The sequence below is a fragment of the Massilia sp. LC238 genome, assembly GCF_000735635.1.
GTDB classification, from domain to species: domain Bacteria; phylum Pseudomonadota; class Gammaproteobacteria; order Burkholderiales; family Burkholderiaceae_D; genus Telluria; species Telluria varians.
The window spans coordinates 227,801-343,143 of sequence record NZ_JNNN01000030.1 but is presented as its reverse complement, the minus strand read 5'-3'; the positions used below and the strand labels follow the sequence as shown (position 1 = coordinate 343,143).

General features: G+C 66.2%; 100 protein-coding genes and 1 tRNA gene (1 of these 101 cut by a window edge). 68 read left to right on the top strand and 33 right to left on the bottom strand.

Annotated elements, in window-relative coordinates; genetic code table 11:
• Position 1 precedes the first annotated feature (1 nt).
• A complete protein-coding gene (locus tag FG94_RS07475; RefSeq protein WP_229445882.1) occupies positions 2–2,341 on the bottom strand; it encodes a M28 family peptidase in 2,340 nt (779 codons plus the stop codon).
• 122 nt (positions 2,342–2,463) lie between these two features.
• Complete coding sequence (locus tag FG94_RS07470; protein WP_036209084.1) at positions 2,464–3,132, bottom strand: energy transducer TonB; 669 nt, start codon at positions 3,130–3,132, stop codon at positions 2,464–2,466.
• Positions 3,133–3,463: 331 nt separating this feature from the next.
• Here FG94_RS07470 and FG94_RS07465 point away from each other — a divergent pair, with 331 nt between their 5' ends.
• Genes FG94_RS07465 through FG94_RS07450 form a run of 4 tightly spaced genes read left to right on the top strand, consistent with a single transcriptional unit; the run spans position 3,464 to position 8,275 of the window.
• Positions 3,464–4,117: a response regulator transcription factor gene (locus FG94_RS07465; protein ID WP_027867316.1), complete on the top strand. Its 654-nt coding sequence runs from the start codon at positions 3,464–3,466 to the stop codon at positions 4,115–4,117.
• Between the two features lie 8 nt (positions 4,118–4,125).
• Positions 4,126–5,058, top strand: a complete 933-nt coding sequence (locus FG94_RS07460) for a hypothetical protein (protein WP_051996309.1) — start codon at positions 4,126–4,128, stop codon at positions 5,056–5,058.
• Positions 5,055–6,569 carry a sensor histidine kinase gene (locus tag FG94_RS07455; protein ID WP_036209081.1) on the top strand — a complete coding sequence of 505 codons (1,515 nt, stop codon included), beginning with the start codon at positions 5,055–5,057 and terminating at the stop codon, positions 6,567–6,569. Before FG94_RS07460 ends, FG94_RS07455 begins: the two co-directional genes overlap by 4 nt.
• Before the next feature lie 17 nt (positions 6,570–6,586).
• Positions 6,587–8,275 (top strand): M14 family zinc carboxypeptidase, encoded by a 1,689-nt coding sequence (locus FG94_RS07450; RefSeq protein WP_036209077.1) that lies wholly within the window; start codon positions 6,587–6,589, stop codon positions 8,273–8,275.
• Positions 8,276–8,328: 53 nt separating this feature from the next.
• On the opposite strand, the gene FG94_RS27850 is transcribed toward FG94_RS07450, so the two are convergent.
• On the bottom strand, positions 8,329–9,057 hold the full coding sequence (locus FG94_RS27850) for a choice-of-anchor K domain-containing protein (protein WP_081925856.1): 729 nt from the start codon (positions 9,055–9,057) through the stop codon (positions 8,329–8,331).
• A gap of 234 nt (positions 9,058–9,291) precedes the next feature.
• Between FG94_RS27850 and FG94_RS07440 the strand changes: the two genes are divergently transcribed.
• Positions 9,292–10,605 carry a S9 family peptidase gene (locus FG94_RS07440; RefSeq protein WP_051996308.1) on the top strand — a complete coding sequence of 438 codons (1,314 nt, stop codon included), beginning with the start codon at positions 9,292–9,294 and terminating at the stop codon, positions 10,603–10,605.
• Between the two features lie 35 nt (positions 10,606–10,640).
• Here the strand turns inward: FG94_RS07440 and FG94_RS07435 are convergent, their stop codons facing one another.
• Genes FG94_RS07435 through FG94_RS07425 form a run of 3 tightly spaced genes read right to left on the bottom strand, consistent with a single transcriptional unit; the run spans position 10,641 to position 14,143 of the window.
• A complete protein-coding gene (locus tag FG94_RS07435) occupies positions 10,641–12,446 on the bottom strand; it encodes a DUF885 family protein (RefSeq protein WP_036209072.1) in 1,806 nt (601 codons plus the stop codon).
• A 16-nt stretch (positions 12,447–12,462) separates the two neighbouring features.
• Positions 12,463–13,599: a branched-chain amino acid ABC transporter substrate-binding protein gene (locus FG94_RS07430; protein WP_027867310.1), complete on the bottom strand. Its 1,137-nt coding sequence runs from the start codon at positions 13,597–13,599 to the stop codon at positions 12,463–12,465.
• 58 nt (positions 13,600–13,657) lie between these two features.
• Positions 13,658–14,143 carry an Lrp/AsnC family transcriptional regulator gene (locus FG94_RS07425; RefSeq protein WP_027867309.1) on the bottom strand — a complete coding sequence of 162 codons (486 nt, stop codon included), beginning with the start codon at positions 14,141–14,143 and terminating at the stop codon, positions 13,658–13,660.
• Positions 14,144–14,292: 149 nt separating this feature from the next.
• Between FG94_RS07425 and FG94_RS07420 the strand changes: the two genes are divergently transcribed.
• The 4 genes from FG94_RS07420 to FG94_RS07405 all read left to right on the top strand — a co-directional run bounded on the left by FG94_RS07420 (position 14,293) and on the right by FG94_RS07405 (position 27,127).
• Positions 14,293–16,257, top strand: coding sequence for an aminotransferase class V-fold PLP-dependent enzyme (locus FG94_RS07420; protein WP_036209346.1), 1,965 nt, complete (start codon positions 14,293–14,295; stop codon positions 16,255–16,257).
• A gap of 157 nt (positions 16,258–16,414) precedes the next feature.
• Entirely contained in the window at positions 16,415–24,496 is an 8,082-nt protein-coding gene (locus tag FG94_RS07415) for a GH36-type glycosyl hydrolase domain-containing protein (protein ID WP_051996307.1), read from the top strand.
• A 4-nt stretch (positions 24,497–24,500) separates the two neighbouring features.
• Entirely contained in the window at positions 24,501–25,367 is an 867-nt protein-coding gene (locus tag FG94_RS07410; RefSeq protein WP_036209071.1) for an outer membrane beta-barrel protein, read from the top strand.
• A 116-nt stretch (positions 25,368–25,483) separates the two neighbouring features.
• Entirely contained in the window at positions 25,484–27,127 is a 1,644-nt protein-coding gene (locus tag FG94_RS07405; protein WP_051996306.1) for a CehA/McbA family metallohydrolase, read from the top strand.
• 4 nt (positions 27,128–27,131) lie between these two features.
• Here FG94_RS07405 and FG94_RS07400 read toward each other — a convergent pair whose 3' ends face one another.
• Positions 27,132–27,707 carry a TMEM165/GDT1 family protein gene (locus FG94_RS07400; RefSeq protein ID WP_036209068.1) on the bottom strand — a complete coding sequence of 192 codons (576 nt, stop codon included), beginning with the start codon at positions 27,705–27,707 and terminating at the stop codon, positions 27,132–27,134.
• 131 nt (positions 27,708–27,838) lie between these two features.
• On the opposite strand from FG94_RS07400, the gene FG94_RS07395 reads away from it, so the two are divergent.
• Both FG94_RS07395 and FG94_RS07390 read left to right on the top strand, forming a co-directional pair.
• Entirely contained in the window at positions 27,839–29,692 is a 1,854-nt protein-coding gene (locus FG94_RS07395; RefSeq protein WP_036209066.1) for a M1 family metallopeptidase, read from the top strand.
• 29 nt (positions 29,693–29,721) lie between these two features.
• On the top strand, positions 29,722–31,335 hold the full coding sequence (locus tag FG94_RS07390) for a serine hydrolase (RefSeq protein ID WP_081925855.1): 1,614 nt from the start codon (positions 29,722–29,724) through the stop codon (positions 31,333–31,335).
• Positions 31,336–31,451: 116 nt separating this feature from the next.
• Here the strand turns inward: FG94_RS07390 and FG94_RS07385 are convergent, their stop codons facing one another.
• Together FG94_RS07385 and FG94_RS07380 are read right to left on the bottom strand one after the other, a co-directional pair.
• Positions 31,452–33,023: a S1C family serine protease gene (locus FG94_RS07385; RefSeq protein ID WP_036209062.1), complete on the bottom strand. Its 1,572-nt coding sequence runs from the start codon at positions 33,021–33,023 to the stop codon at positions 31,452–31,454.
• A gap of 112 nt (positions 33,024–33,135) precedes the next feature.
• Positions 33,136–33,930 carry a class I SAM-dependent methyltransferase gene (locus FG94_RS07380; protein ID WP_036209060.1) on the bottom strand — a complete coding sequence of 265 codons (795 nt, stop codon included), beginning with the start codon at positions 33,928–33,930 and terminating at the stop codon, positions 33,136–33,138.
• Positions 33,931–34,270: 340 nt separating this feature from the next.
• On the opposite strand from FG94_RS07380, the gene FG94_RS07375 reads away from it, so the two are divergent.
• From FG94_RS07375 to FG94_RS07325, 11 genes are all read left to right on the top strand, one after another.
• Positions 34,271–35,905 carry a TldD/PmbA family protein gene (locus tag FG94_RS07375; protein ID WP_036209058.1) on the top strand — a complete coding sequence of 545 codons (1,635 nt, stop codon included), beginning with the start codon at positions 34,271–34,273 and terminating at the stop codon, positions 35,903–35,905.
• A gap of 15 nt (positions 35,906–35,920) precedes the next feature.
• Positions 35,921–37,255 carry a TldD/PmbA family protein gene (locus tag FG94_RS07370; RefSeq protein WP_036209056.1) on the top strand — a complete coding sequence of 445 codons (1,335 nt, stop codon included), beginning with the start codon at positions 35,921–35,923 and terminating at the stop codon, positions 37,253–37,255.
• A 148-nt stretch (positions 37,256–37,403) separates the two neighbouring features.
• A complete protein-coding gene (locus FG94_RS07365) occupies positions 37,404–39,041 on the top strand; it encodes a TldD/PmbA family protein (protein WP_036209054.1) in 1,638 nt (545 codons plus the stop codon).
• Positions 39,042–39,055: 14 nt separating this feature from the next.
• A complete protein-coding gene (locus tag FG94_RS07360; RefSeq protein WP_036209052.1) occupies positions 39,056–40,393 on the top strand; it encodes a TldD/PmbA family protein in 1,338 nt (445 codons plus the stop codon).
• Positions 40,394–40,403: 10 nt separating this feature from the next.
• Positions 40,404–41,024, top strand: coding sequence for a DUF4159 domain-containing protein (locus tag FG94_RS07355; RefSeq protein ID WP_036209050.1), 621 nt, complete (start codon positions 40,404–40,406; stop codon positions 41,022–41,024).
• A 3-nt stretch (positions 41,025–41,027) separates the two neighbouring features.
• Positions 41,028–42,032: a MoxR family ATPase gene (locus tag FG94_RS07350; protein ID WP_081925854.1), complete on the top strand. Its 1,005-nt coding sequence runs from the start codon at positions 41,028–41,030 to the stop codon at positions 42,030–42,032.
• 2 nt (positions 42,033–42,034) lie between these two features.
• Positions 42,035–42,925: a DUF58 domain-containing protein gene (locus FG94_RS07345; protein ID WP_036209045.1), complete on the top strand. Its 891-nt coding sequence runs from the start codon at positions 42,035–42,037 to the stop codon at positions 42,923–42,925.
• Positions 42,922–43,893 carry a BatA domain-containing protein gene (locus tag FG94_RS07340; protein WP_036209042.1) on the top strand — a complete coding sequence of 324 codons (972 nt, stop codon included), beginning with the start codon at positions 42,922–42,924 and terminating at the stop codon, positions 43,891–43,893. The genes FG94_RS07345 and FG94_RS07340 overlap by 4 nt, the downstream gene beginning before the upstream one ends.
• Complete coding sequence (locus tag FG94_RS07335) at positions 43,877–45,874, top strand: DUF4175 family protein (RefSeq protein ID WP_036209040.1); 1,998 nt, start codon at positions 43,877–43,879, stop codon at positions 45,872–45,874. The genes FG94_RS07340 and FG94_RS07335 overlap by 17 nt, the downstream gene beginning before the upstream one ends.
• Entirely contained in the window at positions 45,874–47,400 is a 1,527-nt protein-coding gene (locus FG94_RS07330) for a hypothetical protein (protein WP_036209038.1), read from the top strand. The genes FG94_RS07335 and FG94_RS07330 overlap by 1 nt, the downstream gene beginning before the upstream one ends.
• 15 nt (positions 47,401–47,415) lie before the next feature.
• Positions 47,416–48,444 (top strand): kelch repeat-containing protein, encoded by a 1,029-nt coding sequence (locus FG94_RS07325; protein WP_036209036.1) that lies wholly within the window; start codon positions 47,416–47,418, stop codon positions 48,442–48,444.
• A gap of 45 nt (positions 48,445–48,489) precedes the next feature.
• Here the strand turns inward: FG94_RS07325 and FG94_RS07320 are convergent, their stop codons facing one another.
• The 11 genes from FG94_RS07320 to metE all read right to left on the bottom strand — a co-directional run bounded on the left by FG94_RS07320 (position 48,490) and on the right by metE (position 64,344).
• Positions 48,490–50,925 (bottom strand): TonB-dependent siderophore receptor, encoded by a 2,436-nt coding sequence (locus tag FG94_RS07320; RefSeq protein ID WP_036209034.1) that lies wholly within the window; start codon positions 50,923–50,925, stop codon positions 48,490–48,492.
• 247 nt (positions 50,926–51,172) lie between these two features.
• Positions 51,173–51,949, bottom strand: a complete 777-nt coding sequence (locus tag FG94_RS07315) for a spermidine synthase (RefSeq protein ID WP_036209032.1) — start codon at positions 51,947–51,949, stop codon at positions 51,173–51,175.
• Positions 51,950–52,032: 83 nt separating this feature from the next.
• Positions 52,033–52,590: a glutathione S-transferase family protein gene (locus FG94_RS07310; RefSeq protein ID WP_051996326.1), complete on the bottom strand. Its 558-nt coding sequence runs from the start codon at positions 52,588–52,590 to the stop codon at positions 52,033–52,035.
• Positions 52,591–52,606: 16 nt separating this feature from the next.
• Positions 52,607–53,980 carry a PAS domain-containing sensor histidine kinase gene (locus tag FG94_RS07305; protein ID WP_036209031.1) on the bottom strand — a complete coding sequence of 458 codons (1,374 nt, stop codon included), beginning with the start codon at positions 53,978–53,980 and terminating at the stop codon, positions 52,607–52,609.
• Entirely contained in the window at positions 53,977–55,308 is a 1,332-nt protein-coding gene (locus FG94_RS07300; RefSeq protein ID WP_036209029.1) for a sigma-54 dependent transcriptional regulator, read from the bottom strand. Before FG94_RS07300 ends, FG94_RS07305 begins: the two co-directional genes overlap by 4 nt.
• Positions 55,309–55,338: 30 nt before the next feature.
• Positions 55,339–56,571 (bottom strand): ABC transporter permease, encoded by a 1,233-nt coding sequence (locus tag FG94_RS07295; protein WP_036209027.1) that lies wholly within the window; start codon positions 56,569–56,571, stop codon positions 55,339–55,341.
• Between the two features lie 25 nt (positions 56,572–56,596).
• The gene (locus tag FG94_RS07290) at positions 56,597–57,907 is read right to left on the bottom strand and encodes an ABC transporter permease (RefSeq protein WP_036209024.1); all 1,311 of its coding nucleotides are present in this window, start codon (positions 57,905–57,907) and stop codon (positions 56,597–56,599) included.
• 13 nt (positions 57,908–57,920) lie between these two features.
• On the bottom strand, positions 57,921–58,631 hold the full coding sequence (locus tag FG94_RS07285; RefSeq protein ID WP_036209021.1) for an ABC transporter ATP-binding protein: 711 nt from the start codon (positions 58,629–58,631) through the stop codon (positions 57,921–57,923).
• 29 nt (positions 58,632–58,660) lie between these two features.
• Positions 58,661–59,929 (bottom strand): efflux RND transporter periplasmic adaptor subunit, encoded by a 1,269-nt coding sequence (locus FG94_RS07280; protein ID WP_036209018.1) that lies wholly within the window; start codon positions 59,927–59,929, stop codon positions 58,661–58,663.
• A gap of 229 nt (positions 59,930–60,158) precedes the next feature.
• Positions 60,159–61,934, bottom strand: a complete 1,776-nt coding sequence (locus tag FG94_RS07275; protein WP_036209015.1) for a YbhB/YbcL family Raf kinase inhibitor-like protein — start codon at positions 61,932–61,934, stop codon at positions 60,159–60,161.
• 136 nt (positions 61,935–62,070) lie between these two features.
• Positions 62,071–64,344 carry a 5-methyltetrahydropteroyltriglutamate--homocysteine S-methyltransferase gene (gene metE, locus FG94_RS07270; protein ID WP_036209342.1) on the bottom strand — a complete coding sequence of 758 codons (2,274 nt, stop codon included), beginning with the start codon at positions 64,342–64,344 and terminating at the stop codon, positions 62,071–62,073.
• A 99-nt stretch (positions 64,345–64,443) separates the two neighbouring features.
• Between metE and FG94_RS07265 the strand changes: the two genes are divergently transcribed.
• Both FG94_RS07265 and FG94_RS07260 read left to right on the top strand, forming a co-directional pair.
• Complete coding sequence (locus tag FG94_RS07265; protein WP_036209011.1) at positions 64,444–65,337, top strand: LysR family transcriptional regulator; 894 nt, start codon at positions 64,444–64,446, stop codon at positions 65,335–65,337.
• Positions 65,338–65,372: 35 nt separating this feature from the next.
• Positions 65,373–66,959, top strand: a complete 1,587-nt coding sequence (locus FG94_RS07260; protein WP_051996305.1) for a hypothetical protein — start codon at positions 65,373–65,375, stop codon at positions 66,957–66,959.
• Here FG94_RS07260 and FG94_RS07255 read toward each other — a convergent pair.
• Complete coding sequence (locus tag FG94_RS07255) at positions 66,946–68,730, bottom strand: phosphoethanolamine transferase (RefSeq protein WP_036209008.1); 1,785 nt, start codon at positions 68,728–68,730, stop codon at positions 66,946–66,948. The two genes, FG94_RS07260 and FG94_RS07255, sit on opposite strands and share 14 nt — an antisense overlap.
• A 364-nt stretch (positions 68,731–69,094) precedes the next feature.
• Between FG94_RS07255 and rpsL the strand changes: the two genes are divergently transcribed.
• From rpsL to rpsJ, 5 genes are all read left to right on the top strand, one after another.
• A complete protein-coding gene (gene rpsL, locus FG94_RS07250) occupies positions 69,095–69,481 on the top strand; it encodes a 30S ribosomal protein S12 (protein WP_027867278.1) in 387 nt (128 codons plus the stop codon).
• 148 nt (positions 69,482–69,629) lie between these two features.
• Positions 69,630–70,100 carry a 30S ribosomal protein S7 gene (gene rpsG, locus FG94_RS07245; protein ID WP_027867277.1) on the top strand — a complete coding sequence of 157 codons (471 nt, stop codon included), beginning with the start codon at positions 69,630–69,632 and terminating at the stop codon, positions 70,098–70,100.
• A 117-nt stretch (positions 70,101–70,217) separates the two neighbouring features.
• On the top strand, positions 70,218–72,323 hold the full coding sequence (gene fusA / locus FG94_RS07240; RefSeq protein WP_036209005.1) for an elongation factor G: 2,106 nt from the start codon (positions 70,218–70,220) through the stop codon (positions 72,321–72,323).
• A gap of 85 nt (positions 72,324–72,408) precedes the next feature.
• Positions 72,409–73,599, top strand: a complete 1,191-nt coding sequence (gene tuf / locus FG94_RS07235) for an elongation factor Tu (protein WP_036209002.1) — start codon at positions 72,409–72,411, stop codon at positions 73,597–73,599.
• 186 nt (positions 73,600–73,785) lie between these two features.
• Positions 73,786–74,103 (top strand): 30S ribosomal protein S10, encoded by a 318-nt coding sequence (rpsJ, locus tag FG94_RS07230; protein WP_036209000.1) that lies wholly within the window; start codon positions 73,786–73,788, stop codon positions 74,101–74,103.
• Between the two features lie 110 nt (positions 74,104–74,213).
• On the opposite strand, the gene FG94_RS07225 is transcribed toward rpsJ, so the two are convergent.
• Positions 74,214–74,402 (bottom strand): hypothetical protein, encoded by a 189-nt coding sequence (locus FG94_RS07225; RefSeq protein ID WP_036208997.1) that lies wholly within the window; start codon positions 74,400–74,402, stop codon positions 74,214–74,216.
• Positions 74,403–74,596: 194 nt separating this feature from the next.
• Here FG94_RS07225 and FG94_RS07220 point away from each other — a divergent pair, with 194 nt between their 5' ends.
• Positions 74,597–75,490 carry a hypothetical protein gene (locus FG94_RS07220; RefSeq protein WP_051996304.1) on the top strand — a complete coding sequence of 298 codons (894 nt, stop codon included), beginning with the start codon at positions 74,597–74,599 and terminating at the stop codon, positions 75,488–75,490.
• Positions 75,487–76,056: a hypothetical protein gene (locus FG94_RS07215; RefSeq protein ID WP_036208993.1), complete on the top strand. Its 570-nt coding sequence runs from the start codon at positions 75,487–75,489 to the stop codon at positions 76,054–76,056. Before FG94_RS07220 ends, FG94_RS07215 begins: the two co-directional genes overlap by 4 nt.
• Before the next feature lie 13 nt (positions 76,057–76,069).
• On the opposite strand, the gene FG94_RS07210 is transcribed toward FG94_RS07215, so the two are convergent.
• The 7 genes from FG94_RS07210 to FG94_RS07180 form a co-directional block, all read right to left on the bottom strand.
• The gene (locus FG94_RS07210) at positions 76,070–77,326 is read right to left on the bottom strand and encodes a TerD family protein (protein WP_036208991.1); all 1,257 of its coding nucleotides are present in this window, start codon (positions 77,324–77,326) and stop codon (positions 76,070–76,072) included.
• Positions 77,323–78,216, bottom strand: a complete 894-nt coding sequence (locus FG94_RS07205; protein ID WP_036208989.1) for an HpcH/HpaI aldolase/citrate lyase family protein — start codon at positions 78,214–78,216, stop codon at positions 77,323–77,325. The genes FG94_RS07210 and FG94_RS07205 overlap by 4 nt, the downstream gene beginning before the upstream one ends.
• A complete protein-coding gene (locus tag FG94_RS07200) occupies positions 78,209–79,291 on the bottom strand; it encodes a cysteine protease StiP family protein (RefSeq protein WP_036208987.1) in 1,083 nt (360 codons plus the stop codon). Before FG94_RS07200 ends, FG94_RS07205 begins: the two co-directional genes overlap by 8 nt.
• Entirely contained in the window at positions 79,288–80,040 is a 753-nt protein-coding gene (locus tag FG94_RS07195; RefSeq protein WP_036208984.1) for a hypothetical protein, read from the bottom strand. Before FG94_RS07195 ends, FG94_RS07200 begins: the two co-directional genes overlap by 4 nt.
• Entirely contained in the window at positions 80,018–81,202 is a 1,185-nt protein-coding gene (locus FG94_RS07190) for a phosphoribosyltransferase domain-containing protein (protein WP_051996303.1), read from the bottom strand. The genes FG94_RS07195 and FG94_RS07190 overlap by 23 nt, the downstream gene beginning before the upstream one ends.
• On the bottom strand, positions 81,199–82,218 hold the full coding sequence (locus tag FG94_RS07185; RefSeq protein ID WP_036208979.1) for an ATP-grasp domain-containing protein: 1,020 nt from the start codon (positions 82,216–82,218) through the stop codon (positions 81,199–81,201). The genes FG94_RS07190 and FG94_RS07185 overlap by 4 nt, the downstream gene beginning before the upstream one ends.
• 85 nt (positions 82,219–82,303) lie before the next feature.
• A complete protein-coding gene (locus FG94_RS07180; protein WP_036208976.1) occupies positions 82,304–82,879 on the bottom strand; it encodes a TerD family protein in 576 nt (191 codons plus the stop codon).
• 160 nt (positions 82,880–83,039) lie between these two features.
• Here FG94_RS07180 and FG94_RS07175 point away from each other — a divergent pair, with 160 nt between their 5' ends.
• Entirely contained in the window at positions 83,040–84,038 is a 999-nt protein-coding gene (locus FG94_RS07175) for a LacI family DNA-binding transcriptional regulator (protein WP_036208971.1), read from the top strand.
• On the opposite strand, the gene FG94_RS07170 is transcribed toward FG94_RS07175, so the two are convergent.
• Positions 84,035–85,126, bottom strand: coding sequence for a mechanosensitive ion channel family protein (locus FG94_RS07170; protein ID WP_081925853.1), 1,092 nt, complete (start codon positions 85,124–85,126; stop codon positions 84,035–84,037). The genes FG94_RS07175 and FG94_RS07170 overlap by 4 nt on opposite strands.
• Positions 85,127–85,137: 11 nt before the next feature.
• Complete coding sequence (ggpS, locus tag FG94_RS07165; RefSeq protein ID WP_051996301.1) at positions 85,138–87,459, bottom strand: glucosylglycerol-phosphate synthase; 2,322 nt, start codon at positions 87,457–87,459, stop codon at positions 85,138–85,140.
• 318 nt (positions 87,460–87,777) lie between these two features.
• Here ggpS and FG94_RS07160 point away from each other — a divergent pair.
• From FG94_RS07160 to dsbD, 30 genes are all read left to right on the top strand, one after another.
• A tRNA-Val gene (locus tag FG94_RS07160) sits at positions 87,778–87,854 on the top strand.
• Between the two features lie 277 nt (positions 87,855–88,131).
• Positions 88,132–88,788, top strand: coding sequence for a 50S ribosomal protein L3 (gene rplC, locus FG94_RS07155; protein ID WP_027867261.1), 657 nt, complete (start codon positions 88,132–88,134; stop codon positions 88,786–88,788).
• Between the two features lie 2 nt (positions 88,789–88,790).
• Positions 88,791–89,411, top strand: a complete 621-nt coding sequence (rplD, locus tag FG94_RS07150) for a 50S ribosomal protein L4 (RefSeq protein WP_036208965.1) — start codon at positions 88,791–88,793, stop codon at positions 89,409–89,411.
• Positions 89,408–89,725, top strand: coding sequence for a 50S ribosomal protein L23 (rplW, locus tag FG94_RS07145; RefSeq protein ID WP_027867259.1), 318 nt, complete (start codon positions 89,408–89,410; stop codon positions 89,723–89,725). Before rplD ends, rplW begins: the two co-directional genes overlap by 4 nt.
• Complete coding sequence (gene rplB / locus FG94_RS07140) at positions 89,725–90,555, top strand: 50S ribosomal protein L2 (RefSeq protein WP_036208962.1); 831 nt, start codon at positions 89,725–89,727, stop codon at positions 90,553–90,555. Before rplW ends, rplB begins: the two co-directional genes overlap by 1 nt.
• A 10-nt stretch (positions 90,556–90,565) precedes the next feature.
• Positions 90,566–90,841, top strand: a complete 276-nt coding sequence (gene rpsS, locus FG94_RS07135) for a 30S ribosomal protein S19 (RefSeq protein ID WP_005663463.1) — start codon at positions 90,566–90,568, stop codon at positions 90,839–90,841.
• A complete protein-coding gene (rplV, locus tag FG94_RS07130; RefSeq protein WP_171085678.1) occupies positions 90,838–91,170 on the top strand; it encodes a 50S ribosomal protein L22 in 333 nt (110 codons plus the stop codon). The genes rpsS and rplV overlap by 4 nt, the downstream gene beginning before the upstream one ends.
• Positions 91,171–91,181: 11 nt before the next feature.
• The gene (gene rpsC / locus FG94_RS07125; RefSeq protein WP_036208959.1) at positions 91,182–91,976 is read left to right on the top strand and encodes a 30S ribosomal protein S3; all 795 of its coding nucleotides are present in this window, start codon (positions 91,182–91,184) and stop codon (positions 91,974–91,976) included.
• A gap of 2 nt (positions 91,977–91,978) precedes the next feature.
• Positions 91,979–92,398, top strand: a complete 420-nt coding sequence (gene rplP, locus FG94_RS07120; RefSeq protein WP_027867255.1) for a 50S ribosomal protein L16 — start codon at positions 91,979–91,981, stop codon at positions 92,396–92,398.
• A 12-nt stretch (positions 92,399–92,410) separates the two neighbouring features.
• Positions 92,411–92,602, top strand: a complete 192-nt coding sequence (gene rpmC, locus FG94_RS07115; protein WP_027867254.1) for a 50S ribosomal protein L29 — start codon at positions 92,411–92,413, stop codon at positions 92,600–92,602.
• The gene (rpsQ, locus tag FG94_RS07110) at positions 92,599–92,871 is read left to right on the top strand and encodes a 30S ribosomal protein S17 (RefSeq protein WP_027867253.1); all 273 of its coding nucleotides are present in this window, start codon (positions 92,599–92,601) and stop codon (positions 92,869–92,871) included. Before rpmC ends, rpsQ begins: the two co-directional genes overlap by 4 nt.
• Positions 92,872–93,096: 225 nt before the next feature.
• Positions 93,097–93,465: a 50S ribosomal protein L14 gene (gene rplN / locus FG94_RS07105; RefSeq protein WP_005663451.1), complete on the top strand. Its 369-nt coding sequence runs from the start codon at positions 93,097–93,099 to the stop codon at positions 93,463–93,465.
• 9 nt (positions 93,466–93,474) lie between these two features.
• Positions 93,475–93,789: a 50S ribosomal protein L24 gene (gene rplX / locus FG94_RS07100; RefSeq protein ID WP_036208955.1), complete on the top strand. Its 315-nt coding sequence runs from the start codon at positions 93,475–93,477 to the stop codon at positions 93,787–93,789.
• 5 nt (positions 93,790–93,794) lie between these two features.
• A complete protein-coding gene (gene rplE, locus FG94_RS07095; protein WP_036208953.1) occupies positions 93,795–94,334 on the top strand; it encodes a 50S ribosomal protein L5 in 540 nt (179 codons plus the stop codon).
• A 4-nt stretch (positions 94,335–94,338) separates the two neighbouring features.
• Positions 94,339–94,644 carry a 30S ribosomal protein S14 gene (gene rpsN / locus FG94_RS07090; RefSeq protein ID WP_005663444.1) on the top strand — a complete coding sequence of 102 codons (306 nt, stop codon included), beginning with the start codon at positions 94,339–94,341 and terminating at the stop codon, positions 94,642–94,644.
• A gap of 15 nt (positions 94,645–94,659) precedes the next feature.
• On the top strand, positions 94,660–95,055 hold the full coding sequence (gene rpsH, locus FG94_RS07085) for a 30S ribosomal protein S8 (protein WP_027867250.1): 396 nt from the start codon (positions 94,660–94,662) through the stop codon (positions 95,053–95,055).
• A gap of 9 nt (positions 95,056–95,064) precedes the next feature.
• Entirely contained in the window at positions 95,065–95,598 is a 534-nt protein-coding gene (gene rplF / locus FG94_RS07080; RefSeq protein ID WP_036208949.1) for a 50S ribosomal protein L6, read from the top strand.
• 11 nt (positions 95,599–95,609) lie between these two features.
• The gene (gene rplR, locus FG94_RS07075; RefSeq protein WP_005663438.1) at positions 95,610–95,972 is read left to right on the top strand and encodes a 50S ribosomal protein L18; all 363 of its coding nucleotides are present in this window, start codon (positions 95,610–95,612) and stop codon (positions 95,970–95,972) included.
• A gap of 12 nt (positions 95,973–95,984) precedes the next feature.
• Positions 95,985–96,503, top strand: coding sequence for a 30S ribosomal protein S5 (gene rpsE, locus FG94_RS07070; RefSeq protein ID WP_036208946.1), 519 nt, complete (start codon positions 95,985–95,987; stop codon positions 96,501–96,503).
• 11 nt (positions 96,504–96,514) lie between these two features.
• Entirely contained in the window at positions 96,515–96,694 is a 180-nt protein-coding gene (rpmD, locus tag FG94_RS07065; protein WP_027867247.1) for a 50S ribosomal protein L30, read from the top strand.
• Positions 96,695–96,720: 26 nt separating this feature from the next.
• Entirely contained in the window at positions 96,721–97,152 is a 432-nt protein-coding gene (rplO, locus tag FG94_RS07060) for a 50S ribosomal protein L15 (protein ID WP_036208941.1), read from the top strand.
• A 28-nt stretch (positions 97,153–97,180) separates the two neighbouring features.
• Positions 97,181–98,515: a preprotein translocase subunit SecY gene (secY, locus tag FG94_RS07055; protein ID WP_036208937.1), complete on the top strand. Its 1,335-nt coding sequence runs from the start codon at positions 97,181–97,183 to the stop codon at positions 98,513–98,515.
• Positions 98,516–98,535: 20 nt separating this feature from the next.
• Entirely contained in the window at positions 98,536–98,754 is a 219-nt protein-coding gene (gene infA / locus FG94_RS07050; RefSeq protein WP_005663428.1) for a translation initiation factor IF-1, read from the top strand.
• Positions 98,755–98,790: 36 nt separating this feature from the next.
• Positions 98,791–98,904: a 50S ribosomal protein L36 gene (gene rpmJ, locus FG94_RS26485; protein WP_005663407.1), complete on the top strand. Its 114-nt coding sequence runs from the start codon at positions 98,791–98,793 to the stop codon at positions 98,902–98,904.
• Positions 98,905–98,920: 16 nt separating this feature from the next.
• Positions 98,921–99,286, top strand: coding sequence for a 30S ribosomal protein S13 (gene rpsM / locus FG94_RS07045; RefSeq protein WP_036208931.1), 366 nt, complete (start codon positions 98,921–98,923; stop codon positions 99,284–99,286).
• Positions 99,287–99,300: 14 nt separating this feature from the next.
• On the top strand, positions 99,301–99,711 hold the full coding sequence (gene rpsK / locus FG94_RS07040) for a 30S ribosomal protein S11 (protein ID WP_027867243.1): 411 nt from the start codon (positions 99,301–99,303) through the stop codon (positions 99,709–99,711).
• 268 nt (positions 99,712–99,979) lie between these two features.
• Positions 99,980–100,603 (top strand): 30S ribosomal protein S4, encoded by a 624-nt coding sequence (gene rpsD, locus FG94_RS07035; RefSeq protein ID WP_027867242.1) that lies wholly within the window; start codon positions 99,980–99,982, stop codon positions 100,601–100,603.
• Positions 100,604–100,835: 232 nt separating this feature from the next.
• Positions 100,836–101,813 (top strand): DNA-directed RNA polymerase subunit alpha, encoded by a 978-nt coding sequence (locus tag FG94_RS07030; RefSeq protein ID WP_027867241.1) that lies wholly within the window; start codon positions 100,836–100,838, stop codon positions 101,811–101,813.
• A gap of 120 nt (positions 101,814–101,933) precedes the next feature.
• Positions 101,934–102,329, top strand: a complete 396-nt coding sequence (gene rplQ / locus FG94_RS07025; RefSeq protein WP_005663400.1) for a 50S ribosomal protein L17 — start codon at positions 101,934–101,936, stop codon at positions 102,327–102,329.
• A gap of 129 nt (positions 102,330–102,458) precedes the next feature.
• Positions 102,459–104,309 carry a protein-disulfide reductase DsbD gene (gene dsbD, locus FG94_RS07020; protein WP_036208926.1) on the top strand — a complete coding sequence of 617 codons (1,851 nt, stop codon included), beginning with the start codon at positions 102,459–102,461 and terminating at the stop codon, positions 104,307–104,309.
• Positions 104,310–104,361: 52 nt separating this feature from the next.
• Here the strand turns inward: dsbD and FG94_RS07015 are convergent, their stop codons facing one another.
• Complete coding sequence (locus tag FG94_RS07015; protein WP_036208923.1) at positions 104,362–104,925, bottom strand: Spy/CpxP family protein refolding chaperone; 564 nt, start codon at positions 104,923–104,925, stop codon at positions 104,362–104,364.
• Positions 104,926–105,131: 206 nt separating this feature from the next.
• On the opposite strand from FG94_RS07015, the gene FG94_RS07010 reads away from it, so the two are divergent.
• The 6 genes from FG94_RS07010 (at position 105,132) to FG94_RS06985 (ending at position 114,672) form a co-directional block, all read left to right on the top strand.
• Positions 105,132–105,860, top strand: coding sequence for a response regulator (locus tag FG94_RS07010; protein WP_036208920.1), 729 nt, complete (start codon positions 105,132–105,134; stop codon positions 105,858–105,860).
• On the top strand, positions 105,857–107,218 hold the full coding sequence (locus tag FG94_RS07005; protein ID WP_036208917.1) for an ATP-binding protein: 1,362 nt from the start codon (positions 105,857–105,859) through the stop codon (positions 107,216–107,218). The genes FG94_RS07010 and FG94_RS07005 overlap by 4 nt, the downstream gene beginning before the upstream one ends.
• Before the next feature lie 150 nt (positions 107,219–107,368).
• Positions 107,369–108,565 carry an efflux RND transporter periplasmic adaptor subunit gene (locus tag FG94_RS07000; protein WP_036208914.1) on the top strand — a complete coding sequence of 399 codons (1,197 nt, stop codon included), beginning with the start codon at positions 107,369–107,371 and terminating at the stop codon, positions 108,563–108,565.
• Positions 108,562–111,654: an efflux RND transporter permease subunit gene (locus tag FG94_RS06995; RefSeq protein ID WP_036208911.1), complete on the top strand. Its 3,093-nt coding sequence runs from the start codon at positions 108,562–108,564 to the stop codon at positions 111,652–111,654. The genes FG94_RS07000 and FG94_RS06995 overlap by 4 nt, the downstream gene beginning before the upstream one ends.
• A gap of 190 nt (positions 111,655–111,844) precedes the next feature.
• Positions 111,845–112,756 (top strand): hypothetical protein, encoded by a 912-nt coding sequence (locus tag FG94_RS06990; RefSeq protein ID WP_036208908.1) that lies wholly within the window; start codon positions 111,845–111,847, stop codon positions 112,754–112,756.
• Positions 112,757–112,971: 215 nt separating this feature from the next.
• Positions 112,972–114,672, top strand: coding sequence for a tyrosinase family protein (locus tag FG94_RS06985; protein ID WP_051996300.1), 1,701 nt, complete (start codon positions 112,972–112,974; stop codon positions 114,670–114,672).
• Positions 114,673–114,748: 76 nt separating this feature from the next.
• Here the strand turns inward: FG94_RS06985 and hemB are convergent, their stop codons facing one another.
• Positions 114,749–115,343: the 3' portion of a porphobilinogen synthase gene (gene hemB / locus FG94_RS06980; RefSeq protein ID WP_036208905.1), read on the bottom strand. 413 nt of this gene lie beyond the right edge of the window; 595 of the gene's 1,008 nt are visible here — the last part of the coding sequence; the start codon falls outside the window, past its right edge; the stop codon is at positions 114,749–114,751.

The following is a 115,343-nucleotide window of genomic DNA, read 5'->3' as shown; positions in this document are numbered from 1 at the left end:
TTCAGTAGAACCGCAACACATCCGCCGAGACTGTCATGCCCGTTCCCGGCATGCGCGGCGGGGCGCCGGGCGGCAGCAGGTGTTCCGGAAGTCCCGGCATGCGCTCCTCGATCATTACCGCCAGCGGGTCGTCGTTCGGTGCGTCGATGGTAAAGCGCAGCAGCTGGTCTTCCATCCCGTACAGCGACAGCGACCACGGGCTCTCGCTTGAGGTCAGCACGCGGCCGTTGACGGTGGACCGGCGCGGCTTGGTGCCGGCCACCCACATCTGAATGTGCGGGGCGCGGTTCTTCGAGCGCAGCGTGAATTCCACCCGGCGCAGCGGCGGATTCATACTGGGCAGGGCCAGGCGCGGGTTGCGCAGCATATAGGTTTCCGGGAAGGCGATGCGGTCTTCGCGCGGCGCGATCGCGAACCACTGGCGCGGGCTGTGCCAGCCGAACACGTCGACGTAGATACTCGGCTTGTCCAGGTTCGGGAACAGCTGCTTCGACCAGGCGTCGAGCGGCTCGGGCGGCAGCAGCCAGTAGGCGCGCCAGCTGTTCATGTCCTTGAAGTAGACCAGGCGGTTCGGCGCCACCAGCGGTTGTTCCTGTATCGGGCCTTGCAGCGCCGGCCCAGAGGCCTGGCCCGGCAGCGCGACGCAGGCCGCGAATGCGGCAGCGACGCCGGCGCCGACCACGCGCCCGAGCGGCAGCAGCAGGAACAGGCTGGCGAAGCACAGCAGCGCGGCGGCGATCAGCACCGCCAGCACGTACAGTCCCTGCGGACCGAGCTCCGTCCACGCCGCGCGCAGCGCCGGCAGGATGAGCAGCGGCGCGGGAAGCAGGCCGGCGGCCAGGATCAGGAGGCGCAGCAGGAAGGGCCGCGGCGCCTCCAGCGCCGTGAAGGCGGCCAGCGCCGCCGCCAGCGGCCAGGCCAGCAGCCACGCGGCCTCCGGCGCCCACGAGAGGATGAGCAGCAGCGCCAGCGCCAGCCAGGACATCGCGCCCAGGAACACGGACACAGCGCCAACCAGCCTGCGCAACAGGTAGAGCGCGCCGACGAACAGGCAGGCGCCGGACACCAGAAAAACCACGGCCGGCCCCGCTTCCTGCGACTGCGCCAGCGCGGCAAGCTCGTGGCGCCGCTCCCACAGCAGCATGCGCGCCGCTAGCAGGATCAGCGCCACGCCGAAGAAGCCCTGCACCAGCGGCGCCACCGTGGTATCAGTCTCCGATGTCGCCCGGCGGTAGGCACGCGCCAGCATCAGGCAGGACAGCGCGGCGAGGCCCCAGCACAGGATGGCCGAATGCTGGACGCTGCCGAGCAGCGGCAAGCTGAACCAGGCATGGGGACCGTAGCTGCCGCGCGCCAGCGTCTGCGCGCCGAAGTGCCTGGACAGGCGCAGCATGCTGTCGCCCAGGTGGCCCAGCAAGGCCGGATCGAGGCGCTCCACGACATCGAGCGTGCGCCCGCGGTCGAAGGGCCGGCCGGTGTTCACGAACAGCAGGGCGGGAGCGTCGATGGTGGACAGGGGACCCATGCGCGGCGTGTCCGGCAGCAGCCGGTAGAAGCGCGCCATCAGCGACGAGCCTTTCAAGCCGGGCACCGCCCGCGCCCAGCCGCCCAGCGCGCCGCTGCCCGCATTCGCCGCCGCATACAGCGACAGCGGCCCGGCGCTGCCGGTGGCGTCGAACTTCAGGCTCAGGCCCACCTCGCGCGCCAGCGGATGCTGTTCGGCGAAGCCTTTGGCGCCGAGCGCGCCCACGTCTTCGCCATCCAGGAACAGCAGGACGATGTCGTTCAGGTGCGCGTTGGGATGCGCGGGGTCCAGGTGCAGCGCCCGCGCGGTCTCGATCATGGCCGCCACCTGGGCCGCCCCGCGCGCCGCGCCGAGCGTGGCGTTGCCGCTGTCGTAGTGCGCCGCCAGCAGCACTGCCGGACGGCGCATCCGGTCCGGCGCGCTGCCCGGCAGGCGCACCACGATGTTGTGCACCACGCCGAGCGTCACGTCGGTGCCGCCCCAGAAGCGGATGGTCGACTTCTGCACGGTGGTGGTTTGCACCTGCGGCTCCAGGCCGATGGCGCGCAGCTGCTCGACGATGTACGCACGCGCCCGGGCATTGGCGGCGGTGGCGATCGGGCGCGGCTGTGCCGCCAGCACCGACACGTGGCGCATCATCCGGTCGAGTGCCGGTGGCGCGGCCTGAGCAGCCGGCGCAGGCGGGGCCGCGGGGCGGCTGGCGGTCCAGGCCAGGATGGCCAGCATCGCAAGGGCAAGCAGGCCGGCCGCCAGCGCGGCCAGCGTACGCCTGTCGAGGACGCGCGGCGGCGCCATCGGTGATCCAGCGGTAAGCATGCTTCTCTCTCCTTGTTATTCGTCTTGTTGTCAGTGCTGCCGGGTCGCCGGCGGCGTTCTCCTCGACGCCAGGCGAAAAAAAGCCCGCGATGAAAAGCGGGCAAAGAAGGGAACGGAGATGTTTATTCGAGCGTCCAGACGTAGGCGATCTGCCCCCATCCGGGCTGGGCGACGCCATTGTTCATGGCGGGCTTGAACTGGCACAGGCTCAGGGCATTCAGCGCGGCGCGGTCCAGCTCGCGGTGGCCGCTGGTTCTCTGGACCCGCGCATCCTGCACCCGGCCGTCGGCGCCGACCAGCAGGGCCAGGGTCACGGTGCCGGTGTCGCCGTTGCGCGCCGCGTTGATTGGATAGTCCGGCTTGGCGCAGCCCTCGGCATTGGCCAGCACGGCGCTGCCCATCTGGCCCGGCGTGCTGCCGGGCTTGGCCGCCGGGGTGGGCGGAACGTCGTTGGCGACCGGCTGCGCCGGTTCGACAAGCGGTTCAGGTTCGGTGCTGGCCTGGATCGGTTCCTCGACCGGGGGCAGGGGCACCTCGACTTCCGGCTTCGGCACCACGATCGGCGGTGGCTTGACGGCCTTCACCACGGGCTGCGGCGGCTCCGGCGGAGGAGGCGGGGGCGTCTGGGGCTGGATCCAGACCGTGGCGTCTTCGATCAGCTTGGGCAGGGTGATGCTCTTGGAATTCATCACATTGATCAGGCCCATGCCTACCAGCACGTGCAGGCCGGCGACGACTGCGAACTTGCCGGCTTTGCCGCCGGTTCCATCGTTGAGTTGCGTGAAGTGCATGGCGATCTCCTCTTCTTGTTCGGGTTCTGCGATTGCATCGCAGAACTTTTTGCTTAAGGAAAGATATGCATCTGACAGCTGATGGAATCAATATATGCTAGGTCTTGGTAGTATGTAAAGCTATTTCTTGGTAATTTTGCTTCCGTTTGTAAGTCTTCTTGGCACAAAAGCGGAGAATGGCTGGGGTCTCGCGTCGCGGCCCGTTGTATGAAATAATCCTTGTATACCCCGCATGCTTTCTGTCCCTTGGCACACAGTCCTGCCACAGATTGGTAAGCGAATGACAGTGTCATATTGCGTGCGCCAAAAGCGGGTGATCAACAGGAGTGAAATGGTGTCCGAACAGAAAAAACCGATCCGCGTGATGCTTGCGGACGACCACCCGATCGTCATGACCGGCTTTGCCATGTCCCTGGAGGCGGCCGGCATGCAGGTGGTGGGGCAGGCCAAGACCCCGAGCGAGGCGGTGGCGCTGTATGCGTCCCAGCAACCCGACGTCGTCATCCTCGACATGCGCTTCGGGACCGAGCTCACCGGCCTCGATGCCGCGCAGAGCATCCTGAAGGACGACCCGCGCGCCAAGATCATCTTCCTGAGCCAGTTTGACCAGGACAGCCTGATCAAGGAAACCTACCGCATGGGCGCGCATGCCTTCGTCACCAAGGATTGCGATCCGTCCGACCTGGTGACCGCGGTGCGCCACGCCCACGACGGCAAGCTGTACTTCCTGCCGCAGATCGCCTCGCGCCTGGCCAGCATGGCGGTGCGCGGCGACGTGACGCCGCAGTCGCAGCTCGACGAGCGCGGGCTGGAGATCTTCAAGCTGATGGCCGAAGGCCTGACCAACGCGGAGATCGCCGAGAAGCTCGACCTGTCGACCAAGACCATCAGCAACATCAGCCAGTCGATCAAGGAAAAGCTGGGCGTGCACCGCCAGGCCAACATCACCCTGCTGGCCGTGAAGCACGGCCTGATCGAACCTTAAACAAGCCGATGCGCCTCACGACGTCCCTGCGCGCGGCCGCGGCTGCGCTTGCGCTCCTTGCCGGCGTGGCCCAGGCGCAGCTTGTGGATCCGGTCCGCAAGGACGACGAGATCACCGGCTATCGCTTCCAGATCCTCACCGGCGACGACAGCGAGGTCACGCGCCGCATCGCCGAAGACCTGTACAAGCGCCTGGTGCCCACCTTCGCCGGCTTTCGCACCGAACTGGGCCAGAGCCGCCGCATGCTCTACGTGGCCATCGGCCCGGCCGCGCTGCGCGACGCCGTGGCGCGCCGCTGCGATTGCGTGATCATTTCCGCCTTCACCTCCAGCCAGGTGTGGCGCGCGCTCACCGCCAAGACCCCGGCCGCGCGCGCCGGCCTGATCACCGCCGTGTATGCCGAGCCGGCGCCGCCCGACCAGCTGCGCCTGGCCGCGCTGCTGTACGGCCGCCCGGTGCGGGTCGGCGCCATCCTCGGCGAAGACACGACCTTCCTGCGCCCGGCACTGGAGCCGGAGGTGGAAGTGCAGCCCTTCGCCCTGGGGGACGACATCAACCACACGCTCAACCGCATGACGCGCTCCGAGGTGCTGCTGGCCATGCCCGACGGCGACGTCTACAACCCCGAGAACGTGCGCAACATCCTGCTCTCGACCTACCGCCGCAAGCAGGGCGTGATCGGCTTCTCGGCCGACATGGTGAAGGTCGGCGCGCTGGCCACCACCTATTCCGAGATCGAGGACATCAATACCCAGGTGGCCGAGATCGCGGCCGCGTTCGTCGTCACCGGCAACCTGCCGCCGCCGCAGTTCCCGCGCTACTTCCGCACCGTGGTCAACGAGGGCGTGGCGCGCTCGCTCGACGTGCGCGTGACCGACGGCGCGCGCCGCTTCTCGAACCTGCCGGCGCGGCTGACGGCACGGCAGGCGGCCAAGCCATGAAACTGCGCTTCTGGCGCGGCTGGAGCATCGGCCGGCGCATGGCCTTCATCACCATGCTGCCGGTGACCTTCCTGTTCACCGCCTTCGTGTGGTACTCGTATTATTCGCACCGCGCCCAGGTGGCCGAGGAACTGGCCGAGCGCGGGCGCACCCTGGCGCGCGCGCTGGCCGAGACCAGCGAATACAACGTCATCTCGGGCAACCTGTCCGACCTGCGCCTGACCATCAACGGCCTGGTGCAGTCCGACAGCAGCATCTACCGCATCGAAGTGGTGGGCGTGGACGGCCTCCAGGCCGTGCGCGTCGATTCCGAATCGGCCATCGACGCCCAGTCGCACCACTACGAGGCGCCGATCAAGAAGCAGGTGGTGTGGATCAACCTGTTCACCGACAACGGCACGCCGCACGTGTCGGCCTCGAGCGACCTGCGTCCGCCCACCCTCACCACCGAGATCGTCGGCTGGGTGCGGGTGACGATGTCGCCCTCGAACATGATGGCCAAGCAGACCCGGCGCTTCCGCTTCGAGGTGGGCATGGCCGCGCTGGCGCTGGTGGTCAGCGGCGTGCTGGCCTGGGTGCTGGCGCGCTCGCTCACGGTGCCGCTGCGCGAGGCGATCGGCGCGCTGAGCCGCATCCGCAACGGCGACTTCCGCGTGCACCTGCCGGTCACGACCGGTGGCGAGGTGGGCGAGCTGCAGGCCTCGATCGGCGAGATGTCCCTGGCCCTGGACGAATCCAAGCGCGACCTGGAAAACAAGGTGGCCGAACGCACCCGCGACCTGCTGGCCTCGCGCAACGAGGCGCTGCGCGCCGACGCCGACAAGCGCAAGCTGATCCAGAAGGTCAATTCCATCATCGAGGACGAGCGCAAGAGCATCGCGGTCGAGATCCACGACGAACTGAACGCGTCCCTGATCGCCGCGCGCCTGGAGGCGCAGTCGATCGGCGCACTGGCCGCCAAGGCGCCGCCAAGTGCGGAAGTCGAGGAGATCGGGCGCAAGTCGCAGGCCATCACCAAGCTCGCGCTCGACCTGTACGCCAACGGCCGCCGCCTGGTGCGGCGCCTGCGCCCCGAGGTGCTCGACATGCTGGGCCTGCACGGCGCGGTGGAAGAGATGGTGCGCCACTACGACGGCAGCTCGGGCTGCAGCTTCGAATTCCACGGCGAGGGCGATTTCTCGCGCCTGTCGAACGAGCTGGCGATTTCCGCCTACCGCATCGTGCAGGAAGCGCTGTCGAACGTGATGAAGCATGCCCACGCCACCTCCGCCCAGGTGCGCCTGGTGCTGGACGAAGGCGCGCAGACCCTGCGCATCGTGGTCGCGGACGACGGTAACGGCTTCGACCCGGCCAGCGCCTCGGAAGGCATCGGCATCATCGGCATGCGCGAACGCGTGTACGCCGTGCATGGCGTGATGGACGTGCGCTCCAGCGTCGGCGGCGGCACGGTGGTGGCGATCACGCTGCCGCTGCATGCACCGGCGACCGTCGTGCCTGCCCCAACGGTTTAACTCCCTATAAAGTCATTATGTCCACTGAACTGCTGACGCCCTTCGAAAAGGGCAACCTGAACCAGACCACCACGCATGGCGAATGCATCGCCTGGTACGAAGACCTCGCGCGCCGCTATCCGGACGTGCTGCGCTTCGAGCAAGTGGGTGTGTCGGACGCCGGCGTGCCGATCCACGCGGGCGTGGTGAGCAGCGACGGCGTGTTCGACCGCGACGACATCAAGCGCGCGGGCCGCCCGGTCTTCTTCAACAACAACGGCATCCATCCGGGCGAGCCGGAAGGCGTGGACGCCTGTATGGCGCTGGTGCGCGACTTCTGCACCCAGCCCGAGCGTTTGGCTGCGCTGGGCAAGACCGTGTTCCTGTTCGTCCCGCTATACAACGTGGACGGTAGCTTGAACCGCGCCGATACCTCGCGCGTGAACCAGGACGGCCCGGAGCAGTTCGGCTTCCGCGGCATGAGCCGCCACCTCGACCTGAACCGCGACTTCATCAAGTGCGACAGCCTGACCGCGCAGGTGTTCAACAAGCTGTTCACGGCCTGGGACCCGGACGTGATGGTCGACACCCACACCTCCAACGGCGCCGACTACAGCTACACCATGACCCTGATCCACACTCAGCCGGACAAGCTGGGCGGCGAGCTGGGCGAATTCCTGCGCTCGACCATGCTGCCGGCGATGTACGAAGGCATGCAGCAGCGCGGCTGGCCGACCTGCCCCTACGTGAACCCGGTCAAGGACAGCCCGGACCACGGCATCGCCGACTTCCTCGAGACGGCGCGCTTCTCGACCGGCTACGCAGCCCTGCACCACACGATCGGCTTCATGCCCGAGACCCACATGCTCAAGCCTTTCAAGGACCGCTACGCGTCGATGCGCGCGCTGGTCGAGACTGCGCTGGAATTCACCGTGCAGAACGCCGAGCAGATCCAGGCGCTGCGCTGCGCCGCCAGGCAGCTGGACCGCACCCGTGCCGAATGGCCGATCCACTGGGCGATGGACGAGGCGAACCCGGACAGCTTCCGCTTCAAGGGCTACGAAGCCGGGTACAAGCCGAGCGTGCTGGGCACCTATTCGCGCCTGTGGTACGACCGCAGCAAGCCCTGGGAGCGCGACATCGCCTGGTACAACCGCTTCCCGGCCGACATCACCGTGCCGGCGCCGCGCGCCTACGTGGTGCCGCAACAGTGGCGCGAGGCGATCGAGCGCTTGCAGTGGAACGGCGTGCGCATGGAGCGTGTCGAAGCTGATCGCGTGGAGGAGGTGGATTGTTACCACATCGTGTCGGTGAGCTCGCGTCCGAACGCCTACGAAGGCCACATGTTCCACGACGACGTGGTGCTGGAAAAGCGCCGCGCACAGGTCCAGCTGCGCGCGGGCGATGTCATCGTGCCGCTCGACCAGGACCATGCGCGTTACGCGGTCGAGACGCTCGAGCCGCTGGGCCACGACAGCTTCTTCCGCTGGGGCTTCTTCAACAGCGTGCTGGAGAAGAAGGAAGCGTATTCGGATTACGTGTTCGAGGACCACGCGGTCGAACTGCTCAACGACGAGCCTGCGCTGGCCGCCAGGTTCGAGGCGTGGAAGGAGGCCAATCCGGCGCTGCTGTCGAACCAGGAAGCGGTGCTCGATTTCATCTTTGCGAACTGCGAGCGCTATCGCGAGCCGGAGTGGCGCCGTTATCCGGTGTTCATGATCGGCTGAGCGGATCACGACGCAGTCCGGGGCGGGGCACATCGCCCGCCCCGGACTGGTACTCAGGCGGTCTTGCGGCGGCGCAGGAAGCCAAGGCCGGCCAGGCCCGCGCCGAGCAGCGCCAGGGATGCCGGCTCGGGTACCTCGTTCTGCACCGGCTCGCTCACCACCGGCGCGCTCGACTTGAAGTCCGCGCTGATGTACATCGTCGAGGTCTTGCCTTCCGGGTTAGACCAGTAGTTCCCATCGAAGCTGCCGGCCCCCGTGAGGTGGTACTTCAGGTCGGACATCTCGATGCCGTTCAAGGCGAATGACAGTCCGGCGAGATCGGCCAGCGTCAGTCCCAGCAGCTTGTCGCCGGCCGGGTTCTTGGTATTGAAGATCGAGAACTTGAATACTTCCGAGTCGCTGGCGGTGTTCGGCTGGCTGAATTTGATGTTCAAGGTGTAATCGACCTTGAACAGGTCGGGCGTGAGCCAGTCGGCGGTGGCGCGGTTGGTCCACACCAGTTCGGCCAGGATCACGTCGTTCGCATTCTCTACCCCGACATTCCACTGCCGTTGCTGGGCCACCAGGGTCGAGCCATTGGTGAACAGTCCGAAACCCCATCCGAGCACCGCGTCCGGCTGCTTGACACCGTCGAACACGTAGCAGGTGCCCCAGCAATTCGAAATATTCGCGAACGTGCCTGTGGAGCTCCCCTGGATGACGGTCGCATTCGCAGTGCCCGCACCCAGCGCCATCGAGATGATCAAGCCGGAAATCAGCTTAGTGGAATGTAAGAAATTCATATTTCCCCCAGTTAATTGTAGTTGTTATTTTATAAGCTAAAACCGTGCCAGGCAACTAAGTTATTGATTTTTAAGGAACTCATTTTTATTAACTGTAGGAATGTAAGATTTCTCGACATTATCGTTATAGAAAGTTGTCACATTAAATAGAAAGCGGACGGCGACAGGACCTCCATCATCTCTCCATCATGTCTACGTATCCTGCCTGGACTCGCCACTACCTGGATACCTGTCATGCATCGTTCCCTCCTACGTCTCGGCGCCGGGCTGGCCCTGGCTGCACTCCCACCCACGGCCTTCGCCGAATCCACGATCAAGCGCTATATGTTCTCGACGCAGAAGGCGGAAGACGTCGACACGGAACTCGGCAAGATGAAGGTAAAGCTCAGCGAGGAATGGAAAGCGCCGGCAAGGGGACAGCCGAAGCGAATCACGGGAGTCGGAAGCAGCGGCTTCCAGACCAGCTTCCTGGTCGAACAGGCCGGTGGCGGTTTTCATGTCTACGCCGAACGGCGTCGTCCACAACACCCGACCGCGCCCCTGCCGTATGTCACGCAGGAGGTCGTGTTCGACACGCCCGATCCGGAGGTTTCACCAGTAGGGACACTCAGCTATCCGGCGGCAGGCGGCCCGTTTCCCGGTGTCGTGCTGCTTGCAGGCACCGGGCCGCATGACCGCGATGGAGGAATGTCCCTGCACAAGACGCTGGCGGTGCTGGCGGATCACCTGACCCGGCAGGGCTTTGCCGTGCTTCGGTACGACAAACGGGGCGTCGGGCTGACGGGAGGCAGACGGCATCCCGACTCTACCACCGACGACTACGCCGCCGACGCGCTGGCCGCAGTACGCTTCCTGAAGATCCAGCCGAACATCCGCGCATCCCGGATCGGCATCGTCGGGCACAGCGAAGGCGGCATCATCGCGTCCATGGTGGCGGCGCAGGCGCCGGCGGACGTCCGCTTCATCGTCATGCTCGGCGGTACCGGCCTGCCCGGCATCGACATCAAAAGCCTGCAGGACGCGGCCGCCCGCCGCGCCGAAGGCATGGACGAGTCCCTCGTCCTGCTCAACCGGTCCCAGGAACGCGAGCTGTTCGAGATTGCCGCAAGCGACCGGACCCGCCTTGAAGCGCTCGTGGCCATGCGGGCGGCCACGCTTGCCTTGCCGGCGGCGACCAGGACCGCACTCGAGATTCCACCGGAAGGGATTCCTGACGAAGCTTTCGAGGCCTTGCTGACGCCCTGGTTCCGGCGCTTCCTGTCACTGGACCCGCGCCAGTATCTCAAGCGCGTCGCCTGCCCGGTGCTGGCCCTGGGAGGAGAGAAGGACCTCCAGGTTCCGCCCGCCGAGAACCTGAAAGAGATCGGGCGTGCCCTCGCAAGCCGCTCTCCCCAGAGCGTCGTGCGCCAGCTTCCTGGCCTCAACCATAGCTTCCAGACTGCCAGGACCGGCAAGGCCAGCGAGTATTTTCTGATCGAGGAAACGGTCGCGCCTTCGGCGCTTGCCTTCATGTCGACATGGATGAAGAAAGTGGTCGGGAACGAATGAAAAAAACCGGGGAAAACCCCGGCTTCGTCCCAGTCTTACCTGGTCTCGGCAATCCACCGATCGACCTTCGCCTCCAGCACCGCCAGGGGCAGCGTGCCTTCGCCCAGCACGATCTCGTGGAACTTCGGCAGGCTGAACTTCTCGCCCAGTGCGCTTTCCGCGCGCTTGCGCAGTTCCATGATCTTCAGCGAGCCGATCTTGTAACCCAGCGCCTGTCCCGGCCAGACCATGTAGCGTTCGATCTGCGCCCGTGCCTCGGCTTCCGAGTAGCCCAGCGTGTCCTGGAAATAGGTGATGGCCCGGTCACGGCTCCAGCCCTTCGCGTGCAGGCCGGTATCCACTACCAGGCGCGCGGCGCGCAGCATCTCGTCGTTCAGGTGGCCGAAGTAATCCTCGGGCTTGTCGAACAGGCCCATCTCCTTGCCCAGGGTCTCGGCATACAGCGCCCAGCCCTCGGTGAAGGCGTTGTTGCCGCCGAACTTGCGGAAGCTCGGCAGGCCCAGTTCCTGCACCAGCGCGATGTGGAAGTGGTGGCCCGGCTGGCCTTCATGCAGGTAGAGCGTGACCATGCCGGTGCTGCCGTACAGCTTCGGATCGTTCACCACCGACCAGAACACGCCCGGACGCGAGCCGTCCGCGGCCGGCGGGGTGTAGTGGTCCGAGGCGGTGGCGCGCGACAGTTCCGGCTCCAGGCGCAGGTCGAGCGGCGCCTTCGGCATCAGGGTGAACAGGGCCGGCAGCTTGGCGCGCACCTTGGTGTCCAGCTCGCGGTACACGTCGATCACCTGCTGGTCCGAGGTAAAGGGCTTGTATTTCGGCTGCTGCGCCACCCAGCGCGGCAGGCCGGCCGCCGGGCCGGTGTAGCCCATCTTGGGGCCGGTCACGGCGTATTCGCCTTGGATGCGCGCCACTTCCTTCAGGCCGATCTCGTGGATCTGCTCGGGCGTGAGGCTGGTGGTGGTCATCGCCGCCACGCGCGCCGCATACCAGGCGGCGCCGTCCGGCAGGGCGTTCCAGCCGGCGCTGGTGCGCGTCTTCGGCAGGTAGTCCTTTTCCAGGTAGGTCGCCAGGCGCTTGAGCGCCGGATTGAGCTTGTTCGCGATCGTCTTGCGGTAGGCCTGCGTCAGGCTGCGCTTTTCAAGAGCCGTGAAGCTGGCCGGCATGTTCTTGATCGGCGTGTAGAAGATGCTCGCCTCGGTCTTGCCCGCTACCAGCTGTTTAAATTGCGGCAGGGCGGACTGCATCGGCTCGCGCGGCTGCACCACGCCGCGCTTGACGCCTTCGCGCATGTTGGCGATCGACTGGTCGATGTGCGGCACCAGCTGCGCCAGGCGGCTCAGGTAGGCGCGGTAGTCGCGCACGGTGTTCAGGGGCTGGGCGCCCTGGCCGCCGGCGTAGTTCGCCAGGATCACCGGCATGCTGAGCATCTGGTCGATCGGGATCAGGTGTTCCGGGAAGGCGGCCAGGCGCAGCGCGCTGTTCAGTTCGAACTTGAGGATGTCGTAGCTGGTCTGGTCGCGCGCTCCGAGGCGCTCGCGCGGAATGCCCGACAAGCGCTTGAGGTAGCTGCGGTAGAGCGCGAATTGCTGCTCGCGCAGCTTCGGCGAGATCGACAGGCCCAGCTTGTCGTTGAAGCGGCTGTCGCCGCTCTCGGTGGCCCACACCGGCTCGAAGCGGGCCAGCGACTCGTAGTACTCGTCGGCCAGCGCATTGAGTTGGCGGCTTTCCGCGCTGGCGGCGGCGGAAGCCGGCTTGGGGGCGTCGGCCTGGGCGGCCGCGGCCGGCCCGCAGGCCAGCAGCGCGGCCGCCGCCAGGCTTGCGAGCTTGAAGCTTGCGTTCATGGTGTTTCCTTGTGAATCAGTAGCTGGCCAGCGGCGTCAGTGCGCCGTTCTTGAAGGTGTAGACCGTGACGGCCGTCTTCTTCAGGTTGCCCTTCGGGTCATAGCCGTAGGTGCCCACCACGCCCTGGTAGCTGATGCTGTGCATGGCCGCGCCGACCTTGGCGGCATCGACCGAGTTGGCCGACTTCATGGCCTGGGCGATGAACTTGGTCTGGTCGTAGAACGAGGGCGCATACACGTCCGGGTCGCGCTTGAAGCGGGCCTTGTAGGCGTTGATGAAGGCGGGGCCGCCCGGCTGCTTGGCAACGATCGCGCCGGCCTGGGCGCAGCGCACGTTCTCGCCGACCGCCGGGCCGCCCAGCTTGGCCATCTCCGGGCTGCACAGGGTGTCGCCGCCCAGCAGCGGCACGTTCAGGCCGAGCGCCTTCATCTGGCGCGCCATCGGCGCGGCCTGCGGCGCATAGCCGCCGAAGAAGACGGCGTCCACGCGCTTGGCCTTGAGCGAGGTAAGGATGGCGGCGAAGTCGGTCGCCTTGTCGGTGGTGTACTCGTGGCCGGCGACCTTCATGCCGTTGGCGGTGGCCTGGCGCTTGAATTCCATGGCGACGCCCTGGCCGAAGGCGGTGCGGTCGTCGATCACGCCGACGTTCTTCACTTTCAGTTCCTTGGCCGCGTAGGCTGCCACCGAGCCGCCCACCTGGGTGTCGCTGGCGACGATGCGGAACACGGTCGGGTAGCCGGACTGGGTGATCTTGGGATTGGTGCCGACGGTCGACATCAGGATGCCGTTGTCGTTGTAGACGCGCGAAGCGGGAATCGCCACGCCCGAGTTGTACGGGCCGAGCACGAACTTCACTTTGGCGTCGGCGAATTTCTGCGCCACGTTGACGCCCTGTTTCGGGTCGCCCTGGTCGTCTTCGGACTGCAGCTCGAAGCGGATCGTGTTGCCGCCGACCTGGAGCTTCTGTGCGTTGAGTTCTTCGATGGCGAGGCGTACGCCGTTCTCGTTGTCCTTGCCGGCGAAGGCATTGGAACCGGACAGCGGGCCGCTCACGCCGATTCTCACGACCTGTTCGGCGGCGTTGGCGGTATTGACGTCGATGGCGAGCAGCGCGGCCAGCGCGAGCGGCGCCATGTGCAGTTTGGATGGCATTCCCTGGGTCTCCGTTGTATTCGAACGGACGCCATCATCGCACGAAACCCGCCGGGGGTTAAGCGGGCAAGCCGTGCGAGATCAACTCCAGCGGCAGCGCGGTGGTGCACTTGATCTGCTCCATCGAAAAGGCCGAGGACACGCCGGTCAGACGCGCGGTCTTGATCAGCTTCTTGTAGAAGCGGTCATAGCCCGCGATATCGGTGGTGACGACCTTGAGCAGGTAGTCGACGTCGCCGCTCATGCGGTGGAACTCCAGCACTTCCGGCAGCGCGACCACGGCCGCGGCGAAGCGCGCCAGCCATTTTTCGTCGTGTTCGGTGGTGCGCACGCTGACGAACACCGTCACCGGCAGGCCGACCTTCTCGCGGTTGACGATGCTGACCCGGCTTTCGATATAGCCCTCTTCCTCGAGGCGCTTGACGCGCTTCCAGCAGGGCGTACTGGACAGGCCGACCTTTTCGCTGAGGCCGGAAATGGAGAGGGTGGCATCCGCCTGTAATGCGGCAAGAATAGCGCAATCAAACTTGTCGAGTGAGTTCATTTTCACTATATCGATATATCGAGAACGTATATGCCAATTCCGCGCCATAAAGCGGATAAATTAGGATATGTTTACCGGCGCGACTCCGTAACATACTCATCAACAATAACACGATCCGCAGCAACTAATTACTTTTTTGTAATGTGATGATGAACAACGAAGTTTACCTCGACGCCAACGCCACCTCGCCGGTCCTCCCGGCAGCCATTGAAGCGGCGACGGCCGTCATGCAGGACTGCTTCGGCAACCCGAGCAGCAGCCATGCCTGCGGCCTGCGCGCCAAGGCCCTGCTCGACGCCACCCGCGCCCGGGCGCGCCGCGTGCTGGGCGCCGCCACGGGGCGGGTGATGTTCACCAGCGGCGCCACCGAAGGCATCCAGACCGCGGTGCTGTCGGCACTGTGCGCGGTGCGCGAACGGCGCGCGCGCGGCGAAGCCTGCGGCGACCTGCTGCTCTACGGCGCCACCGAGCACAAGGCGGTGCCGGAAAGCCTGGCGCACTGGAACCGCGTGCTCGGTACCGGGCTGGAGCTGCGCGCGCTGCCGGTCGACGGCGACGGCCGCCACCGCCTGGATCTGCTGCGCGAACTGGCGCCGCGTGCCGCTTTTGTGTGCACCATGGCCGCCAACAACGAAACCGGCGTGGTGTCCGACCTGGACGGCATCGCGCGCGAGCTGCAAGAAACCGGCAGTCCGGCGCTGTGGATGGTCGACTGCGTACAGGCGCTCGGCAAGCTGCCGCTCGGCCTCGACGCCACCCGCATCGACTATGCGCCCTTCTCGGGCCACAAGCTGTATGCGCCCAAGGGCATCGGCCTGCTGTACGTGCGCGAGGGCGCGCCCTACACGCCGCTGATGTGCGGCGGCGGCCAGGAAGCCGGGCAGCGCTCCGGCACCGAGAACATGGGCGGCATCGCCGCTCTTGGAGCGGTGCTCGGCGCGCTGGAGGAGGGCACGACTTTCCGCAGCCACGTCCAGCTGCGCGGCTACCGCGACCGCCTTGCAGCAAGCCTGCGCGAAGCCTTCCCGGGCCTGGTGTTCAACGCACCGCTCGAACATGCCCTGCCCACCACGCTGAATTTCTCGGTGCCGGGCCTGGGCAGCAAGGAGCTGCTCGACCTGTTCGATGCCGCCGGCGTGCGCGTCAGCGCGGGTTCGGCCTGTTCGGCCGCCAAGGCGGCGCCGAGTTACGTGCTCGATGCGATGGGCGTGCCCCTGGAGCGCAGCGCGTCGGCCGTGCGCCTGTCCTTCGGCCCGCTGGTGGACGACGACTTCATCGAGAGCGCCTGCGCCCGGATCGCGCACTGCGGACGCGCGCTGGCGCAGGCCAGGCCGGCGGCGCGCCTGCAACAGCTGGAGGCGGGCGGCGCCAGCGGTTGGCTGCTGTTCGACGACGAGGGCCGCCACTGCATCGCGATCGATCCGCCCGAAGCGCTGGCGGCGCGCATTGCCGCCGACCTGAGCACGCGCGAATGCCGCCTGCTGGCCTGTTTCGCCACCAGCCATGGCGCCGGCGGCGCCGACGCGCTATGCGACATCCTGGGCCTGACACCGGGCTGGCCGGGCGGCGCGCAGCAGGTGGAATTCGCCGGCGCCACGCTCGACGCCATCGCGCTGGGCCAGGACGTGCTGGCGAAACACGGCGACGGATACCTGCTGGGGCATCCGGAAAACGGCGTGCTGGCCGCTGGCGCGGTGCGCTTCGTGTTCGGCGCCGCTCCCGGGAACGACGGCTTCGACGCCGCCCTGTGTTGTCACCGGATCGGCGAACCCGCGGTGTCGCGGCCCGGCGCCGAGGCCCTGCCCGACGAGGGCATCGACCTCGACCCGACCACGGCGGCCGCCTACCTGGCGGCCCACCCCGACGCCCTGCTGGTCGACGTGCGCGAGCTGCCGGAACACGCGGCGGCCTGCGCCCAGCTGCGCGGACGCGGCGCGCAGCACGTGCCGCTGTCGCAGCTGGCCGGGCAGGCTGCACACTGGCTGCGCGAGTCCCGTCCGCTGGTGTTCCTGTGCCGCAGCGGCAACCGCAGCGCCCGCGCCGCGCGCCTGCTGCGCCGCCTCGGGCATGCCCAGGCCTGGCATGTGGCCGGAGGACTGGCGCTGGCCGGCTGAATCCCCCGCCTGTGTACGGCACCGCACAGTAGCTACCGCTGGCTTCTTCTAGCATGGCGGTGGCCGTGCGCGCCCTGCGTTTCCCTTCCCATCGACCTGCTTCAGGCGCGCCGCGCGCCGGCGGTCGACAGCGCGCGCCTCTGTGTCGAGGTCCCTGTTGAAGCAAGAGAAGAACCCGAAGGCTGAATCCGGCACCGCCGCAGTCATGAACAATGCGCGCGATGAGGGCGCGCCCGGCCTGCGGGCGCAGCTGGCCGAACTGGCCGGCGCGATCGACGCCGCATGCGATGCGCTCGACCGCGCCCGCCAGCGCGGCAGCGACCTGCCGCCCGCCACCGGCGCCATCCTCGACAACAGCCCCCTGATCGATGCCCAGCTGCGCCAGGTGCGGGCCGCCATCGGCCTGCACGATCGCGGCGCGCTGCCGGGACCTGGCGGCCAGGCCCGCATCCTGATGCTGGCGCGCGACGCGGCGAGCCGGGACGACGGACGCATCGAACGCGTCGGCCTGGCAGGCTTCCTCGCCGCCGCCCAGCAGGACGCTCCCTTGCTGCTGGCCGAGCTGCGCCTGTTTCCCGCCGCCTTGCGCCTGGCGCTGCTCGACGGGCTGCGCCAGGTCGCCGTGCGCGGCGCCCGCGCCTGCGAGGAACGCATCCTTGCCGCGGACTGGGCCGGCAAGTTGCTCGACACCGCCGCGCAGCGCTCCGGCGACCTGGTCCTGCTGGTGGCCGACATGGCGCGCGCCGTGCAGCCGCTGGGCGGCAGCTTCGTGGCGGAACTGGCGCGCCGCCTGCAGGGGCAGGGGCCGGTGGTCGCCCAGGCCCTCGGCTGGATTGATGCGCGCCTGGCGGACGAGGGTTCCAGCATCAGCCAGATGGTAGCGGACGAGCGCGACGCCATGGCGCTTGACGGCACGCGGGTGGCGAACAGCCTGGCCAGCCTGCGCCTGCTCGGCGGGATCGACTGGCGGCAGCTAGCTGAAGGCGCCAGCACCGTCGAACCCATCCTGCGCGCCGACCCGGACGGCAGCTATCCGCGCATGGACGGCGCCACCCGCGACCTGTACCGCCTCGCCATCGAACGGCTGGCGCGCCGGAGCGGACGCAGTGAAACCGAGGTGGCGCAAGAGGCGCTGGCCCTGGCGGGCAAGAACCTGACGCCCGGTGAAGGAGGACTCGATGCACGCCGGCGCCACATCGGCTACTACCTGGCCGGCCCCGGCCTGGCGGCGCTGGAAGCGCGGCTGCAGCCGACCCTCGGCCTGGCGGCAGGGCTGGGGCGGCGCCTGCGCCACGCCCCGCTGGCGGCCCGCATCGCCGGGATGGTGGTGTTCACGCTGCTGTTCGCGGCGGCGGTCGTCATCGCCGCGCGCCAGCAGGGCGCCGGACTCGGGCTGCAGCTCATCATCGGACTGCTTGCGCTCATCGGCGCCAGCGGTCTGGCGCGCTCGCTGGTCGACATGATGGCGAGCTGGCTGGCAAGCCCGTCGCCGACGCCGCGCATGGACTTCGACGACGGCATCCCCGCCGAGGAACAGGCCCTGGTGGCCGTGTCGGCGCGCCTGGTCAACAGCGCCCAGCTCGACGCGTTGTGCCGCGACCTCGAAGTGCGCTACCTGGCCAACCGCGATCCGCGCCTGCGTTTCTGCCTGCTGGCCGACCTGTACGACGCGCCTGGCGAGACCATGCCGGGCGACGAGGCGCTGGTGGCGCATGCCGCCGCCGCCATCGAGGCGCTCAACCGCAAGCATGCGCGCGAACACCGCTTCCCCACGCTCGACGAAGACGGCCAGCCCACCACCACCAGGGTGCGCGTCGAACCCTTCCTGCTGCTGCAGCGCCCAAGGACCTGGAGCGCCGGCGAGCATGCCTGGATCGGGCGCGCGCGGCGCCGCGGCCAGCTGGCCGACCTGAATGCCTTCCTGGCCGGGACGGGGCGCGAGCGCTTCGCCACCGTGGCCGGCAACACGGCCGGGCTGGCGGAGATGCGCTACGTGATCACGCTCGACGCCGCCACCGACCTGCCGCGCGATGCGGCGCGCTGCCTGGTCGGCGCCATGGCCCATCCGCTCAACCAGCCGGCACTCAGTGCCGGCGGCACCCGCGTGATCGAAGGGCACGCCATGCTGCGTCCGGTCGTCGGCGGCGCATTGCCCGACCCGCAGGCCTGCCGCTACCAGCGCATGTGGCTCGAAGCCCACGGCACCTGGGCCGCCGGCCTGGCCGTGCGCGAGTGCGAAGCGCAGGGCATGTTCGGCTGGTCCGCCATCTACGAGGTCGATGCCTACGAACGGGTACTGCGCGGCCGCCTGCCGGACGAGGTCCTGCCGGCGCCGGGCATCGTCGACGAAGGGTGTTTGCACGCGAAGAGCGATTGCGAGGTCCGCCTCGCCGAAGCGCTGCCCGGCAGCTATGGCGAACATGCCGTGCGCCGCCACCGTGCGGTGCGGGCGGCCTGGCAGGTGGCCGGCTGGATCCGCCCGCGCATCGGCAAGGCGAAGGGCGAGCGCGAAGCCAACCCGATGAGCGCCGCCGACCGCTGGCAGCTGTTCGACACCCTGCGCGACAGCCTGGTGGCGCCGGCGCTGGCGGCGCTGCTGGTCCTGTGCTGGAGCCGGCTGGCGGAGCCGGCGTTCTGGACCGCCATGGTGCTGTCGGTGTTCTTCCTGCCGGCCCTGCTGGGCAGCCTGGTGGCGCTGAGCGACCGCCCGCACGGTGCGCCATGGCGCCAGCACCTCGACAGCTGGGCGCGCGGCGCGCGCGTGCCGCTGGTGCGCGCGGCGCTGGCGACCAGCTTCCTGCCGCATGCGGCCTGGTGCCAGCTCGATGCCGTGCTCAAGGCGTTGTGGCGCAGCCGGGTGTCGCGCCGGCGCCAGCTGGAGTGGCGCCCGGCCGCGCTGGCGCGCCCGGCCCGGGTGGTGGCCAACAACTGGCTGACCATGTGGTTCGCGCCGGCGCTGGCGGTGGCCACCAGCCTGCTGCTGACCTTCGCCAACCCGTATTCCCTGTTCACGGCGGCGCCGGTCCTGCTGGTGTGGTTCCTGTCGCCGCTGCTGGCCTGGTGGACCAGCCTGCCGCAACGCGCCCAGGCGCGCCTGCCGGCGGCGCGGCAGGCAAGCCTGCAGCGCCTCGCGCGCCGCAGCTGGAGCTTCTTCGAGGACCACGCCGGCCCCGCCAACAACTGGCTGCCGCCGGAAAGCGTGCAGGAGCATCCCCACCCGCTGGTGGACACCCGCACTACCCCGAGCGGCATGTCGGTGTTCCTGCTGTCCACGCTCGCGGCGCGCGATTTCGGTTTCATCGCACCGGGCGAGCTGCTGCGGCGCCTGGATGTCTCGCTGGCCTCGATGGCCCTGCTGGAGCGCTGGAAGGGCCACTTCCTGGCCGCCTACGACAGCGCCACCCTGGCGCCGGTCGAGCCGGCCTGCGTGTCGACCCGCGACAGCGGCTGGCTGGCGCTCGGCCTGCGCCTGCTTGCCGTCGGGCTGGACGAGCTGCCGGACACGCCGGTCGCCGGACCGCGGGCGCTGGACGGGATCCGCGCCGCCGTGCAGGTGGTGGACGAGCTGGTCCAGCACCAGGCGCATGGCGTGCGTGCGCTGGTGGCCCAGGTCTGGGGCGCGCTCGACCCGCAGCGCGGCCGCGCGGCCGACACCTTGCCGGGCCTGTCCGAATGCCTGCGCCACGTGGCCGCCGCCGCCGACGCGCTGGAAGCCGGCCTGCCGGAAACCGCCGATGCCGCGCTGCGCGGCTGGGCGGCGCGCCTGGCCGCGCAATGCCATGCGCAGCAGGACGAGCTGCTGGCGCTGGCCCCCTGGATGCGCGCCGAGCAGGAATACGTGCTCGAGGCCAGCCTGACGCGGATCCCGACGCTGCGCGAACTGGCGGCCCTGGAGGCCCCGGTCGGCAGCCACCACGGCCTGGCGCGGCTGGTGCGCGAAGGCCGCCAGCACGCGCAGAAGCTGCTGGCGGAGTGCGCCCGCCTGGCCGGGCAGGCGCGCAGCTTCGCCGGCATGGATTTCGCCGCGCTGCTGGATCCCGAGACCGGCCTGCTGGCGGCCGCCTGCCACGTGCGCGACGGCCGCCTGGACACGGGCAGCTGCGACCTGCTGGCCTCGGACAGCCGCATGGCCAGCTTCCTGGCGGTGGCGCAGGGCCAGCTCGGCCAGCGTCACTGGTGGACGCTCGGCCGGCCGCTACGCATCGCCGGGCCGGAACAGCTGCTGCTGTCGCGCACGGGCAGCCTGTCGGACTACCTGGCGCCGCAGCTTCTGATGCCGACCTGGCGCGAGACCCTGCTCGACCACGCCGGCCGCGCCGCCGTGCGGGCCCAGGCGGCGCATGGCGCACGTCACGACATGCCCTGGGGTTTTTCGGAGTCGAGCTGCAACGCGGTCGACGCCCAGCTGCTGTTCCAGTTCGGCCGCTTCGGCGTTCCCGCGGCCAGCCTGGAGCGCAGCGCCGATGCCGGCCTGGTGGCGGCACCATATGCGGCCATGCTGGCCTTGCCGGTGGCGCCGGCCCTGGCCCTGGCCAACCTCGAGCGCATGGCCCAGGAAGGCCTGGCCGGAGACTACGGCTATGTCGATGCGGTCGACCATACCCCGGGCCGGCTGCCGCACGGCGAGCGCCGCCACGTGGTGCGCGTCGTCGCCACCCGCCACCAGGGCATGGGCCTGCTCGCGCTGCTGCAGCTGCTGCACGGGGCGCCGATGCAGCGCCGCTTCCGCCTCGACCCGGAACTGCGTGCGGCCCTGCCGCTGCTGCAGGAGCCGGTGCCGGCCAGCGGCGCGTCGCTTGGGACAGCCTACGACAGCGCGCAGCAGCACCCGGGATCCGCCCAGGGACGGGTCATCGACCGCGCGGATACGTCGACGCCTGACGTGCAGCTGCTGTCGAACGGCAGCTACCACGTGCTGGTGGACAGCATTGGCGCCGGCTACAGCCGCTGGGGCGAGTTCCTCTTGACCCGCTGGCAGCCGGATCCGCTCGGCGCCCGGGGCGGCCTTGCCTGCGTGCTGCGCGACAGCGCGTCCGGCGAACTGTGGTCGCCCACGCTGGCGCCCATCTACGGCGAGCCGGAACGCTACGAAGCGGTGTTCGCGGAGGGACGCGCCAGCTTCCGGCGCGAAGAGCGCGGCCTGGCGATCGTGAGCGAGGTGGTGGTGGCGCCCGAGGACGACATCGAGCTGCGCCACATCCGCATCCACAACCGGGGCGCCGTACCGCGCACGCTGGAAGTGACGAGCCAGGTCGCGCTGCTGGCGCAAGAAGGGCATGCGGCGCAGCTGCGCATCGATGCGCCGACCCTGGCCATGCTGTGCACCCTGGGACCGGGCGCGCCGACCGTCCTGCACCTGATGGCGGTGTGCGGCGAGGCCGGCGCACCGCAATACAGCGCCGCCTGCCGCGACCCGCTTGCGGCGCTGCCGCCGTTTGACGAAGCGTCGCCCGTTTCCCAGCCAGCGCTGGCGATCCGCCGCAGCATCACGCTGGCGCCGAACCAGGAAGTGAGCATCGACCTGGTGCTGGGCGTGGCCCCGACGCCCGCCACCGCGCGCGAACTGGCTGCGCGCTATGCCGGTACCCAGGCGGTGGGGCAGGCGGTGGAGGCGGCCTGGACCCATGGCCAGGCCTTCCTGCGCGCGGCCGGCATCACCGAGGCGCAGGCCCAGCTCTACAACCGCCTGGCCGGCTGCCTGCTCGACCCGGTGCCCGGCTTGCGGGCGGACGCCGGCGTCATCGAGCGCAACGTGCGCGGACGCGCCGCCCTGCGCCCCTACGGCGTGGACGGCAGCCGCCCGCTGCTGGTGCTGCAGCCTGGCCCGGACAGCGCCCTGGCGCGCGAGGTGTTCCAGGCGCATGGCTACTGGCGCGCACGCGGCTTCGAGGCCGACCTGCTGGTGCTGTGCGAGGGCCGCGCCGTGTTGGACCAGCTCATGGCGCTGGCGCCGGGCGAGGCGGAGGGCGTCCACGTCCACCTGCTGCCGGAGGTGCCGCAGGAAGACCGCATCCTGCTACGCGCGGCGGCGCAGGTGCTGCTGCTCGAAGAGCGCGGCAGCCTGCTAGAGCAATTGCGCCGCGCGGCGCCAGGCTTGCCCGCGCTGCCGGCGCCGTTCGCGGCCCAGGAACAGCCGGCGCCCTGGACCAGCGAGGCGCGCCTGCCCGATGTCGAGGCGCACCCGCTCGACCAGGGATTTTCCCGGGACGGGCGCGAGCTGCTCATCCGCAGCGACGAGGCATCGACCGCGCCGTGGGACAACGCGCTGGCCAACGGCGTGTTCGGCGCCGTGCTGCCGCAGACCGGCCCGGGCAGCACCTGGTGCGGCCGGCGCTCGCTGCTCTTGAGCGCGCCGCAGGGCGAAGCCTTCTACCTGCGCGACGAGGACACGGGCAGCGCATGGTCGCCGACGCCCTGGCCGATGCCGTCCGGCGAGCCCTATCGCACGCGCCACGGTTTCGGCTATACGCTGTTCGAGCACGTGGCGCACGGCATCTGGTCCGAACTGCGCTGCTTCGTGGCGCCCGGGGCGCCGCTGAAGTATGCGGTCATCAAGCTGCACAACGCCTCCAGCGCGCCGCGCCGCCTGTCCGTCACCGGCTACGTGCAATGGTGGATGGACGATGCCGCCGCCAACCCCGGCCTGCAGGTCGTCACGGGCGTCGACGTGGCCAGCGGCGCGCTGGTGGCGCGCAATGCCTTCGGCGATGGTTTTGGCGACAAGCTCGGCTTCTTCCACCTCGATGCGCCCCAGGTAGCGTCGACTTGCGACCGGCGCGAATTCTTCGGCCGCCACCGCAGCCTGGCGCGGCCGGCGGCGCTGGAGCGCAACGGGCTGTCAGGCAGCGTGGGCGCCGCGCTCGATGCTTGCGCGGCGCTGCAGACGCGGGTGGAGCTGGCGCCCGGCGCCACGATCGAACTGGTGTTCCTGCTCGGCGTGGCCGGGCCCGACACGCTGGCGGCGAGCCGCGCGGTGCAGCAGCACGGCGGGGCCAAGGCGGCGGCGCTGGCGCTGCGCCAGGTGCACGCCTTCTGGGACGAGCTGCTCGGCAGCCAGCGCGTGTCCACGCCGGATGCCGCCTTCAACCTGTATGCCAACGGCTGGCTGCCCTATGCGGCGGTGGCCGGCGCCATGGGCGGCACGCCGGCCCAGCAGCTGCAGGGCGCGATGGCGGCGGTGCACGGCAACCCGGCGGTCTTGCGCGATGCGCTGCTGCGGGCGGCGCGCGCCGACATCGGCGCCGAAGGCCGGCTGGTGGAAGACTTCCTGTGGCTGCCCTATGCGCTGCACCGCTACGTTGGCATCACCGGCGACTACGGCATCCTGCGCGAGCCGGCCGGCGGCGACCCGTCCAGCGGCACGCGCCTGGCGCGCGACGACCTGTACCAATATTGCGTGCACGGCCTGCGCGGCTGCCTGCGCTTCGGGGTGCATGGCATGCCGCTGCAGGATGCGCGCATGCACGAGGGCGAAGAGGAGCTGGACGCACGGCCCGAGAGCGTGCTGCTGGCCTTCCTGCTGGCCGCGGTGCTGCAGCGCTTCGCCGAGGTGGCCGACCGGCGCGCCGACTTCGGCTTCGCCACCACCTGCCGCGGCGCGGCGCTGGCGCTCAAGGCGCAGGCCGAGGAATACGGCTGGAACGGCGCCGCCTATGGGGACGGCGGCGCCGCCACCCAGGCATGGGCCGCCATGGCCGGCGCGGCGCCCGGCCGCATCCAGGCGGTGCTCGCCGCGCTGGATACAAGCGACGTGCAGGACGGGCGCACGGCGGCGTGGGCGGCGCTGGCCCTGGCCGCGGAGGGCGCCGGCACGCCCGCCTGGGAAATGGTGCGCCGCCTGAATCCGCTTGCGCCGGATGCCGGCACACGCGTGCGCCCGGCCGGCGCGCCTTGGCTCATGATGGATGCGGTCGGGGGCGGAACGGCCGCCGGCTGGGCGCAGCTGCTGCTGAGCGACGCACTGCTCGGCCTGCAGCGCACGGTCGACCGCCTGGCGCTGGCGCCGCTGCTGCCGCTGGGCTGGGACAGCCTGCGTTTTCGCTACCGCAACGGCCGGACCGATTATCATGTCACGGTTTTGCCGGCGACCACGGGCGAGCTGCTCGTCATCGACGGCACGCCGCAGCAGGAGCGCGTGATCGAACTCGTCGACGACGGGCGCGAGCACACGGTGGAACTGTATGTGGAACGCAAGCCGGGCGACGCGCTCGCCGGCCATCAAACAACCAGCCAGGAATGAGGACATGAGTAAACGATTGACGACATGGAGCGGCGCCGCCTGCGCCGCCCTGCTGTGCTGCGCCGCGCCGGCAAGCGCGGTGGACTGGAGCGACAACGCCATCAGCTACCGCTACGGCACCCGCTTCGCCGAGCCCTTCAATCCGGAGCACATCAAGAAGCACATCGTGGCGTTCACCCACGCCAGCGGCTACAAGTACGGCAGCAACTACCTGAACCTGGACGTGCTCAAGTCCGACAGCACCGACCCGCGCGACCTCGGCAGCGACAGCGGCGCGCTCGAGGGCTACCTGCTGTACCGCCACACGCTCGACATCGGCGCCCTGCGCGGCCAGGAGATCCGCTTCGGCAAGGTGAAAGGCGTGGGCCTGACGGTCGGCTTCGACGTCAACCACAAGGACGACGTCGGCTACAACTCGCGCAAGCGCATGCTGGTCGCGGGACCGACCCTGATGTGGGACGTGCCGGGCTTCCTGAACACCAGCATCCTGTGGCTGCGCGAATCGAATGCGCCGAGCGGACCCTTCCCGCCGATCGCCAACGTGCGCGGGCGCTATACCTACGACACCCATCCGATGTTCGGCGCCAGCTGGGGCATCCCGGTGAACGAACACTGGTCCTTCGAGGGCTTCCTGAACTTCATCGCCGCCAAGGGCCTGGACGAAACCGGCGCCCCGACCAGCGCCGAGACCAACCTGGACTTCGCGTTCATGTATGACGTCGGCCCGCGCCTGGGCTACGCGAAGAACAAGGTCCGGGTCGGCGTCGGCTACCAGTTCTGGAACAACAAGTTCGGCAATTCGCGCCGGACGACGGGCGGGGCGGGGCAGCGCGCCAGCACGCCGATGGTGCGGGCGGACTTCCATTTCTAAGGCTGTTTAAGGAGTCTGTAGGGCACTTGAATTGGCTCAACAATTGTAGATAAATTTACAATTGTTGAGACGAATCGGCGCAAGGTGTTTTTCCATGCAATTGCAAAAATTGCATCATGAAAACCACCTTCCTGCCCCCCACTTTAGGTGCGCTGCTGCTGGCCCTGTGCTGCAACAGCGCTGTCGCGGCCCCGGCCGAGCACAAGGAATTCGAAGCCACCCTGCACGCGCCTTTCCAAGGCGCGGCGGATGCGCGCCGAACCTTCAGCCTGAACTTCAGCTATCCCGGCCTCGAACAGCCGGGCACCGTGTACTGGAAGCTGGAGCTGGTCAGCCCGGAGGGGCGCGCTATCCGGCTCTGGCGCGGCAACAGCCGCATCTCCGGCGAGACCGCTCTGGTCCGGGTCGCATGGGACGGCCGTCTCAATGGAAAACCCGCGCCCGCCGGCCTGTACCGGGTGCGCATGCGCGCCGCCCTGCGCGGAGTGCCGCACGACGAGCAGCACGACGCCGTCGAGCAGGACTGGCAGATCGCCGTCGGCGCCCCGCCGGCGCAGCGCACGCCGCGCTTTACCCCGCTGCCGGGCGCGCGCGACGCCGCGTCGACGGGGGCGGCGGCAGCGCCGGCCACCGCCTCGCTGCCCTACACGGTCTACCTGGCCAACCTGCACAGCCAGAGCAACCACAGCGACGGCGGTGCCGCCCTCGATGCCTGCAAGGGCGCCCAGGATCCGCTCAAGGCCAAGTACGGTCCCGAAGCCGCCTTCGCCTATGCGCGCGGGCGCGGCCTCGACATCCTGGCCGTCTCGGAGCACAACCACATGTACGACGGCTCGGACGGCACCGACCCCAACGCCGAGCCATCCAGGGCCAAGGACTTGTACAAGGCCGGCCTGGCCAGCGCCGCCGCCTTCAATGCCACCAAGCCGGGCTTCCTGGCGCTGTACGGCATGGAGTGGGGCGTCATCAACAACGGCGGCCACGTCAACATCTTCAACAGCGACGAGCTGCTGGGCTGGGAGACCAATGCCTTGGGCGAACTGCTGGCCGATACGCGCACGGCGCGCAGCGACTACGGGGCGCTCTACACCCTGATGCGCCAGCGCGGCTGGGTGGGGCAGTTCAACCATCCTGCGCACAGCGGGCAGTTCAAGGTGAACGGCGTGCCGCTCGCCTATACGCCTGACGGCGACGAGGCGATGGCGCTGTGCGAAGTGATGAACAGCACCGCCTTCTCGACCAACGACACCGAGACCGAAACCCGGCGCAGCAACTTCGAGCAGGCCTGCAACCGGCTGCTGGAAGCCGGCTACCACGTGGCCTTCAGCACCAACCAGGACAACCACTGCGCCAACTGGGGCGCGTCCTACACCAACCGCACCGGCATCCTGCTGCCCAACGGGACGGCGCTCACGCGCGAAAGTTTCGTGGAGGCGCTCAAGGCGCGGCGCGTGTTCGCCACCATGGACAAGGGTTCGCAGCTGGTCCTCACCGCGAACGGCAAGCTGATGGGCGAGCGCTTCACCAACCGCGGGCCGCTCACGCTCGTTGCCAATTTCGCATCCAGCGCCGGCAAGAGGGTGGCGGCGGTGTCGATCCTGGCGGGCGTGCCGGGACGGAACGGCAGCGTCACCGAGGTCTCGAACCTGGCCACCAGCACCTTCACGCCGGCGCCGGGCAGGCACTTCTTCTATGCGCGGGTGACCCAGGAAGACGGCAATGTGTTGTGGTCGGCGCCGGTGTGGGTGACGCAGGAGTAGGGGATCAGAAGCCCAGTGGCTCGCCCGCACCCAGCATGGTAGCGACGCCCAGCACCGCGAAGATCAGCGCCGCCAGGCCGTGCACGAGCCTGAGCGGCACGCGTTTGGCGATGCGCTCGCCGAACACCACCGCCGGCACGTTCGCCAGCATCATGCCGAAGGTGGTGCCGGCGACGACCGCCGCTATCGAGTCGTAGCGCGCCGCCAGGGCCACGGTGGTCACTTGCGTCTTGTCGCCCATCTCGGCGATGAAGAAGGCCAGCACGGTGGTCAGGAAGACGCCGAAGCGCGCCAGCGGCAGCTCGTCCGCATCCACCTTGCTGGGCGCCATGACCCAGGCGGCCATGGCGAGGAAGGACAGGCCCAGCACCCAGCGCATCACGCCCGGACCCGCCAGTTCGCTCACCAGGGCGCCGACGGCGGCGGCGAAAGCGTGGTTGAACACGGTCGCGACAACAATGCCGAACACGATCGGCAGCGGGCGGCGAAAGCGGGCGGCGAGGAGGAGGGCCAGCAACTGGGTCTTGTCGCCGATCTCGGCAAGTCCCACGATGCCGGTCGATACGAGAAAGGCGTCCATGAAGCGGCAGGTACGAAAGTCCCGATCTTAGCAGAGCCCCCGGTTCCCGCAGCGCGCGCCAGCCTCGGCCCGGTGCTTTCCGGCCACGGTCGAAAATGCTATTCTGCCCGCTTCCTTCCACGCGAGAGACCATGAAGACTAGCACCCTGCTGCGCGCCTCGGCCTGCGCCTTTATCTGCCAGTGGAGCGCCTACGCGTTCGCACTCGACCCCCTCAGCTACGCCAAATACGACCAGGTCAAGACCACCGCCCTGCACCTGGACCTGAAGGCCGACTTCGCGCGCAAGACCCTGGCCGGCTACGCCGACCTGACCCTGAACTGGATCGACAAGTCGGCCAGCACGCTGGACCTCGACACCCGCGAGCTGAAGATCTCGAAGATCGAGGCGCAGGACGCGAAAGGCGCGTGGAAGCCGGTCAAGTACACCCTCGACAAGCTGGATGCCGAAAAAGGCCAGGCCCTGCACGTCGCGCTGCCCGGCCAGCCGGCCAAGGTGCGCATCCACTACCAGACCGCGCCCACCGCGCCGGCGCTGCAGTGGCTCACGCCGAAGCAGACCATGTCGGGCAAGTACCCTTTCATGTTCAGCCAGTCGCAGCCGATCGCCGCGCGCTCCTTCGTGCCGATCCAGGACACCCCGGCGGTGCGCTTCACCTATACCGCGCGCATCCAGGCCCCGGAGGGCATGCGCGTCGTGATGAGCGCCGATAACGATCCCAAGGCCACCGGCAAGGGCGGCTGGAAATTCACCATGCCGCAGCCGGTGCCGTCCTACCTGATCGCCATCGGCATCGGCGAGCTGGAAGCGCGCACCCTGGGCCCACGCACCGGCGTCTACGCCGAGCCGATGCGCATCAAGGCCGCCGAGTACGAGCTGGCCGACACCGAGAAGATGGTGGCAGCGGCCGAATCGCTGTACGGGCCGTACCGCTGGGGACGCTACGACATGCTGGTGCTGCCGCCGTCCTTCCCGATCGGCGGCATGGAAAATCCGCGCCTGACCTTCCTGACCCCGACCATGATCGCGGGTGACCGCAGCCTGGTGGACCTGGTCTCGCACGAGCTGGCGCACAGTTGGTCCGGCAACCTGGTGACCAACGCCTCGTGGAAGCACTGGTGGCTCAACGAAGGCTTTACTACCTACGTCACCACCCGCATCCTCGAGAAGATGTACGGCGAAGAAGTGGCGACCATGAACCTGCAGCTCGAGCAGGAAGAAGCGCTCGATTCGCTCAAGGACATCCCGAAGGCCAAGCAGGCACTCGTCACGCGCGACCCGGACACCAGTTCCGAGCACTATACGGATGAAGGCCTGGCCTATCCGAAGGGCGCCTGGTTCCTGCGCACCCTGGAGCAGCGCGCCGGCCGCGCCGCGTTCGACACTTTTCTCCGCAGCTGGTTCGACCAGCACGCCTTCCAGAGCGTGACCACCGACCAGTTCGTGGCTTTCCTGCGCGCGAACCTGCTGGCCAAGAACCCGAAGATCATGAGCGACGCGGAGCTGGACGAGTGGCTGTACGGCCCGGGCATCCCGGCCAGCGCTACCCGCGCCGTCTCGGCCCGCCTGGCCAAGCTGAACGACACCACCGCGCGCTGGCTCAAGGGCGACATCAAGACCGCCCAGCTGCCTGCCAAGGACTGGAACGCCGCCGAGTGGATGAAGTTCCTGAACGATATCGACAACAAGGCCGATGTCGCCAGGCTGGAAGAACTGGACAAGGCCTATGGCCTGGCCAAGACCGGCAACAACGAGGTGGCCTTCCGCTTCTACCGCGCTTCGGTACACGCCGGCTACCGCGGCATCCGCCCGAACCTGGAAGCCTTCCTGATGAGCGTGGGCCGCCAGAAGTTCGTGGTGCCGCTGTATGGCGCGCTGCGCGCCAATGCGGAAGACCGTGCCTGGGCAGAGCGCGTCTATAAAGCTGCGCGCGAACGTTACCACCCGGAGACGCAAGGCAGCGTCGACAAGCAAATGAACAAGTAACAAACAAGGGGATGAACAGAGTGTTTGCCATGAATCGCATTGCAGCCGCGGCCCTGCTCGCGCTGACCGCCAGCGCCGCCGGCGCCGTATTCGCACAGGACGCCGCGCCCGCCAGCGCTGCCGTGGCGCCGGCTTACAACCTGAAAGCCGAAGTCGAACGCGTCATGAAGGAGTTCGACGTGCCGGGCATCGCCATCGCCGTGGTCAAGGACGGCAAGGTCCTGGCCGCCGAAGGCTTCGGCGTGCGCAAGCGCGGCGAGCCGGCCAAGGTCGACGGCAAGACCATCTTCGAGATCGCCTCGAACTCCAAGGCTTTCACGGCCGCGGCGCTGGCCATGCTGGTCGACCAGGGCAAGCTGGGCTGGGACGACCCGGTGATCAAGCACCTGCCGGACTTCCGCATGTACGACGCCTACGTCACCGCCGAGATGACGATCCGCGACCTGCTGGTCCACCGCAGCGGCCTGGGACTGGGCGCCGGTGACCTGATGTGGTGGCCGACCACCAATTTCAGCACCGACGAGATCATCCACAACCTCCGCTACATCAAGCCGGCCACCAGCTTCCGCAGCGCCTACGCCTACGACAACCTGCTCTACATCGTGGCCGGCAAGATCATCGCCGCCAAGTCGGGCAAGACCTGGGGCGAGACCATGCACGAGTGGATCTTGAAGCCGGTCGGCATGACGAACACCACCACCAGCCTGGAAGAAAACGCGAAGTTCGCCAACGTCTCGGCGCCGCACAGCAAGATCAACGGCAAGGCCGTGCCGGTGAAACCGATGCCGGTGGCGAACGCGGTCGGCGCGGTCGGCATCAACACCAATGCCGAGGACATCGCGCGCTGGATGAACGTACTGCTCGACAGCGGCAAGCTGGGCAAGGGGGCGGACGGCAAGGACGTGCGCCTGTGGTCGGACAAGCAGGCGCGCGAGATGTGGACCGCGCAGACCCCGATGACCATCAACACGCCGCGCGCGCCGCTGGCCGCCACCAAGCCGAACTTCTATGCCTATGGCCTCGGCTTCCAGTTGCGCGACTACCAGGGCAAGCTGGTGGCGATGCATGGCGGCGCGCTGCAGGGCTTCTACACCCGCGTGCTCTTGGTGCCGGAGTCGAAGCTGGGCATCGCGATCTTCACCAACGCGGAAAGCGGCCCCTCGCTGAACGCGCTGCAGTACCGCCTGCTGGACCAGCACCTGGGCGTGGCGCCGACCGACTGGATCGGCCGCATCGCCGACATCGACCGCGAGAACCAGGCCAGGGAAGCGGCCCGCGTGAAGGGCGAAGCTGCATCGCGCGCGGCGGGCTCGAAGCCGTCGCTGCCGCTGGCGTCCTACGAAGGGGAGTATGAGGATGCGTGGTACGGCAAGGCTTCGATCAAACGCGTGAACAACAAGCTGGTGCTGTCGTTCGCGAAGACGCCGGACCTGACCGGGGAGATGGAGCACTTCCAGCACGACACCTTCATCGTGCGCTGGAAGGAGCGTAACTTCAATGCGGATGCCTACGTGACCTTCTCGCTGGACCACGACGGCAGCATCGAACGGGTGCGCATGAAGCCGGTGTCGACGGAGACGGACTTCAGCTATGACTTCCAGGATCTGCTGTTCACGCCGGTGAAGAAGGACAAGAAAGTCTGATCTGAAGCTGGTTGAACGCGTGGGCAGGAGCCCTGCCCACCCTACGATATAGCTTCTGTAGGGTGGGCGGGTTCCCCGCCCACGCTTTCAACTACACGTCGAGATGTCGAAACGCTTTACTTCCCGTTCCACACCTTCATCATATCCTCCGACCCCTGGGTCCGGATCCCGTTGTCCGACAGGATCCCTTCGGTCGCATCCAGCACCGCCTTGCGCGGCAGGATCATGTTTTCGCCATAGCGCTGGTCGAACTTGAAGACGACGTGCTCGTCCTTCAGGTCGCGCAGCGTCGACACCAGGTGGGCCAGGCTGCGGATCTTGACGCCGTTGACCGTGTCCACCACCGAGCCGAAGCGGTTGTTGTAGCCGCGTACCAGCGGGTGCGGGAAGAACGGGCCGCTGATCACCACCAGCTCCTCACGCGTGGCGTCCGGCGAATCGCCGCGCCGCGTGATCAGGGGGCTGTCGTTGAAGGCATAGGCATTCGCCGCCGGCGCGCTCGCCACCATGAAGGACAGGAATTCGCTGGTGGCGCGGGTGAACACCACAGGGCCGTACACGAAGTAGGACGGATAGCCGCCGTTCAGGTCCGGAATCAGGAGCGGACGCGGGCCGCTGGTCGGCACCTCGACCTTCATCGGCTTGCCGGCGCGGATGATCGACATCGGCACCTTGCCATCCTTCGCCAGCTGCTGGATGCGGTACTGGAAGCGCACGCGCAGGTTCGAACCCAGCTTCACCATGCCCTGGTTGTCGATCGGGTGCTCGCCGACGTGGGTGACGATGTCGCCTTCCTTCAGCGGCCAGCTGGCATCGTTCTTGTACGGACGGTGCACCAGCGCGCCTTCCACCGACCTGTCGATCTTCAGGTACTGGCGCAGGCCCGTGTTCTCCAGGTTCTGGAAGCTGTCGTGCAGCAGCGGCTTGCCGTCGTAGCGGCCGTCCGCCACGTCCTTCAGGAACAGCTCGATCTCTTCGTTCGGGATCACATAGCCGATGTTCTGGGCATTGGCCGCCATCGAGAAGGCCAGGCCGATCATCTTGTCGCCCGCGATCACCGGGCCGCCGCTGTTGCCCGGGTTAATCGGTGCGTCGATCTGGATGCGCAGGCCCGAGCTGAACGAGCCGTAGCCGACGAACTCCACGCGCGAGACGATGCCGCGGGTGGTCGACAGCGAGTTGCCGCCGACCGGATAGCCGTAGGCGAAGACCGCTTCGCGCACGTCCGGCAGCACGGCGGCGCGCTGCACCGGAGGGCGCTTGTCGAAGAAGCTCGGGTCTTCCAGTTCCAGCACGGCCAGGTCCAGGCCGCGCGCCAGTGCGATCACCTTGGCGGGCACCCGGTCGCCCGACTGGCTGGCCTGCACCTCGACCTGGCTGGCGTAGCCGACCACGTGGGCGTTGGTCAGGATGCGCTTGCCCTCGATGATGACGCCCGAACCGGTGACGTCGGCCGGCGAGGCCTTGGTCCAGGGCTTGTACGGGTCCGGACGGCGCACGGTGGCGAAGATCTTGACCACCGAGTTCTCGACCGCCGGCAGGGCCGGCGCCTTGGTGGCGGACGGAGTGGCGACGGCCGGCGAGGGCGGCGTGGCGGGAGTCGGTGCTGGAGGCGGGGAGGTGTCCTGGGCGTGGACAAGGCCGCTCAAGGCGAATGCCACGGCGGCGGCGAGGCGTGCGGTTTTCATGGGTTCCTTCGGTGGCTCAACAGTAGTTCGAGTGGCAAGAATATACACGCTCGCCGCCGAAGGATATACACCAATCTTCACGAGAGGCGACGCTGCCTCTCGAGCAATCAGCTTACTGCTTGACGAACTTCAGCGTCATGCGGTCGCTCTCGCCGATCGCCATGTACTTCTCGCGGTCCTTGTCCTTGTTGGACAGCACCGGCGGCAGGGTCCACACGCCCTTTTCGTGGTTGGCGGTGTCCTTCGGGTTGGCATTCACCTCGGACTTGGCGGCCAGCTTGAAGCCGGCGCCTTCGATGGTCTTGATGACCCAGGCCTCGTGCACGTAGCCGCTCGAGGCCTTGGCATCCTGCGTCATCGCGGCTGGCAGGCGATGGTCGACCACGCCCAGCACGCCGCCGGGTTTGAGCACCTTGTGGATTTCCTTGAAGGTGTTCTTCAGCGCCTCCTCGCCGTTGCCGACCCAGTTGTGCAGGTTGCGGAAGGTAAGCACCATGTCGACGCTGTTCGGCGCCGCGATCTGGTAGGTGGCAGGCGGCTCGAATACGGCCGGGACCACCTTGTCGTAGACCGCCGGCGTCGCCTCGAACTTCTGCTTGAGCGCCATGCCGCCGCGCTTTTCCGGCACGAAGGCCTGGCCCGCGGCGATCAGCTTGCCGTTTTGGCGCAGGTAGGGCGCCAGGATCTCGGTGTACCAGCCGCCGCCGGGCGCCAGTTCCACCACCGTCATGTTGGGCTTGATGCCGAAGAAGGTCAGCGTTTCGTACGGGTGGCGCGCCGCGTCGCGCGCCTTGTTGGCGGCGCTGCGGTGTTCGCCGGCGATGGCGGCTTTCAAGGCGTCGTCCGCGTGTGCGGCGCCGGCGAACAGGGTCGCGGCGATGCCCGCAGCCAGGATCAGTCGTTTCATCGGTTCGAGGTCTCCAAGTGATTGTGCGCGGCCGGGCGGAACGCCGCCGCCGCGCTGATGATCGGTCACACTTGGCGGACAGTCAAGCATTCCTTGTGTATGCATATCTCACTCGTAAACATGTCCGCGGACAGCGGATATCCACCAAATCATGCATTTGTATAGCGCTTTGATCTGGCACAACAATTGCCTATTCAAAACCTCGAGTTGCTGCTAAGGTTGACAAGTTTGCCGGGGCCATCAGCCCCGTTGAAACCACTCCCTCCGTAGTAAATACAAGAGCGGGCCGCACCACAAGGCGGGACCGCTGCCCAGAAGTAGGTTGATTTCAGGAGACTTTATGGAACGCCGTACCTTTCTCAATTTCAGCAGCCTGGCGCTCGCCTCCACGCTCGTCCCCTTCAGCCGCGCGATCGCCGCGGACGAACTGCTCAGCTCCATGCCCACGGCCGCCAAGAAGGCGCTGGCCGACGTCGCGCTGAACGCCGCCACCAAGGCCGGCGCCAGCTATGCCGACGTGCGCATCGGCCGCTACCTGAACCAGTTCATCACCACGCGCGACCTGAACGTGGAGAACGTGGCGAACACCGAGTCGGCCGGCGTCGGCGTGCGCGTGATCGCGAACGGCGCCTACGGCTTCGCCGCCACTTCGGACATGTCGAACGACGGCATCGCCAACGCGGCGCGCCAGGCGGTGGCGATTGCCAAGGCCAACGCCAAGCTGCAGTCCGAACCGGTGCGTCTTGCACCAGTGAAGGGCGTCGGGGAAGTATCGTGGAACACGCCGATCAAGAAGGACTGGCGCACCGTGCCGATCAAGGACAAGGCAGACCTGCTGATCGCCGCCAACAAGGCCGGCATGGAAGGCGGCGCGACCTTCATGAATTCGATGCTGTTCCAGGTGAACCAGCAGAAGTACTTCGCTTCCACCGACGGTTCCTACATCGAGCAGGACGTGCACCGCCTGTGGGCCCCGTTCCAGGCCACCGCCGTGGACAAGGCCACAGGCAAGTTCCGCTCGCGCTCCGGCCTGGGCGCGCCGGTCGGCAAGGGCTATGAATACCTGGATGGCCTCAAGGAGCACAAGATCAAGGCTGCGGGCGGCGTTGCGACCCTGTACACCGATACCTACGACATCATCGAGGACGCGCGCGCCGCAGGGCGCGATGCCAAGGCCAAGCTGACCGCCAAGTCTGTCCTCCCAGGCAAGTACGACCTGATGCTGTCGCCGGAACACCTGTGGCTGACCATCCACGAGAACGTTGGACACCCGACGGAACTGGATCGCGTGCTCGGCTACGAAGCCAACTACGCCGGCACCAGCTTCGCCACCCTGGATAAATGGGAATCGAAGAAGTTCAAGTACGGTAACCCGATTGTCAATCTGTTCGCCGACAAGACCACCCCGGGTTCGCTCGGCGCCATCGGCTACGACGATGAAGGCGTCAAGACCAGGAAGTGGGACATCATCAAGGACGGCATCCTGGTCAACTACCAGGCCACCCGCGACCAGGCCCACATCATCGGCGAGAAGGAATCGCACGGCTGCTCGTACGCCGACTCGTGGAACTCGGTGCAGTTCCAGCGCATGCCGAACGTCTCCCTGGCGGCGGGCAAGAAGAAGCTGACCCCGGACGAGATGGTCAAGGACATCAAGAAGGGCATCTACATCGTCGGCGACGGCTCCTTCTCGATCGACCAGCAGCGCTACAACGCCCAGTTCGGCGGCCAGCTGTTCTACGAGATCAAGGACGGCAAGATCGGCCAGATGCTGGAAGACGTGGCCTACCAGGCCAACACCCAGGAATTCTGGACCGCCTGCACCGCCATCTGCGACGAGCGCGACTGGCGCATGGGCGGTTCCTTCTTCGACGGCAAGGGCCAGCCGCCGCAGATCAGCATCGTGTCGCACGGGTCGTCGACCGCGCGCTTCAACGGCATCAACGTGATCAACACCGCCCGCAAGATCGGCTAAGGCAAGAGGACCCTCATGAGCATCCTTACCCAGGACCAGACCAAGCGCATCACCGACCGGGTGCTGTCGCTCTCGAAGGCCGACGAGTGCATCGTCAACATCGAAGGCGCCCGCATCGGCAACATCCGTTTCGCACGTAACGCCGTTTCCACCGCCGGCCTGGCCGACGACACCCGCTTGACCGTGCAGGTGGCCTTCGGCAAGCGCCAGGGCACGGCCACCATCAACGAGTTCGACGACAAGTCGCTGGAAAAGGCCGTGCGCCGTGCCGAGGACCTGGCGCGCCTGGCGCCGGAGAATCCGGAATTCATGCCGGCGATCGCCAAGACCGGCTACAAGTCGTCCGAGACCTACGTCAAGCGCACCGCCGAGATCGACCCGGAATTCCGCGCCCAGGCCGCCGCCTACGCGATGGAAGCCTGTCGCAAGAAGGGCCTGGTCTCGGCCGGCTTCTTTACCGACCGCGAGACTTTTGAAACTGTCGCCAACTCGAACGGCGTGTTCGGCCATCAGGTCGCCACCTCGCTCGACTTCACCTGCACTGTGCGCACCGAAGACGGCCGCGGTTCGGGCTGGGTCAAGCGTTCGGCGCGCGACGTCGCCCGTTTCGATCCGCGCGAAGCGGCCGACGTGGCCATCGAGAAGGCGCTGCGCTCGGTGGACGCCAAGGCCCTCGAGCCGGGCCGCTACACCGTGGTGATGGAGCCTTCCGCCACCAGCGACCTGCTGACCTTCATGATCGGCGGCTTCAACGCCCGCATGGCCGACGAGGGCCGCAGCTTCCTGTCGAAAAAGGGCGGCCAGAACCGCGTGGGCGACAAATTGTTCGACCAGCAGGTCAACATCTGGTCCGACCCGTGGGACAAGGACGTGCCGGTGCTGCCGTGGGACGGCAACATGCTGCCGCGCGAACGGACCCACCTGGTCAAGGACGGCCGCATCAATGCGCTGAACTACTCGCAGTACTGGGCCAAGCAGAAGGGCCAGCGCGCGATCGGCAGCGCCGGCAACATCATCATGGCCGGCACCGACAAGAGCACGGCCGAGCTGATCGCCAACACCAAGAAGGGTGTGCTGGTGACCCGCACCTGGTACATCCGCATGGTGGACCCGCAGTCGGTGCTGGTGACGGGCCTGACCCGCGACGGCACCTTCTACATCGAGAACGGCAAGGTCAAGCATCCGATCAAGAACTTCCGCTTCAACGAGAGCCCGGTGAGCATGCTGAACAACATCGAGGAGATCGGCAAGCCGCTGGTGATCGGCGGCGACGAGGCGAACTACTCGATGCTGATCCCGTCGATGAAGATCCGCGATTTCAACTTCACGTCGCTGTCGGACGCGGTTTAAGCAACAGCCATCCCGCGGCCCCAAAACCGTCATTCCGGCGAAGGCCGGAATCCAATTCCGCTGCGTAGTGTCGGCGCCAAACTTGGATCCCGGCCTGCGCCGGGATGACGGCTCGAAGGCCGCGGGTGAACGCATACGGAAAACACACATGGAACGTCGTAAATTCCTCCAGATCGGCGCCGGCACCGCGGGCGCCATGCTCATCCCCGTCTTCGGCAACGCCATCGCCGCCGATGAACTGATGAGCGCCATGCCCACCAGCGCCAAGAAGGCCTTGGCCGACACCGCGCTGAATGCCGCCACCAAGGCCGGCGCGTCCTACTGCGACGTGCGCATCGGACGCTACCTGAACCAGTTCATCATCACGCGCGACCTGAACGTCGAGAACATCAGCAACACCGAATCGACCGGCGTCGGCGTGCGCGTGATCGCCAACGGCGCCTACGGCTTCGCCTCGACCAACAACCTGACCCCGGACGGCATCGCCAACGCCGCGCGCCAGGCGGTGGCGATCGCCAAGGCCAACGCCAAGCTGCAGACCGAGCCGGTACGCCTGGCTCCCGTGAAGGGCGTGGGCGAGGTGGCCTGGGCCACCCCGGTCAAGAAGGACTGGCGCGCCATCCCGGTCAAGGACAAGGCCGAGATGCTGATTGCCGCCAACAAGGCGGGCATGGCCGCCGGCGCGAGCTTCATGACCGCGTCGCTGTTCCAGATCAACCAGCAGAAGTACTTCGCCTCCACCGACGGCTCCTACATCGACCAGGACATCCACCGCCTGTGGGCGCCGATCAATGCGACCGCGGTCGACAAGGCCAGCGGCAAGTTCCGCTCGCGCGCGGGCCTGTCCTCGCCGGTGAGCATGGGCTACGAGTACTTCGACGCCAAGGCCAGCGACAAGGTGCAGGCCGCCGGCGGCGTGACCACCCTGTATACCAACTCCTATGACATCATCGAGGACGCCAGGCTGGCCGGCAAGCAGGCGCGCGACAAGCTGACCGCCAAGTCGGTCGAGCCGGGCAAGTACGACCTGGTGCTGTCGCCCGAACACCTGTTCCTGACCATCCACGAGAATGTCGGACACCCGACGGAACTGGACCGCGTGCTCGGCTACGAAGCCAACTACGCCGGCACCAGCTTCGTGGGCCTGGACAAGTGGGCGTCGAAGAAATTCAAGTACGGTTCCGAGCGCGTGAACTTCGTTGCCGACCGCACCACGCCGGGCTCGCTCGGCCTGATCGGCTACGACGACGAGGGCGTGCCGGCCAAGAAGTGGGACATCATCCGCAACGGCATCCTGGTCAACTACCAGGCCACGCGCGACCAGGCCCACATCATCGGCGAGAAGGAATCGCACGGTTGCTCCTACGCCGACAGCTGGAGCACCATCCAGTTCCAGCGCATGCCGAACATCTCGCTGGAAGCCGGCAAGGCGCGCCTGACTCCGGACGAACTGGTCAAGGACGTCAAGAAGGGCATCTACATCCTGGGCCGCGGCTCGTACTCGATCGACCAGCAGCGCTACAACTCGCAGTTCGGCGGCACGCTGTTCTACGAGATCAAGAACGGCAAGATCACCGGTCAGCTGGAAGACGTCGCTTACCAGACCAATACCCAGGAATTCTGGAACGCCTGCTCGGCCATCTGCGACGAGCGCGACTGGCGCATGGGCGGCTCGTTCTTCGACGGCAAAGGCCAGCCGAGCCAGGTCAGCGCCGTCTCGCATGGTTCGAGCACCGCGCGCTTCAATGGCATCAACGTCATCAACACCGCACGCAAGATCGGTTGAGGGAAGGGGACAATATGAAACAGCTGAACCAGGAAGAAGCAAAACGCATCGCCGACCGCGTGATCGGTTTCTCGAAAGCCGACGAGTGCAGCGTCTCGATCGAAGGCAATCGCACCGGTAACATCCGCTTCGCACGCAACAGCGTGTCGACCGCCGGCCTGACCGAAGACACCCAACTGGCCGTGCGGGTGGCATTCGGCAAGCGCGTCGGCACCGCCGTCGTCAACGAGTTCGACGACAAGTCGCTGGAAAAGGCCGTGCGCCGCGCCGAGGAACTGGCGCGCCTGGCGCCGGAGAATCCGGAGTTCGTCCCAAGCGTCGGCAAGCAGGAATACCAGCTCACCAAGACCTTCGTTCCGAGCACCGCCGCCATCGATCCGGCCTACCGCGCCGAAGTCGCCGCCGCCTCGATCGGCCAGGCGCGCGCCAAGAAGCTGGTCACCGCCGGCTTCTTCACCGACAGCACCCGTTTCGCCTGCATCGCCAACTCGAAGGGCGTGTTCGGCTTCCAGGAGTTCACCGACCTGTCCTTCACCTGCACCGCGCGCACCGAAGACGGCCGCGGTTCGGGCTGGGTCACCCGCTCGGCGGTCGATGCGCGCCGCTTCAACGCGGCCGAGGCGGCCGAGATCGCGATCGACAAGGCGCTGCGCTCGGTCGATGCGAAAGCGCTGGAGCCGGGCCGCTACACCGTGATCCTGGAGCCGGCGGCCACCTCGGAAATCCTGGGCAACATGTTCAGCTCCTTCGGCGCGCGCGCCGCGGACGAGGGCCGCAGCTTCCTGGCCAAGAAGGGCGGCGGCAACCGCCTGGGCGAGAAGCTGTTCGACGAGCAGGTGAACATCTGGGCCGACCCGTGGAACCCGGACGTGCCGGTGGCGCCGTGGGACAACCAGACCATGATTGCCCGCAAGCGCACCGACCTGATCAAGAACGGCCGCGTCGCCTCGCTCGGCTACTCGCCGTTCTGGGCGCAGAAGACCGGCAACCAGGCCACCGCAGGCCACGGCAACATGATCATGGCCGGCGGCACCAAGTCGCTGGAAGAGCTGGTTGCCGATACCAAGAAGGGCATCGTGGTCACGCGCACCTGGTACATCCGCATGGTGGACCCGCAGTCGCTCCTGATCACGGGCCTGACCCGCGACGGCACCTTCTACGTCGAGAACGGCAAGATCAAGCACCCGGTGAAGAACTTCCGCTTCAACGAAAGCCCGGTCACCATCCTCAACAACATCGACGAGCTGGGCAAGCCCGAGATCATCGGTGGCGACGAGGTGCCGTTCCAGATGGTGCTGCCGCCGATGAAGGTCCGCGACTTCAACTTCACCTCGCTGTCCGACGCGGTTTAAGTTTTTAACGATGGCCAACTACGATTTCTACTTCACGCGCCTGAGCTACGAATCGGGCGACTGGGACGTGGATATCCGTATGCCCAGCAACGTGCTGAACTCGCTCGTCGAGTACACCACCTTGCGGGTGGATCCGGCCGAGCGCATCGTCGCCCTGTCGGATCCGAAGATGCTGCAGGCGCCGTTCTGCTACTTCGCGGGGCACAAGCTGGTGCAGTTCACTCCGGCGGAGCGGCGCAACCTCGAAAAATACGTGCGCGGCGGCGGTTTCGTCTTCGTGGACGACTGCAACCACGACATCGACGGACTGTTCGCCAAGTCCTTCGAGGCCGAGATGACCAAGATTTTCGGCGCCTCCGCACTGAAGAAGATCCCGAATACGCACCCGCTGTATTCCTGCTTCTTCAAGTTCGACGGGCCGCCGACCACCGGCGGGGAACTCAATGGCTGGGGCGACGACCTGGTGCACGAGTACCTGAAGGCGATCGAGTTCGGCGGGCGCATTCGCCTGCTGTACTCGAACAAGGACTACGGATGCGAGTGGGACTACGACTTCCGCAACAAGCGGTTCCTCGCGGTCGACAACACCCGCTTCGCGGTCAATATCATTCAATATGCGTTGGGAGCGTAAGCGGTGGCGGAACGTGAAGTGGTAGCGTGGAGTGAAACGGAAATTGCCGAGCTGACGGCGAAGGTCGACGCATTGAAGGCCAGCATGGCGCGCGTGATCATCGGGCAGGAAGACGTGGTCGACCTGCTGGTGACCTGCCTGCTGGCGGGCGGCCATGCGCTGGTCGAGGGCGTGCCGGGCCTGGGCAAGACCTTGCTCGTGAAGTCGCTGGCACAGGCCACCGACATGGAATTCCGCCGCGTGCAGTTCACGCCGGACCTGATGCCCTCGGATATCGTCGGCACCGAGATCCTGGAAGAAGACACCACGACGCGCCAGCGCGTGTTCCGTTTCCAGCAAGGCCCCGTGTTCACCCAGGTGCTGCTGGCGGACGAGATCAACCGCGCACCGCCCAAGACCCAGTCGGCATTGCTGGAAGCGATGCAGGAACGTGCCGTCACCTTCGCCGGCACCACGCACAAGTTGCCGCGTCCTTTCTTCGTGCTGGCCACGCAGAACCCGATCGAGCAGGCCGGCACCTATCCGCTGCCGGAAGCCCAGCTCGACCGCTTCCTGCTGCGCATCGATGTCGTCTATCCGACCGAGGACGAGGAGGTGCTGATGGTCTCGCGCACCACCCACGCGGGCCTGGACGACGCCGAGCCGGCGATGACGGTCGAGACCCTGCTGCGCCTGCAGCAGCTGGTGCGCGACATCGAGATCGGCGAACACCTGCTGCGCTACGCGACGCGCCTGGTGCGCAACACCCGTCCGGCCCTCACCACCGTGGCGGCGGTCAAGCAGCACATCGGCTGGGGCGCCGGCCCGCGCGCCGGCCAGGCACTGGTGCTGGCCTCGAAAGCGCGCGCCCTGATGCAGGGGCGCCTGGCGGTCACGCGCGACGACATCCAGGCCATGCTGCTGCCGGTGCTGGCGCACCGCGTGCTGCGTAACTTCGAAGCCGAAGCCGACGGCATCGCCATCGCCGACATCCTGCAATCCCTGCGCAACGAGATCCGGGTCGATTAATCTTGTCGCTGGCGAAGACCGCGCTGATCGCGCACACGCAGAAGCTCGACCTCGTGATCCGCCATGTGCTGGCGGGGCTCGGCCACGGCATCCACGCCGGGCGCGAGCGCGGGGCGGGCGTCGAATTCTCCGAGTACCGGGCGTATGCGCCCGGGGACGAGTGGCGCCGCGTCGACTGGAAGCTGCTGGCGCGCGCCGACCGCTATTTCGTGCGCGAAGCGGAACGCGACAGCCACGTCGCCGTCTGGCTGGTCCTGGACGCCAGCGCCTCGATGCTCGAGCCCAGCCGCGAAGTGGAGGGCGTGGACAAGCTGGCCTATGCGCGCACGCTGCTCGGCTGCGTGGCAGCGATCGCCCAGCGCCAGGGCGACGCCTTCGGACTGGTCGTCCTGAACGGCGGCAAGGTCCAGTTCACCCCAGCCATGCGCGGACCGCGCCAGCTGCAGCGCGTGCTGCTGCAGCTCAGCCGCGTGCAGGCCGAGGGCGAACTGCCGGACGCCGACACTTTACGCGCCAGCCTGCACTTCGCCCAATCCCCCAGCGTCGTTTATGCGGCCAGCGACCTGCTTGACTGGCCGTCGCCGCTGTCGCAGGCACTGGTCCGCCTGCGCGGCATGCGCCACGACGTGCGCGTGCTGTGCCTGCAAACGCAGGCGGAAGTGGACGCCAGTTTTTCTTCGAACCTGGCCTACCGCGACCCGGAGCAGGGCGCGGGCGTCTACCGCTTCGGCGCCGACCTGAAGGAAGGCTATCGCCAGAACCGCGAGGCGCACTTCGCCACTGTCACCGCTGCCTGCCGCCGGAGCGATATCCCGATCGTGTCCGCGCGTATCGAACAGCCGCCGGGCGAAGTCCTGCGCCTGTGGTTGCGCCGTCCGGGGAGCCGTCCATGAACCAATTGTGGTGGTTTGCATTACCGATCCTGCTGCTGCCAATCTGGTGGCATCGCCGCAAGCGCGAGCAGCACAAGGCCGAACTGCTGGCCACCAGCCGCTTCCTGCCGCGCGCCGAACCGCGCCAGACGCGCGAATGGCGCTGGAAGGACATCCTCCTGCTGCTGGTGCGCTGCCTGCTGCTGGCCACCGTCATCGCCTGGCTGGCTGACCCGGTCACGCCCTGGCGCGGCGATACCGTGATCGTCGCCACCGGCACCGATCCTGAATGGGCCGACGCGCAGGCGGCGCAGGCCGGGCTGGCCAAGGCCGACCGCCTGAGCATGCCGGCGGAGCAGGCGATCGCCTGGCTGCGCGCCCACCAGCGCGAGTGGCGCCCGGAAGCGCGCCTGCTGGTGCTGGGCGACGTGCCGATGCCGGCGCTCCTGCCTGAATTCGGCCGCAGGGTCGAACTGCGTACCCTGGCGCGTCAGCCGGAAAAGGTCGAGCGCCGCGTCCATATCGCCAGCGAGCGCCCCGGGCAGTGGCGCCGCGTGTTCGCCCTGGAGGGTATCGCCATCGACACGGCGCCGGGCGCGACAACCTCGCTCATCGTCTGGGACCGCAAGGAGGCGCCTCCGGCATCGCTGCGCGCGCCGCTGTGGCTGGTCACCGACATCGCCGCCTTCCCGGAGCTGGGCAAGGCGCAACAGGTTGACGGCTTGCGCTACGCCGACAGCGCGCGCGGCCGTGTGTGGCATTCGGAAGCCTGGCCGCCGGCGACGGCGGATGCCGCGCGCGCGCTGCTGGACGACTGGCAGCGCCTGCACATCGGCCCCCCAAGCCATACCGCGCCGTCGCGCGTGTTCGAAGCGTCGGGCACTGCCCGTGCGCCGGAACCAAGCGGCGCGCTGCGCGACATGCTGATGGCGCTTCTTACGGCATTGTTCGTACTCGAAAGGAGTCTCACGCATGCAAGACGGCGCTGAGATCGTCAAACGCGTCTGGCGTGCCGCCCAGCTGCGCCGGCTTCCCCTGTGGATCGCCGGTGCGCTGCCGTGGCTGTTCATCCGCTCCGCGCCGGGCCTGATCGCATGGAGCATGTGGTGCGCCTGGGACTGGGCCATCCTGCGCCGCCGCGTCGGTATCGAATGGACGTCCTGGCTGGATGGCGCCGTCCCCGAGATGGAAGACAGCAGCGCGCTGCTCGAGCATGCGCCGACGCCGGTCGCCCAGCTGCAGCGCCGCCGCATCCTCGAACGCCTCGATGCCAGCCTCACGAACCGGCAACTGCGCGGCATCGCGCGCGGCCGCGTGACGCTTGGTGCGCCCTGGTTGCTGGGCAGCGTGGCCGCCGCCGCTGCGGTGTGGTTCGCCACGGCCGCGCCGCAGCAGGGTGGTGTCGCCGCACCCGGCAAGCAGCCGGCGGCGATCGCGGCGCAGGTAGCGAGCCAACTGGTGGTGCGCACCGCGCCGCCGGCCTATACTGGCGTGGCGCCAATCGAGACGGCGCCGAAGGACCTGCAGGTGCCGGAGCAGACCGTGATGACCTGGTGCCTGAAGGACCCGTCGGCGGCGGAAGACAGCATCGAGCTCAGCACCGGCCAGGTGCTCAAGCCGGGCAAGGAGTGCGTGCGCTGGACTGCTACCGAATCGGTGTTCTGGCGCTGGCGCGGGAGCCGCTATACGGTCAAGGTCGTTCCGGACCAGCCGCCGGAAATCACCATCACCGCGCCGACCCAGATGGTGCAGGAGCTGCCTGATACCGCGACCAACGCCGCCATGGGCGTGAAGGTGCGCGACGACTACCTGATCAAGCGCGCCACCCTGCACATGACGCTGGCGCGCGGCAGCGGCGAGAACATCCGCTTCACCGACCGCGAGATGCCCTTGCCGGGCTCGCCCGACCCGAAGCAGCGCAACTGGTCCAAGAACTGGTCGCTGGCGGAGCTCGGCATGGAGCCGGGCGACGAGCTGTATTTCTTTGTGCGCGCCACCGACAACGCGGCGCGCCCGCATACCGTGCAGTCGCCGACCTATACCCTGCGCCTGCCGGCGCCCTTGGAAGAAGCGGAAGAGGAGAGCGCCGCCATGCCGATGCTGGTCAAGCCGCAGAGCCTGCGCAGCCAGCGCCAGATCATCATCGATACCGAACAGCTGATCGCCGACATGCGCACCCAGAAGATCGCCAGGGACGAGGTGATCGAGCGCAGCCAGAAGATCGCCAGCGACCAGGGCACGCTGCGCCGCCGCTACGGCCAGTTCCTGGGCGAGGAATCCTCGCTGTTCACCGACGGCGAAGAAGAACACGGCGAGGACGACGGCCACGACCATGGCCGCGGCGAGGGAAGCACCCAGGACATCCTGCACGAATATGGCCACGCCCACGACGAGGCCGAGAACGCCACGCTGTACGACGAAGACACGAAAAAGGTGCTGCGCCGTGCGCTGGTGGCGATGTGGGATGCCGAGAAGGCGCTGCGCGCGATCACGCCGAAAGTCGCCCTGGCGCCCGAGCACAAGGCGCTGGAAGCGATCAAGGAGCTGCAGCAGGCCGAACGCATCTACCTGCACAAGACCGCTTTCGTGCCGCCGCCGATCAAGGAAGAAAAGCGCATGACCGGCGATATGGACGGCACTGCCAGCTACCGCCGCGCGCAGGGCGGCGCCGACCAACGGGTGCCGGAAGACCTCAGCCGATTGGTGCAGGCGCTTTCCGGCGACGGCCCGTTGCCGGCCCTGTGGACCCGCAGCGCGCACGACTGGGTGCGCGAGCGCCTGCAGGACGACGACCAGCGCCTGTCGGCCCAGAAGGCGATCCAGGACGTGGCCGATGGCTGCCTTGCTTGCCGTCCGGTGCTGCGCGCCTGGCTGCGCCAGGGCGCGGGGCAGGGCCAGGTGCTGCTGCAGGCCAAGCCGGTGGTCGAGACGCCCTTCGTGCGCGCCTGGCGTGAGGGGACGAAAGAATGATGAGCACGAACCTGATGCTCGCCCTGATCGGCCTTGCAGGCATCGCCAGCGCCGGCCTCTATGCCTGGCGCCGACAATTCATCGATGCGCTGCTGGTGCTGGTCGCCGCGGCGGCGCTTGGCCTGTTCGCAGCCGGCGTCAAGCTGCCGGGCGATGCGGGCCGAACCCTCACGCTCGATCCGGCCGCGCCTGCGCCGGCATTGGAGGGTGTGCGCGCCTTTGCGGTGAAGGGCGACGGCCTGCGCGCCGCCCAGTGGAACGACCTGCCCGCGCTGCCGCTGCAGTGGCAGCGTCCGGAAGGCGGCAGCCTGCGCCTGCATTACCCGCGCCAGCTGGCGCTCGGCCGTACGTTTACCTTGAAAGTGCAGCGCGACGATCAAACCGACGCGCACCTGCAGCTGCTGGCCGAGAACGGCCAGGTCATCGCCGATGCGCGCGGCACCGGCGACCTGGTGGTGAACTGGATGCCGCCGCTGGCCGAGCGCCTCGTGCTCAGGGCGCGCCTGCTGGATGGCGGCGGCAAGACCATCGCCGAAGGTCCGGTGCCTTTGACCATCAAGGAACCGAATCTCCTGCAGGTGCAGGGCCGCTTCGGCGCGCCTTCTTTTGATGTGCGCACCCTGAACGAACTGCTGGCCGGCAGCGGTGCGCTGCTCGACTGGCAAGTGGTGCTGGGCCGCGCCATCACGCGCACCGAGCTGCCTCTGGCCGAGATGAAGGCGCCGAACCTGCTGGTGATCGACGCTGCCTGGTTCGAGCGTGCAAGCAGCGCGGAACGCTCGGCGCTGCTGGGACGCGTGGCCGGCGGCCTGCCGCTCCTGGTGCTGGGCGCGAACGCCAACGATCCGGGCATCTGGTCGCGCACCCTGGGCTTGCGCTTGCTGCCGCAGCCGGCGGACAAGAAGATCGATGCGCCGCTGCAGCTGTCGGTGGCGCGGCTGAACCCCGCTGCGCGTGAAGCCGGCGAGTGGCTCGGCGCGGACGGCATGGTGTGGACCCGCAGCTGGCAGAAGGGCCGCATCGCCTGGCTCGGCGCCGCCGAATGGCATCGCCACGCGATCGCCGAACCGCAGGCGCTGGCGCTGTGGTGGCAGGGCGTGCTGGACCGCGTGGGGGCCAACGTTTCGAAAGAAGTCGAATGGTTGGAGCCGGAAGAACTGCCGCTGCCGGGCCAGCGCATCGAGCTGTGCGCGCGTGGCGTGAAGGGTGAGCTAGTCTTCCCGGACCTGAAGCTGGTGCGCTCCTGGTCGCCGCGTGTCGATGCCGCCTGCGTGGCCGTCTGGCCAGAGCGGTCGGGCTGGTTGCAGGTAGAGGATGCGAAAGCAGGCACGCATGCGGTCTACGTTTACGCGCCGGGCGACTGGCCGCAATGGCAGGCGGCGCAGCGTCGTGAGGCCACCGCGCGCTTTGCCGCGCGTACGCCGGCGACAGCATTGGCGGGCGCCGCACGTGCCTTCCCGGCCTGGCCGTTCGCGCTCGCGTTCACCCTGGCGATGCTGCTGCTCTGGTGGCGCGAGCGCCGCTGATCGAAGGAGACACCAGTGAAATCGATTCTGCCGGCCATGCTGGCCGTGGCCTTGCTCGCCACCCCTTGCCAGGCCGCGGCGCAGGGGGCCGCCGACGCGACGCCGGCAGTACGCTGGTCCCGCGCGCCTGATGCCGCCGTCGCGCGGCAGGAAATCTATCCCGCCGTGTTGGGCGACAGGATCGTCGTGGCAGGTGGCGTGCTCTCGCAGCCGCCGGGCTTCACCGACCATGTCGAAGCCTATGACGTGAAAGCGGGCCGCTGGACCACGCTCGCGCCCTTGCCCGAAGGCCGGCACCATATCGCCTTGGCCGAGGCCGGCGGCAGGATCTATGGCATCGGCGGCTTCTCCGGCGCGATTCCAGACTGGCGCGCCCATGCGACCGTGTTCGTGTACGACGCCGGGGCGAACCGGTGGTCGGTCGGCCCGTCCCTGCCGGGGCCACGGGCCGAAGGCGTGGTCGCTACCGTCAAGGACAAGATCTACTTCATCGGCGGGCGCGTCCCGACCAGCCCGGAGGCGGACCACATCAACGCCCACGCGGATACCGCCCGCGGCGAGGCGCTGGACACGCGCACCAAGCGCTGGGAGCGCATCCCCGACGCGCCCAGCGCGCGCAATAGCGCAGCCGCCGCCGTCATCGACGACAAGATCTATGTGGTGGGTGGCCGCCAGATGCTCAAGCAGGCCGATGGCCGGCAGCGCCCGGTCAACCTGGCGACGCTGGAGGTCTACGATCCCGTTACCAAGCGCTGGGAGACCAGGGCGCCGATGCCCCAGGCCCAGGGCGGCCTGGCTGCGGCCGCCTACGACGGCAAGCTGTATGCCTTCGGCGGCGAGCAGTTTGTCCCGGCCAGCAAGGTGTTTCCCGATGCCTGGGTCTACGATCCCAAGACGGACCGCTGGTCGGCCCTGCCGGCCATGCCGACGCCACGGCACGGGCATGGCGCGGCTGTGGTCGGCAACCGCATCTTCCTGATGGGTGGCGGTGAAAAGGTCGGGGTGGGCGCCAGCCGGGTGCTGGAAGTCCTCGAGATCAGGTGACACCCGCGACCTGCGGCAGACGCGGGTCGCGGAGCATCAGCGCAATCAGAACGCGTAATCCGCCTTCACGTAGTACGACCGGCCATTGATCCCGAACGGGCAAGTTTCCCAGCAGTGCGTAAAGCCCAGCTGCGGGAAGGGCGCCGCCTTGACCGGGTCCCACCTGGTCGGATAGGTGTCGAACAGGTTGTTGACGCCCGCCGTCAGGCTCAGCTTCCTGGTGAAGTTGTAGCGCCCGGTCAGGTCCACGATCCACTTCGCCGACCAGGTCTGGATGAAGCCCGGCGTGAAGCCCTGGCCTTCCACTTCGCCGAAATAGTTCGCGCGCGCCGTCGCATTCCACTGGCCGAGCGTGTAGTCGGCGGCCACCACGTGGTGCTGGCGCGGCTGGCCCTTCTCGATCAGCGTCACCTGGGTGTCGTCGAACAGCTGGGCGCCCGTCAAGACCGAGGACTGCGAATGGCGGTCCTTCACCTTGGTGCGGTTGAAGCCGAGCTGGCCGGACAGCACCAGGGTCGAACCCTGTCCGCGCGTGGTGTGCTGGGCCACTAGGTCGAAGCCGGTGGTGCTGGTGTCGATCGCATTGGTGAAGAACTGCGCCTGGCCCACGCGCAGCGGGTCGAGGATGGCCCGGATCGGGCAGGCGGCGGCGGTCAGGCAGGGGCCCGACTCCGGTGCGATGTTCGACGAGAACACGATGCGGTCGTCGATGTTGGTGCGGTACAGGTCGGCCGTCACCGAGAAGTCGTTCGTAGGGCGCAGGATCATGCCGACGCTAGCGCTCTTCGAAGTCTCTTCCTGCAGCGGGGCGATGCCGAAGGCGCGGGTCACGGCGCTGTTCTCGCGCGCGGTCAGGGTTTCGGTCAGCACGCCGGCGGCGTTCAGGTTGGTCGACACCGAGCTGTAGAACTTCTGCTGCACGCCGGGCGCGCGGAAACCGGTCGAGGCGCTGGCGCGCAGGCCGATCGTGCGCGACGGGTCGTAGCGCAGGCTCAGCTTGCCGATGGTGGTATTGCCGAAGTCCGAATAGCGTTCATGGCGCAGGGCCGCACCGAGCGAGAGCGCATCCCCAAGCTTGCGTTCCAGGTCGACGTAATAAGCGGTGTTGTGGCGGCCGTCGTCCACTTCCGTGCCCGGGGTGTAGCCCGGGAAGCCCTGGATGCCGGACGCCGCGATGCCGCCGCTCTGGTCGCGGATGATCTTGCGCGGATCGTTGCTGCGGCCGTACTGGTACGAGACCGGGTCGCCGGCCACGATCTGGTAATTATCCCGGCGCCATTCGACACCGGCGCCGATGTGGAGCGGGGCGCCGGCGACGTCGACCGAGCCCTTGAAGTCCAGGTTCAGCGTGGTCTGGTCGAACTTCAGCTTGCCAGTGTCGGCCTCCAGGGGCGAGCTGCCGTTCTCGTAGTAGTAGCTGACGTTGATCGAGTTCCGCTCGTGGAAACCGAGCTCGCTGCGGCCGTGGTTGACGCTCAGGTCCACGCTCCAGTCGCCACTCAGGTCGTGCTTGTAGCCGACGCCGAGGGAGGCATCCTTGACGGTGGTGATGATGTTCGGCAGGAAGCCGTTCGGGTACACGGCCGGCACGTTGCGCGCGTCGTCGGCGGTGCGGAAGAAGCCGGACGAATCGCCCTTGCGCCGGGATGCGCCGCCAAAAGCGTACAGCTCGCCGCCGCCCAAGGGCAGTGCGGCGTTCAGCCACAGGTAGGCGTCCTTGGCCTTGCTGTCGCCGATGCGCTGGGTGACCCGCGGCGGGTTGACGCGCGCGGTGTCCAGGCCGGCGCGATTGGTTTCGTCGCGGTCGCGGCCTTCGACCGACAGGTTCAGGTAGCCGCCGTTGGCGCCGAGGGCGAAGCCCTTGTGCGCGCTGCCGCTGAAGGTGTCGCCGTCGCCTTCCCTGGTGGTGCCGAGGCTGGCGCTCAACTGGGTATCGGTCACGCCCTTTTTCAGCACGATGTTGATCACGCCGGCGATCGCATCCGAGCCGTACTGCGCCGCGGCGCCGTCGCGCAACACTTCGATCGACTGGATGGCGGACAGGGGGATCGCATTGATGTCGGTGCCGGCCGAGCCGCGGCCGATGGTCTGCTGCACGTTGACCAGCGCCTGCTGGTGGCGACGCTTGCCGTTGACAAGCACCAGCAGCTGGTCGGGGCCGAGGCCGCGCAGAGTGGCGGGGCGGATGATGTCGGTGCCGTCGCTGATAAAAGTAGTGGTGAAGTTGAACGAGGGGTCGAGGTCCTGCAGCACCTTGCCGAGTTCGAGCGAGCCGGCCGACTGGAGGTCTTTTGCGCTGATCAGGCCGACCGGCACGGCGGTGTCCAGTGCGGTCTTGGCCTGGGTCCGCGAACCCAGCACGACCACGGTCGCCGTGTCCTTCTGACCCAGGCTGCCCGCTGCTTCCTGCGCGAACGCCGATGCCATGGCCGATACCAGCGCGGTCACCAGTAATACCTGCTTTTCTGCACGTTTCACCATCTTGTCCCCTTGTTGAGAATTGAATTACGCCATCACAAAAACTAGGTCTCCTATAACCGTGGCGAATTGATTCTGAACAAGAAAGTGCGTAAATACAAGTGTGAACTGTGCAAGGCACAACAGTTTTACGTGATTCGGTGTATTGATGAGAAGGGGATGGAAAGCGAGGACCGTCTGTGCTAGCAGCGAGGCTGTCGCTGGCCAAGGCCGAGGGGGTGCTGGTGCGCTGAGCTGCCGCTGCGCGACCTCAGGCGTGGTCGCGCATCCACTCCTTCAGCCCGTCTACCCACTTCTTGGCCGGCAGGTTCAGGTGGCGCCGGATCTCGCCGGCACGTTCGTACAGCACCGAGAAATCGAGCTCCGGCGCGTTCTTGAAGGCGAGCACCACGATGTTGGCATCGTGCACCTCGGGCAGCCAGACCACGGCGTCGAAGACCTGCTGCATGGTGAGCAGGTTCTTGTCGTAGCTGTCGAAGTGGCCGAACACGTTGGCGGTCATGATGCCATCGCTGCTCAGGCAGTCGTAGCAGCCCTGGTAGAAATCCAGCGAATCGAGCACCGGCCCGCGGGCGTCGTGGTCGTACAGGTCCACCTGCAGCACGTCGACCTGGCCGTGGTTGCCGGCATCGAGCACGAAGTTGAGCGCGTTCATCTCGCGCACGTCCAGGCGCGCGTCGTTTTCGGGCAGGCCGAACAGGGCGCGGCAGATGGCGATCACGTTCGGATTCAGCTCGGCCACGTTCACGCGTGCACCGGGAAAGCGCCGGTAGCAGAACTTGGTCAGGGCCGCGCTGCCGAGGCCCAGCTGCACGATACGGCGCGGGTTCTGGATGAACAGCGTCCACATCATCATCATCTGGACGTATTCGAGCTCGATCGCGTCCGGCTTGGACAGCCGCATCGCGCCCTGCACCCAGGAGGTGCCCAGGTGCAGGAAGCGCACGCCGTCGAACTCGTCGATGGTGGCGGGCGGGTGGCCAGGCTGGGCGAAACGGGGATCGATGCGGGCGTAGGAAGGCGGCATGGCAGAGGAGCGGCGGTGAAAGCCGATCTTACCAGAGCGCTTCAGGCAATGCCGTTACGCCCGAACTCACGGAAACCCGGCCGTTAGCTCATGCGCTCGACGTAGGCCGCCACGTGGCGCAAGTCCGGCTTGTCCATGGGCGTCATCATCCAGCGGTTCACCGACAGTCCCAGCACGACGTCGGCCAGCGTGAAGGCGCTGCCCGCGACGTAGGCGCCGGTGGCGCGCAGCTGGGCATTCAGGATGCCGATGTGGCGGTTCCAGGCGGCGATGCTGGCCTCGACCTGCGCCGGGTCCTGGTAGGCCGGGTGCCTGCGCACCAGCGCCATGAAGGCAGGGCGCCAGGCCGTATTCAGGTCGGTGGCCTGCCAGTCCATCCATTGCTCGACGCGGGCACGGTCGCGCGCGCCTGGAGGGAGCAGTGCGCCGGCGCCATATCGATTGCAGAGGTAGCGGCAGATCGTGTTCGATTTCCACAGCACGAAACCCTCGTCCACCAGCACCGGCACCAGCCGGTTCGGGTTGAACACGGCGTGTCCCTCGTGCCAATCCTCGCGCTCGAAGGGCTGCCCGAGCTCGCGGCAGGTCCACAGCACCTTGCGCACGTTGATCGACGTGTCCTTGCCGATGATCTTCAGCATGTACATCCTTTCATGCTCATGGGGTGTGGGGGCCCGACAGGGCCGGCAGCGCCGGCAGGATGAGAGTGACGGCCAGGCCGCCACCCTCGCGGTTCGAGAGCGAGATGCGGCCGCCGTGGGCCTCGGCGATCTCGCGCGCCAGCGCCAGCCCGAGGCCGGTGCCGCTGCGCTTGGTGGAATAGAAGGGGACCAGGGCGTTGGTCAGCACCGCGTCGCTCATGCCGGTGCCGCGGTCCAGCACGTCGATGCGCAGGGCGTCCTGCACGCGGCGCACCTGCAGCGCGACGTCCTCGGGCTTCGACCCGGATTCGTGGGCGTTCTTGAGCAGGTTCAGCAGGGCCTGCTCCATCTGCGGGGCGTCGATCCAGGCCGGCTCCTGCGGCAAGTCGCCGAGCAGGCGGAACGGCACCTGGCCGGCCAGAGCGTCGATGAACACGTCCCAGGGGCGGGCTTCGAGACGCGGCGTGGGCAGCTTGGCGAAGCGCGCATAGCCCAGGATGAAGGTCTCGAGGTGGCGGGTGCGCTCGCCGATGGTCTGCAGGATCTGGGGCAGGCGCTCGGTCTGGCCGCGCCGCACCAGCTCCGCGCCCGAGTGCGCGAGCGAGGCCAGCGGCGCTAGCGAATTGTTCAGTTCATGGCTGATCACGCGGATCACCTTCTTCCAGGTCTGCACTTCCTGGCGCCGCAGCTCGGTGGTGAGGTGGCGCAGCAGCAGCAGTTCGTGGCGCCGGCCGTTCAGGGTGAAGCTGCTGCGCGCCAGGTGGTAGACCTCTTCTTCCTCGGATTCGCCGGCGGTGAACAGGCCGTCGCCGCCGCGCGCCAGCGCCTCTTTCAGGGCCGGCGCCGCGGTTTCCAGAATGTCACCTAGTTGGTGGCCTTCGAGCTTGCGCCCTTCGGACAGCAGCTGGCGCGCGGCCAGGTTGGCGTAGACGATGGTGCCGGCCGAGGTGCCCGTATCCGTGGCGAAGTCCGTCACCAGGAGCATGGCCACCGGGGTGTTCTGGACCATGGTGTCGAGCAGCAGCTCGCGCTGCACCAGGCCGAGGCGCTGCTCGCGAAGCACCTGGCCCAGGTCATTGTGGGCGGCGATCAGGTCGGCCAGCTCGTCGTTCTGCGGCCAGTGCAGGCTGAAGGAAAAGTCGCCGTCGCGGTAGCTCGCCACCGTGCCCTCGAGGGCGCGGAACAGCGACAGGATCGGCTGGATCTGGGTGCGGATAGTGATGATGGCGATCGGGACGATCGCCACCAGGCAGGTGAAGAAGACCAGCGCGGGATGTTCGGGGAAGAGGTGGTCCAGCCCGAGCGCGATCAGCATGCCGAGGGCCAGCAGGGTGCCGACCAGCGCCGACCAGCGCGTGACCAGCGAGAGCCGGAACCCTGTGCGCTTCATGCCGGCCTGGCGATGCCGAGCCGCTCCATGCGCCGGTACAGTGCCTGGCGCGACAGGCCCAGTTCGTTTGAAGCCTGCGCCACCACGCCGCCGGCGCGCGCCAGCGCCTGCACGATGGCGTCGCGGTCCGGCTCCGTGTCCGGCGTGGACGCCACCGCCACCGGCAAGCCGAGATCGGCGGCCTTGATGACATCACCTTGCGCCAGCAGGCTGGCGCGCGCCATCACGTTCTTCAGCTCGCGCACGTTGCCGGGCCAGGTGTGGGCCTGCAGGGCGCTTTCCGCGGACGGGTGCAGGGTCTTCCCGCGCAGGAAGGACAGTGCCAGCGGCAGGATGTCGCCCGGGCGCGCGGCGAGCGGCGGCAGGCGCAGCTCGATCACGTTCAGGCGGTAGAACAGGTCTTCGCGGAAGGTCCCGGCGCGGATCATGGCGCCCAGATCGGCATTGGTGGCGCTGATCACGCGCACCTTCACCTGGCGCTCGCGGTTGGAGCCGAGACGCTCGAAGCGCCCCGTTTCCAGCACCCGCAGCAGTTTCATCTGGCCGGCCAGCGGCAGGTTGCCGATCTCGTCCAGGAACAGGGTGCCGCCGTCGGCCGCCTCGAACTTGCCTTCCCTGGCCTTGGAAGCGCCGGTATAGGCGCCGGCGTCGGCCCCGAACAGCTCGGCCTCGATCAGTTCCGAGGGCAGGGCGCCGCAGTTCAGCACCACGAAGGGGCCGTCGGCCACCTGCGAGTTGGCCTGGATGATCTCGGCGATGCGTTCCTTGCCGGTGCCGTTCGGGCCCGTGATGAGCACCGGCACGTCGGCGCGCGCCACCTGGCAGGCCAGGGTGAGCACGCGCTCGGTGGCCGGGTCTTGCCAGACCAGGCCGCGCAGGTCGAAGTTCTGTTCCAGCTCGCGCTTGGCCTTGCGCTCGCGCTGCAGGCGCTGGTTCAGGGCGCGGTTGGCCTGGCCCAGCTCGATCAGGTTGGTCACCGTGGTGAGCAGGCGCTCGTCGTTCCAGGGCTTGGAGAGATAGTCGGCGGCGCCGGCCTTGATCAGCTCCACCGCGGCGTCGAGGTGGGTCCAGGCGGTCAGCAGGATCACCGGCAGGTCCGGGTGGCGCCGCCGGATCTCGCGGAACAGCGCCACGCCTTCCTCGCCGGAGGTCGTGTCGGCCGTGAAGTTCATGTCCTGGATGACCAGGTCCACGTGCTCGCGCCCGAGGATGTCCAGTCCTTCCTCGGGCGAGGCCGCGCGCAGGGCGGCGATGTCGTGGAGGGAGAACAGGACGTCGAGCGCGATGGCGACCGCGGCGTTGTCGTCGATGATCAGTACAGTGGGCATGACGGCAAGTTTAGCACTGGTTGTTTGCCATCAGGCACTGCGGGTGGCGGTCGCCGGCGAAATGCTGGCCGCGCGCCACGCCGGACCGTAGGCCGCCAGGATGCCCAGCGCCCAGAACACGATCGCGCCGCCGATCAGGTACTCGGCCGGGAGGCGCGCCATTTCCAGCCTGGTCACCAGGAGGTGGTTCAGGCCCAGGCCCAGCAGCACGCCGCCGAACACGCCGGCGCTGGTGATCAATACGTTCTCGGTGATGAAGTAGCGCAGGATGTCGATCTTGCGCGCACCCAGGGCACGGCGCACGCCGATCTGCTTGCGGCGCTGGGTGACCCACAGGCTGGCCATGCCGACGATGCCCGAGCAGGTAATCAGGAGCAGCAGCACGCTGACGGTGATCAGCATCCACGACAGGGCGACGTCGCCGCGGTAGCGCTTCTGGCGGTCGTCCGTGACCGTCTTGACTTCCAGGATCATCGGCGTCGCCGACGACTTGCGCAGTGCTTCCTCCGCTTCCTTCATGACGCGGTCGCGCTGGCCCGCTTCGGCGCGCACGGCGTACAGGGCGCCGGGGTTGCCGTACAGGCGCGCCGGGGTGATCGCGGACCACTCGCCGCGCTCGCCCAGGTCGCCATGAGCCGACTGCAGCCGTTCGACCACGCCGACGACCTCGGTCCCTTGGGCGCCTTCGCCAGTGCCGAAGTACAGGGTCTTGCCGATTGCCGAGCTGCCCGGCCACAGCTTGTCCGCCAGCGCTTTCGAAATGATCAGCTGCTTGGGCAGCTCGCGATTCTCGTTCTCGTTGATGTCCACGGATTCCTGCGGCAGGAAGTCGCGGCCTTCCACGATTTTCAGGCCGAAGGTCTTGACCAGCGAATCGCCCGAGATGTAGATCGAGGCCAGCGCGCTCTCGCGCTCCTGGCGGCGGTCGAGCGCGACGCTGTTGGTGCTGCCGCTGCCCGAGATCGGCATCTGGGACACGTTCGCCACCGACACCACGCCCGGCACTGCACGCAGCACATCGGCTTCGCGCTTCATGGTGGCGAGCATCTGCTCGGGACCGTCGCTGTTCAGGTTGCGCACGTTGAAGTAGAAGGTCGCGGCTTCATCCAGCAGGCCGCTCGGACGCGCCGCGACTTCGCGGCGCTCGTTGACGACATGCAGGGCGTTGGCCAGGATCGCCAGGCTCAGCGCGACCTGCAGCGCGACCAGGATCGGACCGGTCTTGTTGCGCATCAGCGCGGACAGGATGGGCTTGATTTCCATGATGGTCTCTCTCGTTTGCTCGTTCTTATTGCGATTTCAGCTGGATGGCCGGCGTCACCTGGCAGGCGCGCCAGGTGGGCAGCAGGCCGGCGACGATGGCCGCGGTGACGGACATGAGGAAGGTCAGCATCAGCATCTGCCAGTCCATGCGGGCGACCGCCGCCATGCCCTTGCTCTGCATGCCGATCAGGGCCAGCGCGCCGAAGGACAGCACCAGGCCGAGCACACCCCCGACCAGGCCGACCACGCCGGTCTCGATCAGGAACTGCTGGAACACGTCGCGGCGCGAGGCGCCGAGCGCGCGGCGCACGCCGATCTCGGATGCGCGCACCGAGAACTTTGCCAGCAGCAGGCCGACGGTGTTGACCAGGCACAGGATCAGGAAGCCGAAGGCCAGCCAGGCCGACAGCTTGCTGTCGTTGCCGACGACCTTCATGTGCTCCATCCATTCCATCACGTCGTACAGCTTGTTCGGCGCATTGCGCTTCAGGCGGCCCAGCTTGCGCTGCTCGCTCGCATAGTTGTCGAGCCAGGTCTGCAGTTCGGCGCGGTCGCTGCTGCTCCTGGTCTCGAACCAGGCCTGGATCCAGGTGCACTCCGAGGTCAGGAGGTTGGCGAAGCCCGGGTCGCGGTTGGCGCTGCAGTTCATGCTGCCGTTGTGGCCCATTTCGTGGCGCAGCGCGGTCGAGAAGGGGATGAAGAATTCTTCCGAGTTGCCGAAGCGGCTGCCGCCGATCAGCCTGTAGTAGCGCGGCAGCGGATTCCAGTTGTCCAGCACGCCGACCACCGTGTACGGGAAGCCGCCGATCCTGATCTGCTTGCCGACCGGATTGGCCTCGCCGAACAGCTTCTCGGCGGTCGAGCGGCCCAGCACCACCACGTCGGCGCCACGCACATCGTCACCTTCGGTCCAGGCTTGGCCGTGCAGGAAGGGCACATCGAACATCGCGAAGAAGTCGCGGGTCGGGGCCAGGCCGGAGGCGGTGAAGGCCGGGATGTCGGTGCGCGGCGGCTCGATCGGCTGGTAGACGCCGTACATGGCGGTGCGGCGCTCGCCCTGGCCGCTCTTGAGGAAGTTGGCGGCGTCGATGTAGCCCAGCTGGTCGTCGTTGGGACCGTCGCTCGGCGCCCAGCCCTCGACCGGGCCGTTGTCCACGTGCGGCACGAACAGGCGGTCGCTCTTGGCGGGGATCGGGTCGCCCGACATCATGTGCAGGATGGTGAGCGTGGACACGCTGGCGGCCACGCCGATGGCTAGGGTCAGCACCATCAGGGCGGTCAGGGCGGGGTTGCGGCGCAGGCTGCGCACGCCCAGCTTGAAGTAGTAGGAGAACATGGTCTGGTCGTCCTTATGCAGTCACGGCGGCCTTGTCGACCAGGGTCGGGCCCTTGCGCACCAGGTCCGAGACCTGGCCGTCGATGATGTGCACGTTGCGGTGGGTGCGCACCGCCAGCTCCGGATCGTGGGTCACCATCAGGATGGTGGTGCCGGCCGCGTTGATCTCTTCCAGCAGTTCCATCACGCCGCGCGCCATCTGGGTATCCAGGTTACCGGTCGGTTCGTCGGCCAGCAGCAGCTTGGGCGAGCCGGCCAGCGCGCGCGCGATCGCCACGCGCTGCTGCTGGCCGCCGGACAGCTCGGCTGGGAAGTGCTTCATGCGCGAAGCCAGGCCGACCTTGGCCAGCGCGTCCTCGATGCGCTCCTTGCGCTCGGTCTTGTTGAAGCCGCGGTAGCGCAGCGGCACGTCGACGTTGTCGAACAGGTTCAGGTCGGGGATCAGGTTGAAGCCCTGGAAGATGAAGCCCAGCTTTTCGTTGCGCAGGCGCGAGCGGGCGCTGTCGTCCAGGCCCTTCACGTTGACGCCGTCGAGGATGTATTCGCCCGAGGTGAATTCTTCCAGCAGGCCGGCGATGTTCAGGAAGCTGGTCTTGCCCGAACCGGAGGGGCCGGTCACGGTGACGAATTCGCCCTGCTTGACTTCGATCTCGAAACCGCGCAGCGCGTGGGTCTCGATCATGTGGGTGCGGTACACCTTGCTCAGGTTGGTCATGCGCAGCATGGGATTCTCCTAGTTTGTGTTGGTCTTGTTCAGCGGTTGATCGAGACGCGCGCGGCGTTATTGAAGGTGTCGGTGCCGGCGACGACCACCTTGTCGCCCTGCTTCAGGCCCGACAGGATCTCGACGGCGGAAATGCTGGTGGCGCCCAACTGGATCGGGGTGCGCACGGCGATCCCGTCCCGCACCACATAGGCATGGCGTCCGCCTTCGCTTTCGACGAAGGGGCCGCGCGGCAGCATCAGGACGTTGGGGCGCTCCTCGATCAGCAATCTGGCGGTCACGCGCTGGCTCTGGCGCAGGCCTTTCGGCTGCTCGCCGTCGAAGCGCACGCGCGCCAGCACCTGGTTCTTCACCACTTCCGGCGACAGCGCGGACAGCTTGCCGGTGGCCTTGCCCGACGGCAGGGTGATCTCGGCGTTCATGCCCAGGCCGATGTCGGCCACATAGGTTTCCGGCACCTCGACCTCGACTTCGAGCTTCGACAGGTCGACCAGGGTCATCAGGGGGGCGTTGGCGGCCACCACCATGCGGTTCTGGACGTTGAGGGTGCCGATGAAGCCGTCCACCGGCGCGCGCACGGTCAGCTCGTCGACGCGGCGCTGGGCATTGGCGAGCGACAGGCGCTGGCGTTCCAGCTCGTTGATCTTGGTTTTCAGGGCCAGCTGGACGTCGTCGCCCTCGAGCGCGGCGGCCTGGGAGGCGTGGTTGGCGCGGATCTCGGCCGAGTTCAGGGCATCCTTTGCCTTCTGGTAGTCGATCTTGGCGATGATGCCGACCTGCGCCACGCTCTCGTAGCGCTCCAGGGTGCGCTGGGCCGACAGGCGATCGATCTCGGCGGTGTCGGCTTCGCGCTTGGCCAGCAGCTTCTGCTTGCGCGCCAGGATCTGCTGGCGCGCCACCTCGGCCTTGAGTTGCTCGTAGCTGGAGGTCTCGCGCTTGAGTTCATCGGTCAGGTCCGGGGACTCCAGCACCGCCAGCACGTCGCCCTTCTTGACGGTGTCGCCGGCGGCGACCTTCAGGTTGACGGTGGATGGGGCGGTCGAATACAGGGTGGGGCTGACGGCGGCCACGATGCGGCCATTCACCGACGCGTCGCGCACCAGGGTGCCGCGGGTGACTTCGGCGATGCGCAGGCGGGCTTCGCTGACGGAGTGTTCGCTGCTGGTCCAGGCGCCCAGCACGGCGACGCTGACGGCGAGGAGGGCAAGGGCGCCGCCCACCCACAGCGCGCGGCGCTTGAGCTTGTGGACCGGGGCCGGGGTGAGGACGGCGTCTTGTTCTGATGTATCGCGGATCATGGCATCTCGGGTGACAACGTTGGATGGCGTTGTCAATGCACGATCCGTGCCAGTAGAGCAAGTGACTGATTTTACGGGGAATATTGCTGCCGCGTCCGGTGTCCGCGGTGTCCGTCATTACAGGCTGCGGACAGCGTCCGGACACAGGAGCGTCCGATTGTGCAAAAGCGGACGGGCGCGAACCGACTGCATCCGCGCCCGTCCTGGGGGTGCTCCTTGGCTTGCTTCCTTACTTCTGCGGCTTCTGCTTCTGGGCGTAGGTGCCCATGACCTCGCCCTTGCCGATCACGTGCCCCTGCAGCGCCTGCAGCAACTGGTCGCGGTCGGCGCCGAAAGGCACATCCAGCATGGTATCGAGCGCATACACCTGGAAATGGTAGTGGTGCGGCTTGTCGCCCACCGGCGGCTTGGGCCCGAAGTAACCCATCGAGCCGCGCGTGTTCCGGCCCTGCAGCACGCCTTCCGGATCGGTCAGGCGCGGCTGCTCCTGCAGGCCTTCCGGCAGGCTGGTGACGTTCGCCGGGATGTTCCAGGCCAGCCAGTGCACGAAGGGCGTGACCGGTTTGGCGTCCGGGTCTTCCATGATGATGGCGTAGGACTTCGCATTCGGCACTGGCTTCCACGCCAGGGCCGGGGACACACCGTCGGCGTATTCGCTGTATTTCTGGTCCATCGCGCCGCCGGCCTTGAAGCTCGGCGAGCTGACCGACAGCGTGCCTGTCGACTGGGTTTCGGGCCGCTTGTTCGCGAGCGGCACGCCATTGCCCTTGTTGGCCTGGTCGCGCATCGGGCCGCTTGGGGCCATCGCGCTCAGGTTGCCGGGTTTGCCGTCGCCGTGGGCGATGCGGTAGATGACGCCGTTGCCGTCGTCCGCCATCAGGAGCGAACCGTCCTTGGCCCAGGCCAGGCCGACCGGGCGTGCGATGTGGGTCTTGCCGCCGTCGGTAAGGAAGCCGGTGACGAAGGGTTCGACGGCGGTCGGCCGTCCGCCCGCGAAGCGCACCCGCACGATCTCGTACCCGGACGCCTGGACGCGGTTCCAGGAGCCGCGCATGGTCACGAAGGCGTCGCCGCTGTACTCGGCCGGGAAGCCGCCGCGGTGGCCGAACACCATCTGCATCGGCGCCGCATGCGCGGTGTAGCCCAGCACCATCGGGGTGCTGCGCGCCTTCCATTCTTCTTTCTTGATCTCGCCCACCGGGGTGCTCTGCGGGTAGATGTCGCCGCCGCCGTAGACGTGCGGCCAGCCGTACATCTTGCCCATCTCGATCTTGTTGATCTCTTCCTGCTGCTGGTCGTCGCCGAGGAAATCGATGCCGTGATCGAAGGACCACAGCTCGCCGGTCTGGGGATGCCAGTCAAAGCCGATGGTGTTGCGCAGGCCCGAAGCGAAGATGCTGCGCTGCTGGCCGTCCGGCGAGACGCGCAGGATGGTGGCGTTCTCGGGATTGCTCTCGTTGCAGGTATTGCAGGTGCTGCCCACGGTGAGATACAACATGCCGTCCGGCCCGAAGGCGATGGTGCGGTTCGGGTGCTGGCCGGAATCCGGCAGGTCGCCCACCAGCAGTTTGAGCTCGCCCAGGCGGCCGTCGGGCTTGATGTCGGCCACGAACAGTTCCTTGACGGTGACGAGATAGAACTTGTTGTCCTTGATCGCCATGCCGTGCGCGCCGGCGCGGTTGGCCACTTCGACCGGCGCGCCGTCCGCCTTGCCGTCGCCGTTCGCGTCCTTCAGCAACAGCACGTCGCCCTGGTCGCGCCGGCTGACGTAGATGTCGCCATTCGGCGCCACCGTGATGATGCGGGCGTTCTTCAGGCCCGTGGCGAAGGGGGTGACGGTAAAGCCCGGCGGCGCCTTGATGCCGCGCATGCGCTCGGGAGTGGCCTCGACCTTGGCCGGCTTGAAGACGTTGGACGGGGCCGAGAAGCGGGTCCCGTCACCCTGTTGGGCACAGGCGGCGCCTGTCGCCATGCCGATTACCACCGCTGCTGTCACGCGTTTCATGCCCTGGCTCTCCCTCGTTACCGTGGTTGGATGTGATAAAAAATCGTGCCAGAATATCGACCGACGGTATGTGGGAGAACGTACGCAGGCTGTCGCGTTGGCGGGACAGCGCAGCACAACAGGCGGGACAGGCACGCTAGGCCGCGGCGCGCAGGGTCCGCGCCGCCGCCACCATGTTCTCCAGCGCCGGCAGCACCTCGTCCCAGCTGCGCGTCTTGAGGCCGCAGTCCGGATTCACCCACAGTTGCGCCGCCGGGATACGCGCGGCGGCCTTCTGCATCAGCGCGACGATCTGCTCGCGACTCGGGACGTTGGGCGAATGGATGTCGTAGACGCCAGGGCCGATGCCGTTCGGGTAGCGGAAGTCGTCGAAGGCGCCGAGCAATTCCATATTGGAGCGCGAGGTCTCGATGGTGATCACGTCGGCGTCCATGGCGGCGATGGCGGCGATGATGTCGTTGAACTCCGAATAGCACATATGGGTGTGGATCTGGGTGGCGTCGCGCACGCCGTTGGCGGCGATGCGGAACGCCTCGACCGCCCAGTCCAGGTAGCCGGGCCAGCCGGCGCGGCGCAGCGGCAGGCCTTCGCGCAGCGCGGCCTCGTCGATCTGGATGATGCGCACGCCGGCCCGTTCGAGGTCCTGGACCTCGGCGCGGATCGCCAGCGCCAGCTGGCGGCAGGTGACGGCGCGCGCTTGGTCGTCGCGCACGAAAGACCAGTTGAGCATCGTGACCGGGCCGGTCAGCATGCCCTTCATCGGCTTGTTCGTCAGCGACTGGGCATGGCAGGTCCATTCCACGGTCATCGGACGCGGGCGCTGCACGTCGCCGTACAGGATCGGCGGCTTCACGCAGCGCGAGCCATAGGACTGCACCCAGCCGTTGGCGCTGAAGGCGAAGCCATCAAGCTGTTCGCCGAAGTACTCGACCATGTCGTTACGCTCGGCCTCGCCGTGCACGAGGACGTCCAGGCCCAGCGCTTCCTGGGCTTGCACGCAGCGCGCGATCTCGGCCTGCATGGCAGCGCGGTAGGCGGCGTCGTCGAGTTCGCCCAGCTTGTGGCGGCGGCGCGCCTGGCGGATCTCCGGCGTCTGCGGAAAGGAGCCGATGGTGGTGGTGGGGTAGGCGGGCAGCGCCAGTACGGCGGCCTGCTCGGTGGCGCGCTGGGCGTGGGCGCTGATGCGCTGGCCCAGCGCCGGCGCAATGGCGGCGACGGCCCGCGCCACCTCGCCATTGTGCACGCGCGCAGAGGCACGGCGGCGGTCGATGGTGGCGGCGTTCGCGATCAAGGCGTCCTGCACGCCGACACGGCCGTGGTCGAGCGCGGTTTGCAGCAGGCGCAGCTCGTCCAGTTTCTGCACGGCGAATGCGAGCCAGGAACGGACCTCGGGGTCCATGCCGGTCTCGAGTTCCAGGTCGACCGGCACGTGCAACAGCGAGCAGGACGGCGCGATCCAAAGGCGCGCCTGCAACTGGCGCTGCACCGGCTCCAGCCAGGCCAGGGTCGCATGCAGGTCGGTCTTCCAGATGTTGCGGCCGTCGACCACGCCGAGCGACAGGATTTTGTCGGGGCCCAGCAGGGCGATCGCCGGCTCGATCTCGTCGCGCGCGTTGATGGCGTCCAGGTGCAGGCCGGCAACCGGCAGGCTGCAGGCGAGCGGCAGGTTGTCCTCCAGGCGGCCGAAGTAGGTGGCCAGCAGCAGTTTCGGGCCGTGGCCGCGCAGCGCCGCGTAGGCGTCCGCATAGGCCTGGCGCCAGCGCGCGTCGAGGTCGGTGACCAGCGCCGGCTCGTCGACCTGTACCCATTCGACGCCGGTCTGCGCCAGCCAGTCGAGCAGTTCCGCGTACACCGGCAGCAGGGCGGGCAGCAGCGCCAGGCGGTCGCTGTCGTCGTGGGACTTGCCGAGCCAGAGGTAGGTGAGGGGGCCGAGTATCACCGGCTTGGCGCGCACGCCGGCGTCGAACGCTTCCTGCAACTGCTGCCGCAAGCGCGAGATGTCCAGTGTAAACGTCGTGAAGGCGTCGAATTCGGGGACGATGTAGTGGTAGTTGGTGTCGAACCACTTGGTCATTTCGCCGGCGTGGGTGCAGCCGCAGTCGGCGTGCGAGGCGCGGCCGCGGGCCACGCGGAAGTAGGCGTCCAGCGCGTTGCCGTGGTGGGCATGGGCGCGCTGCGGCACGTTCCCGAGCGTGAAACTCATGTCGAGCACGTGGTCGTAGAGCGAGAAGTCGCCAACCGGGGCCAGGTCGAGCGCGGATTGCCGGGCCCAGTGGCGGGCGCGCAGCTGGGCGGCCCCGGCTTCCAGTTCGACGGCCGGGGCGGCTTCCTTCCAGTGGCGCTCGAGGGCGAATTTCAGTTCGCGGCGGGCGCCGATGCGGGGAAAGCCGAGGTTGTGGGTGATGGTCATGGTATGCGTCCTGTTGGTGGTCGCAGCCATGATAGGACGGACAACTCATGAATAAAATTGATATGATTTCATATATCGATCAAATTCATTCATATATTCATGCTGGAACGTATTCACCTGATGATCCTGCGGGCAGTCGAGCAGCGCGGTTCGCTGACGGCCGCCGCCGAGAGCCTGCACCTGACCCAATCGGCGCTCAGCCACGCAATCCGCAAGCTGGAGGGGCAGCTCGGGGTCGAGGTCTGGACCCGCGACGGCCGCAGCCTGCGCCCGACCCAGGCCGGTCTCTACCTGCAGGGCCTGGCCAATCGCCTGCTGCCCCAGCTCGAACACGCCGAGCGCCTGATGGCGCAGTATGCCGAGGGCCAGCGCGGCACCCTGCGCATCGGGATGGAGTGCGCGCCCTGCTATGCCTGGCTCCTGAAGGTGGTGGCGCCTTACCTGGCGGCCTGGCCGGACGTCGACGTCGACGTCAAGCAGCGCTTCCAGTTCGGCGGCATCAAGGCCATCGAGGGATGGGAGATCGACGTGCTGGTCACGCCCGATCCGCTGTTCAAGCCGGGTCTGCGCTTCGTGCCGGTGTTCGACTACGAGCAGGTGCTGGTGCTGGCGAAAGACCACCCGCTGGCCGGCCGCGCCTTCGTGGAGCCTTGCGACCTGGCCGACGAGGTCCTGATCACCTACCCGGTCGACATCGACCGCCTCGACATCTACAACCAGTTCTTCCTGCCGGCCGGCTGTGCCCCGCGCCAGCGCAAGACCATCGAGACCACCGACATCCTGCTGCAGATGGTCGCCAGCGGCCGCGGCGTGGCGGCGCTGCCGCGCTGGCTGGTCGAGGAATACGCCGCGCGCATGCCGGTGGTGCCGGTGCGTCTCGGCCCGAACGGCATCCCGAAGCAGATCTTCCTCGGCACGCGCGAGGACGACGCCGCGATCGGCTACCTCGACGCCTTTATCGCCATGGCGGCCGGCCTCGGTGACAATGCTTGAGATTTGAGGCGCCGGCGCGCTGCTAGGATCGCGGCATGATCCGATCCGAACTCGCACGCCTGCTGCGCCTCTTCCGCCATGTTGTCAAACGCGACGCCGAGCGCGAGCCGCCTTCGCACTTCTTCACTCCCGAAGAAACCGGCCGCCTGCACCGCATCACCGGGGACGCCCGCACGGCGCTCGACGAGCAGACTTGGCATGATCTGCTGCTCCCGGCCTACGAAGAGCAACTTGCACAAGGCACCAGCATCTTCGGCCGCCAGGTGCTGCACCGCCACCTGCGTGCGGGCCTGGACGATGCCGGCTGCGCCGCGCTGGGAGAGCGCCTGCGCGGCCTGCTGGCCGATCCGGCGCGCCTCGACGCCTTGAACCTGGCGCTGCGCCCGCTGCGCTACGCCGAGACCGAGGTCGCCGGCCTGCTGTTCGAGGGCGAGGCGCCGCAAGCGCCCGCCTGGGCCGGATTCATCTGGGTGCTGCCGCTGCTGCTGGTGATGTCCTTGGGCCTGCTCGTCACGCAGCCGCTCGGCTGGATCGCGACCCTGGCCGCGGTGGCGCCGCTGATGGCGCTGCAGATCAGCTACCACCGCCGCCTCGAGCTGTGGAAGAACACGCTGGACAGCCTGAACGCGCTGCTGGCCGGGAGCCACACGCTGGCGCAACTCGGCGGCCCCCTGCTGGAGCCCTTCGTCGAGGAGCGCGCCGCGGCGGCACGCCTGCACAAGCGCATCGGGCGCTCGCTGCTGCTGCGCATGATCCCGGCCGGCGAGGCCTACATGAACTGGTTCGCCGCCTACAACATCCGCCGCTACTGGAAGACCATCCGCACCGTGTACGGGGCGCGCGACTTCCTGCGCGCCTGCTACCTGCGCAGCGCGGAGCTCGAGGCCGACGTCGCGCTGGCACGCCACCTGCGCCGCCAGCAACACTGGTGCTGGGCCGAACGCAGCGCCGCGCGCATGCTGGACCTGCAGGGCGGCGTGCACCCGCTGATGGAGATGCCGGTCCCGCTGTCCGTCAGCCTGGACGGGCAGGGCGCCTTCATCTCGGGCCAGAACGCTTCGGGAAAAAGCACCTTCCTGCGCATGGTGGGCCTGAACCTGGTGGCGGCGCGCGCCTTCGGCTTCTGCTACGCGCGGCAGGCGCGCCTGCCGGCCGTGCCGGTGCGCGCCAGCATGCAGAACGAGGACTCGTTGCTGGGCGGCGAGAGTCTCTATATGTCGGAACTGCGCCGGGCGCGCGAACTGCTGGATGCGAGCGGGGAGCCGGCCGGCATCTGCCTGGTCGACGAGGTCTTCCGCGGCACCAACCACCTGGAATCGGTGTCGGCCGCAGCCGCGGTGCTGGAAAGCCTGTGCGAGCGCGACCTGGTGCTGGTGTCCTCGCACAACCTGGTGCTGGCGCGTATCCTCGCGGGCAAGCTGGAACCGTACCGCATCGATACCGCCAGTGGCCAGCCGGTCCTGTTGCCGGGCGTTCTGCGCAACCCGAACGGCATCGCGCTGCTGGCCACGCAGGGTTTCGGGGAGCGGATCGAAGGTCGTGCCGCCGAGGTGGCGCGCTGGCTCAGCGCACACCTGACCGAGTCCGAGGACAAGCGGCCGCCCGCCCTCAGTTGCGCTTGAGCGGCTTGCCCTTCGCAATCACCTCGCGGCAGTCGCCGCGCATGGTGGCGTCGTCGTAGTCGGTCCAGCCGTAGCTGTCGACGTAGCGCTTGTGGCGCTTGAAGGCCGGATTGACGAAACTCCGTTCCAGGCTTTCGCCGGGGTAGCGGATGTCGGCCATGTCGAGCACCGTGTGGAACATGTTCTCGGTCGAAAGTTTCGCCTTCTGATGGCGTTTCAGTTGCGCGACCTTGGCCGGGAAGCGCTCGGCGTAGCTGCCCGAATACCAGACGAAGGCCGGCACGTGGAATTCGTACTGCGTGTTATGGCCGTGGAAGGCGATCTTGCACGACTTGTCGTACAGGGTCTGGCCATGGTCGGCCACGTACAGCAGCGAGGTGGGCAGGCCGGTTTCCTTCAGCACCCCGATCACGTTCGACAGGAACCAGTCGGTATACAGGATGGCGCTGTCGTAGCTGTTGTTCATCTGCGGCTCGATGCGCGGATTGGTGTAGTCGGGCTTCTCGATCGACTTCAGCGAAGGCTGCCAGCGGTCGAACTCCTGCGGGTAGCGGTGCGCGTAGTTCCAGTGGCTGCCCAGCGTGTGCAGCACCACCAGCACCTTCTGCGCCGGGTCGTCGATGGCGCGCCGCAAGGGCTCGAGCAGTACCGCGTCGTGGTTGGAGGCGTCGGACACGCTGCCCAGGTTCAGGAACTGGACGTCGTCCGCTTCTTTCGCGAACACCGACACCGGCGTGTCGAACTTGCCGAACGAGACCTGGTTCGAGATCCAGAAGGTCTTGAAGCCGGCCTCCTTGAAGGCCGACAGGAAGGATTTTTCGGAGAAGCCATCCTTCAGGCTCTGCATCGCAGGTTTGCGCGAAATGATCACCGGAATCGACAGGCGGGTGGCCGATACCGGCGTGATCACGTCCTTCAGCATGACCAGGTTTTCTTCCTGCGCCAGCAAGGGATTGGTCTCGCGTGCGTAGCCGTTCAGGCTCCAGCGGTCGTAGCGCGAGGATTCGCCCAGCACCACCACGAGCACCTGCGGCCCGTGCCCGTCGCCTATCTGCTTCGCCCCGAAGCGGAAGGCCGCGCTGCGCCGGTTCAGTTCGGCCAGGTAGACCCGCTCTTTATAGAAGTCGAGGCCGCGCGCGCTCAGGCCGAAGGGCCAGGATTGGGCGAACAGCGCCAGGTCGACCGGCGGCCTGGCCCAGGCGGGCAGTGGCGGCCAGCTTCCTGCGGTAGCGGCAGCGGCAGCGTGTTTCCCGTCGGCCTGGGCGAAGCCGGATTTCTGCCCGTAGGCCAGCACCGCGGCGCCGGCGCCCAGCACCGCCAGCACGATCCAGCGCGAGCGGTCGTTCCAATCCAGGTCGCGGGTGCGCCAGGCTGCCGCCCAGGTCGAGCCGAACCACAGCAGCACGCCGACGATCACCGCGCCCAGCAGCCAGGCTTTCCCACCCAGGAACTCGAGTGCCTCGCTGGGGCTGGTCTCGGCGATGATGCCCAGGTGGTGCGTCGAAATCCCCTGTCCGTAATAGACAAGAAGGTAAAGCTCGGTCGGCAGGGCCAGGAAGGCCGGCAGCAGGGCCCAGTGGAACCAGGCCGGGCGCTTGCACAGGGCCCAGGCGGCGATCCAGGCGAACACGCCGGCGCCCAGCAGCTGCCACGGGTCGCTGCCGCCTTGCGCGCCCGGCAGGTCCAGCAGCTTCGCCGCAAAAGGCATGCTCGACAGCAGGGCGTAGCTCAGCAGTAGGTACAGGTTGGCGGGACGAAGCAGGCGGGACATCGGGGCGGGAAGAGGGCGAAATCGGCTATTATCCTGTCTTTATAGCCGGAAATACACTATCCTTGCCGCAAGCTTGACAGTAGCGCTGTAGCAGGCTTGCCACATCCACCACGGTAAACCCCAGGTTTACCCCGCCGCCAGGCCGACCGGCCGGCAAAGCGGTTGACCCACTTGCCTATCGGGTCTATACTCGCGAGTTCTCGATTTATTCTGCACATGGTATACGCATTCGCAGCCGCTCCTTCGGTGAGTGGCTTTCGTCGCCTCTGCTGTGAGCACGAATCCGGGACTAGGTTTCAGTCCCCGGACAAGCGCAACAAGGGTCCGGGTCATCAACGTAGTAACTTTGTTGGATTTTTGAACGATGCCAACCATCAATCAACTGATTCGCAAGCCGCGTGAAGCCGCGGTTGTGAAGAGCAAGTCCCCGGCACTGGAAAACTGCCCGCAGAAGCGCGGCGTTTGCACCCGTGTCTACACCACGACCCCGAAGAAGCCGAACTCGGCACTGCGTAAGGTCGCTAAAGTTCGCCTGACCAACGGTTTCGAAGTCATTTCGTACATCGGCGGTGAAGGCCACAACCTGCAAGAGCACAGCGTCGTCCTGATCCGCGGCGGCCGTGTGAAAGACTTGCCGGGTGTGCGTTACCACATGGTCCGCGGCGCACTGGATACCCAGGGCGTGAAAGACCGTAAGCAGGCTCGCTCGAAGTACGGTGCGAAGCGCGCCAAGGCCGGCGCCAAGAAGTAATTCTTCGCGTAGTCCTGCGGACCCTGTCACGTACAGGTCACATTAAAAAGTTAAGTTGAGCCGGCCGGAAGGCCGAGTAAGTGAAAGATCATGAGGGTCTTTCGCGAGTGCGTACACCGCACTCAACTGAAGATAGGAAGGAATTGAAATGCCACGTCGTCGTGAAGTACCCAAGCGCGAAATCCTGCCGGATCCAAAATTCGGCAACACCGATGTCGCCAAGTTCGTCAACGTTCTGATGCTGTCCGGTAAGAAATCGGTCGCTGAAAACATCATCTACGGTGCGTTCGAGCACATCCAGCAAAAATCGGGCAAGGACCCACTGGAAGTGTTCACGACCGCGATCAACAACTGCAAGCCGATGGTCGAGGTGAAATCCCGCCGTGTCGGCGGCGCCAACTACCAGGTGCCAGTGGAAGTTCGTCCGGTTCGTCGTATGGCGCTGTCCATGCGTTGGTTGCGCGAAGCCGCAAACAAGCGCAGCGAAAAATCCATGCCGCAACGCCTGGGTGGTGAACTGATGGAAGCGGCTGAAATGCGCGGTGGCGCAATGAAGCGCCGTGACGAAGTGCACCGTATGGCAGAAGCGAACAAGGCGTTCTCGCACTTCCGCTTCTAAGCAAATGGCCAAACCCCTTCGGGGAGTGCGGCCTGCAGTATCCGTTGTTCAGGCCGGGCGCGTTTTGATCGTCAAAATGCCGTCCGGTTTTGTCCATTCAAAGATTTAGGAAAAATTATGGCACGCACTACCCCCATTGAGCGCTACCGCAATATCGGTATTTCCGCTCACATCGACGCCGGCAAGACCACGACCACCGAGCGCATCCTGTTCTACACGGGTGTGAACCACAAGCTGGGCGAGGTGCACGACGGCGCCGCCACCATGGACTGGATGGAGCAGGAGCAAGAGCGCGGCATCACCATTACCTCGGCAGCGACGACCTGCTTCTGGAAAGGTATGGCCAGCAACTTCGAGCCGCACCGCTTCAACATCATCGACACCCCGGGCCACGTCGACTTCACCATCGAGGTGGAGCGTTCGATGCGCGTGCTGGACGGCGCCTGCATGGTTTACTGCGCAGTCGGCGGCGTGCAGCCGCAGTCGGAAACCGTGTGGCGTCAGGCTAACAAGTACAAGGTTCCGCGTCTGGCCTTCGTCAACAAGATGGACCGTACCGGTGCAAACTTCTTCAAGGTGTACGAGCAGATGCGCGCCCGCCTGAAGGCCAACCCGATCCCGCTGCAAGTGCCTATCGGCGCCGAAGACAACTTCAAGGGCGTGGTCGACCTGGTCAAGATGAAGGCCATCCTGTGGGATGACGCTTCGCAAGGCATGAAGTTCGAATACGTCGACGTGCCGGCCGAACTGCTCGACACCTGCAACGAGTGGCGCGAGAAGCTGGTCGAAACCGCCGCTGAAGCGTCGGAAGAGCTGATGAACAAGTACCTCGAAGAGGGCGAACTGTCGGAAGCCGAGATCAAGAAAGCGCTGCGTACCCGTACCATCGCCGGCGAAATCGTCCCGATGATGTGCGGCACCGCATTCAAGAACAAGGGCGTGCAGGCAATGCTGGACGCGGTCATCGAATACCTGCCGTCGCCAGTGGACATCCCGCCGGTCGCAGGTACCGACGAAGAAGAGCAGCCGACCTCGCGTAAGGCCGACGACAGCGAGAAGTTCGCTGCGCTGGCATTCAAGATCATGACCGACCCGTTCGTCGGCCAGCTGATCTTCTTCCGCGTGTACTCGGGCGTCGTGAATTCGGGCGATACCGTCTACAACCCGATCAAAGGCAAGAAGGAACGCCTGGGTCGTATTCTGCAGATGCACGCCAACCAGCGCGAAGAGATCAAGGAAGTCCGCGCAGGCGACATCGCCGCAGCAGTCGGCCTGAAAGAAGCAACCACCGGCGAGACCCTGTGCGATCCGTCGGCACCGATCATCCTCGAAAAGATGGTGTTCCCGGAGCCGGTCATCCAGCAGGCAGTCGAGCCGAAGACCAAGGCTGACCAGGAAAAGATGGGCCTGGCACTGAACCGTCTGGCTCAGGAAGACCCGTCGTTCCGCGTGCGTACCGACGAAGAGTCGGGCCAGACCATCATCGGTGGTATGGGCGAGCTGCACCTGGAAATTATCGTTGACCGCATGAAGCGTGAGTTCAACGTGGAAGCAACCGTCGGCAAGCCGCAGGTTGCGTACCGCGAAACCATCCGCAAGGCAGTCACCGACGTCGAAGGCAAGTTCGTCAAGCAGTCGGGCGGCCGCGGCCAGTACGGTCACGCAGTCCTGACCATCGAACCGCAAGAGCCGGGCAAGGGCTTCGAGTTCATCGACGCCATCAAGGGCGGCGTGGTTCCGCGCGAATACATCCCGGCAGTCGAGAAGGGTGTTCGCGAGACCCTGACCAGCGGCGTGCTGGCTGGCTACCCGGTCGTTGACGTCAAAGTCACCCTGACCTTCGGTTCGTACCACGACGTCGACTCGAACGAAAACGCGTTCCGCATGGCGGGCTCGATGGCGTTCAAGGACGGCTGCCGCAAGGCGAACCCGGTCATCCTCGAGCCGATGATGGCCGTGGAAGTGGAAACGCCGGAAGACTACGCCGGTTCCGTGATGGGCGACCTGTCGTCCCGCCGCGGTATGGTGCAGGGCATGGACGAAATCCCGGGCGGCGGCGGCAAGATCATCAAGGCCGAAGTCCCGCTGTCGGAAATGTTCGGTTACTCGACCTCGCTGCGTTCGGCAACCCAGGGCCGTGCGACCTACACGATGGAGTTCAAGCACTATTCGGAAGCTCCGAAGCACGTGATCGACGCTATCGTGACCGCAAAAGCCAAGTAATAAAAAAACCAGGGACGGGTTTCACGAGAACCTGTCCCCAACAACAGCTAAAAAACAATACGTTTCTTTTAAAGGAAGATAGGAAATGGCAAAGGAAAAATTCGAACGGACCAAGCCGCACGTCAACGTCGGCACCATCGGTCACGTTGACCACGGCAAAACCACCCTGACGGCTGCAATCGCAACCGTTCTGTCGAAGAAGTTCGGCGGCGAAGCCAAGGCCTACGACCAGATCGACGCGGCTCCGGAAGAAAAAGCACGCGGCATCACCATCAACACCGCGCACGTCGAGTACGAAACCGCAAACCGTCACTACGCGCACGTTGACTGCCCAGGCCACGCCGACTACATCAAGAACATGATTACCGGTGCAGCGCAGATGGACGGCGCGATCCTGGTGTGCTCGGCCGCTGACGGCCCGATGCCGCAGACCCGCGAGCACATCCTGCTGGCGCGTCAGGTTGGCGTTCCGTACATCATCGTGTTCCTGAACAAGTGCGACCTGGTCGACGACGCAGAACTGCTGGAACTGGTCGAAATGGAAGTGCGCGAGCTCCTGTCGAAGTACGAGTTCCCGGGCGACGACCTGCCGATCATCAAGGGTTCGGCTCGTATGGCCCTGGAAGGCCAGGCTGGTCCGCTGGGCGAAGACGCCATCATGCAACTGGCTGACGCACTGGATTCGTACATCCCGACCCCGGAACGTGCCGTTGACGGCGCCTTCCTGATGCCGGTGGAAGACGTGTTCTCGATCTCGGGTCGCGGCACCGTGGTGACCGGTCGTGTCGAGCGCGGCATCATCAAGGTCGGCGAAGAAATCGAAATCGTCGGTATCGTTGACACCGTCAAGACCACCTGCACCGGCGTGGAAATGTTCCGCAAGCTGCTGGACCAGGGTCAAGCTGGCGACAACGTCGGCCTGCTGCTGCGCGGCACCAAGCGTGAAGACGTCCAGCGTGGTCAGGTTCTGGCCAAGCCGGGCTCGATCAAGCCGCACACCGATTTCACCGGCGAAGTGTACGTCCTGTCGAAAGACGAAGGCGGCCGTCACACCCCGTTCTTCAACAACTACCGTCCGCAGTTCTACTTCCGTACGACTGACGTGACCGGTTCGATCGTGCTGCCGGCCGACAAAGAAATGGTCATGCCAGGCGACAACGTGTCGATCACCGTCAAGCTGATCGCTCCGATCGCGATGGAAGAAGGTCTGCGCTTCGCAATCCGCGAAGGCGGCCGTACCGTCGGCGCCGGCGTGGTTGCCAAGATCATCGCCTAATTTCGGTTAGCGAGATCCGTCGGCGGGACGCGTGTTCCGCCGGCACAACGATGGGGACAGGCTTTTTTGGCCTGTCCCCATCTTTATGAGAGGGAAGGGTGATATACTCCCGCCTCTTGAGCAGTACCGAAGCACCTTTCACACATTGCCGGCACCTTGCCGGAACGTTCTTTTAAAGGAAATAGCATGTCCGCTCCGAACCAGAAAATCCGCATCCGCCTGAAAGCGTTCGACTACAAGCTGATCGACCAGTCCGCTCTGGAAATCGTCGACACCGCCAAGCGCACCGGCGCAGTGGTCAAGGGCCCGGTCCCGCTGCCGACCCGCATCCAGCGTTTCGACATCCTGCGTTCGCCGCACGTCAACAAGACCTCGCGCGACCAGTTCGAAATCCGCACCCACCAGCGTCTGATGGACATCGTTGATCCGACCGACAAGACCGTTGACGCACTGATGAAGCTGGACCTGCCGGCTGGCGTCGACGTCGAAATCAAGCTGCAGTAATCGCATCCACCGCCAGCGGATCAATCCGCTGAGGTAGCAAGGGCCGGGAGTTCGCAAGGACTCCCGGCCCTTGTCATTTTTGCGGCCGCCGCGGGAGCGGACCGACGGTTTCAGTTGAGCAGTGCGTGGATCACCGGCCCGAGCAGGCCGCCGATGACCACGCCGCCGCCGAGCAGCAGCACCAGCAGGGCATACCGGCCGATCCAGCCGACCAGTGTCGGGTGACCCGTGAAATGCGAGCGCAGGCTCGCGGCCGTGAGGCGGGTGGCATCGTCCGGGAGATGATCGAAGTTCGACATGGGGCCTCCGTGCAAAAGCCCATTGTCGAGTGCGCTTTGTGTGCGCACTTTGTGCTGCCGCAAGTGCCATAGCAGGACGGCAGCGGCGGCGGAACTTCTCCAGCCAGGCTCTAGTGCGCGCTTTGTGCGGAGCAAATTGTTCGCGCAGGCTCGCCGTGTTGTAATCGTAGCGATCACAACCGAGCGAAAAGCGCATGTCCGTTACACACAGCTTCCACTCCGCAGCGTTCGAGCTGCGCCGCCTCTCCTGGACGCAGCTCGCGGGCTACGCTTATCTCGGCTTCTTCATCCTGCTGCTGGTGCGGCTGGCGGCGCCCGACGCAATTGGACCTGCACTGCGCAAGCTCGCCCTCGCGCTGCCCCTGGTCCTGCTGGCCGCCAAGGACCTGGCACACCTGCCCGACGCACTGCAGCGCCTGCGTGGCGCCACCGGCTGGCGTGGCCGCATCCTTGCGCTGCTGCCGCCGGAACTGATCGGCATGGCCAGGCTCGACCGCCTGATGTGGACCGGCTGCCTGCAATGGCTGCGCCGCCGCAAGCCGCTGGCGCGGCCGGAAGGCACGGCGCTGACCTACCTGCAGCGCGGGGCTTACGGCACCGCGATCGGCTGCGCGATGGTCGCGGTATTCCTCGAACTGCCGATCGACTTCGGCATCCTCCACCTGTTCGTCGCCGATCCGGACACGCGCATGCTCATCCATGTGGTCGGCGGCATCGGGGCCGTGTACACGCTCGCCTGGGTGCTGGGCGACCGCTGGCACGTGGCCGAAGGCAGCCATGTGCTGGCCGGCGAGGTGCTGCACCTGCGCGTCGGCGTGCGCACCCAGGGCAGCATTCCGCTCTCGAGCATCGAGCGCGTCGATGCGGTGACCGAGGCGCCGGAACGCTGGCGCCGGCGCCATGGCATCCATCCTGCCGACACCATCACGGTGACGCCTTTCGACAAACCGAATTGCGTGCTGGTCATGAAGCCGGACGCCGGCGTGACGCTGCTGCACTGGCAGGTGCGCCGGACCGCGCCGCGCTATGTGTTGCTCTACCTCGACCGTCCGGAACTGCTGGCCCGCATCGTCAAGCAGGGCGGATGACGCGCACCCGGCAGCTGCGCGTTGGGCCGGGGGCGCTGATCATCCTGGCCCACCTGGTCTTCCTCGCGATCCTGCTCCGCTATGCCGGCACGCCCCCTGTCAGGGATGAGACAGGTCCGGCCGACTACATCGAATTCGTGCCGGTTCCGGCAAAGGCCAGGCCGAGGCCGGTGGAAGCTGCCACCCCGTCCCCGGCACCCCGCAAGCCAAAGGCCACGCCAGCGCAGGCCGCGCCCGCGTCATCGGACATGGTGGCCGTGCCATCCGTTCCGGAGCCGCAGGAGTCTAGCCCGGAACAGGCAGTAGCGCAGGGCAAACAACTGGACATGGACGCACTGCGCGCCACGGCCCGTCGCGTCGCCAGGGAGCACGTACCGGAACCATTCGAACAGGTGCGCGATGCCGAGCATCTGCTGGAAATCGAAAAGAAAGACCTCGGCCGCGCCATCAGGGAAGCCAAGCGGCCGCCCTGCACCAAGAAGTACAGCGGCGGAACCTCGCTGAATGTGTTCGCGCTGATTCCGCTGGCGATCGACACGATCACCGATACCGGCTGCAAGTGGTAGCGCCGGCAGGCCGTTAGCCCTTCGAGCCGGTCTTCCAGCGCAGCCCGAAGCCGAAATGGCGGTCCATCAGCTCGTGCGCGCTGGTCCCGCCGCTCTGCTGGAAATACTCTGCCAGCTTGGTGACCTGCAAGCTGCCGCCCCGGTTCTCGATCAGCGCGATCGCGCACATCATCTGGTTGCCGCCGCCATCCAGGCGCACCTCGATTGGCGCCTGCTCGGGCGCGGTGATGGTCACCACGCCATCGGTCGCCGCCCAGTTGGGCACGCCCTCGTAGATGAAGGAAAAGATCAGCGCACGGCGGATCTGGTCGAAGCGCTCGCCATTGATGGTCAGGTTCTCGCCGCCGGCCACGGCGCCGGTGCGGTCGTCGGCATCCAGGCGGATGTAGGGCTCGCGTTCGAAGTCGCCCCAGGCATTGCCGAGCGCCTGCACCAGCCCGCGCCGGCCGTCGGCCAGCTCGTACATGCAGCCGAGGTCGAGGTCGATGCCGCCGCGGCCCTTGCGGCCGGCGCCGCCTCCGCCGATCGCGCCGCCGATCAGCTTGTCGAAGAAGCCGGTTTTCGCAGGCTGCTGCGGCGGCGCTGCGGTAGCCGACTGGTTCCAGTTCAGGTTCACGTGGATGCGGCCGAAGCCGCGGCCGGGGCGCTTGTCGAGCGAGACCTTGTCGCCGCGCTTTTCCAGCGTGACCTTCGACAGCGAGACCCTGGGCTGCGCCGGCGCCGGCGCCGGCGCCGAGGTGGGAGCGGAAGCGGCGGCAGGCTTGGCCTCGGTGCCGCCGAAATGCGCCAGCAGTGCCGACAGCCCGCCATTGAAGCCCTGGCCGACCGCGCCGAAACGCCACATGCCGTCGCGCCGGTACAGTTCCGCCACGATGACCGCCTTCTCGTCGCCGAAGTCCGCACCCGACCACGGGAAGCGCACCGCGCTGCCCAGATTGAGGGCGCAGGCGCCGAGCGAGCGCATGGTCTGGGCGCCGTCGATGGCGGCGACAAACACCAGCTTCGCGATCGTCGCCGGCAGGGCATCGAGATTCACGGCGAAGCGCGCCAGCGACCCGCTCGACTCCAGCCGCACCGCGCCCTCGGGGCTGGCCAGCTGGTTGTAGAACACCATGTAGCGCTCATCCGACAGGCGCTCGGACGCATCCAGGCCGAAACAGGACACGTCGACCGAGAGGCCGGGCGCCCCGATATCCACCTCGACGGTAAAGCTATGGCCGATGCCGAGGTCTGACAGCTTGCCTTTCTGGCCACGCGAGAACAAATTCATGAGGTTTCTCCTTCCATCGAACGGGAACCGAAGCGGTGCGATTGTTCCACCAGGCGCTCGGCCCAGGCGCGGTGGGTGGCGACTTCGCACATCGCGTCGTTCATGCGGAACACGGCGGGGCTGGCCTCGTCGAGGATGGCGCGCGCCACCGCCAGGTCTTGCGGGCGCACCTGGTAGTGCTGCTCGATCGGGGCGATCTGGGTCGGGTGGATGGCGGTCTTGCCGACCATGCCGTGGGCCAGGTCTTCCAGCACTTCCTGGTCGAGCAGCTCGGGCAAGTCGAGGTATTCGAACACCGGCGCCGTCAAGGCGAAACCCCAGGGCCGGAAGGTGGTCACCAGGCGCGCGATCACCGGTCCCAGGGGCGTGCGGTAGATCGTCATGCCGCGCGGCCGGCGCAGGCCCAGCAGGGCGAGCAGGTCGTTGCCCCCGATGCGCAATGCCAGGATGCGGTGGCGCACGCCCGGGCCTTCGAACACGGCGCGCAGCTGCTGCATTTCGCTGTCGCTGAACACTTCCGCCGTCTCCAGCGTCGGCATCAGGACGTGGCTTGTGTCGCGCACGAGGCGGAAATAGGTGTCGAAGTTGTGGCGCGTGATCTTCGGCAGCACGAAGCCGCTCAGCTTCTCGGCGCCCGGCATGGCCAGCACGCGCGCCATCACTTCCGGATTGCGCACCCGGACGAAACGCTCGGCCGTGACTTCGCTGCGCATGTTCGCCAGCACCACCGAGAGGTTGAACAGCGACCAGCTCAGCTCGCGGTCGGCGATGGCGTCTTCGAGACAGAAGATGAGCGAGCGCGCGTCCGGCAGCTTCTCGCCGTTGGCGATTCTGGCCAGGTCCTTGTGATTGGCCGGCACGTACAGTGACGCGCCTAAAGACTTAAGCATCCGATGCACTCCTGATCAGGGAAACTGCGTGATAGGGCAGAAGCGGGTCGACCGCGACCGGCACCTGTTTTTCTTCGGCCAGCACTTCCAGGTGCCGCACGTCCGGGGCGCCCGGCTGGCGCAGCACCAGCAGGCGCGGCACGCGGCGCAGCAGCACGCGGGTGGCCTCGCCGATGCCGGGCTTGATGAGATTGACGTCTGCGATGCCGTAGCGCGCCATGGCGCCCTCAAGGTAGGCGCGCGAGCGTTCGGCCGCCGCTTTCGCGTCCAGCGGCGTGGCTGGCGGCACCTCGCCGCCGGCCTGCGCCAGCGCCACCAGCGCATCGGCAAAGCGCTGCGACTGGTCATGGGGGGCAAACTCGCCGTAGTAGACGCAGCCGTGGAAGTCGTTTGGACCGATCCGTTCGTCCAGTACCGTGCGGCTCACCAGCCCCGACACCGTGGCATTCAGGATGCTCGACGGGATCAGGTAGTCGTCGCCGGAGGCCGCGACGGCAGCGGCGCCGGCCAGGTCCGACAGCACGTACAGGCCGTTGTCGATGCCGGTCCCCTGCGCCGCATTGAAGGCGGACACGGACAGCGCCAGCTCGCGCGCGATCACGCCCTTGCCGGTCCAGCCGTCCACGAACACGATCGATTCCGGCGCGTGGCCCCGGGTCAGGATGTGGCGCAGGGCGGCCCCGTCGATGCCGCGGTCGCGCACGATCGACACCGAATAGTGGACCGCCTCGCGTTCGAGCACCTCGCGCAGCAGCCGCGCCACCACCACGCCCACCGGGGTGCCGGCGCGCGCCAGCGACACCACGGCGATGGCGCCGCTGCGCCGTGCGGCGATGAGGCCGGCCAGGCGCAGGCAGTCCGCCGCCATGCGCGCATTGTTGGTGCGGCAGGCATCCTCGAACACGGCCATGTAGCGCGGCGAGGGCAGCGATTCGGGAGACAGCATCTGGCTGTAGTGGCGCTGGCCGGACTGGATCAGGCGCTCCTTGTCATGCACGCTGGTGAACTCCTGCGCCTGCAAGCGCGTGAGCAGGAAGTCCACCTCGCCGGCGCGGTAGCTGCCCGGGAAGCTCACAGGGCCTCCACGGTCAGGCGCGCGAGCTGGGTGGCGCGCGGCACGATGGCGTAGTCGCAGGCGGCCATGAAGCGCGCGTCGGAACGGCTGTCGCCCATGCCGAAGGTGACGATGTCGCCGTGCTCGGCGCGCAACTTGCCGGTGATGTGGGCCACCGCGTTGGCCTTGTCCAGCGCCTTCGGCAGGATCGCCAGGTTGTTGCCGTTGCGGTGTACGACATAGTCCGGGCGGCCGTCTGCGATCCAGGGGCGCACCACCTCTTCCTCGATCGGCGCCAGGCGCTCGTGGCGCTTGTCCGGGTCTTTCACGACCAGGAAGAAGGGCGTGGCGAAATCCTCGATCATGCGCGCCCGCCCGCCGAAGCCGGTGCGCGCCGCGTAGTCGTCGATGTGCCGCGCCAGCTCCTGCAGGCCGGGCAGGGCGGCGTGCATTGCGCTGCGCATTCCTTCCAGCCAGGGCATGTCGGCGCCGCCGCCGGGGGCAAGCACCACGCCGCCATAGTTGATGACGGCGTAGCTGTCGAAGGGCAGGTGCACGCGGCGCAGGCCGTCGTGGTCGCGCGCCGTGGTCGGGATCACGGTCATGCCGTCCTGTACAAAGCTGAGGAAGGCGCGCTGGGCGCGCGTGGTGTACGAGCAGATGCTGCCGTCCTTGTAATAGGCGGCCGGCTCGAGCGCCTCGCTTGCTGCGCACTTCTCGAAGGTCTGGAACAGCGTGTCGTCCAGGTCAGCGAACAGGAATTTCTTCAACGTCAGCCTCGGACAGGAAGTGGAACAGGCGCGCATCCAGCAGAGCGGCGAGCTCGCGCAAGGGGGCATTGGGCGCGGTCTCGTGGCAGACCAGCACGTGCTCGTACTGGCCAGGCGCGATGTTGTAGATGAAATTGGCGATGCCCTCGCCGTAGTTGTCGGGGAAGCTCAATGCGTGGCTGACCGCACCCCAGGTCAGGATCGGCGAGCGCGTGGTCGACTGCACCCGGACGTCGACGCCGCGCCGTTCCAGCGCCGCGCCCAGCAGCATGGCGGCATGCATGAATTCGCCGGTGCCCAGTACGGCGACCCTGGCCCCAGGCGCGAATTCGCTTGCCAGACGCTCCGCCAGCGCCTCGGGGGCGCGCAAGGCGGCGCGCAGGCCCAGGCGGCCGAAACCGGTGCTGGCGCCGCGGTCCGCATCCGGGTCGAAGCGCTGGGCAGGGGTGGCCGGGGCCACATAGTCGCCCGGCGTGAAGCGGTACTCGCCGCTGAGCAGCGCGCCCATCGTCACCGGCAGGCCGAAGCGCCCGGACAAGGCGGCAGTGGCCTCTCCACCCATGAAATTGGTGATCGTCGCCAGGTGCACCCGCGCGATGCCCGGATTGAGGCGGCGGCAGGCCGCGGTCAGGTTCAGGAAGGTGTTGCCGGTGCTGGCTTCGTCGTCCACCAGCACCAGGGTGGAGGCCGCCAGCAGCAGCGCGCGCAGGTGAGGATCTTCCGGCATGTGCAGGAACTGGCGCGGCGCATGGCTGTGCGCCTCCTCGAATTCGATCAGCTCGCCAGTGCCTGCGCGGTAGCGCGTGGTGTGGATGAACAGGGCTTCACGTCCGGGATTGGCGCGCAGCCAGGCTTCGAACACGCCCTGGCCCAGGCCGACCGCGGTTTCCGCCATGGCGATGAACACCACCGGCCCATCGCTGGCCGGCACGGTGGCGGCAAGGCGTTCGTGGATCGCGAGCATGCTCGACGGTGTCACCGGCCAGTGCTTGCCCAGCACCTTGCTCAGGAACAGGAAGCCGCGCTTGGCATTGGCGCGCGCCGCGAAGCCGAGCAGATCTTCAAACGCGTCTGCGCCCTCGGCAAGCGCGACGTCGAGCGTCCCGGTGGGCAGGGCCACGCTGCGCCGTGACAGGGCGTCCAGGTCGGACTTCGCGTTCATGCCAGCTCCAGCGCTTCCGGGACTTCGATCACGCGCATGCCGTTGCGTACCGGCGCCACCTCGACCGTGTCGAAGCCGTCGGCGAAACCCTTCAGTGCGATCCAGGGCAGGTTCGGTCCGGCCGCACAGGCCATGCCGATGCCGCCCGACATGCGCGGGTTGATCTCGAGCAGCCGCGGCTTGCTGCCGGCTTCGCGGAACTGCACGTTGAAGATGCCGTTCAGGCCATAGTCGGCGGCGAGTTTCGTGGTCGCCTCGATAATCTCGGGGCGCATGTCGATCAGCTGGCCGCTGCCGGTCTGCGCCGGCTTGCGGCGCGCCACCGCCGCCACCAGGCGGCCGTTGTCGCCCACGCAGTCGACGCTGTATTCGGCGCCCTCGAGGAATTCCATCAGCAGCATGGTGCGGAATTCCTTCAGCTCCGTCAGGCCGCGGCGCAGGTCCTGGTAGCCGATGTGGTACTCGACGCCTGCCAGGAGCAGGGCGGCGCTGCTGCGCTCCTCGTCGACGATGGCGAAGCCGATGCCGTAGATGCCGCGCGCGGGCTTGATGCACAGCTTCGCATGGCGCGGGCGCAGCTCGGCCCAGGCGGCATCGAACTGGTCGACGTTGTCGAAGCGGCGGAATTCGGCCACCGGCGCCTGCGGCAGATCGGTCTCCGCATAGAAACCGGCCTTGTCGTGCATGAGCTGGAGCTTCTGCGGCGTGGCCGCGCTCAGTACGCGCGTGCCGATTTCCAGGAAGCGCGCGTGCTGCGCGGCCAGGGTGGTGGCTTCGCGGCCCGGCACGAAGATGTCGATGCGCTGCTTGCGGCAGAATTCCAGGCACCACTCGACGTAGGCAGCCGGCTCCAGGCCGACGGGCTCGCCGTGGAACTCATGGGCCAGGCGCGCCGCCGGGGTATGGCGGTTGGCATTGCTGTGGATGATGGTGAAACGCTGGGCGGTATCGGCCTCGCGGATCAGCCGGATCGCGGCGTAGATGGACGAAAACGTCCTGTTGTACCAGACGCGCATGAAGTCTTTCAAGACAGGTGGACGTACGCGCCCGCGGGGCGGCGGGCGCGTAACGACAGGCGGCTCGGGCCGCGCTCTTATAGGTTTAGACGTTGACGCCGAACGAGCGCGCGAGCGGACCCAGGCCGCCCTTGAAGCCCTGGCCGACGGCGCGGAACTTCCATTCGCCGCCGTGGCGGTACAGTTCGCCGAAGATCATCGCGGTTTCGGTCGAGCTGTCCTCGGACAGGTCGTAGCGCGCGATCTCCGCTTCGCCGTTGGCGTTCAAGCAGCGGATGTACGCCTTGGCGACCATGCCGAAGTTCTGGCGGCGCGCGTCGGCATCGTGGATGGTGACGCAGAACGAGACCTTCTCGACCTCGGCCGGGACGCGCGACAGGTCGACCGCGATCTTCTCGTCGTCGCCCTCGCCCTGTCCGGTGGTGTTGTCGCCGGCGTGGACCACCGAGCCGTCGCTCGATTTCAGGTTGTTGTAGAAAATGAAGTCGGCGTCGCCGCGCACCTTGGCGTCGGCTTTCAGCATGAATGCGCTGCCGTCCAGGTCGAAGGCGGCGCCGTCCGTGGAACGCGGGTCCCAGCCCAGGCCAATGATCACCTTGGTGAGGCCAGGTGCCTCCTTGCTCAGGTTGACGTTGCCGCCTTTCTGCAGACTGATTGCCATACGAACTCCTTACGTGGTGGGGGTTGATCGGCCGCCGATGACGGCGTTAACTATTTGATTGTACACGCTCCGAATTTCACATTACTCACTCTCGTGATGTCCATACGCCAGTGGCCGCTTCGTAACATTCCGGTCATAATTGCCGCCCGAAGGAGGCAGAATGGCAACAATGAAGCAGGTGGCGGAGCGGGTCGGCGTATCGACCTCGACCGTCTCGCACGTGATCAACGGGACCCGGGCGGTGAGCGAGGCCGTGCGCAGGCAGGTGCTGGCCACCATCGAGGAGATGGGCTATATCCCGAACGCGATGGCGCGCAGCCTCAAGAACGACAAGAGCCATACCATCGGCGTCTCCATTCCCGACAATACCCATCCCTGCTTCGCCGAGCTGCTGCGCGGCATCGAGGACGCGGCCTTCGAGGTCGGCTACAACATCATGCTGTGCAACGGCTACGGGGACGTGCAGCGCCAGGCCACCCACCTGCGCAGCCTGACCGAGAAACGCATCGATGGCCTGATCCTAGTGGCCGGCAGCGCCCGCGACGAACTGGCCCCGCTGCTGGCCAGCCAGCGCGTGCCGATCGTGCTGGCAGACCACGAGGTGCCGGCCGTGGACACCGATTTCATCGGCCTCGACCACGAAGCGACGGGCCATGCCGCCACCCGCCACCTGATCGAGCTGGGCCACCGCCGCATCGCCTGCGTGGCCGGGCCCCGGGCCGAACCGCACAGCCTGGAACGCATCGCCGGCCTGCGCCGCGCCCTGCTGGATGCGGGCCTGTCGCTGCCCGCCGCCTACCTGGTGCATGCGACTCCCGATTGCGCCGGCGGCCATGATGCGGTGCAAGGCCTGCTGGCGCTGGACACGCCGCCGACGGCGGTGTTTGCCTGCAACGACCTGATGGCGCTGGGCGGCCTGTGCGCGGCGCAGGAAGCCGGCGTGGCGGTGCCCGGCCAGCTGTCGGTGGTCGGTGGGGACGACCTCGGCATGGCCGCGTTCGCGACGCCACGCCTGAGTTCCGTCACCCAGCCGACCCATGCGCTGGGCCGGCAGCTGACCGAGCTGCTGGTCGGGCGCATCCGAGGCGATGCCCGGCCGCGCATGCGCCGCCGGCTGCAGGGCAGCCTGGTGGTGCGGCAGTCGACCGCGCCGGTCTAGGCCGCGGCCCGGGTCTCGACCGGAACCTGGTCCACGACCGGCTCGCCGGCCGCTCCCCAATGCACGGTCTGTGCCGGCAGCGCCAGTCGGACCCCCTGCTCGCCGAGCATCGCCACGATGCGCAGGTAGATTTCCTGCTGCACGTCCATGAACACGCGGTAGTCCGGGCTGGCGACGTAGTACACGATCTCGAAGGTGTAGGCGGGCGCCGCCAGCGAAGCCAGGTGGGCGCGGTCGAAGCGCACCTGTGCCTGGGCCGCGACGATGTCTTCGAGCAGGCCGGGCAGGGCGCGCAGGGAGGGTTCCGGCGTGTCGTAGGTCACCGCCACCTGGAACACCACGCGGCGCTCCTCCATGCGGCGCAGGTTGTGGATGCGGCTCTTGAGCAGGTCGGCGTTCGAGAACACGATCTGCTCGCCGCCCAGGCTGCGCACCCGGGTGGTCTTCAGGCCGACGCTCTCCACCGTGCCCAGCATCTTGTCGACGATGATGAAGTCGCCCACCACGAAGGGCTTGTCGAGCACGATCGACAGCTTGGCGAACAGGTCGCCCAGGATGCTCTGCACCGCCAGCGCCACGGCGATACCGCCGACCCCCAGGCTGGCCACCAGGGCGGTGATGTTGACGCCCAGGTTATCGAGGGTCATCAGGCCCACCACCGCCCACAGGACCACGCGCAGGAGGAAGGCGATCGCAGTCGACGAGGTGACGCGGTCGGGGTCGGCGGCCTGCTCGGCGCGGGTGCCGGCCAGCCAGGCGCGCAGCGCATGGTCGCCCCAGATCGCGCACTGGATCAGCACCGCGGCGATCGCGGCGCGGCTGATGAAGAGGTGGGTACGCTCGGGCAGGGCCAGCAGGCTGGCGCCGGCATACAGTCCGACGATGATCAATACCACCAGGCGGGTCTTGGACAGCGCGGCCACGGCGGCGCCGAGCGCGCGCGAGCCGCCCGGATTGGCGGCCACGAAGGAGCGCAGGCGCCGCAGCAGGATCGACTTGACGGCGTCCAGGCCGGCCACCACCACGGCGGCGGCGGCCAGCGCCATCAGCCAGTCGGCCACCGGGTTACCCAGGAAAACGGTATCCATGTGTACTCCTTTCATGCTGCCGGACGTTCGTCGACGGCCGGCGTTTCATTGCGCGCCAGCGCAGTCAGGAAGCCTTCGCCCCAGCGCGTGACGTCGTGCTCCTCCACGATCATGGCCAGCCGCGCGGCGCGGTAGGCGACTTCGTCGGCGCCCATGCTGAGCGCCTGGTACAGGGTCTCGCTCATGGCATTGGCGTCGTAGGGATTGACCAGCAGGGCGCCGTGCAGCTCGACCGCGGCGCCGGCGAACTCGGACAGGATCAGCACCCCGGGCCGTCCCACCGCATGGCGGGTGGCGACATACTCCTTGGCCACCAGGTTGAGGCCGTCGCGCAGCGGCGTGATCCAGGCGATGCCGCAGGCGGCGTAGTGGGCCACCACGTCCTCGAAGGGCAGCGAGCGGTAGAAATAGCGCACCGGGACCCAGTCGAGGGTCGAGAAGCGGCCGTTGATGCGGCCCACGGTGCGGTCGAGCTCTTCGCGCAGGCTGTCGTAGATCTCCATGCCGCTGGCGGCCGGGGTGACGATGTTTAGCAGGGTCACCTTGCCCAGCAGTTCGGGATGGCGCTCCAGCATGCGCTCGAAGGCCTGCAGCTTTTCCAGCGAACCCTTGACGTAGTCGAGGCGCTCGATCGAGACGATCCCGGTGCGGCCTTCCAGCAGGCCGTCGAGTTCGGCTAATTGGCGATGCACTTCGCTGCTGTCTACCAGGCGCCGGATCAGCTTGACGTCGGTGCCGACCGGATGGGCGCCCAGCGCCACGCGCCGTCCGCCGACCTCGATCGCGGTCATCATGCGGTCGACCCCGAGCGCGCAGCCATAAGTGAGGAAGCGTGGCGCGCACGGGACGCTGCCGGCCACTTCCACGGGGGCGAACGAGCGTACCGCGTCGACGAAGTTCTCGACGTAGCGCGGAACGTGGAAACCCACGTAGTCGCATTGCAGCAGGCTGCCGATGATGTCGCGCCGCCACGGCAGGATGTTGAATACGTCGCTCGAGGGGAAGGCGGTGTGGTGGAAGAAGGCGATCGTCAGGTCCGGGCGCAGCGGACGCAGGAAGGCCGGCACCATCCACAGGTTGTAGTCGTGGATCCAGGCGGTGGCGCCGTGGGCGGCCTCGCGCGCGGTCTGCTCGGCGAACAGGCGGTTCACTTCCAGGAAGCGCTCCCAGTGCGCCTGGTGGAATTCGGCCTTGTCCGGGAAGGAGAAGATGATCGGCCAGAAAGCCTCTTTCGAGAACTTCTTGTAGAACAGCTCGATGTCCTCGCCGGTGAGGGCGATGCGCGCCGCCTTGAGCTGCGGGTAGCGCTGCGGGTCGACCGCCACGTGGGTGTCGAAGCCTTCCGGCGTGCGCGATTCCTGCTGCGACCAGGCCACCCAGGAGCCCTTGCGCCCGCCGGCGAAGAAGTTCAGCAGGGTCGGCATGATGCCGTTCGGGCTCTTCGGGCGGCGTTGCAGCGTGACGCCGTCCACCACCAGTTCGTCGTAGGGCAGGCGGTGGTAGACCATCACCAGTTCGGCCTCGCCAAATACCGGCTCGGCGCTCGGTGCGGCGGTGGCGCCGAGCGGCATGCCGTGCCGCGCCAGGCCTTCCAGGATGCCGCCGCAGCCTTCGAGGGACGCCACGTGCACGCGCGCATTCCTGCGCACGCGCTCGACCAGCGCCGGCTCGGCGCCGCCCACCACCACGCCGCGGAACCCCGCCTCGAACATCGACAGGTCGTTCAGGGTGTCGCCCGCCACCACCACGCTGGCGGGGTCGAAGCCGGCCACGGCGGCCAGGCGGCGCAATGCCGCGCCCTTGCCGACGCCGCGCGGCAGCACGTCGAGGTAGCGTCCGGCCGAGAACAGCAGCTCGCAGCCGAGCGCTTCCACCGTAGCCTGCAGCGCCGGCGTGACGGCGTCTTCTGACGCCAGGAAGGAACAGCGCCGTTCCTGCGGCACGCTCTGGCGTACCAGCTGCGGGAAGCCGGACAGGGCGCGCAGCACCGCCTGGCTGCCGGGCCAGTGCGACGTCAGCTCGTGCTGGATCGGCTCCACCGGCCGCAGCTCGCGGTCGACCACGGTGGCGCCGACGTCGGCGATGATGTAGTCGGGGCTCGGGATGGTGGGATCGCTCAGCAGGGGCATGACGGTTTCCAGGCCGCGTCCGGTCACGAAGACCAGGGTGGGGCGGGCGTCCGCAGGGGCCTCGGAGGCGGCGGCGAACAGGTCGCGCACGCGGCGCCGTGCCTCGGAGGTGCCCGCGAGCAGTGTGCCGTCGAGGTCGGTGGCGAGCACGAGGCGGGCGGGATCGAGGGGGCGGGACCAGCGTTGCGAGTCAATGACAGTCATGAATCATCCTTATCTGCGATGCGTCCGCGCACCTGGGGCGGCGGACCGGGTCGGGGCGCGCTGGATCCGCCGGGAGGCGGGCGCGCCAGGAAAAAAAGGGCAGGCATGGTGCGCTGGACGCACCGTCATCTGCCGGCGAAGGGAACGTGAAAAGCGGGAGGGGCGGGGAGGTCGCCCGCAAAATGCATTTGTACAATAGCATTTCGCAGCGGCATCGACAACCGGTGATCCGGCAGGACATGTTGGAGAGCATGCAAAACACGTCCGAAAAAAAGCTATTGCAAAACTGTCGGGCTGCTACGTATAATGCGGGTCCCCGGGCGGTTAGTTCAGCTGGTTAGAATACTTGGTCGACATCCAAGGGGTCGCAGGTTCGAATCCTGCACCGCCCACCAGACTTCCAGATCGCAGGCTCCCAGCAATGGTCGTAGCCTGCAGAGAAAAGGCGCAGCGGTGTGCCTTTTCTGTGCTGACCAGTCAGGTCAGATTCCTTGCTCTCTCCAGCTACTGCGGAAAACGCAACAGGCCGAGGTCACCTCGATTTATCCTGTTGCGCCGTTGCCGTTTGCGCGCTATACTAGCCGGCTTCGGTATGGGCACGTCTTTTTCAGCCCATGCTTTTTTAGTAGTACTAATTAGCCCCGCCCAATCGTAGGTGGGAATGGAGAAAAAATGAGCCTGGGCCTCCTCGGTCGCAAGGTTGGCATGATGCGTATCTTCACGGATGACGGCGATTCGATCCCTGTCACCGTGCTGGACGTGTCCAACAACCGTGTTGCGCAAGTCAAAACCCCTGAAACTGACGGCTACACTGCTGTGCAAGTCGTCTTCGGCCAGCGTCGCGCTTCCCGCGTGAACAAGGCTGCTGCTGGTCACTACGCCAAAGCTGGCGTCGAAGCCGGCACGATGCTGCGTGAATTCCGCATCGATTCCACCAAAGCCGCTGAACTCAAAGCCGGCGACACCATCAATGCTTCGATGTTCGAAGTGGGCCAGAAAATCGACGTGCAGGGCACCTCGATCGGTAAGGGCTACGCCGGTACCATCAAGCGTTACAACTTTGCTTCGGGCCGTGCTACCCACGGTAACTCGCGTTCGCACAACGTTCCTGGCTCCATCGGTATGGCGCAGGATCCGGGTCGCGTGTTCCCAGGCAAGCGCATGACCGGTCACATGGGCGACGTTACCGTCACCACCCAGAACCTGGAAATCGCCCGCATCGACGCTGACCGTCAGCTGCTGCTCGTGAAAGGTGCCGTTCCTGGCGCCAAGAACGGCCAGGTGATCGTCAAGCCGGCTGTCAAAACCAAAGCCAAGAAAGGAGCCTAAGTATGGAACTCCAGCTCCTGAATGAGCAAGGTCAAGCTGGCGCCGGCGTTGCAGCTGCCGACACCGTGTTCGGCCGCGAATACAACGAAGCCCTGATCCACCAGATCGTGGTCGCCTACGCCGCCAACGCGCGCAGCGGCAACCGCAAGCAGAAAGACCGTGAAGAAGTCAGCCACACCACGAAGAAGCCATGGCGCCAGAAGGGCACCGGCCGCGCTCGTGCTGGTATGTCGTCGTCGCCTCTGTGGCGCGGCGGTGGTCGCATCTTCCCGAACACCCCGGACGAGAACTTCTCGCACAAGGTCAACAAGAAGATGTTCCGTGCAGGTATCTGCTCGATCTTCTCGCAGCTGGCCCGCGAAGGCCGTCTGAACGTTGTCGAAAACCTGTCGATCGAAGCTCCGAAGACCAAGCTGCTGTCGCAAAAGCTGCAGGGCATGGGCCTGGAATCGGTCCTGGTGATCACCGACACCATCGATGAAAACCTGGAACTGGCATCGCGCAACCTGCCGAACGTGCTCGTCGTCGAGCCGAAGTCGGCCGATCCGATGTCGCTGGTGTTCTACAAGAAAGTCCTGGTCACCAAAGCTGCTCTGGCCAAGATCGAGGAGATGTACGCATGAGCACCGCTATCAAATTCAGCGAAGAGCGCCTGATGAAGGTGCTGCTGGCTCCGGTTATTTCCGAAAAGGCGACCTTCGTCGCTGAAAAGAACGAACAGATCGTGTTCAAGGTTCTGCCGGATGCAACCAAGCCGGAAATCAAGGCTGCCGTCGAACTGCTGTTCAAAGTCGAAGTGGAATCGGTGCAAACCGTCAACCGCGAAGGCAAGGTCAAGCGTTCGGGCCGTTTCACCGGTCGCCGCAACCACACCAAGCGCGCTTTCGTGGCCCTCAAGCCGGGCCAGGAAATCAATTTTGTCGAGGAGGCTAAATAATGGCACTCGTTAAGATGAAGCCAACCTCCCCAGGCCGCCGCGGCATGGTGAAGGTTGTGAACAGCGACCTGTACAAAGGCCGTCCGTTCGCAGCCCTGGTTGAGAAGAAATCGAAGACTGCTGGCCGTAACAACAACGGTCACATCACCACCCGCCACATCGGCGGTGGCCACAAGCAGCACTACCGTGTCGTGGACTTCAAGCGTAACAGCAAGGACGGTATCCCTGCCAAGGTCGAGCGTATCGAATACGACCCGAACCGTACCGCGCACATCGCTCTGCTGTGCTACGCGGACGGCGCCCGTGCGTACATCATCGCTCCGAAGGGCGTCGCTGTCGGCGATACCCTGATGAACGGTTCGGAAGCACCGATCAAGGCCGGTAACTGCCTGCCGATCCGCAACATCCCGGTTGGTACCGTGATGCACTGCGTCGAAATGCTGCCGGGCAAAGGCGCACAGATGGCCCGCACCGCCGGCGCCGCTGTCGTCCTGATGGCCCGCGAAGGCACCTACGCCCAGGTTCGCCTGCGCTCGGGTGAAGTCCGTCGCGTGCACATCGAGTGCCGTGCAACCGTGGGTGAAGTCGGCAACGCCGAGCACAGCCTGCGCAAGATCGGTAAAGCCGGTGCGATGCGTTGGCGCGGTGTCCGCCCGACCGTCCGCGGTGTCGTCATGAACCCGATCGACCACCCGCACGGTGGTGGTGAAGGCCGTACGGCAGCAGGTCGCCATCCGGTGTCGCCATGGGGCCAGCAGACCAAGGGCAAGAAGACGCGTTCGAACAAGCGCACTTCGTCGATGATCGTCTCGCGCCGCGGCAAGAAATAAGGGATAAAACATGACTCGTTCATTGAAAAAAGGGCCGTTCATTGACGCCCACCTGGTGAAGAAAGTCGAAGCCGCGCAAGCGACCAAAGACAAGAAACCAGTCAAAACCTGGTCGCGCCGCTCGACGATCACCCCGGACTTCATCGGTCTGACCATCGCTGTGCACAACGGCAAGGTCCACGTGCCGGTGTACGTGTCGGAGAACATGGTCGGCCACAAGCTCGGCGAATTCGCGCTGACCCGTACGTTCAAGGGCCACGCTGCTGACAAGAAGGCGAAACGATAATGGAAACTAAAGCAATCCTCAAAGGCGTTCGCCTGTCGGAACAGAAGGGCCGCCTGGTTGCGGACCTGATCCGCGGCAAGAAAGTTGACGCAGCACTCAACATTCTGCAGTTCAGCCCGAAGAAGGGCGCGACCATCATCAAGAAGGTTCTGGAGTCGGCAATCGCCAACGCGGAACACAACGATGGCGCCGACATCGACGAACTGAAGGTCGTGCAGATCTACGTTGAAAAGGGCCCGATCCTGAAGCGCTTCACCGCACGTGCGAAGGGCCGCGGCGATCGCATTTCGAAACAATCCTGTCACATCTACGTGACTGTCGGTAACTAAGGGGTCACACGATGGGTCAGAAAATCCACCCAACCGGCTTCCGCCTGGCGGTCACCCGTAACTGGGCGTCGCGCTGGTATGCTGGCAACGGCAACTTCGCCGAAATGCTGAAGGAAGACCTGGAAGCTCGCGCTTTCCTGAAGAAGAAGCTGAAGAACGCTTCGGTCGGCCGTATCGTCATCGAGCGTCCTGCCAAGAACGCTCGCTTCACGATCTACTCGTCGCGTCCTGGCGTCGTGATCGGCAAGAAGGGCGAAGACATCGAAGTGCTGAAGTCGTCGCTGACGAAGATCATGGGCGTGCCCGTGCACGTCAACATCGAAGAGATCCGCAAGCCCGAGATCGATTCGCAGCTGATCGCCGACTCGATCGCCCAGCAGCTCGAAAAGCGCATCATGTTCCGTCGCGCCATGAAGCGCGCGATGCAGAACGCCATGCGTCTGGGCGCCGTCGGCATCAAGATCATGTCGTCGGGCCGTCTGAACGGCATCGAAATCGCACGTACCGAATGGTACCGCGAAGGCCGTGTGCCTCTGCACACCCTGCGCGCCGATATCGACTACGGCACCAGCGAAGCATCGACCACCTACGGCATCATCGGCGTCAAGGTGTGGGTCTACAAGGGCGATCGTTCGGCAACGGGCGAAGCACCTGTGATCGACGTCCCGGCCGACGAGAAGAAGCCACGCGGCCCGCGCCGCGATGATGGCAAGCCTGCCGGCCGTGGCCGTCCGGGCGCCAAGCCAGGTACCGCACCAGCAGGCCGCCGCGCTGCCAAGCCGGCTGCTGAGAAAGCAGGAGAATAAGCATGCTGCAGCCAAACCGCAGAAAGTATCGTAAAGAGCAGAAGGGCCGTAACACCGGCATTTCGCACACCCGCGGCACCTCGGTGTCGTTCGGTGAGTTCGGCCTGAAGGCAGTCGCCCGCGGCCGTATCACCGCACGCCAGATCGAAGCTGCACGTCGTGCGATGACCCGTCACATCAAGCGCGGCGGCCGTATCTGGATCCGTATCTTCCCGGACAAGCCGATCTCGAACAAGCCGGCCGAAGTCCGTATGGGTAACGGTAAGGGTAACCCGGAGTACTACGTCGCTGAAATCCAGCCAGGCAAAGTCCTGTACGAGATGGACGGCGTTGCTGAAGAACTGGCGCGCGAAGCGTTCCGCCTGGCCGCTGCCAAACTGCCGCTGGCGACCACTTTCGTGGTCCGTCAAGTCGGCCAATAACAGGAGTTGAATATGAAAGCATCGGAACTCCGCGGCAAGGACCAGGAAGCGCTGCAGAAGGAGCTGAATGAGCTGCTGAAGGCCCAGTTCGGCCTGCGCATGCAAATCGCTACCCAGCAGCTGGGCAATACCGCGCAGCTCAAGAAAGTACGTCGCGACATCGCGCGTGTGAAGACTGTGATGAACTCGAAGGAAGCCAAATGAACGACACCACTAAAACGGCGCTGAAGCGTACGCTGGTCGGCAAGGTCGTGTCCGACAAGATGGACAAGACGGTGACCGTCCTGATCGAGCGTCACGTGAAGCACCCGCTGTACGGCAAGATCATCGTGCGTTCGAACAAGTATCACGCGCACGACGAGACCAACCAGGTCAAGACCGGCGACACGGTCGAGATCACGGAAGGTCGCCCGATCTCGAAGACGAAGGCCTGGACCGTGACCCGTGTTGTGCAGCAAGCACAGGTCATCTAAAGCCTAAAAATTTGTCTTGCGTGGCCCGCTGGTATCTGTGATACTAGCGGGCTTCGTTCATGTGTTGCCGCAGTATTCCTCCGCGGTTCTGCGGCCTGTAACGAATGGAAAGTCCATCACCCAAACATGGGGCTCCAGCAGGGGCGTCATGGCGGGACCAAGACTGACCGCAGGCCCACGGTTTCCGTGGGGTTTTCTACGGCTTAAGTTGGGAAAGAAAATATCATGATTCAAACCGAAAGCCGGCTCGAAGTAGCCGACAACACCGGTGCCAAGGAAGTTCTGTGCATCAAGGTGTTGGGCGGCTCGAAGCGCCGTTATGCGAGCATTGGCGACATCATCAAGGTCACCGTCAAGGTGGCTGCGCCGCGTGGTCGCGTCAAGAAGGGCGAAATTTACAACGCCGTGGTTGTGCGTACCGCTAAAGGTGTGCGCCGCCAGGACGGTTCCCTGGTCAAGTTCGACGGCAATGCCGCTGTCCTGCTGAACGCCAAGCTGGAGCCGATCGGCACCCGTATCTTTGGACCGGTCACGCGTGAACTGCGTACCGAGAAGTTCATGAAGATCGTGTCGCTGGCACCTGAAGTTCTGTAAGGAATCGACATGGATAAAATTCGTAAAAACGACGAAGTCATCGTTCTGGCCGGCAAGGACAAGGGCAAGCGTGGCGTCGTTCAGAAGCGTGTAGACGCTGAGCACGTCATCGTTGAAGGCGTCAACGTCGCTAAGAAAGCGACCAAGCCGAACCCGATGACCGGTGTTACTGGTGGTATCGTCGACAAGACTATGCCGATTCACGTGTCGAACGTCGCGCTGTTCAACGCTGCGACCGGCAAGGCAGATCGCGTTGGCTTCAAAGATGTGGACGGCAAGAAAGTCCGCGTCTTCAAGTCGAACGGCGAAGTAGTGAAGGGGTAAGATAAATGGCCCGTCTCCAACAAATTTACAAAGACAAAGTCGTCGCCGAACTGACCGAGAAATTCGGTTACAAGTCGATCATGGAAGTCCCGCGCCTGACCAAGATCACCCTGAACATGGGTCTGTCGGAAGCAGTCGCCGACAAGAAGGTCATCGAGCACGCCACTGGCGACCTGACCAAGATCGCCGGCCAGAAGCCGGTCGTCACCAAGGCACGCAAGGCAATCGCAGGCTTCAAGATCCGCGAAGGCTACCCGATCGGCACGATGGTCACCCTGCGTGGCAATCGCATGTACGAATTCCTGGACCGCTTCATCACCGTGGCCCTGCCGCGCGTGCGTGACTTCCGTGGTGTGAACGGCAAATCCTTCGATGGCCGTGGCAACTACAACATCGGCGTCAAAGAGCAGATCATCTTCCCGGAAATCGATTACGACAAGATCGATGCGCTGCGTGGCATGAACATCTCGATCACCACCACCGCTAAGACCGACGAAGAAGCCAAAGCGCTGCTCGCCGCCTTCAAATTCCCGTTCAGGAACTAAGAGCATGGCAAAACTTGCACTGATTAACCGCGAACAGAAGCGTGCAGACCTGGTGGAGAAATTCGCCGCAAAGCGTGCAGCTCTGAAAGCAATCATCGACGACCAGTCGAAGTCGGAAGAAGAACGTTACGAAGCACGCCTGAAGCTGCAGGCCCTGCCGCGTAACTCGGCGCCGACCCGCCAGCGTAACCGCTGCGCCATGACCGGCCGTCCACGTGGCACCTTCCGTAAATTCGGTCTGGCCCGTACCAAACTCCGCGAATTCGCCATGAAAGGCGAAATCCCGGGTATGACCAAAGCTAGCTGGTAATAGGAGAGATAAGCAATGAGTATGAGCGATCCTATCGCCGATATGCTGACCCGCATCCGCAACGCACAGACCGTTTCGAAGACCACCGTCAACATGCCGTCGTCGAAAGTCAAAGTTGCGATCGCCAACGTCCTGAAGGACGAGGGTTACATCGAAGATTTCGCCGTGACCACCGAAGGTGGCAAGGCTGAACTGAAAATCGGTTTGAAGTATTACACCGGCCGTCCGGTCATCGAGCGCATCGAGCGCGTGTCCCGTCCTGGCCTGCGCGTCTACAAGGGCAAGAACGAAATCCCGTCGGTCATGAATGGCCTGGGCGTGGCAATCGTCTCGACCCCGCAAGGCGTGATGACCGATCGCAAGGCACGTGCTACCGGCGTCGGTGGCGAAGTGCTGTGCTACGTGGCTTAAGGAGTAGACATGTCTCGAGTAGCTAAGATGCCAATCGCCGTCCCGGCAGGTGCCGAAGTCGCAATCAATGCGTCGTCGATCACCGTCAAGGGTCCGCTCGGCACCCTGACCCAGTCGCTGAACGGCCTGGTCAAAGTGGAAAACAACAACGGCACGCTGACTTTCGACGTGGTGGACGATTCCCGTGAATCGAACGCCATGTCGGGCACCCTGCGCGCCCTGGTCAACAACATGGTTACCGGCGTCACCAAGGGCTTCGAGAAGAAGCTGAACCTGGTGGGCGTGGGCTACAAGGCAGCTGTGCAGGGCAACGCCCTGAACCTGTCGCTGGGCTTCTCGCACCCGGTGCTGCACGCGATGCCGGAAGGCGTCACCGCGGTCACCCCGACCCCGACCGAAATCGTGATCAAGGGTATCGATCGCCAGAAGGTCGGCCAGACGGCCGCTGAAGTGCGCGCTTACCGCTCGCCTGAGCCTTACAAGGGCAAGGGTGTCCGTTATTCGGACGAAGTGGTGAAGCTTAAAGAAACCAAGAAGAAATAATCGGAGCTGACATGGACAAGAAACAATCGCGTCTGCGTCGCGGACGTCAAACCCGCATCAAGATCGCCCAGCTGGGCGTGAACCGTCTGTCGGTTCACCGCACCAACCTGCACATCTATGCGAACCTGATCAGCCCGGACGCTAAGGTGCTGGTGTCGGCCTCGACGCTGGAAGCTGAAGTGCGTGCTGAACTGGCTGGCAAGACTGGCGCCGGCGGCAACGCTGCCGCTGCTGCCCTGGTCGGCAAGCGCGTCGCAGAAAAAGCACTGAAAGCAGGAATCACCGAAGTCGCATTCGACCGTTCGGGTTTCCGTTACCACGGCCGTGTGAAGGCGCTGGCAGAAGCCGCGCGTGAAGCCGGTCTGAAGTTCTAAGGAAGAATCGTCATGGCAAAAATGCAAGCGAAAATGGCAAGCGACAAGCCGGATGATGGCATGCGCGAGAAAATGATCGCGATCAACCGCGTCACCAAGGTGGTGAAGGGTGGTCGTATCATGGGTTTTGCAGCGCTGACCGTTGTCGGTGACGGCGATGGCCGCATCGGCATGGGCAAGGGCAAGTCGAAGGAAGTTCCTGTCGGCGTGCAAAAAGCGATGGAAGAAGCCCGCCGCAACCTGATCAAGGTGCCCCTCAAGAACGGTACGCTGCACCACACCGTTACCGGTCGTCACGGCGCATCGCGCGTCATGATGTCGCCGGCCAAGCCGGGTACCGGCGTGATCGCTGGTGGCGCAATGCGCGCTATCTTCGAGGTGATGGGCGTGACCGACGTGGTCGCCAAGTCGACTGGTTCGTCGAACCCGTACAACCTGGTTCGCGCGACCCTCGACGGTCTGTCGAAAATGAGCACTGCTTCCGATATCGCTGCCAAGCGCGGCAAGTCGGTTGAAGACATCCTGGGTTAAGGGGAACACACATGGCAAACACTGTCAAAGTCAAGCTCGTCAAGGGCCTGATCGGTACCCGTCAGGATCACCGTGCTACCGTGCGCGGCCTGGGTCTGCGTCGTGTCAACTCGGTCTCCGAGCTGCAGGACACCCCAGCTGTGCGTGGCATGATCAACAAAGTCGCGTACCTCGTTAAAGTTGTTTCGTAAGCCGCGGCTTACGTACGGAGAAATCAATGGAACTCAATACCATTCAACCAGCTGACGGCGCCAAGCACGCGAAGCGCCGCGTTGGCCGCGGTATCGGCTCGGGCCTGGGCAAGACTGCCGGCCGCGGTCACAAGGGTCAGAAATCGCGTTCGGGCGGCTTCCACAAAGTCGGCTTCGAAGGCGGTCAGATGCCTCTGCAGCGCCGTCTGCCGAAGCGCGGCTTCAAGTCGCTGAACGCAACCTTCAAGGCTGAAGTTCGTCTGTCGGACCTGAACAACCTGGCCGTCGGCGAGATCGACATCCTGGTGCTCAAGCAAGCAGGCATCCTGCCGGTGGTGGCACGCGACGTGCGCGTCATCCTGTCGGGCGAGATCACCAAAGCGGTGACCCTCAAGGGCCTGAAGGCAACTGCCGGCGCACGCGCCGCGATCGAAGCAGCTGGCGGTTCGGTCGCTTAATTGCGGCCCTGCCTGATCGGAGCAAAAATTGGCGACTAATTCACAACTTGGTAAAAGCGCCGCTTCCGGCTTCCCCTGGGGTCGGCTGTGGTTTTTGCTTGGCGCATTGGTCGTGTACCGCATCGGTGCTCACATCCCGGTCCCCGGGATTGACCCGGTGCAGCTGGCAGCGCTGTTCAAGCAGAACGAAGGCGGCATCCTGGGCATGTTCAACATGTTCTCGGGTGGCGCCCTGTCCCGCTTTACCGTGTTCGCCCTCGGCATCATGCCTTACATTTCGGCTTCGATCATCATGCAGCTTGCATCGATCGTCTCGCCGCAACTCGAGGCGCTGAAGAAAGAGGGCGAAGCCGGCCGCCGCAAGATCACCCAGTACACCCGTTACTTCACGGTGGCACTGGCACTGTTCCAGGCGTTCGGCATCGCGGTCGCGCTCGAAGCGCAGCCTGGTCTCGTGCTCGATCCGGGCATGGGCTTCCGCTTCGTCACGGTGGTGACGCTCCTGACCGGCACCATGTTCCTCATGTGGCTGGGCGAGCAGATCACCGAGCGTGGTCTTGGCAACGGTATTTCGATCATCATTTTTGCCGGTATCGCAGCAGGTCTGCCGTCGGCCCTGGGTGGCCTGTTCACCCTGGTTTCGAACGGTTCGATCAGCAGCATCGCCGCGATCATCATCGTGGTTCTGGTGGTGGCCGTGACGTATGCCGTCGTGTTCGTGGAACGCGGGCAGCGCAAGATCCTGGTCAATTACGCTAAACGCCAGGTCGGCAACAAGATCTACGGTGGCCAAACCAGCCACCTGCCCTTGAAGCTGAACATGGCCGGCGTGATCCCGCCGATCTTCGCCTCCTCGATCATCCTGTTCCCGGCGACGATCGTCGACTGGTACACGCGAGGCAAGGACGCCAGCGGCCCGTTCATCGGGTTCCTGAAAGACCTGGCTGCTTCGCTGGCTACCGGTGAGCCGATCCACGCGTTGCTGTATGCGGTGGCGATTGTGTTCTTCTGCTTCTTCTACACGGCGCTGGTATTTAACAGCAAGGAAACGGCGGACAACTTGAAGAAGAGCGGCGCGTTTGTTCCGGGCATCCGTCCGGGCGAGCAGACTGCACGCTACATCGACAAGATCCTGATGCGCCTGACCCTGGCCGGTGCGGTCTATATCACCCTGGTGTGCCTGGTGCCGGAGTTCATGACCTCGCATTGGAAAGTTCCTTTCTACTTCGGTGGCACGTCGCTCCTCATCGTTGTTGTGGTGACGATGGACTTCATGGCACAAGTGCAGAACTACGTCATGTCGCAACAGTATGACTCTTTGTTGCGGAAGGCGAATTTCAAGGGCGGAATTCCGTCGCGTTAAGCGAGGAAGGCATAGACCGAATGGCAAAAGACGACGTCATCCAAATGCAAGGGGAGATTCTGGAGAATCTCCCGAACGCAACATTTCGCGTGAAGCTGGAAAACGGGCACGTGGTTCTGGGACATATCTCGGGTAAAATGCGCATGAATTACATCCGCATTCTCCCGGGTGACAAGGTAACGGTGGAACTGACTCCGTATGACCTGTCCCGGGCCCGCATTGTGTTCCGCACCAAGTAAAAATCATTAAAGTAAACGAACCGAAGAGAGTGCAAAATGAAAGTTAACGCTTCAGTCAAGCGGATCTGCCGCAACTGCAAGATCATCAAGCGCAAGGGCGTGGTCCGTGTGATCTGCGTCGAGCCGCGTCACAAGCAGCGTCAAGGTTAATTTCGAGGAATAACGAATGGCACGTATTGCAGGGGTTAACATCCCAAATCATCAGCACACCGTGATCGGCCTGACGGCTATCTACGGTATTGGCCGCCCACGTTCGCAGAAGATCTGCGACGCAACCGGCATCGCTACCAACAAGAAGGTCAAGGACCTCGACGATAACGAACTCGAGAAGCTGCGCGACGAAGTTGCGAAGTTTGTCGTGGAAGGCGACCTGCGCCGCGAACTGTCCATGAACATCAAGCGTCTGATGGACCTGGGCTGCTACCGCGGCATGCGTCACCGCAAGGGCCTGCCAGTGCGCGGTCAGCGTACCCGCACCAATGCTCGTACCCGCAAGGGCCCGCGCAAGGCAGCTCAATCGCTCAAGAAATAATCTAGGAACCGACCATGGCCAAGCAACAGAGCAGCGCAGCCGCAGCAGCAGCCCGCGCACGCAAGAAAGTCAAGAAGAACGTCGCCGAGGGCATCGCCCACGTGCACGCGTCCTTCAACAACACCATCATCACGATCACCGACCGTCAGGGCAACGCTCTGTCGTGGGCAACTTCCGGCGGCGCCGGCTTCAAGGGTTCGCGCAAATCGACCCCGTTCGCAGCGCAGGTTGCTGCCGAAGCCGCAGGCAAGGTCGCTCAGGAATCGGGCGTGAAGAACCTGGAAGTGCGCATCAAGGGCCCAGGCCCTGGCCGTGAGTCGGCTGTGCGTGCACTGAACAACCTGGGCATCAAGATCACCGAAATCCAGGACGTGACCCCGGTTCCGCACAACGGCTGCCGTCCGCCGAAGCGTCGTCGTATCTAATACGACAATGCTGAGGTGACAGCAGGGCGGTCTTTGGACCGTCCTGCGTCGCGAAAAGCCAACGACGGGGCCTTGCGCCCCGTTGTGTTTTACCAGATTGACCGGCGCAGTGCCCTGAAAATGGGTTATACTGCCCGGCTCCTGTCGTCTGCCGTTTTCACGGTGGGCGGTTTTTCAAGCCACGTCCGCTCTCATCGAGAAGTGGACTAGCGCCTGCCGCATCGCTCGCGATGCCTCCGGGGCGTGATTATTATTTTAAGGATTCAACGTGGCACGTTATATCGGACCAAAAGCAAAACTGTCGCGCCGTGAAGGCACCGACCTGTTCCTGAAGAGCGCACGCCGCTCGCTCGACTCGAAGTGCAAACTGGACGTCAAGCCAGGCCAGCACGGCGTCAAGTCGGGTGCCCGCACCTCGGACTACGGCAACCAGCTGCGTGAGAAGCAGAAGGTCAAGCGTATCTACGGCGTGCTCGAGCGCCAGTTCCGCCGCTACTTCGCAGAAGCATCGCGCCGCAAGGGCAACACCGGTGAGACCCTGCTGAAGCTGCTGGAATCGCGCCTGGACAACGTCTGCTACCGCATGGGCTTCGGCTCGACCCGCGCTGAAGCGCGCCAGCTGGTGAGCCACAAGGCCTTCACCGTCAACGGTAACGTCGTGAACATCGCTTCGTACCAGGTCAAGACCGGCGACGTGATCGCTGTGCGCGAAAAGGCCAAGAAGCAAGTGCGTATCGCTGAAGCCCTGTCGCTGGCCGAGCAAGTCGGCTTCCCGAGCTGGGTGTCGGTCGATGCCAAGAAGTTCGAAGGCACCTTCCGTTCGTTCCCGGAGCGTAACGAGATCGCTGCTGACGTCAACGAAGCGCTGATCGTCGAACTGTATTCGCGTTAATGACGACTGGGGACGGCTTGCCGTCCCCTTGTCGCCAAACCCCGCGCATGCGGGGGCGATGGCGGGGCAGTGCGGGCGCAGCAAGCACGGCTTGGCACCGCAGCGGATTTCGATTCCTGTCCTTCCTTCGCATCCGAATTCGTATCACCGCCTGCTCGTCGAGCAGGCGCTTTCTATTAATGCCATCAGCCTTATCGGTGTAACGAGCCGAGGGTATTGAAAAGGACATTTCATGCAAAACAGTCTGTTGAAACCACGTATCATCGATGTCGAAGCAATCGCACCTGGTCACGCGAAAGTCGTGATGGAGCCGTTCGAGCGTGGTTATGGCCACACCCTGGGCAACGCGCTGCGCCGCGTGCTGCTGTCGTCGATGATCGGCTACGCGCCGACCGAAGTGACGATCGCCGGTGTCGTGCACGAGTACTCGTCGCTGGACGGCGTGCAGGAAGACGTCGTCGACCTGCTGCTGAACCTGAAGGGCGTGGTCTTCAAGGTCCACAACCGTGATTCCGTCACCCTGACCCTGAAGAAGGAAGGCGAAGGCGCCGTGCTGGCTTCGGACATCGACCTGCCGCATGACGTGGAACTGATCAACCCGGATCACGTGATCGCTCACCTGACCGCCGGCGGCAAGCTGGACATGCAGATCAAGGTCGAGAAGGGCCGTGGCTACGTTCCTGGTAACGTGCGCCGCCTGTCGGAAGACACCAACAAGACCATCGGCCGCATCATCCTGGACGCATCGTTCTCGCCGGTCCGTCGCGTGTCTTACGCCGTGGAATCGGCCCGTGTCGAACAGCGTACCGACCTGGACAAGCTGATCATCAACATCGAAACCAACGGCGTCATCACCCCGGAAGAAGCGATCCGCCAGTCGGCACGCGTCCTGGTTGACCAGCTGAACGTGTTCGCCGCCCTGGAAGGCACCGAAGCCGCCGCCGAAGCACCGTCGCGCGCTCCGCTGGTCGATCCGATCCTGCTGCGTCCGGTGGACGACCTGGAGCTGACCGTCCGCTCGGCAAACTGCCTGAAAGCAGAAAACATCTACTACATCGGCGACCTGATCCAGCGTTCGGAAAACGAACTGCTGAAGACCCCGAACCTGGGCCGCAAGTCGCTGAACGAGATCAAGGAAGTGCTGGCATCCCGCGGCCTGACCCTGGGCATGAAGCTGGAAAACTGGCCGCCGGCTGGTCTCGAGAAGTAATTGCTGTACCTGCCCGGACAATGTTGTCCGGGCAGTTTTAAACCCCTAGAACCGGTCCGCGGTCATGCTCCGGCATGAACGATCGAAGAACTGGACATTAAACACTCGAAAGGAAGTACCATGCGTCACCGTCACGGCCTCCGTAAGCTGAACCGTACCTCGTCCCACCGCCTGGCAATGCTGCGCAACATGACCGTCTCGCTGCTGCGTCATGAAGCCATCAAGACCACCGTGCCGAAAGCCAAGGAACTGCGTCGCGTCATCGAACCGATCCTGACCCTGGGCAAGACCGACACCCTGGCCAACAAGCGCCTGGCATTCGCCCGCCTGCGCGACCGCGAAATGGTGCAGAAGCTGTTCGCTGAACTCGGCCCACGTTACGCCAACCGTAACGGCGGCTACCTGCGCATCCTGAAAATGGGTTTCCGCGTGGGCGACAACGCGCCGATGGCGTACGTCGAACTGCTGGACCGTCCGGAAGTCACCTCGGCTGAAGAAGCACCAACCGCCGAGTAATCGCTTTCCGCGACGACTAAAAAACCAGGCTCCGCGCCTGGTTTTTTTTCGCCTGCAGCATCGTGGTCCGAGCAGGGTGCGGCGGCCCGGTGTACCATGCCGGTGCGCTGAAACAACTCATCCAACACCATGTTCCATTCGCTGCACCGCTTCGCCCGCATTCTCCTTGCCTGCCTGAGCCTGTTTTCGATCTTGATGGCAGGCGCCGGGAGCGCACGCGCCGCCGACGACTTCCTCGATCCCGCGATCGCCTTCCGTTTCGAGGCGCGCATGGCCGATCCGCAAACCCTCGAAGTGCGTTACCAGATCGCCGAGGGCTACTACATGTACCGCGAGCGCTTCGCCTTCCGCGCTGCCGGAGCGAAGCTCGGCACGCCCGAGATCCCGCCCGGGAAGGTGAAGTACGACGAGACCTTCCAGAAGGATGTCGAGACCTACAAGGGCGAGCTGGTGATCCGCATTCCGGTCGAGGGCAGCGGTCCGTTCACCCTGACGGCCGCCAGCCAGGGCTGCGCCGACGCCGGCCTGTGCTATCCGCCGCAGGAGCACAGCGCGCAGCTGTCGGCGGGCGCCGGCGGCACAGCGCCGGCGTTGCCGATCGGCGCGAATGCGCCGCAGATGTCGACCGCGCCCTTGGCGCCGGCTCCCGCCATGGATGCGGCGCCGGCAACTCCTGTCCAGGCACCGCCTGCAGAAGCCGCGCCCGCAGCCGCCGCCCAGCCGTCAGACATGGCCGGTATCGCCGGCATCCTGGAGGGCGGGCGCCTGCTGGCCATCGTCCCCGCTTTCGTCCTGCTCGGCCTGGGCCTGGCCTTCACGCCCTGCGTGCTGCCGATGGTGCCGATCCTGTCCTCGATCATCGTCGGTGAAGGACGCCAGGCCGGCCGTTCGCGCGGCTTCATCCTGTCGGCGACGTACTCGCTCGGCATGGCCATCGTCTACACGCTGCTGGGCGTGGCCGCCGGCCTGGCAGGGGAGGGCCTGGCCGCCGCCCTGCAGAATCCCTGGGTGCTGGGCGCGTTTGCCCTCCTGATCGTGGCGATGGCGATGTCGATGTTCGGCTTCTACGAACTGCAGATGCCGGTCGCGCTGCAGACCCGGCTTGCCAACGCTTCCGGCCGCCAGTCGGGCGGCAAGCTTGCCGGGGTGTTCGCCATGGGCGCCATTTCGGCCCTGATCGTCGGACCCTGCGTCGCCGCGCCCCTGGCCGGCGCCCTGGTCTACATCAGCCAGACCCGCGACGTGGTGATCGGCGGCGCGGCCCTGTTCGCGATGGCGGTCGGGATGAGCATTCCGCTGCTGCTGGTGGGCGTCTCGGCCGGCTCGCTGCTGCCGCGCGCAGGCGCCTGGATGGAGTCGGTCAAGCGCCTGTTCGGCGTGCTGATGCTGGCGATGGCCCTGTGGCTGGTGTCGCCGGTGCTGCCGCCGATCGTGCAGATGCTGGGCTGGGCCGCGCTGCTGTTCGGCTATGGCTTTTATCTCTTGCGCAAGCACCGCCACTGGGCCTCGATGGCCGCGGGCGCCGCGTTTGCCGTACTGGGAGCGGTGCAGCTGGTCGGCGCCGCCACCGGCGGACGCGATGCGCTGGCGCCGCTGGCGCACCTGACCGGCGGGGCGCACCAGGGCCTGGTGTTCAAGCGCATCAAGACGGTGCAGGACCTCGACCGCGAGCTGGCCAGTGCCGGCGGCAGGACCGTGATGCTGGATTTCTATGCCGACTGGTGCGTGTCCTGCAAGGAGATGGAAAAGCTGACCTTCGTCGACCCGGCGGTGCAGGCGAAGCTGGCCAATACGATCCTGCTGCAGGTCGACGTGACCGCCAATGATGCGGAAGACAAGGCGATGCTGAAGCGCTTCAAGCTGTTCGGGCCGCCGGGGATCATCCTGTTCGGGCCGGATGGGCAGGAGATTCCCGATAGCCGGGTGATCGGCTACCAGGATGCGAAGAAGTTCTTGAATTCCCTGGCCAAGCTGCCGTGAGCTGAACAAAAAAGACGCCCGAGGGCGTCTTTTTTTACGTCGATGCAGGTGCTCAGCCGCGCATCATCTTGCCATGGCCGCCGTGGTGACGGCCGCCGCGGCGCTGCTGCTGCTCGTCGAAGACCTTGCGCTGTTCCGGGCTTAGGGCCGCGTACAGGCTGTTCAGGGCCGACAGGCGGGCTTCCATGCGCGCGGTGCGCTCCTTCTGCAGGGCGATGCGGCGTTCCAGGCGTTGCGGCGCGGTCAGGGCGGTGCGCTGTTCCTTGTTCAGGCGCTGGCCGGCGCGCTCACCCTTTTGCGGCGGCGTCATGCTGGCCACGAAGGCCTGCCACACCGGCTGCTGGGCCGGGGTCAGCTTCAGCGATTCGGCCAGCTTGGCCTGGCGGGCGGCACGCATCTCGGCGCGCTTGGCGCGGAACTCGGCCATCTTGGCCTGGCGCTGCTCCGGGCTCAAGGCGCGGAATTCGGCGCGCTTGGCCTCGCGCTGCTCCTTGCTCATGGCGTGGGCATGGCGGCCCTCGAGCGGGGCGGTGGTCTGCGCCTGGACGCCGAGCGAGGCGCCGGCGATGCCGAAGGCGGCCAGGACGATCACGATGTTTTTGCGGACGGTGTTCATGGTGTTTTCCTTTGTGTGAGAGGCAGGTTGGTGTGCATCTTCGCTTCCGGACTGCTCGCTGCACGGTTCCCATCATGGCCAACAAGTGTAACCGTGGGATTTCCCCTGTCCGATACTTTGTATCAATATGTTTCGCGCTCATCGGCATATACAAGCCGATACAAAAACGGTGTCCAAGCCTGGCTTAGATGCGGATAATTGAGGCTATGGATAATCCCTCTACGATTTTGATTGTCGACGACGACCGCGACATCCGCACCCTGCTCGCCGACTACCTGGAATCGAACGGCTACCGCACCATTTCGGCAGCCGACGGCACCGGTATGTGGAAGGCGCTCGACGACGCGCGCCCCGACCTGATCGTGCTCGACCTGAACATGCCGGGCGACGACGGCCTGACCCTGTGCCGCAAGCTGCGCGCCACCTCGAGCCTGCCGGTCATCATGCTGACCGCCCGCAACGAGCCGCTCGACCGCATCCTCGGCCTCGAGATGGGCGCCGACGACTACCTGCCGAAACCCTTCGAGCCGCGCGAGCTGCTGGCCCGCATCCGCAGCGTGCTGCGCCGTTCGCACGCGATGCCCTCGAATGCCCCGTCCGAGAACGTGCAGCAGATGCGCTTCTCCGGCTGGACCCTGGACCTGACCGCGCGCCACCTGGTCAATCCGCAGGGCGTGGTCATCATGCTGTCGGGCGCCGAGTTCCGCCTGCTGCGCGTGTTCCTGGAGCACCCCAACCGCGTGCTCAACCGCGACCAGCTGCTCAACCTGACCCAGGGCCGCGACGCCGACCCCTTCGACCGCTCGATCGACATCCAGATCAGCCGCCTGCGCCAGAAGCTGGGCGAGGATGCGCGCATGCCCCAGATCATCAAGACCGTGCGTAACGGCGGTTACGTGCTGGCCGGGCAGGTGACCGTGGAGCCGCCTGCGTGAAAGCCTTCTTCGGATCGATGACCGGACGCGTGTTCATCACGCTCCTGCTCGGTATCCTGATTTCCGCGGCGCTGACCCAGCTGGCAGCCGACCTCGAGCGCCAGCGCGTCATCGAGCAGCAGCGCGACCAGCACCTGCTCGAACGCGCCGAACAATTGGTGATGGCGACCGAAATCGTGCCGGCCTCGGCGCGCTCGGTCTACCTGTCGGTGGCGAACCGCCCGGGCCTGCGCCTGGAAGTCGGCAATGTCCAGCCGCTGGCGGCGTCGCAGAGCTGGTTCGCGCGCTCGCTGGCGGCGCGCCTGGGCGACGGCTACGGCATCAGCTCGGCGGCCAACCGGCCGGCTTCGTGCGACATGCCGCACCAGCAGGCCGTGCTCTACGGCCTGATTCGCACCCAGTGGCATGGCGCCTGCGAAACCCTGAACGTGCGCCTGCGCGACGGCGAAGAACTGCGCCTGTCGGTGCTGCCGCCGCGCTCGGCCTTCACCGGTCCCGAAACCGATTACCGCACCACCATCGGCCTGTTCCTGTTCAGCATCGCCGCGCTTGCCTACGTGGTGGCGCGCATGACCACCCGTCCGCTGAAGGTGCTGGCGCGGGCCGCCCAGGACCTGGGCCACGACATCAACCGTCCGCCGCTCTCCTTGAGCGGCGCCAGCGAGATCCGCCAGGCCAGCGCTGCCTTCAACGCCATGCAGGCGCGGATCCGCCAGTACATCTTCCAGCGTACCCAGATGCTGGCGGCGATCACGCATGACCTGCAGACGCCGCTGACCCGCATGCGCCTGCGCCTCGAAAAGGTGCAGAACGCGGAACTGCAGGAACGCCTGATCGGCGACCTGTCGGCCATGCAGGCCATGGTGCGCGAAGGCCTGGTGCTGGCGCGCAGCATGGACACCACCGAGAACATGCAGATGCTGGACCTCGACTCGCTGCTGGAAGCCGTGTGCGCCGACGCCGTCGACGCCGGACAGCAGGTGACGCTGAAGGGGCAGGCCGGCATGGCCCTGCTGGGCCGGCCGCTGGACCTGCGCCGCTGCCTCGGCAACCTGATCGACAACGCGGTGAAGTACGGCCGCGACGTGCGCGTCTGCGTCGACCGCATCAACGGCGCGGCGCGCATCCGCATCCGCGACAGCGGACCCGGCATCCCGGCGGGCGAGCTGGGCCGGGTGTTCGATCCGTTCTACCGCGTCGAAACCTCGCGTTCGCGCGAGTCGGGCGGCACCGGCCTGGGCCTGACCATCGCCCGCAACATCGCCGAACAGCATGGCGGCAGCATCGCGCTGGCCAACCATCCGGAGGGCGGCCTGGAAGTGACCCTGGTACTGCCGGAGTATTACCCGAACAAATAAGGGACAAAACCAGCGCAAGCTCGTGCTGACGACATGGCGAATACACAATCCTGAAACAAGAGCGTGCGAGAATGCAGCACCGCGACTTTTTTTTGCACGCGCGCATAACACAAGAGAAAGAGCCGCAGGGACTGGCGGCAAGGGACGAACATGAAAAAGAAGAATGCGGGATTCATCGTGGGTGTCGTGGCGCTGGCCGTCGCCGGCGCCTGGTACCTGAACAAGGGTGACGGCGCCCACGCCGACAACGGCCAGGGCGGCAAGGGCCCGGGCGCCAGGGGCGGCATGCCGCCGACCACCGTGAACGTGGTGGCGCCGCAGCGCCAGGACGTGGGCGTGGAACTGTCCGCGAACGGCACCGTGACCCCGGTGCGCACCGTCGACCTGCACCCGCAGACCACCGCCACCATCCGCCAGGTCCACATCCGCGAAGGCCAGTTCGTCAAGGAAGGCCAGGTCATGTTCTCGCTCGACGACCGCGCCGACCGCGCCAACGTCGCCCGCGCCGAGGCGCAGGTGGCGCAGAACCGCGCCACCCTGGCCGACCTGGAGCGCCAGTACAAGCGCAGCCAGGAACTCGCCGCCCAGAATTTCCTGTCCCAGAGCGCAGTCGACTCCCTGAAGAGCCAGGTCGAGGCGGCCCGGGCCCTAGTCCAGAGCAATGCCGCGGCGGCCCGTGCCAGCCAGGTCAGCGCCAGCTACACCACCATCCGCGCCCCGATGTCGGGCCGCGTCGGCGCCATCGACATCCATCCGGGCGCCCTGGTGCAGCCGTCCACGTCCCTGACGACCATCACCCAGCTCGACCCGATCGACGTTTCCTTCAACATGCCGGAGTCAAGCCTCGGCGCGCTGCTGGCGGCCCAGCGTGCCGGCAAGGTGGCGGTGCAGGCCAGCACCGGTCCCGAGGGCAAGCCGGTCACCGGCGAGCTGAAGTTCGTGGACAACGCGGTCGACCCGGCCGCCGGCACCATCCGCGTGAAGGCCCAGTTCGCCAACCCGGACTCGATGCTGTGGCCGGGCCAGTACGTGACCACCCGCGTCACCACGCAGACCATCCGCGACGCCGTCGTGATCCCGCAGAACGCCATCATCACCAGCACCCAGGGCACCTTCGTGTACGTGGTGGGTGAGGGCAATGAGGCGAAACAGGTCAAGGTGGCGCGCCTGCACGGCTTCGGCGAGTATGCTGCCGTGACTGGCCTGACCGGCAACGAGAAGGTCATCACCGAAGGCAAGCAGAACCTGCGTCCGGGCGGCAAGGTGCGCCCGGCTGGCGCCAAGTCCCAGGATGCAGCCGGCTCGAACGCAGCGATGCCGGCCGCACAGAAGGGTGACAAGGCATGAACCTGTCCGAACTGTGTATCCGCCGTCCCGTGATGGTGGTGCTGATGTCGATCAGCCTGGTGCTGGTCGGCATCCTGGCCTACATGCACATCCCGGTCGCGGCGCTGCCGAGCTATAACACACCGGTCATCAACGTCAACGCCAACCTGCCGGGCGCCAGCCCGGAGAACATGGCCTCGTCGGTCGCGCTGCCGCTGGAAAAGCAGTTCGCGACCATCGCCGGCATCAAGATGATCAGCTCGACGAACACGCAGGGCAACACCTCGCTGACGCTCGAGTTCGACGAATCGATCGACGTCAACGAAGCCGCCGTCGACGTGCAGGCCGCGCTGCTGCAGGTCCAGCGCCAGCTGCCGCAGGAGATGACCGACCTGCCGTCCTACCGCAAGATCAACCCGGCCGACTCCCCGATCCTGTTCATGCACATGACCTCGCCGTCCATGGACTTGTCGGAGCTGAACGATTACGCGGAAAACCTGGTTTCGCCGGCGATCTCGACCCTGCCTGGCATCGCCCAGGTGACGGTCAACGGCGGCAAGCGCTTCGCGGTGCGGGTGCGCGCCCAGCATGACCTGATGAGCGCCCGCAATATCTCGATGTCCGAATTGGCCACCGCGCTGCGTTCGGCCAACTCGATCACCCCGCTCGGCATCCTGGACGGCCCGACCCAGACCCTGACCATCCAGGGCGGCGGCCAGCTGATGCGCGCCGCTGACTTCGCCGGCCTGATCGTCGCCACCCGCGACGGCCTGCCGGTGCGCCTGCGCGACATCGCCCAGGTCGAGGACAGCTACCAGTCGGTCAAGGCCACCGGCAGCCTGAACGGCGAACGCTCGATCGTACTGATGGTGCAGCGCCAGCCCAACGCGAATACCGTGCAGGTGGTCGACTCGGTGCGCGCGCTGATGCCGCGTTTCGAAACCCAGCTGCCGCAGTCGATCAAGATCCACCTGGTCAACGACCGCTCGGACTCGATCCGTGAGGCGATCCACGACGTCAACCTGACCCTGGCTGGCACCGTGGTGCTGGTCATCCTGGTGATCTTCCTGTTCCTGCACCGCCTGACCGCGACCTTCATCCCGGCCGTCACCGTGCCGATCTCGCTGCTGGGCGCGCTGTCCCTGCTGTACGCCTTCGGCTACAGCCTCGACAACATCTCGCTGCTCGGCATCACGCTGGCGGTCGGCCTGGTGGTCGACGACGCCATCGTGGTGCTGGAAAACATCGTGCGCCACATGGAGATGGGCAAGAAGCCGATGCAGGCGGCCCTGATCGGCTCGCGCGAGATGGGCTTCACCATCATCTCGATCTCGATCTCGCTGGTGGCGGTGTTCATCCCGATCTTCTTCATGCCGGGCGTGATCGGCCTGCTGTTCCGCGAATTCGCCGTGATCGTCGGTCTCGCCGTGCTGGTCTCGGCCGTGGTCTCGCTGACCCTGGTGCCGATGCTGTGCTCGCGCCTGATCAAGCATGGCGGCCACGTCGATCCGAAAGACATGTCCTGGGTCGGCCGCCGCTTCGAAGCGATGTTCACCAACGTGCGCGACGGCTATGCCCGCACCCTGGACATGGCGCTGCGCCACCGCTTCCTGGTGCTGATGCTGGCGCTCGGCACCTTCGTGCTGACCGCCGTGCTGTACATGACCATGCCGAAGGGCTTCTTCCCTGAAGAAGACATCGGCCAGCTGCGCGTGACCGTCGAGGCCTCGGAAGACACCTCCTCGGTGGCCCTGCAGAAGCTGCAGGCCCAGGTGGTGGACATCGTGCGCGCCAACCCGCACGTGAAGGACGTGACCTCGTTCACCGGCGGCGGCAATACCGGCCGCATGTTCCTGGTACTGAAACCGCGCAGCGAGCGCCCGCCGATGTCGGAAGTGGTCGACGCGCTGCGCAAGGCCACCCGCCAGGTCGCCGGCGTGCAGGTGTTCATGTCGCCGGTGCAGAACCTGCAACTGGGCGGACGCCCGAGCAAGAGCCGTTACCAGTACACGCTGCAGAGCGTGTCGGGCGGCGAGATCGGCGGCTGGTCCGAGCAGTTCCTTGAGCGCATGCGCGCCGACCAGCGCTTCCGCGACGTCACCAGCGACTCGCAGAACAAGGCGCTGCAGGCCACCATCGACATCGACCGCGACAAGGCCGCGCTGCTGGGCGTGGAGATGGCCGACATCCGCACCGTGCTGTACGCTTCTTTTGGTGAGCGCCAGGTCTCGACCATCTACTCGACCGCGGCCAGCTACTATGTGATCCTGGAAGCGGCGGCTGCCGACCGCTACTACGACGAAGCGCTGTCGCGCGTCTCGGTGCGTTCCAAGAACGGCGACCTGGTCAAGCTGTCCAGCTTCGCCACCGTCAAGCGCACGGTCGGCCCGCTGGCGGTCAACCACCAGGGCCAGCTGCAGGCGATCACGCTGTCCTTCAACCTGGCCCCGGGCGTGCCGCTGGGCGACGCCACCGCCGCCATCGAGCAGATGGGCCGCGACATGAAGCTGCCGGCCTCGATCATCACCAACTACGGCGGCGACGCGGCCGTGTTCAAGGACACCCAGTCGAGCCAGCTGATCCTGATCATCACCGCCATCGGCGTGATCTACGTGCTGCTGGGCGTGCTGTACGAGAGCTACATCCATCCGCTCACCATCCTGGCCGGCCTGCCGTCCGCGGCGGTGGGGGCGCTGCTGACGCTATGGATGTTCGACATGGACCTGACCCTGATCGCGATGATTGGTATCCTGATGCTGATCGGTATCGTGAAGAAGAACGCGATCATGATGATCGACTTCGCCCTCGACGCCCAGCGCAACGGGGGCATGAAGCCGCAGGAGGCGATCCGCGAGGCCTGCATCCTGCGCTTCCGCCCGATCCTGATGACCACGCTGGCCGCGATGATGGGCGCGCTGCCGATCGCGCTGGGCATCGGCGCCGGCGCCGAGCTGCGCCAGCCGCTGGGCCTGGCCGTGGTCGGCGGCCTGATCTTCTCGCAGGTGATCACGCTCTACATCACCCCGGTGATCTACCTCTACCTCGACAAGTACAGCGGCACCGGTCCGATGACGGACCGCCAGCTGGCCAAGCTGGAAGCTGCACACTAAGGGCGCGCGGCAGGCGGAGCGATCCGCCTGCCGGTTTCCGGCGGTCTGAAACATCTCGTAACATCCTTCAAGGGATTCCCAGGGGAGTTGTGTTGCTCTTTAAGTACTTCCAAAGTGCGCGGGCGCCGCAAAACGGTTAGACTGCGGCTCTCGCAGTATTGATAGACGCCGATCAGGAACCCGTTCGACCTTGCGTGACCATTCCCACATCTACGACGAGCACAGCGACGTGTGCACGCACTGCGGCCAGCCCTTGCCGATGCAGGGCCGGCCGGTGCTCACGTATGGCCGCCAGGGACCGAACCGTCCGGCGCTGGTCGGCACGATCCTGCTGCACGTCTTGCTGGTCGTGATCTGGCTGTTCCAGCCCGACAAGGATGCGAAGCAGGCCAAGCCGGCCTCGGGCGACGAGGGCAAGGTGGTCTACGTCGCACCGATGCAACAAAAAGAGGCGGAGGCGCCGCGCCAACAGGCCCCCCAACCCTTGCCCATGCCGTCCATTCCGGTGCCGAAGCAGGAACGCATCGAGATCGCGCGCCTGCCGGACACGATCACGACCCCGCCGGAAGAGCCTGTTAAAGAAACCAAACCGCCGCAGAAGTTCGACGAGCAGAAGCCCGTCGACATGCAGGACTTCATCAATGCCAAGCGCCGCCAGCGCGGCGCCGCGACCGGCAGCGAGCAGCCATCGGCCGAGGAAAGCGAATCGGCCAAGGGCATGCGCAATGCGCTGGCCAATATCGCCGCCATCAATGGCCGCGGCCGCGAAGACCGCAACGAGAGCGGCGGCGTGTTCTCGGTGTCGAACAAGACCTTCCACAGCATGGACCTGAAGTTCCGCGGCTGGAACCCGAACTTCCAGCGCCGCTGGCTGACGCAGGTGACGGTCGAGCAGGGCAGCGAGCCCGACATCGAGATCGCCGTGGTCAAGAAGATGATCGAGCTGATCCGCCGCGAAAAGACCGGGGACTTCGAGTGGGATTCGCACCGTCTCGGACGCATCGTCAAGCTGAGTGCGCGCCCGCAGGATACCGACCAGCTGATGACCTTCCTGTTCAAGGAAATGTTCCCGGAATACAAGCCGCCACCACAGTGGCGTTGAACCCGGGCGGGGAGTTCGCATCCCGCCCTTCTTGCCTGCACGTGGGAAACTGTCTCGATCCCGCGCAATCCCTTACTGATGAGCTTGTTCTTGCCCATACGGTCCCATCGGTGGACCGTTTAGGCTGAGGTCATGCCTGTCCGATCCGGACACGCATCGTTTTGCCTGGACAAATTAAGTCCAGACATTGTTCTTCACATCGACGGAGAGCACTTATGACCGACAAGCACCACGAGGTATTCAAGCAGTCGCGCCGCGCAGTCCTGAAGACGGCCGGCCTCGGCCTCGGCCTTTGCGCCGGCATGCTGCCGTTCGGCATGGCCCTGGCAGACGACAAGCAGCGTCGCTACCGCCGCTACAACGCGACCGGCAAGCATGGCAAGCGCATGCTCAAGAGCTATGCCAAGGCCGTGCGCGCCATGCTGGCGCTGCCGCCCGAGGACCCGCGCAACTGGTATCGCCAGGCCATCGTCCACACGATGGACTGCCCGCACGGCAACTGGTGGTTCCTGCCGTGGCACCGCGCCTACCTCGGCTGGTTCGAACAGATTTGCCGCGAGCTGAGCGGCGACCCGCATTTCGCCCTGCCGTACTGGGACTGGACCGTGGACCAGCAGGTCCCCGACGACATGTTCGACGACGTGCTCGATCCCAACCACCCGGCCTACCTGGCCGGCCGCCAGGATTTCGAGCGCATGATCACGGGCGTGATCGCGGGCGCCGGCTACTGGTCGCTGCCCGGCAGCGGTTTCGATGGGCGCAGCCAGCTCGGCCAGCTGCTGTCGCGCCGCATCCGTTTCGAGCCGGACCTGCTGTTCGACATGGTGACGGATCCACGCGGCGGCATGTTCTTCGACCAGCCGGGCGCGCGCGGCATCCGGCGCGAGCAGCCGGGCTTCTCGCTGGCCACAGCGGACGCCGTCTCGCCCGCCACCATCCAGGCGGCGCTGGCGGCGCCCGACTTCATCGCCTTCGGCAGCGCCAAGACGTCGAACCACCACACCAGCGCCGGCTTCGGCATCCTGGAAGCCCGCCCGCACAATTCGATCCACCGCTGCGTCGGTTCGCGCGACTGCAATTTCGTCGAAGCGCGCGGTTTCATGACCGACATGCTGTCGCCGGTCGACCCGATTTTCTTCCTGCACCACAGCAACATGGACCGCCTGTGGGACGTGTGGACGCGCAAGCAGATGCAGCTCGGCCTGCCTTTCCTGCCGGCCGGCTACGAGCTGCGCACCGACCTGCCGGACGAGCAGAAATCCGCGGAGGAACGGGCCAGCGACTACTACCGCTGGGCGCGCGATCCGCTGCTGTTCTTCGTCAATGCCAAGGGCCAGCCCGTGAGCCAGACCCGGGCCGGGGACTATGCCTGGATGACGCCGTTCGGCTACGACTACGAGCCCGGCTCCGGAGAGGATCTGATTCCCAGGTATGCCGTCGCCAGCCAGAACGGCAGGCGCGCCCGCGTCGTCGGCAGCGTGCAGCGGCGCGAGGTGTCCGAAGCGGCCCCGGCCAGCGCGGTGGCGCACCTGCCCGGTGCGACGATCGAGGCGGCGCGGACGGCCGGGCAGGTGCTGGTGGCCAACGTCACCCTGAACTTCCCGCAGATGTCGCACGACGCCTTCATGGTGATCCTGAACGGACCGGACGACCTGTCGCACGTGGATGCTTCCAGCCCCCACTACCTGGCCACCATCATGATGTTCGGCCACCGCGGCGCCCATGGCGCGCTGACCTACAGCCTGCCGCTGAGCGAGAAGCTGCGCCAGTTGCCGCCGGCGGACGGCAAGATCCGGCTGCGCGTCGTGCCGATGTGCGGGCCGGACTGCCACGAGCAGGGGCACGACCATCAGCATCACGACAAGGTCCATGGCGACGCGGTCGAACTGGTGGCGGTGAGCATCGAGGCCTACTGAGCGGGAAGAGGCGCCAGGCAATAAAAAACCGCGCCCGGTTCACACTCGGCGCGGTTTCTTCGTGACAGGGGCTGGCTCAGCCCTTCAGCTTGCGCGCCACGTCCAGCGCGACATAGGTCAGCACGCCGTCGGCGCCGGCGCGCTTGAAGGCCATCATCGATTCCATCATGACCTTGTCATGGTCCAGCCAGCCGTTCTGGGCGGCAGCCTTCAGCATCGCGTACTCGCCGCTGACCTGATAGGCAAAGGTCGGCACCTTGAACTCGTCCTTCACGCGGCGCACCACGTCGAGGTAGGGCATGCCCGGCTTGACCATCACCATGTCGGCGCCTTCGGCCAGGTCGAGCGCCACTTCGCGCAGCGCTTCGTCGCTGTTGCCCGGATCCATCTGGTAGGTGTTCTTGTCCGCCTTGCCCAGGTTGGCGCTTGATCCGACCGCGTCGCGGAACGGGCCGTAGAAGCTCGATGCATACTTGGCCGAGTAGGCCATGATGCGGGTATGGATGTGTCCGTTCTCTTCGAGTGCCTTGCGGATCGCACCGATGCGGCCGTCCATCATGTCCGAGGGCGCCACCACGTCCACGCCGGCCTCGGCCTGCGCCAGCGACTGGCGAATCAGCATCTCGATGGTCTTTTCGTTGACAATGTAGCCGTTCTCGTCCGGCAGGCCG

Excerpts from the sequence above, each read along its gene's own strand:
- FG94_RS07220 (WP_051996304.1), top strand. The coding sequence starts at position 74,597 with ATGTCCGTTACACACAGCTTCCACTCCGCAGCGTTCGAGCTGCGCCGC.
- FG94_RS07210 (WP_036208991.1), bottom strand. The coding sequence starts at position 77,326 with ATGAATTTGTTCTCGCGTGGCCAGAAAGGCAAGCTGTCAGACCTCGGC.
- fusA (WP_036209005.1), top strand. The coding sequence starts at position 70,218 with ATGGCACGCACTACCCCCATTGAGCGCTACCGCAATATCGGTATTTCC.
- rplC (WP_027867261.1), top strand. The coding sequence starts at position 88,132 with ATGAGCCTGGGCCTCCTCGGTCGCAAGGTTGGCATGATGCGTATCTTC.
- FG94_RS07285 (WP_036209021.1), bottom strand. The coding sequence starts at position 58,631 with ATGCTGCGCATGACCAACCTGAGCAAGGTGTACCGCACCCACATGATC.
- rplE (WP_036208953.1), top strand. The coding sequence starts at position 93,795 with ATGGCCCGTCTCCAACAAATTTACAAAGACAAAGTCGTCGCCGAACTG.
- FG94_RS07440 (WP_051996308.1), top strand. The coding sequence starts at position 9,292 with ATGCATCGTTCCCTCCTACGTCTCGGCGCCGGGCTGGCCCTGGCTGCA.
- rplN (WP_005663451.1), top strand. The coding sequence starts at position 93,097 with ATGATTCAAACCGAAAGCCGGCTCGAAGTAGCCGACAACACCGGTGCC.
- FG94_RS07190 (WP_051996303.1), bottom strand. The coding sequence starts at position 81,202 with ATGAACGCGAAGTCCGACCTGGACGCCCTGTCACGGCGCAGCGTGGCC.
- rplX (WP_036208955.1), top strand. The coding sequence starts at position 93,475 with ATGGATAAAATTCGTAAAAACGACGAAGTCATCGTTCTGGCCGGCAAG.
- rplB (WP_036208962.1), top strand. The coding sequence starts at position 89,725 with ATGGCACTCGTTAAGATGAAGCCAACCTCCCCAGGCCGCCGCGGCATG.
- FG94_RS07355 (WP_036209050.1), top strand. The coding sequence starts at position 40,404 with ATGGCCAACTACGATTTCTACTTCACGCGCCTGAGCTACGAATCGGGC.
- FG94_RS07390 (WP_081925855.1), top strand. The coding sequence starts at position 29,722 with ATGAATCGCATTGCAGCCGCGGCCCTGCTCGCGCTGACCGCCAGCGCC.
- FG94_RS07335 (WP_036209040.1), top strand. The coding sequence starts at position 43,877 with ATGCAAGACGGCGCTGAGATCGTCAAACGCGTCTGGCGTGCCGCCCAG.
- FG94_RS07450 (WP_036209077.1), top strand. The coding sequence starts at position 6,587 with ATGTCCACTGAACTGCTGACGCCCTTCGAAAAGGGCAACCTGAACCAG.
- FG94_RS07420 (WP_036209346.1), top strand. The coding sequence starts at position 14,293 with ATGAACAACGAAGTTTACCTCGACGCCAACGCCACCTCGCCGGTCCTC.
- FG94_RS07470 (WP_036209084.1), bottom strand. The coding sequence starts at position 3,132 with ATGCACTTCACGCAACTCAACGATGGAACCGGCGGCAAAGCCGGCAAG.
- rpsE (WP_036208946.1), top strand. The coding sequence starts at position 95,985 with ATGGCAAAAATGCAAGCGAAAATGGCAAGCGACAAGCCGGATGATGGC.
- FG94_RS07225 (WP_036208997.1), bottom strand. The coding sequence starts at position 74,402 with ATGTCGAACTTCGATCATCTCCCGGACGATGCCACCCGCCTCACGGCC.
- rplP (WP_027867255.1), top strand. The coding sequence starts at position 91,979 with ATGCTGCAGCCAAACCGCAGAAAGTATCGTAAAGAGCAGAAGGGCCGT.
- rpmJ (WP_005663407.1), top strand. The coding sequence starts at position 98,791 with ATGAAAGTTAACGCTTCAGTCAAGCGGATCTGCCGCAACTGCAAGATC.
- rpsH (WP_027867250.1), top strand. The coding sequence starts at position 94,660 with ATGAGTATGAGCGATCCTATCGCCGATATGCTGACCCGCATCCGCAAC.
- FG94_RS07300 (WP_036209029.1), bottom strand. The coding sequence starts at position 55,308 with ATGCCCACTGTACTGATCATCGACGACAACGCCGCGGTCGCCATCGCG.
- FG94_RS07435 (WP_036209072.1), bottom strand. The coding sequence starts at position 12,446 with ATGAACGCAAGCTTCAAGCTCGCAAGCCTGGCGGCGGCCGCGCTGCTG.
- FG94_RS07385 (WP_036209062.1), bottom strand. The coding sequence starts at position 33,023 with ATGAAAACCGCACGCCTCGCCGCCGCCGTGGCATTCGCCTTGAGCGGC.
- FG94_RS07015 (WP_036208923.1), bottom strand. The coding sequence starts at position 104,925 with ATGAACACCGTCCGCAAAAACATCGTGATCGTCCTGGCCGCCTTCGGC.
- FG94_RS07000 (WP_036208914.1), top strand. The coding sequence starts at position 107,369 with ATGAAAAAGAAGAATGCGGGATTCATCGTGGGTGTCGTGGCGCTGGCC.
- FG94_RS07360 (WP_036209052.1), top strand. The coding sequence starts at position 39,056 with ATGAAACAGCTGAACCAGGAAGAAGCAAAACGCATCGCCGACCGCGTG.
- FG94_RS07475 (WP_229445882.1), bottom strand. The coding sequence starts at position 2,341 with ATGCTTACCGCTGGATCACCGATGGCGCCGCCGCGCGTCCTCGACAGG.
- rpsJ (WP_036209000.1), top strand. The coding sequence starts at position 73,786 with ATGTCCGCTCCGAACCAGAAAATCCGCATCCGCCTGAAAGCGTTCGAC.
- FG94_RS07455 (WP_036209081.1), top strand. The coding sequence starts at position 5,055 with ATGAAACTGCGCTTCTGGCGCGGCTGGAGCATCGGCCGGCGCATGGCC.
- ggpS (WP_051996301.1), bottom strand. The coding sequence starts at position 87,459 with ATGACTGTCATTGACTCGCAACGCTGGTCCCGCCCCCTCGATCCCGCC.
- rplD (WP_036208965.1), top strand. The coding sequence starts at position 88,791 with ATGGAACTCCAGCTCCTGAATGAGCAAGGTCAAGCTGGCGCCGGCGTT.
- FG94_RS07375 (WP_036209058.1), top strand. The coding sequence starts at position 34,271 with ATGGAACGCCGTACCTTTCTCAATTTCAGCAGCCTGGCGCTCGCCTCC.
- FG94_RS07330 (WP_036209038.1), top strand. The coding sequence starts at position 45,874 with ATGAGCACGAACCTGATGCTCGCCCTGATCGGCCTTGCAGGCATCGCC.
- rpmD (WP_027867247.1), top strand. The coding sequence starts at position 96,515 with ATGGCAAACACTGTCAAAGTCAAGCTCGTCAAGGGCCTGATCGGTACC.
- rplQ (WP_005663400.1), top strand. The coding sequence starts at position 101,934 with ATGCGTCACCGTCACGGCCTCCGTAAGCTGAACCGTACCTCGTCCCAC.
- FG94_RS07295 (WP_036209027.1), bottom strand. The coding sequence starts at position 56,571 with ATGGAAATCAAGCCCATCCTGTCCGCGCTGATGCGCAACAAGACCGGT.
- rpsK (WP_027867243.1), top strand. The coding sequence starts at position 99,301 with ATGGCCAAGCAACAGAGCAGCGCAGCCGCAGCAGCAGCCCGCGCACGC.
- FG94_RS07310 (WP_051996326.1), bottom strand. The coding sequence starts at position 52,590 with ATGCTGAAGATCATCGGCAAGGACACGTCGATCAACGTGCGCAAGGTG.
- rpmC (WP_027867254.1), top strand. The coding sequence starts at position 92,411 with ATGAAAGCATCGGAACTCCGCGGCAAGGACCAGGAAGCGCTGCAGAAG.
- FG94_RS07255 (WP_036209008.1), bottom strand. The coding sequence starts at position 68,730 with ATGTCCCGCCTGCTTCGTCCCGCCAACCTGTACCTACTGCTGAGCTAC.
- rpsG (WP_027867277.1), top strand. The coding sequence starts at position 69,630 with ATGCCACGTCGTCGTGAAGTACCCAAGCGCGAAATCCTGCCGGATCCA.
- FG94_RS27850 (WP_081925856.1), bottom strand. The coding sequence starts at position 9,057 with ATGAATTTCTTACATTCCACTAAGCTGATTTCCGGCTTGATCATCTCG.
- FG94_RS07410 (WP_036209071.1), top strand. The coding sequence starts at position 24,501 with ATGAGTAAACGATTGACGACATGGAGCGGCGCCGCCTGCGCCGCCCTG.
- FG94_RS07395 (WP_036209066.1), top strand. The coding sequence starts at position 27,839 with ATGAAGACTAGCACCCTGCTGCGCGCCTCGGCCTGCGCCTTTATCTGC.
- FG94_RS07260 (WP_051996305.1), top strand. The coding sequence starts at position 65,373 with ATGATCCGATCCGAACTCGCACGCCTGCTGCGCCTCTTCCGCCATGTT.
- rpsN (WP_005663444.1), top strand. The coding sequence starts at position 94,339 with ATGGCAAAACTTGCACTGATTAACCGCGAACAGAAGCGTGCAGACCTG.
- rpsM (WP_036208931.1), top strand. The coding sequence starts at position 98,921 with ATGGCACGTATTGCAGGGGTTAACATCCCAAATCATCAGCACACCGTG.
- FG94_RS07275 (WP_036209015.1), bottom strand. The coding sequence starts at position 61,934 with ATGAAACGCGTGACAGCAGCGGTGGTAATCGGCATGGCGACAGGCGCC.
- FG94_RS07425 (WP_027867309.1), bottom strand. The coding sequence starts at position 14,143 with ATGAACTCACTCGACAAGTTTGATTGCGCTATTCTTGCCGCATTACAG.
- FG94_RS07400 (WP_036209068.1), bottom strand. The coding sequence starts at position 27,707 with ATGGACGCCTTTCTCGTATCGACCGGCATCGTGGGACTTGCCGAGATC.
- FG94_RS07205 (WP_036208989.1), bottom strand. The coding sequence starts at position 78,216 with ATGCTTAAGTCTTTAGGCGCGTCACTGTACGTGCCGGCCAATCACAAG.
- FG94_RS07305 (WP_036209031.1), bottom strand. The coding sequence starts at position 53,980 with ATGAAGCGCACAGGGTTCCGGCTCTCGCTGGTCACGCGCTGGTCGGCG.
- rplO (WP_036208941.1), top strand. The coding sequence starts at position 96,721 with ATGGAACTCAATACCATTCAACCAGCTGACGGCGCCAAGCACGCGAAG.
- FG94_RS07430 (WP_027867310.1), bottom strand. The coding sequence starts at position 13,599 with ATGCCATCCAAACTGCACATGGCGCCGCTCGCGCTGGCCGCGCTGCTC.
- FG94_RS07340 (WP_036209042.1), top strand. The coding sequence starts at position 42,922 with ATGAACCAATTGTGGTGGTTTGCATTACCGATCCTGCTGCTGCCAATC.
- metE (WP_036209342.1), bottom strand. The coding sequence starts at position 64,344 with ATGACCATCACCCACAACCTCGGCTTTCCCCGCATCGGCGCCCGCCGC.
- FG94_RS07405 (WP_051996306.1), top strand. The coding sequence starts at position 25,484 with ATGAAAACCACCTTCCTGCCCCCCACTTTAGGTGCGCTGCTGCTGGCC.
- FG94_RS07380 (WP_036209060.1), bottom strand. The coding sequence starts at position 33,930 with ATGAAACGACTGATCCTGGCTGCGGGCATCGCCGCGACCCTGTTCGCC.
- FG94_RS07170 (WP_081925853.1), bottom strand. The coding sequence starts at position 85,126 with ATGGATACCGTTTTCCTGGGTAACCCGGTGGCCGACTGGCTGATGGCG.
- FG94_RS07290 (WP_036209024.1), bottom strand. The coding sequence starts at position 57,907 with ATGTTCTCCTACTACTTCAAGCTGGGCGTGCGCAGCCTGCGCCGCAAC.
- FG94_RS07465 (WP_027867316.1), top strand. The coding sequence starts at position 3,464 with ATGGTGTCCGAACAGAAAAAACCGATCCGCGTGATGCTTGCGGACGAC.
- FG94_RS06995 (WP_036208911.1), top strand. The coding sequence starts at position 108,562 with ATGAACCTGTCCGAACTGTGTATCCGCCGTCCCGTGATGGTGGTGCTG.
- FG94_RS06985 (WP_051996300.1), top strand. The coding sequence starts at position 112,972 with ATGACCGACAAGCACCACGAGGTATTCAAGCAGTCGCGCCGCGCAGTC.
- rplR (WP_005663438.1), top strand. The coding sequence starts at position 95,610 with ATGGACAAGAAACAATCGCGTCTGCGTCGCGGACGTCAAACCCGCATC.
- FG94_RS07215 (WP_036208993.1), top strand. The coding sequence starts at position 75,487 with ATGACGCGCACCCGGCAGCTGCGCGTTGGGCCGGGGGCGCTGATCATC.
- FG94_RS07030 (WP_027867241.1), top strand. The coding sequence starts at position 100,836 with ATGCAAAACAGTCTGTTGAAACCACGTATCATCGATGTCGAAGCAATC.
- tuf (WP_036209002.1), top strand. The coding sequence starts at position 72,409 with ATGGCAAAGGAAAAATTCGAACGGACCAAGCCGCACGTCAACGTCGGC.
- FG94_RS07010 (WP_036208920.1), top strand. The coding sequence starts at position 105,132 with ATGGATAATCCCTCTACGATTTTGATTGTCGACGACGACCGCGACATC.
- rpsS (WP_005663463.1), top strand. The coding sequence starts at position 90,566 with ATGACTCGTTCATTGAAAAAAGGGCCGTTCATTGACGCCCACCTGGTG.
- rplF (WP_036208949.1), top strand. The coding sequence starts at position 95,065 with ATGTCTCGAGTAGCTAAGATGCCAATCGCCGTCCCGGCAGGTGCCGAA.
- FG94_RS07365 (WP_036209054.1), top strand. The coding sequence starts at position 37,404 with ATGGAACGTCGTAAATTCCTCCAGATCGGCGCCGGCACCGCGGGCGCC.
- FG94_RS07185 (WP_036208979.1), bottom strand. The coding sequence starts at position 82,218 with ATGCGCGTCTGGTACAACAGGACGTTTTCGTCCATCTACGCCGCGATC.
- FG94_RS07315 (WP_036209032.1), bottom strand. The coding sequence starts at position 51,949 with ATGCCGCCTTCCTACGCCCGCATCGATCCCCGTTTCGCCCAGCCTGGC.
- rpsC (WP_036208959.1), top strand. The coding sequence starts at position 91,182 with ATGGGTCAGAAAATCCACCCAACCGGCTTCCGCCTGGCGGTCACCCGT.
- rplW (WP_027867259.1), top strand. The coding sequence starts at position 89,408 with ATGAGCACCGCTATCAAATTCAGCGAAGAGCGCCTGATGAAGGTGCTG.
- FG94_RS07460 (WP_051996309.1), top strand. The coding sequence starts at position 4,126 with ATGCGCCTCACGACGTCCCTGCGCGCGGCCGCGGCTGCGCTTGCGCTC.
- FG94_RS07320 (WP_036209034.1), bottom strand. The coding sequence starts at position 50,925 with ATGGTGAAACGTGCAGAAAAGCAGGTATTACTGGTGACCGCGCTGGTA.
- FG94_RS07265 (WP_036209011.1), top strand. The coding sequence starts at position 64,444 with ATGCTGGAACGTATTCACCTGATGATCCTGCGGGCAGTCGAGCAGCGC.
- FG94_RS07175 (WP_036208971.1), top strand. The coding sequence starts at position 83,040 with ATGGCAACAATGAAGCAGGTGGCGGAGCGGGTCGGCGTATCGACCTCG.
- infA (WP_005663428.1), top strand. The coding sequence starts at position 98,536 with ATGGCAAAAGACGACGTCATCCAAATGCAAGGGGAGATTCTGGAGAAT.
- FG94_RS07280 (WP_036209018.1), bottom strand. The coding sequence starts at position 59,929 with ATGATCCGCGATACATCAGAACAAGACGCCGTCCTCACCCCGGCCCCG.
- dsbD (WP_036208926.1), top strand. The coding sequence starts at position 102,459 with ATGTTCCATTCGCTGCACCGCTTCGCCCGCATTCTCCTTGCCTGCCTG.
- FG94_RS07180 (WP_036208976.1), bottom strand. The coding sequence starts at position 82,879 with ATGGCAATCAGTCTGCAGAAAGGCGGCAACGTCAACCTGAGCAAGGAG.
- rpsQ (WP_027867253.1), top strand. The coding sequence starts at position 92,599 with ATGAACGACACCACTAAAACGGCGCTGAAGCGTACGCTGGTCGGCAAG.
- rpsL (WP_027867278.1), top strand. The coding sequence starts at position 69,095 with ATGCCAACCATCAATCAACTGATTCGCAAGCCGCGTGAAGCCGCGGTT.
- FG94_RS07370 (WP_036209056.1), top strand. The coding sequence starts at position 35,921 with ATGAGCATCCTTACCCAGGACCAGACCAAGCGCATCACCGACCGGGTG.